Here is a 115,343-nt window from a genome sequence, read left to right on the forward strand (position 1 = left end):
TTTTTTCTGTTAATATAGGTGAAATTTTAGGAATATCTATCTTCATTTTTATGCCTTCTTTCTGTAAATGCTATTATAATTTTGATACAGGATTTGTTTCAATCATAACATAATATAGCTTTATCGATCTTTGCACAATGGTATACTAGATAATAATGAAAATGATAGATAAAAAGGGAAGGGGATTCAAATGGGAAGATCTGAGGCAGCAATTTTTACGAATATGTGTATGATTGAAAATGAGAAGGGGCAAATTTTAGTTCAAGACAGACAAAATCCAAACTGGCCGGGTATTACTTTTCCAGGAGGACATATTGAAAAAAGAGAATCCTTTCATGACGCAGTTGTACGGGAAGTAAAGGAAGAGACGGGCTTACATATTAAAAATCCTGTCCTGTGCGGGACGAAGCAATTTCAGACTGATCAAGATGAAAGATACGTTGTTTTATTTTATAAAACAGCTTCCTTTTCCGGAGAGTTAACAAGCTCCGATGAAGGAAAGGTATTCTGGATTGAAAAGGATGAACTGCCAGATTATACGCTGGCTAATGATTTTCTAGAAATGTATAGAGTGTTTGTTGATGAAAAAATTTCGGAATTTTATTATGAACAGAATGGTGAAGAAGCAAATGTAGTATTATTATAATTATTTTGATGTTTTTATATGAAGAATAAGCATGCGGCAGTGAATGAAAACCAGCTGATAACTTTGAATAAAACATACAGGAGGAAAATTCAATGGGTATATGGCAAAAAGTATTAGAGAAAATAAGCTACCAAATATCTAAACCCAGTTTTGACACATGGTTTAAGAAAACTACAGCTGAATTTGTAGAGGATGCTTTAACTGTCTATTCGTCCAGTGAATTTACAATAGATTGGCTGAAGGAAAAATATAGTACATTGATTGCAGAGTCTGTAAAAGAAGTAACAGGAGAGGATTACAGTATTCATTTTGAAGTAACAGAAGAAAATGAAAAGCTTGCATCTATTTTCCCGAACGCTTATTTTGAATCATCACCAAATGATACAGACAGCATTAGCAGATTAGAGAGAAAGATAGACCGGCTGGAGCAGAAAATTCAGCAGCTAATCGATGTGAAACGCCTGGATGAAAGAGCGGAGCAGCTGGAAGAAAGGATAAGTAAGCTGGAGGAACAAGTGAAATGATTTTTAATTGTAGATATTTGAATTATTTAAATTCGTTGTTACGGTAATTTAAAAAGAGGTGAATCATTAGATGAGCAGCTTTTACCGGCCAGATTTATTTTTAGATGAAATCAGCGTGGTCACCAAAGGTCTAATTATTAAAGAAATCTGGGCCAAGGCAATATTAAGAGGCAAAAAAGAATTAGAAATCAGGGGCAGTAATACGAAAATAAGAGGTACGATTGGAATAATTGCCAGTGGTACTAAAAAAGTTATAGGCATAGCTAACCTTACTTCTGTTATCGGTCCTTTATCCATTGAAGAATATAAAGGAGAATCTCAGATACCACTGGGGTTCTTTTTTTAATTTTTACTTGACCTTCACGTTACGTAATGCTTTAAGTTATAAACAAAATATGAAAAGGTGTGAGATAAATGAATATCAATATATTACGATCAGATAAAATTTATAGGGAGATTATCGCTTGCCCGCCAAAAGAAAAAACAGAATTGTACCGTCAAAAGATGCTAGCTCCTTACATGAAAAAGTGGGAAATACAGCAGATTCCATTCCGGGCGAAGGAGGAAAATGGGTTTGATGTGATGACGATAAATAATATGGCCCACCTGGCACCAGAGATGATAACACCGCAAATAGAACCAGAGCTTAAACTGATTTCCTCTGATAAATTATGGGGTGAGTTAAAGCAGGCAATGGAATATAGCTTAAACCAATTTACTAAGCATGGTATTAATTTGCCTGTGTCTAATTATTTATTTACGGTTTTGTTAGGGAATCCTGACAGCGAAATCCTGCGGCTGAGTGAAGGATACAGTGGAGAAGGCGGAATTCCTGGTTATATTTTTCTTAGTTTGCTTCCAAATGAGTACACATTAAAACGATTAAAACCCGCATTAGCACATGAATGTAATCATAATGTCCGTTACCAATTTATTAAATGGAATGATAAAATTAACCTTGGGGAATTAATTGTCAGTGAAGGGCTAGCAGAAAATTTTGCCACTTATCTATATGGAGAAGATTTAATTGGGCCATGGGTCAGTAAAACAGATGCCAACACACTGAATCATGTTATTAAACCTATTTTAAGAGAACATTTAGGAATAACAGGATTACAGCAAATTATGCCTTATCTTTACGGGGATGAAATTACTAAATTACAAGGTTTACCAACAGTAGGAGTACCGCACAGCGCGGGCTATGTATGCGGATATTATTTAGTGAAGTATTATCTGCAAAAAACGGGGAAATCCATTGTAGAAGCAACAACACTTCCGGCTGATGAGATATTAAGCGAGGTGAAAGAATATTGGGATGAAGAAACCGTACTATACCGTTAAAGATATGATTACTATAACTGGTGTTACGAAAAGAACACTTCATTATTATGATGAAATCAATTTATTAAATCCGGATAGTTATTCAGATAAAGGCTACCGGCTGTATAATCATGAGAATCTAAAAAAATTACGGACGATTTTGCTGTTAAAGGAATTAGATCTGCCATTGAAAGAAATAGCGGTGATTATACAGTTGCCAAAACAAGAGCAAAGGAAGATTTTAGCCGGGCATTATGAAGCGATGCAAATAAAAAAGCAAAACCTTGAACGGACATTAATCAATTTAAATGATTTTATGTCAGGAAAAGATATTTCTTTTTTAGATGTTTTTCATAAAGGTAATGTATTACCATTAAAAGAGCAGTATCAATTAGAAGCAAAATATGTGTATGGGGACACTGCAAAGTATCAAGAATACGAAAAAAATATCAAACAAATTCCCGAAGAAGAAAGAGCTGCTGTTTTTGAAGCTTTTGATCAGAATATGCAGGATGTATTCTTAAAATTTGCCAAGTTTTCAAAGGAATCACCTGCTTCTAAAAAAGTACAGCAAATCGTTCTTGAATGGAAAAGTTATCTCGAACAGTTTATGATAGGTGATACAGAAATCCTTCAATGTATTGCTTATACGTATAAGGAAGATAAAAGCTTTAAAGCATATATCAATCAATTCGGAAACGAAACACTGAATGAATTTATTCACCAAGCTATTTTACACTATTGTGAAGAGGAAGAGCTTTCCCAATATAAATAGCAAATCAATATAGGGTTGAAGCACCTAAATTCAGGGAATAATCAATTAGAATATATAGTATAGTTAGATGGAGGTTATATCATGACAAACACATTTAAAGCACTCGTTGTAGAAAAAGAAAATGAAAACTTAAATTTGAATGTAAAAGAAATCGAACCTTCCGATTTACCTGAGGGGGAGGTTCTGGTCAAAGTAAAATATAGCGGAATTAACTATAAAGATGGGCTTGCTGCTCATCCTAATGGCAATATTGTAAAGGACTATCCTTTTATTCCAGGCATTGATTTGGCAGGAGAAGTGGCTGATTCCAAAGATGACCGCTATAAGGCAGGAGATCCTGTTATTGTTACCAGCTATGAATTAGGTGTTTCCCATTTTGGAGGCTACAGTGAGTATGCACGTGTTCCGGCTAAATGGATCGTACCTCTCCCGGAAGGCTTAAGCTTAAAAGAAAGCATGATCTTAGGAACAGCCGGTTTTACAGCTGCTTTATCTGTGCAAAGATTAGAGGAGAATGGATTGAAACCGGAAAATGGTACTGTTCTTGTCACTGGAGCTACAGGCGGTGTAGGAAGCGTTGCTATTTCTCTCTTGAAAAAGAAAGGGTATCACGTAGCGGCCAGCACTGGAAAAGACTCTGAAAAGGATTATTTGCAGCAGTTGGGTGCAGCAGAGGTTATTGACAGAAAAGAGGTTTATAACGGAAAGCTGAAAAAGCTCGACAAACAAAAATGGGCTGCTGCAATTGATGCGGTTGGCGGAGAGCCGTTAGCTTCCTTATTAGCACAAATGAAATACCGGGGCAGTGTCGCTGTCAGTGGAATGGCAGCAGGAGTAGAGCTTCCTTCATCTGTTTTCCCGTTTATTTTACGCGGAGTTTCTCTGCTTGGAATTGATTCCGTATATTGCCCGATGGAAGAACGGGAGCAGATATGGCAGCGTTTAGCTGGAGATTTAAAATTAGATAATCTTGAGAACTTAGTTTATAAGGAAGCAGCGCTGGAAGAATTACCGGAGTTATTGCCAGCAGTATTTGAAAGCAATCATTTAGGAAGAGTGCTTGTGAATTTAGAAGGTTAATTATATATCATGTATTTTGAAGGAGAACGGAGAAAATAGCGTTCTCCTTCATTTTTTTAATTAGTCTGTCTGCTTGTCAATAAAATCGATCAACTGATCAATAAAACCTTCATAAGACCTTGAATTGGCCAATTTGTTCACGTTTTCGGGGTTAGACAGAATTTTAATATATTCATCGTAAATATCACGGTAAAGGTTTCGTTCATTATAGTTCATAGCAATTAAAGAGACAATTTTTATATTTGAAGCGTCTCCCCAAGAGATAGGCTGTTTCGTTATCAATACAGCAATGGCTGTTTGCAATGCGTCCATATTTATAGAATGGGGGACGGCAACAATATTATTAAAAGCGGTAGACGATAGATTTTCTCTTTTTATAACATCCTGAGCAAAATGTCGTTCAACCAGCTGCAAGGAAGCCATTTTTTCCGTAATAAAACGAATGACTTCAAATTCATCTTTAAAAGCTTTATCACTCAGGATAAAAAGTCTTTTATCAAATAATGAGATAAGGTTTCGCTTGATTTGCTGCTGTTTTTTATCATGCTTTATCTTGTTTACCTGTGTTTGTATTTTTAAAATATCATCCGCATCCATAAAGGTATTAATAAGCACCTCTTTTATATGAAGGTCAAATGGAAGATTTACAGTAGAAATAATTAAATCTCCATGCATCTCAGTTATCTCCTTATCAATCCTGGTTATTATTTTTGAAATAACCAGTTGATTCGCAAAATAATGCTCCAGCTTCTCTTTTATTACCAAGTGTAAATTGTTATAGGCAGGACAAATAAGAATGACATTTATAGACTCGTCATTTTTTTGTTTTAATTCCAAACAACTCCCCACATGCAAAGCAATATAGGTTATTTCATCTTCAGGCAATTGAATGTTCAATTCTTCAGAGAGAAGATTAGCAATATAGACAGATAAATCATAAATCAATGGTGAAGAGCTTTTAATAGACTGTGTAAGCGGATTTTCAAAAGAAAAATTATTCGAAGCTCTAATCACCATATTTTGAACATGCAAAGCAAATTTGGTTTTGAACTCTTCATCATCCAAGCTGATTAAATAGCTCTCGTTAACCTTTTGGATAATTCGATTGACTAAATCCAGATATCGGGATTGAGCATCATTTCCAGTCTCTTCAAGAGTATTCGTTGTTTTACTGCTTATCAGTGCCTGCAGATAATATAATTCATTTTCATCCATTTGGACTTGAAAATAAGATTCAATTAAGTGTTGTATTTCATGAACAATCTTTATTGAAATGAATTTTTCTTTAAAAGGATAGACATGATAATGCACATATTGATTATCCTGCATTCGTTCAATGGAAACAACAATATGATAGATAATATTGCCAAGGGTATATTCATTAATATCATAATCGTGACTTTGAATAATTTGCAGCAGCTTTTTTTTGAAGTCACCCAACTCATAACCAAATGACTTCTCTAAGTCAATAATGTTGTAAAAGGTTGTATTATATTCTTTAGTATAAATCACACGCATTATTTTGCGCTTATCTATTTCTTTACCTCTTAAAAACAAATAATCTTTTGCTCTTTCAATAGCCAAATCGTAGCTTTTAATAAATTTCCGGCATTCTATTAAATCCTTTTCAATGGTTGGAACGCTTACAAATAACTCATCACTTAAATCAAATATATCCACACCGTTCCTGGCTAAAACGAGTCTTTGTAAAATGAAGTACATTCTATTTTCAAAGGGTTTATTCTCTGGTTGTATAGTTTCATTATTTTCTATTTTTTTCAGACGATAACCTGCACTTGAAGATTCTATGATAAATAAGTGACTATACTGTTCATTAATATACTGGATATAGTTCCTCAAGGTCCGGGGCGAAATATTTAAATAAGTTAGTATTTGTTTTGATTTCATCCAGTTGCCGTGTTCCTCTAATAAATGAATGAGTGCTTCAATGTTTTTTTCCTTCATTAGAATTCCCCTCCCTTCGTTCTGTTCAAACAATCTTTTTAGAATTAACTTCATTATAATCCGACGTTACATGATAAGAAAATAAATCTATTGCCAGCCGGTAGGCAAAAGGAATATTCGTTAGTATTCCTTATCCTTGGCATAATATAAGTACATCAAAAACAAGGGGGAAAACAAAATGAAAAAAACAGTTTTATTAATTTGCAGTGGTGGAGCTTCCAGTGGTTTCCTGGCTCAAAATATTCGTAAGTCTGCTAAGAAAAAAGGGTTAGAGGTAGAGGTGATAGCAAGAGGTGAATCAGAACTGGTTGATTATATGGATCGAATCAACATGGTATTAATTGCACCACATTTAAGCTATATAAAGGACGATATAGCAGATCAGCTTTCAAATACAAATATTCCTTATCAAGTTATTGATCAAATGACTTATGGAACATTGAATGGAGATAAGGGTCTTGACATTATCGTTAAAGAACTTGGGTTAGAATAATTCTGGATAAGGGGGATTACCATGAACAAATTGATTGAGTATATGAACCGGTCATTTGCACCTAAGATGAATAAGATCACAAGAAATGCCTGGGTATCTGCCATACAAGAATCCATTATGGGTGTATTACCGCTGATTCTCGTTGGATCATTAATCACACTGATTATGATTTTAAATGATTTCATACCTAATATGCCTAATCTGCAGCCTATCAGTGATTTTTCATTCGGTTTAATGAGTCTATTCATTTCTTTTCTGACACCATATTTTATTATGGAAAAATTGAAGAAAAGTGATCGGAAATTAGTTGCAGGTTTAACGGGTGCGGCAATGTTTTTATTTTTGCTCTCTCCTACATTTAATGATGAGGGACAAATTATCTTTTCTTTTGAAAGATTTGGGGCAAATGGAATGTTTGTCGCAATTATTGTCGGGTTGCTTGTTGGTGTTGTGTTTTATCTATTCAGTAAAATGTCCTTTTTTAAAGAATCAAGCTCATTGCCAGATTTTATTATTGTCTGGTTCGATACGATTGTACCAATTACGTTATTACTGTTGGCTGCATGGCTTTTTACAATTGTCGGAAGTTTTGACCTTTATGCTGCCATCCTCAGTCTGTTCGAGCCGCTCAACTATATCGGTCAAAGCTTTGCAGGCTTTGTTATTATCACATTTATCAGTGTGTTTCTATATTCTTTCGGCATTAGTCCATGGGCTTTATACCCTATTATTTTTCCAATATGGATGGCCGGAATTGAACAAAACGCAAATCTATTAAGTCAGGGAGCAGATCCTTCCTTTATTCATACATTCGAAACAATGATGGCATGGATATGGATTGGTGGAATGGGAACAACATTGCCATTAGTCATTATTATGCTGCTAATTGCCAAATCGAATCATTTGAAAGCAATCAGCAGGGTAACAATAGTTCCTTCTATCTTTAATATTAATGAACCGGTTGTATTTGGTGCTCCTGTAGCTTTTAATCCGATTCTTATGATTCCAATGTGGCTGAATGGTATTATCATTCCGGCAATCACATATATCGTTCTTTCAATGGGGGTAATTACCCTTCCTGCTGAGGTAATGCAATTATGGTACGTGCCGATTGGAATTTCCACCTATCTTGTTAATACAGATATTAGCGGACTGTTACTTCTGCTGGTTAATCTCGTTGTATCATTAATAATCTGGTATCCTTTTGTCAAAGTATATGACAATCAAAAAGTAAATGAAGAAAAACAGCCAGAGGAAGTTTAATTTAATTTAAGGAGGGCTTGATTTGAGCCAACATAATGCAGAAAGTTTACAAGAAGTATCCATGAAAATTATATTAGGAGCCGGCGATGCAAGGGTTGATATTCAAGCTGCTTTGAAGGATGTAGAAACGTTTAAATTCGAAGAGGCAGAAGCGAAATTAGCAAAAGCAAAAAAGCATATATCAGCAGCACATTCAGCTCAAACAGAAACGATTCAAGAAGAGGCTAGAGGAGAAGCTGTTCCTTATTCTACTTTATTTACACATGCTCAGGACCATCTGATGACAGTAATGAGTGAATGGAATATAGCCAGAAATCTATTAAAGATTTCTAAGGTCTTTGATCAAAGAATCAAGAAATTAGAAAGTGAATAATACGCTGATTGGAAGTGATACCGATGTCTGTTCAGGCACCTCATTTATTTCCGAGTGATTTTCTATGGGGGGCAGCAACTGCTGCTTACCAAATTGAGGGGGCTCATTTAAAGCATGGAAAAACATTATCGGTTGTTGAAAAAAATATGAATAAAAATTACGCTGATCCAAGTATTGCTTCAGGTCATTATCAATATTGGGAGAAAGATATTGCACTGATGAGGGAGCTTGGATTGAAAGCATACCGATTTTCTATTTCCTGGCCGCGAATATTGCCGGATGGTCGAGGGAAAATAAATCAAGAAGGCGTAGATTTTTACCGTAAATTGATTAATAAACTAAAAGAATATGAAATAGAACCGATCGTTACCATTTATCATTTTGATCTGCCTCAGTGTTTACAAGAAGAATACGGGGGCTGGTCATCCAGAAAAGTCATCGATGATTTTGAAGCATATTGTCAGGTGCTTTTCACATATTTTGATGATGTAAACTATTGGCTTACCATTAATGAGCAAAGCAATATGTTTCAGCTGCCATATCTGATGGAATTTAATCCTGATATTCCATTGGAGAAGCAGAAATATGAAATGAATCATATTATGACATTGGCTCATGCTAAAGCAATTCATTTATGTCGTACGCTGCTGCCAAATGCAAAAATTGGACCAGCTTTAGGAATTATCCCTAATTATCCTGCCAGCCCCAAGCCGGAAGATATTTTGGCAGCAAGATATGCGGATGAAATGCGGACTTATCTGTTTATGGATTTATATATGAAAGGAGAATATAGACCTTTTGTATGGAATTACCTTGTGGAAAATGGAATAGAGCCAACCGTTGAGCCGGAAGATATGGCACGTATACAATCTGCGAAACCCGACTTTATAGGAATTAATTATTATCAGTCTCGTGTTGTAAAATATATTCCAGAAGATACGGACAAAAAAGAATTAAAATTGAATTATGATGGAAAAGATGATGATACACAATATGATAATATTCCAGGGCTATTTGAAGGAATGACTAATCCATTCACACCTAAAACAAGATGGGATTGGGAAATTGATCCAATAGGGTTTCGATATATATTAAATGAGCTTTATGACCGTTATCAGATTCCATTGATGATTACAGAGAATGGTCTTGGAACATTGGATGAACTAACAGCAGATAAACAAATCCATGATCAGGAAAGAATTGATTTTCTGCGTGACCATATCCGGCAGCTTCAACTGGCAATCAAGGATGGTGTAGAAGTTTGGGGATATATGCCATGGTCCTTTATAGATTTGTTAAGCACCTCCAGCGGTTTTAGAAAAAGATATGGGTTCGTATATATAGACCGTGACGATAAGGATATTAAAACCTTGGAGCGGATTAAAAAGGATAGCTTTTTCTGGTATCAAAAAGTGATTGCTTCCAATGGCTGTCAGCTTTAAATAAAAAGAATGCCGAGATTGTATAATACTACATATCTGGGCATTCTTTTTATTTGATAAAATGTATGATTTGCTAAAGTCCGGGAAGAAATAAAGCCTGAAGCTTTTTTATACAATAATCGGCTGTTTGTTCTAAAATATTATCAGATAACGGAGCAATTTTATCTAACTATTGAATTTAGCTCTTAATTCGGGTAAAGTAGCCTTTGTAAGAAGAGTATGTTCTAAACTTTCCAGATAACGGCAAGCGGTTTTTGTTGCGTAATAAGAACCTTGGTTTAAATTTATATGATTTCATAAAAATCTTTTTCATGTCTGACATGGAAAAGATTTTTTAGGGACGAATAATGCTGTTTATGGAAGGAATAATGCATTTAAAAAACATACTAAGAAAGGGGTTTTGTATGAAAAACTATCTATTTTTAATTACCGGCACCTTTTTCTTTGCTGCTTCTGTAGCCATTTTCGCGATGCCGAATTCCTTAGCAGAGGGAGGCGTTCCTGGGCTGGCGCTGCTTATCTACCACGAAACAGATATATCACCTGCATTAACTACTCTTATTCTGAATGCAGTAATTCTTTTAATCGGCTTTCGTTATTTGCCGAAAGATATGATTATCAAATCACTTGTAACTATACCACTATTTTCATTCTTTATTTATATCCTCGAAGACATAACTTCAGGAATACCAGACCCTCTTCTGGCAGCAATCTTTGCAGGTGTATTTACTGGTGCAGGCTTTGGACTTATTTTCCGTTCAGGAAGTACCACAGGTGGAACATCGACCATTGCCCGTATGTTGAACTATAAATTTGGCTGGGAATTGACAGGGACCAATTTTGTTTTGGATGCCTCTGTTGTCGTTGCCGGGATTTTTGTTATTGGTCCGCTATACACGATGTATACGGTGCTCGCGCTATTTATTGGAAAAAGGGTAACGGACTATGTGTTAGAAGGTTTTGAAGCTAAAAGAGTGGTGCATATATTTTCTAATAAAACGAAAGAAGTGGAGCATGCACTGCAAACGAGCCTGGGAACACATACGACTGTATTAAAAGCAGAAAAAAATGCAGATGGTGTCGAGGAAAACCTGATTTATGTCGCTATTCCGAAACAGCGGCTATTCTATCTGAAAAAGCTGGTCAGCAGTATTGACGAAAACGCATTTACAGTTGTACACACTGTGAAGGATGTTACAGGCGGCAGCTTTGCAGAGGCACATCACCCGGGACAGAAAACATTTAGAAGCAAGAAATTGGAGCGTCGTTATTATAAGAAGCAGGCAGATGAAGAGAGTTTTACACCGACTGCCGATGCAGTAATTGAGAATAAAAAATAAATTCTATTTACAAGTTAGAAAGTTTTTTCGCTATATGAATTGCACTGTATCGCTAGTGCTCGTCTATATTGCGTTTGTATTTCGCCCTGTTTTCGGGTATAATTCCATTATAGAATCGTATAATATTAAAAACCGTCTGGTGTGTCAGCACCAAACGGTACAATAAACCAATTCTCTATTTGAGGGTTGGCGCTTTAGTTATAAAATAACCCCTAACGCCTGCAAAGCATATGAGGGGTTATTTTTTATTGTTTTCGGACATGATAAACGCAATCAGTGATCCAAAAGAAATCATCAGTATTAATACGCTTCCAATATCCATTAGCGTCACCTACCTTCTTTGGAAAAATCAAAGAAGGTATAACGGTGCGCTCCCCTCATATGCAATTGGTTTATTGATAGATTTAGTATAGCATATAGATTTAAAAAAGCTCCATTTTATAAGGATATTTCCTGTTTTTTTGTAAAAGAAGCTTAATCTCTCTTTTCTCTAAAAAACTGCCAATAAACAGAATAAGGAATAATAACCCCAGCCAAAAGAAAATATTTATGAACAACTATATCTGCTTCACCCCACCAGTTAAAATGGATTGGAATCGAATCGGGTAAAAATAAAATAACGATAAACAAAACAAAAAACATAATTAAAAATACGATAATATCCTTTTTCATAAACATTCTCCTTATATAAGTTTTATTGTGCAGGTCCGTCGATAGAAAATCACAGCTAAACTGATTAATAGGATGGAGAGAGCAAGGTAAATAATGTATAACGGAAGCACCTGGAACAGAATAAGCGCCAGCGGTACAATCACTATTGCCATCCCGGTGAAGGCTGAAATCAAAACAGGCGGGCTTTGTTTAACGATATACATATCATTTTTCCAGCTGAAATTTGGATTGGAAAAATTCAGCATTAATCCAAATGTCGTGATAAAAGCTGAATAGCTTAAAGGAATAAGTATCGCCCATATCAGCTGTTCCATATTTGGAGAAAGCCTGATAATAAAAGCAATAATACTTATCCAAAAACCAGATAAATGCAGGGAAAAGGTACAGGCTAATTTAGCATGAATTACTCTTCTTTGTTCAATAGGCAGTGTTTTTAAGATCCAGATTTTATTTCCCTCCATCGATAGAGCTGCAGTTGCCGGATTACTTATCAGAAGTAGAGCTGCACTAAAAGTAGGGAATATATTTGTTATTGTCCCGCTAGAAACAGACATCGGAATAAGAGCTGTCAATTTTTCCACTCCAAACAAGAGCAGAGCCATACTGAGAAAAATTAATAGTACGGTACCCAGTATCGAATTGAGCAGGTAGTTGTATGAACTGAATAAAGTATTTATTTCTTGCTTCCAAAGCGCAAAGAAAATGCTTCGCTGTTTGATAGCTTTTTGCTTCACATTGTTATTACTTTTTAAAGCAAGAAGACGTAAGTTAAGCTTCCGGTAGTATTTACTGCCAGTCAGAATCAGCAAAATAAGCAGTAAACAACTGATAAAAATAAAAGCAAGAATATGAAATATATGATCCGCACTATCAAACTGCAATAATACAGATGGCAGATAAATATTAGTCATTTGTCTGTATAAAAATGCCCCGATATTCTGCATGTCACTTGTCTGATTAGATTGCGTGATAATAAAATAGCTGAACATACCTAAAAGAATAAGAGAGAAAGAAACGGCAATCAGCTTCATCTGTCGAAAATAAGCAGCCAGGTGATAAACAAGACTTCCAAAAATTACCCCAATACAAATGGGAATAACAGGTATAATCAGTGCTGTAATAAAAAACAGCAAGATTAAAAGTGGAGATGCCGCATCATCAGGTGCCCAGACAAGTAATACTGGTATAGTAAAAAGCAGGCTGACCAGTAAATGAAAGAAGTATAAATGAAGCAGCTTGCTGATAAATATTTCTTTTTCACTGACTGGATAAGTGGACAGCTGTTCAAAATCACTACTGCCAAAAATAGTGCCGTTTGCACGTAAAAGTGATAAAAAAATCATCATGATACTGGAAACAGAAAGCATGTATGCCGGGATGAGAGCTGTCTGCCCAAGACTGACCAGTGTTTTTGCTGTCAACGTATTATAAATAAGTAGAAATATTCCCATAAGGAGCAGCGCAGCAAAAGTTATTTTGACCCCATTACCTTGTTTGGCGGAACGAAATAATTGATGGAATGGAATACTGTTGGCAAGGTCATTTTTGAATAATATCCATATTTTTTGATTCATTACGGACCTCCATAAATATTTCTTCTAAGCTTTTCGAGCCGGCAACCTCTTCCATCAGTCCATTTTTAACAAGACTTCCTTTATGAATAATAGCTACCTTATTACATAGCTTCTGGGCAACCTCTAATACATGTGTCGAAAAGAATACAGCACCACCATTTTCTGCATGCTCCTGCATCAGTCTTTTTAATTCAAAGGAAGCGGTCGGGTCTAAGCCGACAAATGGCTCATCTAATATAAATAATGCCGGTTTATGAACTAAAGCAGCAATTAACGCAATTCGCTGTTTCATCCCGTGAGAATAAGAAGCAATACTGTTATTGAGTTTGCTTGTCATTTCAAAAATCGTACTGTATTTTTCAATGGATTGTTTTCTTTCAGTCAAAGGAACCTCGAAAATATCAGCGATAAAGCTGATGTACTGAAGTCCGGTTAAATGCTCATATAAATCGGGATTATCCGGAATAAATGCGATTCTTTTTTTACAGTTAACAGGGTCAGTTTTGATTGAATAGCCATCAATCCAGATCTCACCCTGGTTAAAATGATGGATACCGACAATTGCTTTAATAGTCGTAGATTTACCAGCCCCGTTTGCTCCGATAAAGCCGTAAATATCACCATTTTGGATGTGGAGATTAATATCCGTAATTGCTTTTGTTCCATCTTCATACATTTTTGAAATGTGATTAACTTTTAACATAATTTCCCTCCTATTGACAAATTGTCAGTCATGATGATAAAAGAAACCAATGAAATAAAGGACATTGGTTAGTCTTCTATAGTAGATACTTCAATATTCAGTGATTTTGCCAAGACTTCTTTAAAAGCTTGTAAATAAACTTTCATTTCATCTAAACTGGATTTCTTGAGCTTAAGATCATTGGAAACAAAAACATATCCAGTTACTAGAAAATGGGCAGTTTCATAAGGATAGTCTACCTGAAAAATATTCTGTTCTTTTCCTTCTTCAATAATTTGTGTAAATAAAGGGAGAAGTTTTTCAATAAATTTATGATAAAAGCGATCCATCATATACCTATTTTCCTCCAGCTGAACGGTTTCCTGCAGCGTGACTGTTTCTGCTGTAACCGTATCTTCCTGAATAATGGTTGTCTGTAAAAATTGGTTTAACTTTTCCAGCGGAGTTAACGATGCATTTTCTACTATTTTCTCCATCTGTACAATTAGCGGCTTAACAGACTTTTCAACCAAGATATAAAGAATTTCTTCTTTATTTTTAAAATGATAATAAAGCAGCCCGCGCGAAATTCCAACTTCATTAATAATATTTTGGGTCGTTGTCTGCAAATAGCCTTTTTCTGTAAATAATTTCATTGCCGCATCTAAAATTTCTGCTTTTCTGACTTCAGGCAATTTCACATCTCTCATGTAATATACCTCCTTGCGTTAAGTATATACAAATGACTGACAAAGTGTCAATTCATTTATGAACACGCATTAAATATGTGGTATATTTATCATTTTATTATAGGTACTTACTTAGTATATAATTCATATTGAACAAATAACGAAATTAGGTTAATATTAGTTTTGTAATTATATACTAAGTATATATTAAGGGGATGGAATAATTTGATTAAAGTTAGTGGGCTAGTGAAATCTTTTACACAAGGAAAAAATATCACAGAGGTACTGAAGGATGTCGATTTGAAAATAGAAGAAGGGGAATTTGTTGCTATTATGGGACCTAGTGGTTCTGGAAAAAGTACACTTTTACAGCTTTTGGGTGGACTGGATTCCCCTACAAATGGAAAAATTGAGGTGGGTGGAAAAGCGATAAGTGAGATGAGTGAAAACCAAAGAACTATTTTTCGCCGTAAAAACATTGGAATCATTTTTCAAAATTACCAGCTTTTAAATAATTTAACGGTTGAAGAAAATATTGCTTTTCCATTATATGCAGATGGAACACTTGACAAAGAAAAAATGAAGGAAGTAAAAGAACTTATCCAGGCGGTTGGATTAAATGAATTAAATAAAAAGCAAGCCAATTTATTGAGCGGTGGGCAACAGCAAAGGGTAGCTATTGCAAGGTCTTTGGTGAATCAGCCCAACGTTTTATTAGCCGATGAACCGACCGGAAATTTAGACCGCTCTAAAGCAGAAGAAATATTGTTGCTTTTAACACAATTTCATAAAAAGAATAACCAGACGATTATTATGGTTACGCATGATATATTTGCTGCCGGTTTTGCGGATAAAATAATCTTGTTTAAAGATGGAACGATTGAACAAATCATCTCCAGAGAGGATGAGAACTATGCTCAATATCTGGCGAATTTCATGGCGTAATATTACGAGAAAGAAAAAAAGATTTGTATTAACCTTATTAGCAATTATAATGGGAACGTCCTTTATTACTGCTATGCTGATAGCAGATAGAACGACAAAGGATGTTTTTGATTACTATGAAGAAATGTATACAGGAAATGCGGATTTTTGGATTTTAAGCGATGAACACACTTATCCAGAAGAGATAATTAACACTGTTCAAAATCATCAAAATGTAGATGAGACGCTTATGGCGTTAGATAAACAAACCTTTCTTGATTTACCTGGTGAATATTCGGACAGCCAGCTGGCTGTCCGAATTACGGGGGTGGATAATCAAAATAGTAATTTATTAAAGCTGCCAGTAGTAGAAGGAGAACTTGATAATGAAGGGTTAGTCATTCCCGAAACAGTTGCGGATTTGTTGCATGTTGATGTAGGTGATACGTTGTCCTTTCGAGAAATGGGGGAAGTGAAGATATCAGCAATTGTAGAATATACCCAGTTGTTATCAAGTCCAGGGAGTTGGGAACGGGCAGCATCCTCCAGTTTTCGCATGATGGCTCCCCTCGATTTATTGCAGGAGCGGGCTGAGTTGAATGGAGAAATTTCATATATCAGGTTGAGCACACTTGGAAATGACGAGAAATTATTTCGTGACATCCAAGAAGAGCTTTCTGACTCAAGAGCTTTTATTCAGCCGGTTGTTGCTGATGACCGTCAAAGTAATGATGTGGAAGGGCTCTATACATTCTTTTATTTAATAGCCATCCTGACCATGTTTATAAGTGGGTTTATTGTTTTTAATATGATTTATACGGGCGTTATTGAGCGAAAAAAAGAGTTCGCTATTATGAAAAGTCTGGGATATGGGCAAATTTCTATTTCAAGACTAATTTTGATGGAAGTTTCTTTCATAGCTATGATTGGAACAATTATTGGTGTACCTATTGGTATTTGGTTAGGCGATTTGTTTATGATGACCCTTCTAGGCATATTTGAATATGACATGGTTTATTCTCTCAATTGGATTATGCCAACTGTCATTTCTTTAGCAGCAGGTGTTATTTTTCCCGTTTTGTTTTCTATGTTTCCAATATATAGTGCAGGAAAAACATCTATACTTGAAAATTTAAAAATGGGTGCAAATACAAGCTCCAATGAAAAAGTGCACTGGATCAGATACGTCATTGGTTTTGGGTTATTATTATTTTTCTTTATAGACAGTCCTGTGTCATATATCAGCCTCATATTATCTGTCGTTATGTTAAGTCCATTGTTTTTAAAAATATTCAGCATGCTGATTAAGCCGATTATTCTGTTATGCATGGGGCATCCGGGCAGAATGGCAATCTCTAACTTAAGAAAACAACTATATAGAAATGCAAATACTGCGACGCTGCTTTCCGTCGGAATTGCGGTGATCCTCTTATTGGGGGCACTTTCAGATGCAGCACCAGAAAACTATGCAAATCAGATAAAATCGAACTACGGTGGAGATGTCAGATTAACTGCGGAGAAACCATGGTCTGCAAGCGATTTAGATAAAATAAATGATAAAGAATTTGTTGAATCCAGTACTTTATTAACAGAAGCAACACCAATTACATGGATAAATAAAGATATGCATTTAAGGCAATTCTCCATTATGGGAGTAGATCAGAACAGTTTATATTATGATGATTTCAATTATACAAGCTTTGAAAATAATGATACATTATCTATTATACTGGGTGAAAGAGCTTTTCGGGAATGGGGAGGAAAGATCGGGGAAGATATCTTTGTCCATACTCCGGCAGGAACAAAACCGTTTGAAGTAATCGATGTAGCTGCGACCTCACATTATTCCGGCTACGTAGCATTTATGGATGAAGAACAGTTAAATCATCAATTTGGCTGGGAGAATAGTTTTGATTTGTTGATTCATCTGGATGAAAACACAACGGAAGAATCGGTTAGAAATGCATTATGGAGTGAATTTGGCGGTTTTTTGTCTAAGATGATTTTTGTAGAAGAGGAAATTGCTTCAACAACTTCCGCATTTGAAGGAATGAATGAATTGATTCAATTCATGCTAGTCTTAGTTATCCTGCTTGCCAGTGTCGGAACAGCGAACACACTTATCATGAATACGTTTGAGCGAACTTCAGAAATAGGTACGATGAGAGCATTAGGCTTTACAAGATTACAAGTTAAAACTATGGTGTTAGTAGAAGGTTTTCTGATAGGATTGGCCGGAGTTTTAGGAGGACTAATTACTGGCTTGTGCTTATTAGTTGTTGCAAGCAACTCTACATTAATAGGCGATTTCGTTACGGTGTATTTACCTGTCGAATCAATAATATTAACGGTTACCGCCGGAATTCTGTTAAGCTTGATTGCTTCTTGGATATCGAGCAGTGCAGCAAGCAAAATAGATATCCAATCATCTCTAAAAGAAGGTTGATTATGAATGTCCGTGAAATATGGAATAATGACGTTGCTCTATGATAAAAAATGTCATGGTTATGAATTAAAAATTGAATTGGATCAGTTGCTGGGGAGTAAAGGGAAAGTTAATCCGGGTCAAATATATACGACCTTAGACCGCTTAATTCGGGATGAACTTGTTATCCCTTTGGATATAGATGAACAAGAGAGAAAATTGTTTACCTTGGATGTATCAGGCAAAACAGAACTGGAGGAATGGTTATTAGAAGCAGTTCCTTATCATTCAACCAAAGAAGATTTCTTCTTTAAATGGATCTGTGCAAGAAAAATCGATTATGCTAACGAGTCGCAAATGCTTGAACAGCAAAAATCGATGGTTTTAAAAGAAGTAATGGATCTGACCAAATTAAAAACAGACTTGCTGATAAAGGGAGATGAGAACAACTATCTTTTAATTACTGGGAGGCTGCTTCACTTAGAAGCTGATTTAAACTGGATCACCCAAGTGGAGAACAGGCAGACAAAACCATAATATGCTCCGTTGCACCTTTTGCTGTAAAGCAATATGTTTATTAATGTTATCATAAGAAAACCGTTATTTTGAGTGTTTATCAAAATAACGGTTTTTATTTGGAAATTTTAATAAGGTCCTATTTCCTAAAAAAATAATCTTGACAAGTCAACCTTTTTAATCGATAATGATAATCGTTATCAATGATAATGATTATCATTATCGTAGAGTTGACTATACACGGAAAGAGGCGAATCAATGAAAACAATTGAAGTAAATAAAATCGATGTCGGCTATGCAAATGAATTAATCATTAAAAATCTCAGTATTTCGATTCCATCTAATAAAATCACAACCATTATCGGCCCAAACGGATGCGGCAAGTCAACTTTAATCAAAACAATTGCACGTATTTTAAATGTGAAAGGCGGTGCAGTCTTTTTAGAAGGAGAAGAAATTCATAAGGTTGATACAAAAGAGATTGCAAAACGTATGGCAATTCTGCCTCAAACTGCTGAAGCGCCTGGTGGGCTGACAGTATATGAATTGATTTCTTATGGACGTTTTCCTTATAAAAAAGGAATGGGTTCCTTAAGAAAGGAAGATTACGAATATATTAACTGGGCAGTTGATGTTACGGGGCTGACAGAGGTCCAGAATCGAGCAATCAGTGCATTATCCGGCGGACAGAGACAGCGGGTGTGGATTGCAATGGCACTGGCACAAGGGACAGATACGCTTGTGCTGGATGAACCGACTACTTATTTAGATCTGGCACATCAATTAGATATTTTACTTTTATTGGAGCGCCTTAATAAAGAAGAAGGACGTACCATCATTATGGTTTTACATGATTTAAACCATGCTTCCCGTTTTTCTCATTATATGATTGCGATGCGTGATGGAGAGGTTGTAACAGATGGGACACCGGAGGAAGTAATGACCTGTGCTAATTTGCAGCAGGTTTTTCAGATTGATGCACACTTAGCAAGATGTCCGCATAGTGCAAACCCGATTTGTTTATCATACCAGTTATGCCAGGCAGAGAAAGCATCTGCGTGCTGCAGTATAAATTCTGCGTCTAAAGCATATCATCAGACGGCATCTGGTTAAAAGATATAGAAATAAGTAAAAGTACTAAAGCGAAAGGTATCATCCCATGAATGAACAAGAAGAACTAAAAGAAGTAAAAAAAACAGTGCGTCCTATCCGTGGTGTGATTATTTTAACGGGTGGAAGTCTCCTTTTACTATTATCTCTTATGCTGGCTGTTTCGCTAGGAGCAGCAGATATTCAACTGAAAACAGTGTGGCAGGCAATTTTTCAATTTGATCCTGATCTACAGCAACATCAGATTATCAGGGAAATACGTTTTCCCCGCATACTTGGAGCAGCTATTGTCGGCAGCTGCTTTGCAGTATCAGGGGCATTGATGCAAGGGATGACACGTAATCCGCTTGCTGATTCAGGATTACTTGGTTTAAATGCAGGAGCAGTTTTTATGTTAGCCTGCTGTTTTGCATTTTTCCCGGACTTGCCTTATTTATATATGATTTTATTTTCATTTCTAGGCGCCGCGCTTGGAGCGGGAATTGTATATGGAGTCGGATCTCTGTCTAAAAATGGGCTGACCCCGATACGTCTGGTGCTGGCTGGGGCGGCAGTAAGTGCACTTTTAGGCGCTTTAAGTGAAGGGATTGCGCTTTATTATGAAATTGGACAGGATTTAGCATTCTGGTATGCAGGAGGTATTTCTGGTACAAGCTGGAACCATTTGCAAATCATTACTCCATGGCTGCTTCTTGCGTTGGCTGTTGCAATGACATTATCTCATTTGATTACGCTATTAAGCTTAGGCGAAGAGGTTGCCGTCGGATTAGGAACGAAAACTGGACGTGTTAAATTAACTGCTTCTATCATTATTGTTATTTTAGCCGGTCTAGCTGTTTCTGTAGTTGGTGCGGTGAGCTTTGTAGGATTGATCGTACCGCATATTGTCCGCTGGTTTATGGGATATGACTACCGCTGGATTATCCCTGGAACAATTATTTATGGTGCTTTACTTGTGGTGCTGGCTGATTTAGCAGCACGCATCATCAGTCCTCCTCATGAAATGCCAATTGGTGCGTTAATTGCCTTATTAGGCGTACCATTCTTTTTATACTTGGCAAGAAAGGGCGGAGGGATGGTATGAGAGCAGAAAAATACAAACAGCATAGTCAGAAAGGTAAAGCGAAAAGAGCAGTGTTGGTCAGTGTTACCTTAGTTTTTCTGATTATTATCATATTTTTTATCAGCTTAAATACGGGGAGTATTTATTTAACACCAGCAGAGGTTATCTTAACCTTATTTGGCCAGGGTACGGAGCAGCAGAATCTTATTTTATTTGATTTTCGTCTGCCGCGTATGGTTATCGCCCTGCTTGTAGGAACGGGTCTGGCTATCTCAGGAGCGGTACTGCAGGGCATTGTCCGAAATCCATTGGCAGATCCCGGGATTATCGGTATTAATGCGGGAGCCGGCTTATCTGTAATGTTATTTCTATCTTTCTTTGCGGTAACGACGACGATATCTATTATTCTCATGCCTTTTTTAGCTTTTCTTGGAGCCGCAGGAGCTGCATTTATCATTTATGTGCTTTCTTATAAACGCTCTGAGGGAATTACGCCAATGCGATTAGTGTTGACAGGGATTGCAGTTGCAGCTGGGATTAATGCATTAATGATTGTTTTAACACTGCGATTGAACCCGGAAACCTATCAATTTCTGGCAACTTGGCTTGCGGGAAGTATTTGGGGATCTGATTGGCAGTTTGTTCTTGCCTTGCTTCCTTGGCTGGTTATCCTGATTCCATTTGTTTATTCTAAAGCGATGGTTTTGAATATTCTTCACTTAGGTGAGGAAACGTCAATTGGATTAGGAGCAAATCTGGAAAAAGAACGGCGTGTGCTTTTAGCTTCAGCAGTCGGACTTGCCGCAGCGAGTGTTTCTGTCAGTGGCGGAATCGGGTTTATTGGCCTTATTGCCCCACACCTCACCAGACAGCTGGTTGGCGATAAGTATGAGTACGTAATCCCTGTATCAGGATTAGTGGGAGCACTGCTGCTTCTTCTGGCGGATATGATTGGAAGGTTCATTAAACAGCCGGAGGTACCGGCCGGAATTATTGTAGCAGTAATTGGAGCGCCTTACTTTTTATATTTATTAGCCAGACTGAAAGATTAATATTTTAAAACAATATAAAAATAGAAAGAGGAAAAACAAATGAAAAAGCTACTATTTCTTTTTGGGTGTTTGCTTTGTCTTATCGTTATAGGCTGCAGTAATCAGTCAGATGGAAAACAAAATAATGCAGGAAAAGAAGGATCAGATAAAACTGTAACATATGAATCAGAGCAAGGGCCGGTTGAAATACCAGCCGATCCTCAGCGAATTGTAGCGCTGACAAATGGACCAAATGTCTTCGCCTTAGACGGAAATTTAGTAGGAGTAGATGAATGGACAAAAGCAAATCCACTTTTTGAGGAAAGCATGGCAGATGTAGAAGTGGTTTCAGAAAATGATCCGGAAAGTATTTTAGCATTGGAGCCGGATTTAATTATTGCCGGGTCACATATGGAAAATCTGGATGAGTTAGAAAAGATTGCTCCGACTGTTATTTATACATGGGGAAAGCTGGATTATCTAGAACAGCAATTGGAGATTGGTAAATTACTAAATAAAGAGGAAAAAGCCGAGGAATGGATTGATGACTTCAGTAAGCGAGCTAAAGCAGCTGGTGAGAAGATTAAAGAAAAACACGGGGAGGATGTTTCTGTTTCCGTATTTGAAACAGATTCAAAAAATTTCTCTGTCTTTGGAGATAATTGGGCCCGCGGCACAGAAATATTGTACCAGGCTATGGAGCTGGGTATGCCAGAAAAAGTGCAGGAAGACGCACTTGCTGAAGGTTATTACAGCTTATCGCTGGAGACTCTGCCAGAATATGCAGGAGATTTTATTGTTCTAAGCAAGATGGGAGCAAATAATGAATTTACGAAGAGTGAAACATGGAAGTCTATTCCAGCGGTGGAAAACGGTCAGGTGATTGAATTTGATACAAAAGAAGCCACATATAGCGATCCAGTTACACTAGAGCATTTACTCAAGATTTTTGAAGAAGGATTTCTTAAATAAGAAGAATGTTTTACTTCGTCTATCAAACAACTAAATATATGAATGGAGAAAAAAGAAAATGAATAAAAAGTTCCTATCAATCTTTATTTCAATCGTATTTTTCATTATGCTGGCTGCATGCGGTCAAAATAGTGATTCACCGGAAAAAGACGAGAATAAAGCCGAAGCGGGTGAAGAAGAAACTGCTGCGCCGGAGGAAAATGCTACACAAACCATTGAATACTTAGGAGAAGAATATACGGTCCCTGCCAACGTAGAAAGAATTGTTATTACAGGAGCGATGGAGGCAATGGAGGATGCGGTGCTTCTTGAAGTGAATCCGGTTGGTGCAGTAACAGTAGCCGGGGAGTTTCCAGAGGTTTATTCCAGTGCAATGGGAAATGCAGAATCTATAGGGGAAAAACAAGAGCCTAACTTTGAGAAAATTTTGGAGCTGCAGCCGGATGTTATTTTGGGGACAACCAAGTTTCCAGAAGAAGTTATAGAAAAATTAGAGAAAATCGCACCGACTATTTTAGTATCACATATTTCTTCTGATGGAGAAGCAAATCTTCAGTTAATGGCAGCATTAGCTGGAAAAGAAGAGCAGGCAGATCAGATTTTAACAGAATATCAAGAAAACGTTGAAGCAGCTAAAAGTACATTAACAGAGCAATTAGCAGATGAAAAAGCAGCCGCAGTCCGTATAAGAGGCGGAGAAATGTTTGTCTATCCTGAGGATGTTTTCTTTAATACCGTGTTATATGGCGAACTGGGATTGGAGGTTCCGGAAGAAGTGCAGAAAGCGGAAGCGCAGGAAGCCATTTCTGTAGAGCAGCTGGCTGATATGAATCCCGATTATCTTTTCTTACAAATTCCTGAAGGTGCAGATGGGGAAAGTAGCCAAATCTATGAAGATATACAGGCAAACCCGATTCTTCAAAATGTAGAAGCCTTTAAGAATGATCATGTCTATGTCAATGTGGTTGATCCTTTGCTGGAAGGCGGTCCGATATACAGCAGGGTGTTATTTTTAGAACAATTGCGTAACAAAATAGAAGAATAAATGGATGGAGGCAGTGTGGTTTATGCGCTCTATCATAAAAAAATATGCAATAATTATTCTAATAGTACTTATTCTTCTGGTAATCACAATGGCAGTATCAATTGTCTATGGCTCTAAGTCAATCAGTCTTTCTACTGTGTGGGAGGCTTTTATCCGATATGATACTGAGGATATGGATCATTTAATTATTCATACCTCCAGATTGCCCAGAGTTCTCGGAGCGTTACTTATAGGAGCTTTTATGGCAGTTTCTGGAGCTCTGATGCAGGGAATGACCAGAAACTATCTTGCTTCCCCCTCGATTATGGGGGTGGCAGACGGATCTGTGTTTGTTATCACATTATGTATGATTTTTCTGCCTGATGCCGCACCAATGACGTTGATTCTCTATTCTTTAGCCGGTTCAGCGCTGGGAGCATTACTTGTTTTTTCCATTGCCCGGTTATTACCGGATGGAATGACACCATTAACGCTGGCTATCTTAGGAACAATTCTGGGGACTTTTTTAAATGGAATTTCCCAGGCTATGGCCACGTACTTTCAAATATCACAGAATATGAGTTTCTGGTACAACGCACGTCTGCATCAAATGGATCCAACCCTTATAAAATGGACGGTACCATTTGCTATTGTAGGATTTTTCCTTGCGATTTATGTTTCCAAGGCGATTACAGCCATTTCTTTTGGTGATGAAGTAGCACAGGGGTTAGGAATTAAAATCACAGCAATGAAATCATTAACGATACTCAGTGTTGTTATTTTAACTGGTATATCTGTAGCAATGGCAGGGAAAATTGCTTTTATCGGCTTAATTATTCCGCATATTACCCGATTTTTGATAAGGGAGGATTATCGGAAAATCATTCCATTCTCTGCGATATTTGGAGCTTTGTTTTTAGCCTGGTCGGATATTATCAGCCGTTTTATCAACCATCCTTTTGAAACACCAGTTGGCGTAGTAACCGCACTATTTGGTGTTCCTTACTTTCTTTATTTAATTAAAACGAAGGGAGGAAGGAGCTTTTGAATAAGCGTAACTATCGCAGTCGTTTTATACTCACTTTTGTCCTAAGTGCATGTTTAGCTATATTCGTTATGTATTTGAGTGTAACAAATGGGACGTTTGATATCACGGCATTAGAAGTGATAAGAACACTGCTGGGCCTTGATAGTGCAAGTGACCATACTTTAGTTATTTTTGAATTTCGATTGCCGAGGATTTTGATCGGTGCTATGGTCGGCTTTGCTTTAGGCATTGCGGGGACTGTTTTACAAGGGTTGACAAGAAACCCATTAGCTGATCCGGGGATATTAGGCATCCATGCAGCGGCGGGGCTGTCTATTGTTATCTATATGTTTGTAGTGAAAGAGGCCATTAAAAGTGCTGGCTGGCTGTCCGTTTTAAATATGACATTCTTTGGATGGATTGGCGGGGTTGCCGCAACAGCTTTTCTGATTCTTTTCTCCAGACAGCAGGGGAGGGTTAATCCCCGTATGCTGATACTTGTCGGTATAGCACTAAATTCAGGATTTAGTGCGTTAACCTTGTATATTTCATTAAAGATGAATCCGCAGGATTTTGAGATGGCAACCGTCTGGATGTCAGGAAGTATTTATAGTGCATCTTGGGCACAGATTACAGCTATATTACCCTGGATTATCTGCTTTGTTCCAATCTTGATCTGGCGCTCTTCTATATTAAATGTCCTGCAACTAGATGAAATTTCAACAATGGGCATTGGTGTGAATTTGGAAAGAGAACGCCGTATTTTATTAATATGTTCTGTTGCGCTTGTCAGTGCCAGCGTGGCGGTATCAGGAAGTATCGGTTTTGTCGGATTAATTGCTCCGCATATTGCGAGGCGTTTAGTAAGTATTCATCATCAGTATAGTCTGCCAATCAGCGGAATGGTCGGCATGCTGATGGTATTAACAGGAGATTTTATCGGAAAAACAATTTTCTCTCCTGCAGAACTGCCGGCAGGAATTGTTATTGCCATTATTGGTGTACCTTATTTTGTTTATCTGCTGGCAAGGTCCAGATGATAAGAAAGAATGAACGCAGGAGGTAATTATTTGATGTATCACAAGGAAGTATTTCAGTTTTCTGGAAAGCATCACCCATATGTTATAAATGTATTTATTCCTGAACAACCAGTTCCAGATAACGAGTTTCCTGTGTTATATATTCTGGACGGGAATGCTTATGGAACGCTTTTTAGTGAGATAATCAAGCTGCAAAGCAGACGCTCAGAAAAAACGGGGATAGATCCGACGATGTTAGTTAGTGTAGGTTATGAAGGTGATGAACCATTTCAGCCGAATCGGATATATGATTTTACACCATTTGCAGAGGATACAGAACTTCCGGCGAGGCCAGATGGGTCACCCTGGCCGGAACATGGAGGAGCTGAGATTTTTTTGGACTTTTTGGAGAAGGATTTAATCCCATTTATTAATGAGAAATATAAAACAAATAAGCAGAAGCAAACAATCTTTGGCCATTCACTCGGCGGGTTATTTGTTTTATACACGCTATTTCAACGTTCACACCTTTTCAGCCATTATTTTTCTTGTAGTCCTTCTATATGGTGGAATAAGCAGACAATTCTATCCTATGAAACAAAGATAGATGATAAAAATGTAAAAGGTTTGTTTATTGCTGCAGAACCGATAGAAAATAAGCAAATGTATGCAAACGGATTAGCTATGTATGAAAATCTTTCTGAGCGCAATAAGGGGATTAAAACAGCTTTTTTTGCACCGGAAGGAGAGAATCATATGTCTATCGTGCCTACTTCCTTTAGCAGGGGGATGCGATTTTTGCATAAGTAAAATAAAGAAAGGAATTTCTTAGGAGGTTCCTTTCTTTTCTTCGTTAATATTTTAATTTATTTTGATTTAAAACTCTGTTCATTCTAAAATAACTCCATTCACCCTACTCTTTTCCAAAAATCGAGTACCATTCATCATCGTTCAGACTCCGTTCAATGTTTTCTCCCCTCTCTTCATCAGTATTCTAATGCAGCAATATATTCTCTCCCATATGCTTGAGACAACAAACACATGAGGAGTGAATATTTAATGGAGTGGTTTCAGAATCTATTGATTAATTTAATGGAGGCAGACACATGGGTGCAGTATTTAAGTGTATTCCTTATTTCTATTGTGCCCTTCTTTGAATCGTATGTAGCAATTCCAATTGGGATTATCTTTGGATTTCCTAGTATCCAGGTTGTTTTAATTGGAGCTGTTGGTAACTGGCTGTCTGTGATGGTGTTTATTTGGGTTATTTCCGGTTTGCGAAAGAAAGTGGTCGCTAATAAAAGTAAAGACAGCAAAAGAAAAAATCGTGCGCAGAATATATTCAAAAAATATGGTGTTGCAGGCCTATCCTTTGCAGGGCCGATTATTTGTTATCACGTATGTGCAGCGATTTCTATTGCATCAGGGGCTAAAAAATCTTATGTGAGTATTTGGCAAGCGATTGGTATAGGAGTATGGTCTGTTGCATTAGGAGTAGCTTTTCATTATGGTATCAATCTTTTGGAATATCTTCCAAATCTAAACCCATTTTCATAGGAAAAAGACGTGATTATCAAATAGAGATTTTGAGTCATGGATTATTTCCTGGGGAATAATCTATGACTTCAAAAGATATGCATTAATAACAATTTATGTAAAAATATTATTGTATCGTTTATTTCAGTTTTAAGGAGAGATATATGATGAAAAAAATAATACAGATAGTTGTAGCTTTACTGATGATATTGCTAGCAATTATTCCATTTCTGGTTGTCTATGATCCGTTATCACAAGCTATTCCAGCATTACCGGAATTTGAAGCTCCCGGATGGTTTGTGCCTGTCGGGTTTATCAATATTGCCTTAATTGTTGCTCTGTCTTTTTTGTTAGCATCTTTAAGCTCAAACAAAGATTCCGGCAGCCATTAAAATAATGGTTAAATAACAATGCTTCCTATATGATTAAAATGAAGAAAACGAATGAAATAAAGGGGTAGTTTGGATGGTAATTTCTTTTAATCAGCTAAGAAAAATTGAACAAAATACAATCCTGCTGCCGGAATTGAATTTAACCGTTCAAAAGAAGGATATTGTCGCTGTTCAATGCGAAAACGAATATATCGGTCATCTGTTTGATCTGTTAAATCATCCGAATCAGATAAAAAAGAAAGCAATTACCTTACCAGAAGGCGGATTTCAAAATGTGTATCTGTTTCAGCAGACAGACGGCTTATATAAACGGTTAACCGTGATACAAATGCTTAAATTTTGGTGCAAATTATATCAGCATCAAGCAGATTTAGAAATGATTTTAAATTTATGTGAATTACAGGCCTGTGCATTGAAGAAGACAAAGCAGTTGACTCAATCTGAACAGCGCCGTTTACTGTTTGCTTCAGCACTAATTCAGCAGGTTGCTGTATATATATTTGAAGATCCTTCTCTCGGATTGGATCTGCAATCAAAGCATGTACTTCATAATTTGCTGATACATCTGGCTGATAAAGGCGCAGCAGTACTATTGTTTACACCGACATTGGAAGAGGCAATCCGTCTTGGCAATTCAGTTTACCGTTATTCTAATCGGGGTACTCAGCAGCTGGAGCAGGATATAGAGGATACAGAAGAAGTGGGGAAAGAGAACCACGAGGAAGAGATGACAAGTATACAGGTACAGTTAGATAAAATTAGTGCAAAAATTGAGGATAAAATCATTCTCTTTAATCCGCTTGAAATTGATTATATTGAAGCTCGTGATGGACAGACTTATCTTTTTGTAAACGATGAGGAGTTTGCGTCGTCTAATACGATAAAAATATTAGAAGAACGCTTACAGCCGCTGGGCTTTTTCCGCTGTCACCGTTCTTATCTGGTTAATCTGCAGCGTGTACGGGAAATTATTATTTGGAGCAAAAACAGCTATAGTCTCAGTCTGGACAATCCATCAAAAAGTACCATCCCATTGTCGAAAGGAAATTATAGCAAGCTGAAAGAGTTGATTCATTTATGATGAAAAAAAGAAAGCAGGTACGTTTGGATCGGTGGAAGGCGTTGCTGTATAAGGATATATGTGATTTGCGCTGGAATGGGCAGGTATTACTTAATTTTATTGGTGGAATTTTTTTGATTTCTTTACTTGCTTTTGTTCCGGAAGAAACCATCTCATTATCTTTTTTACTTGGATTTATTTTCGTAATGCTTACCATGCTGATGCAAGGTAATTTAATGGTTGAGGAGCAGGAGCAAAGGACAATTCGACGTCTAAAGCAAGCTGGTTTTTCGTTTAAAGAAATCTATATTTACAAAATGATAGTCACGTTTACAGCAACAGTACTTGTATTGGTTATATTCTCTGTACTTTACGGAAACCATTTTTTATTTAGCATAAAACTATTTATATTGGTTTTGCCTATCATGATTATCATGCTAGTTGCAGGAACTTTCTTAGGAATAAAAACAAAGAATACCATTGAAATTAGTCTTTATGGTGTACCAATCATTATATTATATTTTTTTGTTGAAGGTCTCCTGATGAATAGCAGTAAGGAGGATATGCCCTGGCTGGTTGTATTTCCAAATTATCATCTTCATTACGGAATTGATCAGCTTTACTTCAATGAACCTTTTCTTTCTTATTTGGTCGTTCCTGTGATATGGATGACAGCCGTAGTTGCAGTATTTGTAAGCTGGTATAGAAATCAGAGCTTTGATTAGAAAATGATATGATACGTTTTCCTTAAATGATAAATAAACTAAAAGCGGCAGATGAATTGTCTGTCGTTTTATTTTTGGGGTTTGAAAAGAATATTATGACAATTTAATATAACGGTATAATTACAAGGTATGTGCATTAAATCTATGCTTTTGCATGTTGAAGTATAAATAAATCAGTTTTTTCCTGTTTTAAGTGATTATTTGCTGATTTATGACATTTGAAGGAGTTGTATTAGAAAGGTAAAATAGTAATTATCTTGCTAAAATCCCTTTCAAAGAGGAATTGTAGGTTAAGCAATTATTAAAGAGATATAAAAAACATAAAGTATCTAAAAAAGGTTTATTTTAAAGAATGAAGAAAGGGGAGCAATACTTATTATGAAAAATATGAAAGGTATAGGATTTATTATCTCAATTTTGGCTATATTCTTGCTTGCAGCATGTGGAAGTTCTGATGATTCTTCCGGAGATGGTGCCGAGGATAATTATAGTGAAGCGGTAGATCATACAATAATCGGGATTGAACCTGGCGCAGGTATTTCTGTTACAACTGAAAAAGCTATTGAAGAATATGATAATTTAAAAGGCTGGGATGTTGAATTATCATCTACTGGAGCGATGATGTCTGAATTAGGTACAGCTATTCAGAATGAAGAACCAATTATTATTACAGGATGGAATCCGCACTGGATGTTTGCGCAATATCCGGATATGAAATATTTAGAAGATCCTCAAGGTATTTATGGCGGAGAAGAAACACTTAATTCTTTAGCAAGAATAGGATTTGAAGAGGATAATCCAGATGCATATAAATTTATTGACCAGTTTGAATGGGAAGTAGAAGATATGGAAGAGATTATGTATGAAGCGGAAGAAACTGGTGAAGACATAGAAGATATCTCGGCACAATGGGTGGAAGACAATCAGGATAGAGTAGATACATGGGCTGAAGGAGTTAATGACGGCAATGGAGCAGAAATTAAACTTGCTTCTACACCATGGGATTCTGAGCGTGCATCCTCTGGAGTTTTAAAAGCGGCAATGGAACAGCATGGATTTCAGGTAACGGTTACCGATGTAGATGTTGCGGTTGTCTTTGAATCTGTTGCTTCTGGAGATGCTGATGCTACTTTAGCAGCCTGGCTGCCAGTAACACACAAAGATTTCTATGAGAAGCAGAAGGATAACTTAATTGATTTGGGACCTAATTTAGAGGGAGCTAAAATTGGCCTGGTTGTTCCGGAATATATGGATATTGATTCAATTGAAGATTTAGAGCCAAAGTAATTAAATAAGTGATGAAGCCTTATAGGGGAATCTGCTGAGTAATCAGTACTTTTTTTCCTATAGGGCTTTTTATTTTTAAACTATTATGATTGGCAGCGATGGTTTAAAAAGAAGAAAAAATTACCTGTAAACCGTTACATTCCTTTTCATTTTTCCTGTTTATGATTTAATATAGAAGAAGGGTAAAAAGATCGATACATAATTTCATATGTAAATAGGGGGCTGCGACTTTGAGAACAGGAGAAGTCAAATATAATATCAGCATTATATTTATTATTATTGCTATTCTATCATATGGTCTTTTAGCAATGAATTCCTACAGTATGCTTGGTGATTTAGCTTCTGATGAGGAGTTCAGAGAGGAAGTAGAGGATAGATTACAAAGTACAGGAGATGAACTCGGCGGTGTAACGCAGGAAGAACAAATAGAAATTTTTAGTAATAGTGTGACCTTTGTTATTATAGTTGCAATTATTTCAATCCTTTTAGGTATTACGGCAGCGGTCTTCTTAGGGAAGCGGATAAGAGTAAAGCTTATTGGTATATTGCTGATCGTTTTAGGCATTTTAAGTACTATTTTAACACTGGGATTAGGCATCATCGGTGGTATTGGTTATCTGATTGCTGGTGTGATGACGGTGGTAAAACAGCGGAAAGCAGGGCATGGAATAATATAAAAAATAAATTGAAGAAAGAAGCACACATACTGAAAATTGGTATTGTGCTTCTTTCTTCCTTGTTGGGTATTATAGTTAATTTACGCTTCTTTATAATATCTTTATTTTTAACGTCTAAACTATTGAATAAAAGAGGTATTAATCTAACCGTTGGCAGTCCTGCTGTTAATGATTAAGCTAGTCGAGAGCAGAAGCTGAAAATGTTCTCTCTAATATTGTCTCTAATTTTTAGGGACTATATACTAAATATAGGAATTCGGAAAAGAAAGATAGGATGATAAGAGTGAAAAGTAAAATTATGCTTGTAGATGATGAGAAGGATATCGTAACCTTTATGAGAGATTCCCTGGAGGATGAAGGATATCAAATTCTGGTTGCTTATAATAGTGAGGAAGCCTTGCGTCAACTCCCTCAGCAGCCGGATTTAATTGTGCTTGATATCATGATGCCGGGAATGGACGGATATCAGCTCTGTGAAGAGATACGGCAGCATGTATCCTGCCCGATTCTATTTGTCAGCGCAAGAAATACAGAGCATGACCGAATCAAAGGCTTGGTAGTAGGAGGAGACGATTATATAGAAAAGCCATTCAGTTTAAAGGAACTGAAAACAAGAATTTTTGCACATTTACGGCGGGAGCATAGAAATTCGCATAAGGCTTATCATCGGATTCATGCTAAAAATCTCATTATTGATACATTGGCCTATGAAGTATTTTATCAGAATGAAAAGCTGGCCTTCACATATCGGGAATTTGAGATTATAAAGTTCCTTGTGATGCATCCCAATCAGGTTTTCTCCAAAGAACAAATTTATGAACAGGTTTGGGGAATAGATTCTTTTGGAGATTCTACAACAATCACAGAGCATATTAAGAAAATACGTGCAAAAATTCAAAAGTATGATCCGCTCTCTACTTATATATCAACTGTCTGGGGTGTCGGATACAAATGGGAAGGCTAATATTATGTTAACGTTACGAAAACAATTAAGCCGTCATTTTTATCGTATTATGCTGTTTAGTATTCTGGCAACTTTGCTTACCTGGATACTGGGATTTCTTTTATTTACTATCATCAATCAAAACAAAACATTGAATCCTGCTAATTACTATGAAAGCCAGATTCCTGAAATGGTTGATAAGGTGAATGCGCAGGATGATATATTGAATCCGGATAATCAGGCAATGTTAGACAAAATCATTCCTTTAGAGGGATTAGACTATCAGATTGTGAATGCAGAGGGGCAGATTCAATATGGCAGTATGAGCGAACGCTATCTTACTTCAAGAGAGGATGTTTTTACGCAGCTGAATAAAAATATTTATGATAACAATCGGATTGTTGTATACTATCCTATTTTTGACAGTGGGCAGAATTTTCTTGGAGCGGCTGGATTTCGGTATCAATTATCCGTTATATCGGCAAATACAGAATCGCGGATGCTTCTTTTCAGTTTATTCATTTTTGCTATTATCACACCGTTTGTATATATTTTTCTGTGTACTTTTATTATTGGCAGACGCTGGGCGAAACGAATGAAGGAGCCGTTTAATGAAATTATCGCCGGTGCCGGAAAAATAGAAAAACAGGATTTAAATTTTACGATGCATAATCAAAGTAACATTAAAGAACTGCATCAGCTTGTTGCAGCATTTGATAAGATGAAGACAGCTTTAAAAGAAGCACTTGAAAAACAATGGGGTATGGAAGAAGAAAGAAGAGAAATGGTTGCAGCTGTGGCTCATGACCTGAAAACACCGTTAACCATTATTCAAGGACATGCAGAGGGAATATTGGAAAGTAATCACGAGCTTCCAAAGCGGATAACACAGTATTTACAGACTATTCTTTTAAACTGCCAGCGATCTATTCGTTTAATTCAAGAATTAAACGATGTATCCAGCTATGAGAATACAGAATTTTATTTAGAAACAGAACCAGTAAATCCTGAAGTGCTTATTCAGAATAAAATGAACGAGTTCAGACAGCTATGTCATGCACAGAATATTGAGCTGCGGGCTTCTATTCATAATCCGGAAGGCAATCAAGATTTATTTTACCTGGATCCTTTCCGGATTAACCAGATGCTGGATAATATATTAATTAACAGCTTGCGCTATACGAAGGAGTGGGGGACTATCACATGGGAAACATATATATCAGAAAAAGAACTTAAATTTATTATTGCCGATAGCGGTCCAGGCTTTTCAAAAGAAAATCAGGTAAAGCTTTTTAAAAAGTTCTTTCGGGAGGATAAAGCGCGGAATAGTGCAGACGGTCACTCTGGTTTGGGCTTATTTATTGCCAAAGCCATTGCAGAGCAGCATCACGGTAAAATCAGTGCGAATAATCATCCAGAGGGAGGGGCGGTTTTTACAGTAACTATTTGTAATATGAAATATAAGTAACTTTTGATTTTTTAATCCGCGTATCTTTAAAAGCTGCATGGATTTCTTTTTTTGCTATAGAAAAAATCCGGCACAGACGCAATTTAAACTCTAATATTTTAAAATTGCGAAAACGCGTTCTTCTAATGTTCACAATTTCATCTGATAAAACCTTTTATATAAGCAAATTAACTGGAATTAAAGTAGTGTATGGTATATATTTTTCTTAGTGCTTAAAATTAATTATATTTATTTGCATGTTTTAAATTTGATATAGATAGGTAAAAGGGAGATTAGATCAGAAATGGCAGAAGCAGCAAATGGGCAAAAACAAAATATGTCCTTACTAAAAATTCTTTCGCAAACGGTGAAAACAGGAATTATCCGTTCCAATTTGATACCGATGTTTGCGGGATTAACATTATCTTTATACACATACCAGATTGGTATTTTAGAGAAGCTGCCGGAAATCCTGTTTGCCTTTTTAGGCTCTATTTTCGTGATAGGGGCAGCGGGAGCTTTTAATAATTTATATGATCGTGATATTGATGCGATAATGAAAAGAACACAGGGGAGGCCGACTGTTACAGGAGAAATCAGGCCCGCGACGGTATTGTGGCTGGGTATTATCATGGCAGCGGCAGGAATTATTCTGCTTTCCCTGACAACCCCGCTGGCAGGGCTCTTGGGTTTTCTGGGATTGTTTTTTTATGTTGTTCCTTATACTATGTGGAGCAAGCGGAGAACAGTATTTAATACAGAGATTGGCAGTATCTCCGGAGCTATGCCTCCTTTAATCGGCTGGGCAGCGATGTATCCAGATATCACACATCCGGCGATTTTGGGATTGTTTGTGATTGCAGTTATCTGGCAGATGCCGCATTTTTATTCTATTGCAATCAGGCGGCATGAAGAGTATCAGGCAGCCGGAGTTCCAATGCTTCCTGTTGTAAAAGGAGTAAGACGGACATATATCCAAACTAATATTTATTTAGTGGTTATGATAGGAATCAGCTTTTTACTAAGCTCTTTAAGTGTCGGCCTTATGCTTGTATCTCTTATAATGGGTACGGGCTGGCTTGCTCTAAGCATTTTTGGCTACAAACGGATGGATTCGGAAAAATGGGCCAAATCAATGTTTATTTATTCTCTTATTCATATGACAATTGTTTTTTCAACAGTGATTATTTATTCACTGATGGGGATTATTTTTAAATTATAGTTTGATATGGCGAGTTGCATCAATTAATAAGAAAGAACCAATTCTGATTTAGAGTTGGTTCTTTTTCGTGGGAGGGAATTTAGTTCTTTAACTGAACTTCTTGCGTTTATTGCTCAAGTTTTACCATGTGTTCAAAAAATCAATAGAGTCAGGTACAGTCCTAACAAAGTAATAAAGAGAATAGGAACAGTTAAAATAATACCGATTTTAAAATACTCTCCCCACGAAATCTTTATTCCTTTTTGCGATAGTACATGAAGCCAGACTAAGGTTGCCAGAGAGCCGATTGGAGTGATTTTCGGACCTAAATCAGATCCAATCACATTGGCGTAAATCAGGGATTCTCTGAGAACACCGGATGTGCTTGTTTCTGCAATGGCAAGCGCATTAATCATTACTGTCGGCAAATTGTTCATAATGGAAGACAGGATTGCTGCGATAAAGCCCATTGCAAAGGTTGCAATAAATAATCCCTGGTTGGCTGCAGCCTGAATTACTGCGGCGAGGGCAGAGTTAAGGCCTGCATTTCCCAGACCATAGACAACGACGTACATACCAATAGAAAAGATAACGATATTCCATGGAGCATCTTTAATAACTTTTTTAGCTCGTACATATGGACTGCGTCTTGCTAAAAAGACAAAAATTACTGCTATCAGCCCTGCGATAATAGAAACAGGTACATGAATAAATTCACTTGTAAAATAGCCGATAAGTAATAATGTCAAAACAAACCAGGCTAAACGAAATATTTTAATATCCTTGATAGCATCCTTTGGTTCTTTTAATTTCGATAAATCATATCTTTTAGGAATTGTTCTGCGGAAATAAAGCAGCAGAACTAAAATCGTCGCAATAAAGGAGAAAAGGTTAGGGATTATCATCCGGACTGCATACTCTGCAAAGCCGATTCCAAAAAAGTCAGCAGATACGATATTTACCAGATTACTAATGATAAAAGGAAGTGAAGTTGTATCAGCAATAAATCCTCCGGCGATAATAAATGGAAAAACCATATGTGCTTTAAAATGTAAATTCTGAACCATTGCGAGTACGATTGGTGTCAAAATAAGAGCTGCTCCATCGTTTGCGAATAATGCTGCCACGACAGTTCCTAATATACTGACATAAATAAACATCTTCAGCCCGTTGCCTTTGGCTGCTTTAGCCATATGCAGTGCAGACCACTCAAATAAGCCGATTTCATCTAAAACTAAGGAGATTAAAATAATGGCTACAAACGCCAATGTAGCATTCCAGGTAATATCAATTACTTCCAGAACGTCTGCCCATCCAACAATCCCTAATAAGATAGCGAGGACAGCTCCACCTGATGCAGACCAGCCAATATTCAGACCTCCAGGCTGCCAAATGACAAAAATAAGTGTAATGCTAAAAATAATCAATGCAATTATAAGCGTTGATGTCATAATAATTCTCCTTTATATGACTTTCTTTCATTGAAGCCATGCTGCCTGCCCTATATTTGTTCAAAGCACTATTAAGAAAAAAGAAATTTTTGCATATGGGTGTAAAAATAAATAACTATATGATTATATAGCCCAATCTATTGAGACAGCAAACATAAATTAAAATAAGGACACCAAATTGGGTTTAATCCAGATTTGGTATCCTTGTTTTTAAAAAAGGCGAGGGGTGGTTATTATATAAATATCTTGATGATTTTAAATATGGACTGGTTTTATTTACTTAAGTTAAGGGCGTAAACATTCTTTTAACTTTAGGTGATTAAGCTGATTAGCTTATCATTATTTCACAATCAACGCAGGACAATGCGCGCGTTTCATTACTTTGTGACTTACGCTGCCCAGTACCATTTCCTGCAGTGCATTTAAACCTCGACTGCCGATTACTACAATATCTACCTTTTGGTCATTGGCATATTTAACAATTTCCGGACCGGGCTTTCCACGTAGAATAGTAGTCTTGAAATTTGCATTTGCATCATGAAGAAATTGGATTACTTTTGAATTTTTTTTACGGCGTTCCACGTCGATTGCTTCACTGGAACTGGAATGCAGTACATCTGTTTTTGACTTTTCATAGTCGATAACATACGTAACGTCGATAATAGCTTCTTTATCATACGAAGCCAGTTTAACCGCTTCTTTAGCTGCACGTACCGCATTTTCTGAGCCGTCTGAAGCCAGTAAGATATGTTTATACATAAAATATCTCTCCTTTAATGTGATGACAAAACACCATTCAATTTATCCATTATTTTCTTACTGGAAGTATCCAGTTCTACAAGTTCAACCTGAATGCCTTTTGTTTTTAACAGATCGACTACCTTTAAGACAGCGCCGACACCGGAATCATCCCAAATTTGACTCTCAGAGAAATCAATCTGGATTTTTTTACTCTGTATATCAGATTTTTTAAAGTAATTAACAAATCCATCAATGGAAGCAAAAAAGAGCTGACCCTGAATGTGGTACCGAGTCCCGTCATTTGAAATTTTAACTGTTGAAATTTTTATAACAAAGAAAATGGCACTTAGTAGAACTCCGGCAAGCACACCTTTTGATAAGTCATGCGTATAAACGACAATCACCACAGTAGCTAACATAACCAGCGCGTCTGTCCGGGGAGCCTTCATTAAATATTTAAATGAGCTCCAATCGAATGTTCCAATACTTACCATAATCATTATGCCTACTAAAACCGGCATTGGGATTTGAACAACAAGATCACCCAGCACAATAATAAGGAACATTAAAAAGATTCCTGCAATGAAAGTAGATAAACGGCCGCGGCCGCCAGATTTCACATTAATCACAGACTGTCCAATCATTGCGCAGCCAGCCATACCGCCAAAGAATCCGGTAATAAAATTGGCAATACCCTGGCCGCGGGCTTCTCCGTTTTTATTACTTTCTGTTCCAGTCATGTCATCGACAATTTGTGATGTAAGTAATGTTTCCAGCAGCCCTACAATAGCCATTGATAGGGAGTATGGAAAAATAATTTGTAATGTTTCAAACGTCCAGGGCACATCCGGAATAAAAAAAGACGGGAAGGCTTGGGTAATGGCTCCAAGATCTCCTACTGTTTTAAGATTTACTCCACTGAATATGGCAATGGATGTTAATGCTACAATGGCAATCAACGGAGCTGGAATTACCTTGATGAAGCGTGGTAAGGTATATAATAGAATTAATGTTATGCCCACAAATACATAGGTCATTGTTGATATACCGATGAAATGTTCCAGCTGTGCAGTGAAAATCAAAATAGCTAACGCATTTACAAAACCGATCATAACGGCATTTGGAACAAATTTCATGACTTTGGCAACCTTGCATATACCAAATAGAAGTTGAATAATACCTGTTAAAATGGTTGCAGCCAATAGATAATCAAGTCCATAATCTCTGACCAGTGGGACCATAAGTAACGCCATTGCTCCAGTGGCTGCAGAAATCATTCCAGGACGGCCTCCGGCAAAAGAAATGACGACAGCAATAATAAAAGAGGTGTATAAACCGACCATTGGATCGACACCTGCTATAATAGAGAAAGCTATTGCTTCAGGAATAAGAGCGAGCGCAACGACAATACCGGATAAAATATCAGCCCGGATATTACTGAACCATTGTTGTATTAAATTTTGCATGATGAACTCCTTTTCTAAATTACTTTTCACATTGTAGCACTAGTTTTCCTAAAAAGGAACCCTTTAGGGAATAAAATAGGAGCGGATAATATGATATATGGCTATACAAGACCTTTATATAATGATATAAAATCTCAAAATCAACTAAATTCTCTTAGAAATAAATGTGACCGGATTTATTGCGAAGAACATGGAAGTCCTAAAAAAAGGGATCAGTTGGAGGCACTTTTAATGGAGATACAATCAGGGGATTGTATCTTAGTAGAGAGAATGATTGCTTTGGCTGACACATTTCATCATTTGATGGAAATATTAAAAGTGTGTGAAAAAGATAATGTGAAAATTCATTTTCTGAATGAGGACATTCAAAGCGATACATTGCTGAATATTTATTTACAGAATATGGTGATGTATATGCTTCAATTCCAGTCAGACAGTATCAAACAATCCACAACGCAAGGGATGTATAAAGCGAAACAGCGGGGGAAATCTATAGGTCGTCCAAAAAAATCGGATGAAAATATTAAAAAGGCTATTGCAATGTATCATGATGGTTATACATTATTCGATATCAAAAATGAAACCGGAATAAGTAAGTCTACATTATATCGTTATTTGGAAGCGTTTGGCGGGGAAGAGGAGAATTAAACTTTTCAAAGTAAAAGCCAGCCGCCAGCAAAGATTGGCTGAAATAAAGAGAAATCCAAATACAAATGAATTTTTATGTGTTTGGATTTCTTTTTTCTCTATTCGAGCTCTGAAATAGATTCGGTGATTTCTAAAAACTTTTCAATATCAGATATATCATGACAATGCATCGGCGACACACGAATGGCGCCAGGGATACCTAAAGTAATCAGCATCCTTTCCGAATAAGGGCTTCCCATGATTCTTTCAAATACAATACATCCCCGTTTCCCGTATTCCCGTGCAGCGGCAGAATAATCGAGATGATCAAATCCGATTGCCACAATTAAATCTTTATGCAGCAGGCTTTGGGTATCTGTATAAATGGTAACCATTGGATTTTCTCGTAGCCCTCTGGCATTTTTCGTTCCATTTAATAAAGCAGAAAGAAGTGCTCTTTCATGTAAGTGAATTTTTTCCATACCTTTTACAAATAGTGCTCTCTGATTCTTTGTATCCGTGTAATTTTCACCAATCCAGCAGACATAATCAACAATCGCCGAAATAGATGCATAATTTGACGGTGTTGGAGACCCTAATTCCCACTCGTCACTTTTTTTAGCTAATAGCTTATGATGGCGTAGATTGGCTAATCGGGGAGAGACCCAGCCGATACCGATTCCACGATTTCCAAAAAATTTGTAGGGCGCCATAGTAACGGCATCGACTCCGGTATCCTTTACGTCAATGACCCCGTGAGGAGCATGCTGTACAGCATCTGTAATTACGTATAGATCAGGCTTTATTTTCCTGGACTGTGCTGTAATTTCTTTGATGTCCATAATTGATCCAGAAATATTGGATGCTGACATAATACTCACAAAACAAGTATCCTCGTCAACTAATGCTGCTACTTCTGCAGCATCAATCCCGCCAGTATCAGGATTTGCTTTTGCTACCCGCAGCTCCATGCCCATTTTTTGTGCAGCATAAGAGGCTGCATCATAAGCAGAAGGATGCTCCATCGCTGAAGTCACAATATTTTTGCCGGGGACATTTTCTGCAATCGTTTCAGCAATTTGAAACATCACCTGAGAAGCAGACAGCTGTGTGATAATGGAGCCTTCATCCGCACCGAAAATAACTTTTGTCATATCCTCGATGCTTTGTTTTTTGATTTCCTGCAAATCAAGGGAACGGTTGTGAACTCTGTCTGGACAATCAGGAAAGCTTTCAATAAATGCTTTTATTTCTACAGCACTTTTTAATCTGAGAGATCCACCGGAGTTCTCAAAAAATAATCTTTCTCCATATTTCGGATCTTCATCCAGATAATAAAATTTATCTTTTATCTCTTTCTGCAGCTGAGGAGAAAAGAATTCCCCTTCATTTTGTATTTTTTCTATTTGTTGGTTAGACATGGATAATCTCCTCCTTTAAACTGGACAAATAATGAAAGCATCTGTATTTCTGTATGTAATTATGTATGATCAGCTTTATTATCTAATAATTGAAAGCGATTTTATTATTGAAGGAAAGCTGAAGAGAATAGATAGATTACAAGCAATTTCAAAATGATTACAGATCAATGTGTGTTTCAAGCTTTCATGTTAGTAAAAATTGTAGCAAATGATTGAAATATAGTAAAATTAAATTTATAGTTATTAATTATCGGTAAAATAGATATAAAGGGAGGGGTAGTATGAATTTTAATCAAATAGAAGCTTTTTTAACAACAATTAGACTGGGAAGTCTTTCAAAAGCAGCGAATCACTTATATGTATCTCAATCCACTGTAAGCCAGCGTTTACATTCAATCGAAAAAGAATATGGCATCCTATTACTTAATCGGGACAGAGGGGTGAAAGGTATTTCTTTAACGGATGAAGGAGAAAGGTTTTATCAGATTGCATTGGAATACGAGCTTCTTCATGCAGAAGCCAAAAATATGAAAATGAGAAGCGGCAATATGACCATTACTATTGGTGCTGTTGATAGTGTTCATAATTATATATTTCAAAACCTGTATAAAAAAATCACAGAAGAAATCCCCAATATTCGTTTAGCAGTCAGAACATATCAATCAAATGAAATCTATTCATTGATAGAACAACGGAAAATTGATATAGGTTTATCGCTGCAGGAGCGCATATTACGCCATATTCATCTGAAAAAGCTATTTGCTGAGCAGCTTGTACTGGTTCAGTGGAGAAAAAGAGGAGAGCAGCGAAAGGTAATTGCAAATGAAACGCTTCTCCCTGAAAATCAGCTGTACATTTATTGGGGAATCGACTATCAAATTTGGCAGGAAAAGCATTGGGGATCATCTTCTAATTCACATATTCAAATTGATACGGTAAAAATGCTGCAGGAATTTATCGTTGATTCTAATTTATGGGCAATTGTTCCGGTTTCTGTTGCCAGGAGTCTCTATAAGGATGAAATTGTTAATGTTTATATGCTGGAAGATCCGCCGCCAGATAGAATTTGTTATATTGTGGAACGGGAAGGAGGGAATCGTTATTCAAAGAAAATAAATGAAATTCTGCGTCATTCTATGGAGGAAATCGAAAATATTGTCAGACCCTGGAACGAATAAGAAAGAATATGAGCATAGTGGAATAGAAGTTTTATATCGTCCATGCCTTTTTTTGTATGGGCGTTATTTATGTTAAATGAGAGTTTTTCTATTTTATGGCAACCATATTTCACAGCTGTGGACCTTTTCTTAAACATCATTAAATATTTGATTTTTAAATATTTAATATTTATATATTGTATTTTACAATAAAACAATTTGAGTGTTACGATACATTACAAGCAATTCTAATTTGAAATAAATACTTTATGATCAATTTATTGTAAGCGGATACAGGGAGTTGGATATTATGAAGCACACTATTGATATAAATACGGATATGGGAGAGGGCTTTGGCAGGTATACTGTAGCGAATGATGAAAAGCTGCTTGATATCGTAAGCTCTGTAAATATTGCCTGCGGTTTCCATGCCGGCGATCCAGTGATAATGAATAACACAGTTAAAAAAGCTGCTCAAAATCAGGTAGCAATCGGGGCACATCCGGGCTTGGCCGATTTAATAGGATTTGGAAGAAGAAAAATAAATGTAACGATGGAAGAAGTAACGACAAATGTGCTTTATCAGCTTGGAGCTTTGAGCGCATTTACAAAGGCGCATCATACAACTTTGCGTCATGTTTCTCCGCATGGTCAGCTCGGACATTATTGTGTTCAGGATAAGAATTTTGCCAAAGCGTTTATGGAAGCAATTAACAGCTTCGATGAATCTATTAAAATAGTTGCTCTGGAAGGTGAATTGGCAGAGGAAGCGAGAAGGCAGGGCTATACGGTTGTTAAACAGATTTTTTCCGACAGGGCATATAATAATGATGGAACTTTGGTAGAAAGATCCAGAGTAGGTTCAGTAATAACAGATTTTGATGAAATGGTTACCAGAACGATCCAGATGATTAAGGAAAATACAGTAAAAACCATTGATGGTAAAATAATGAAAATGGAGGGAGATATTCTTTGTATTCATAGTGATACCGCCAATTCAGATGTTCTTGCTGAAAAGCTCAAGGCAGAATTGGTGAAAAACAATATCAGCATTTCCCCTTCCACTTAACTGTGAATTTACTAAATAGGGGGGCGTAATAATGAATGACTACAAGATGACCAGTTATGGTGATGCAGCTATCTGTGTTGTTTTTTCTGAAATATTTACGGAAGACGCCTGGATGAGGACACATGCTTTAGCTGCAAGGCTGAAGGAAGATAATTATCAATGGCTTTTAAGTATTATTCCTACGTATACTACGGTGATAATTCATTACAATATTATTTTGATAGACAAAGAAGCTGTAACACAAATAATCAGAGAAACTATTAATAAGCTTGATCCTGAATTAAAAGTCCAAAAAAGAGATACACATTTTCTTCCTGTTGTTTATGGAGGAGAATTCGGTCCTGACTTACCGGCGATTGCAAAAAGGTTATATATGACAGAGGAAGAAGTTATCCAGAAGCATATAAACAGTCCAAGTCAGCTTTTATCTTTTACAAGTCCGGCAGGCCAGCCTTTAATGGGGAAATCTGAAATTCCGAATACGATTCCCAGAATGGAGACACCTTATGTGAAGATTCCTAAAGGCACGATTGCAATTGTAGGCAGTCAGACAACAATTTATACAAAGGAAACTCCGGGAGGATGGAGGTTGATCGGGCGCACTCCATTGCAGGTTACTAATCCAGAACAAATTCCACCATCCCCCTTTAAGATTGGAGATCTAATACAATTTTTCAGAATAGATGAAAAAGAATGGGATTTCTATAAAAATAAAAAAGTAGAAGATATGCCGTATCTATTGGAGGAACAAAAATGAGTGACGAGCTTCTCATCTTAGAATCAAATATAGCATCTATTCAGGACATTGGAAGGTATGGGTTGGAGAATTATGGTTTTAGTATCAATGGGGCACTTGATCAGTTTGCTTATAAGATAAGTAATGCTTTACTGGGAAATCCGCTTGAAACACCGGCTATTGAAGTAACAGCCTTTAATTTTGCATTAAAAAGTCATGTTGATATCAGTGTTTGTGTTACTGGAGCACAGGCAATTGTTGAAGCAGACAATGAAGTCATGCCTCAATGGGAAACCTTTATATTAAAAAAAGAAAAGAAATTACGTATTTCCAAGATTCATTCTGGTATGAGAGTGTACATCAATATTGCAGGGGGAGTAAATGTCCCGCTTATACATGGAAGTGCATCCTACGATAGCATGATAGGTATCGGTACAAAATTAACTAAAGGAGATACGTTATCTTTAAATGGAAGTCTAACTAACTGTATAAGGAATAAAATGCGTATGCCGAAAGACGATATACCAGGGTATCAATCTCCTTGGAAAATCAATGTATGTCCTGGCCCTGATGTTGCTATTTTTAAAAAGCATATAAAGTTTTTTGAAGAAGCAAAATTCCGGGTTTCTTTGGAAAGTGACAACATTGGTATCCGGCTGGAGAAATATAGGTTAACCAAATTCTCACCACAGCAGAATTTATCAAGAGGTATTATTCCTGGCGCGATAGAAATTACCCCGCATGGCCAGCCTATTATTCTGCATAGGGGCAGGGGAGGAACAATAGGATATCCGGTAATAGCCTGTATTTCTTCAGCTGATTTGGACTTGGCGGGACAGGTAAGACCTCATGATACTGTCCGATTTACTTTTATCTCCACGGATAAAGCCATAGAGATTTATAGAAAAAGAGAAAAATATATTCAGCAAATACTGGATAAGAGCCTTGAATTAAATGATATATCAACAAAAGAGGAGTGATATAGGTGAGAAGCTTATTGAGAAGTATAGGTCTCCTGGCAGTTCTATGTATCTTTTCTATGCTGGCTGGTTGTATTGAGTTAACGGAACCCACAATAGCAGAGGAGAGCGGACCTTCAAATGAAAGTAATTCAGAGAGTGAGGTTACCCTCAGGTTAGGCCATGTATTTGCTGAAGATGATCCAATACATAAAAGTACGGTAATGCTGGCCGATCTTGCAAAGGAATATAGTGATGGTGAGCTTCAGATAGATGTGTATTCAAATAGTCAACTAGGCGAGGAAAGAGAATTAGTGGAAGGTGTACAAATGGGAATGGTTGATATTGGACTTTCGGCTAATGCTGCTGTGACTAACTTTATTCCATCACTTGTATATTGGGATTTTCCATATCTCGTAGACAGTATTGAGCATATGGAGAGAATTGAGGATGATGAGTCAATTATGGGATCTTTGCAAGCTGATTTTGAAGATAATAATCTTGTGAATTTAGGCATACAGTATGGCGGATTTCGTCAGATAACAAACTCTGTACGACCTATTGAAACACTGGTGGATTTCAAAGGAATTAATATCAGACTTTTAGAAAGTGAAGTAATGATTTCTACCTTTGAAAACATACCTGGAACAAGAACTTCCAATATGGCATTTTCAGAATTATACTCAGGCTTGCAGCAGGGAGTTGTAAATGCTCAGGAAAATCCTTTGAATTCTATTTATAGTATGAAGTTTTTTGAAGTACAGGATTATTTGTCATTAACGAATCATTTTTTCACCACAAGATACTATCTTATGAATGCTGATAGATTTGATCAATTATCTGATAAACAACAAGAAGCACTGGTAAGAGCGACTGAGGAATCAATGGAATATCATAAAGAACAACTTTTTGCAGAGGAATCACAAATATTAGAAATATTAGAAGAGCAAGGTATGGAAATTAACGAAGTATCTGATGAATTTGTAAATGAGTTTAGAGAACAGATGAAAGAAGCAGTATACCCGCGATTTTACAATGTTGTTGGAAATGGCGACGAGGCAGAAGGGGAAGAGCTTATAGAGAAAATTGAAGAATTAAGATAAGAATCTGGAAAAGAGTTTATTAATCATTTTGCTTCCACGGGAAGCATGGTTCCCGGTAATATTAGCTGCGAAAGTGAATAAAGTCTAAGAAATAGGGTGAGGTCATGGAGCGAATTGAATCTATATTTAAATATATTGCAGTGTTTTTAATGGGTATCATTATTGTAACTGTCACATTACAAATTGTTGCGCGGGAAATAATCTATTTTCCTGTCAGCTGGACTCAGGAAGTGGCTAAATATTCCTTTATATGGATGAGTTTAATTGGAGCAGCACTTGGCATTAAGAATTTTTCTCATGTAAGTATTGATGCATTTGTTAGTAAATTACCACTAAAACTCCAAAAAATTATTCAATATTTTGTAGAGATCAGTATTATTTTATTTATGGCTGTTTTATTAGTTCAAAGCATTAAATTCAGTGTATCTGCTGCAGGGCAGACATCTCCAGTCTTAGGAGTACCCATGAGTGCTGTATACGTAGCCTTAATCGTATTTTCTATTCTATCTATATTTTTTGCCTTTGAAAAAATTATAAAAATAAAAAGAGGAATCATAAATTTTGAAGAACAAGATAAATAGAATAAATGTCTCTTGGAGCTACTTTAAAGGAGGTACAAAACAGTGATAGCAATACTTATGATTACATTTATCGTGTTAATATTTTTGAATATTCCAATAGCATTTGCTTTAGCCATAGCCTGTTTATTAGCATTACTAACTGATCCAGTACTGCCATTGACTCTTATTCCGCAGCGGGTTTTTAACGGCTTAGATTCCTTTCCTCTGCTGGCGATCCCTTTCTTCATTCTGGCGGGTGCTATTATGGACAAAGGCGGTGTATCTGCAAAAATTATTAATTTAGCTAATGTATTAGTAGGCCATATCCGGGGAGGATTAGCAATGATTACGATCGTTGCTTCGATGATATTTTCTTCCATGACCGGATCATCTACAGCTGCAACTGCAGCTATTGGTAAAATTGTAGTACCTTCAATGAACGAAAAAGGATATTCTAAAGGGTTTTCTGCTGCATTAGTAGCTGCTTCCGGATCACTGGGCTCGGTTATACCGCCAAGTATTACTCTGATTATTTTTGGAGTTGTCGGCGGGGCTTCTATTGGTAAATTACTGATCGGCGGAATTTTACCTGGTATTATTTTAGGAATTATGTTAATGCTGGTCAGTTATATTATCGCATTGGTTATGAAGTATCCATCTGAAGAAAGGCAATCTATTAAAGACCTTGGGCGGTCATTCGTTGATGCAATTTTAGCATTATTCATGCCTGTAATTATGCTGGGAGGTATTTTGCTTGGTATTTTTACAGCAACGGAATCTGCTGTAGTAGCCATTATATATGGATTAATCCTGGGTATGTTTGTTTATAAAAAGATACGTATAAAGGATCTGCCGAATATTTTTTATGAGACCATATTAATTTCTTCTATGGTTGTACTGATTATTGGAATTGCAGATTTATTTGGCTGGCTGGTTACTTCCCAACAGCTTCCACAATTAATAGCTGGTTTAATCACTTCTATCACAACGAATCCATATCTGATTTTGTTCTTGATCTTGTTGTTATTGCTATTTGTAGGATTATTTATGGAAGCGAGTGCTGCAATTATTATTTTGACGCCTGTACTGCTGCCTATAACTAATTCAATGGGAGTAGATCCAATTCATCTGGGGGTAGTAATGATTTCTGCATTAGCAATCGGAGTGGTCACACCACCAATGGGAGTTAATCTTTTTGTAGCAAGTGCAATTACAAATTTAAATGTCAGTGTCGTGATAAAACATATTTGGCCATTTGTGCTGGCCATGATTGTTGGTTTGATAATTATCGCATACTTTCCATTTTTCACTACCTGGCTGCCATCTTTAATTGATTAAATACATTATAATCCCTGGACAGTACATGATGCATTTCAACAATTGCAAAATGTGCTGTCGGCAGTAAAAGAGGATTTGTAAGGAAATGAGCAGGGGAAATTAAAATAGAAAGTCAGAAAGATTTCATTACAAACTTAAACGGGAGAGGGTGCTTGTATGGATTCTGTGGAAAAGAAATTTTTAAAGCTTGGTGCTGAGAATGCACCAGGTCAGGAAAGAAGGCAGAATAATGATGCAATGAACCTGGTGGGTGATAGGATACCGGGAAGATCAGTTGATTTTTCCCATGGCGACGTCGATGCTTTCCAACCAATTCCAGGCTCTTTAGATAATTTTGTAGAAGGTGTGCAAGTTGGCGGTAAACAGGTATATACGGAATATCGGGGCAGCAAAGAAATTCGTGAAATAACGGCCGGAAAACTTGCTGCATTCACTGGCTCAAAACAAATTGATCCTGAAAAGAATCTAATTATTACTCCAGGTACACAAGGAGCTCTTTTTTTAGCAATGGGTTCTGTTATTAGCCGGAATGACAAGGTTGCTATTGTAGCACCTGATTATTTTGCCAACAGAAAATTAGTAGAATTTTTTGAAGGAGAAGTCGTTTATATAGAAATGGATTACTTTCATTCTGTTTCAGGTGCTGGATTAAATCTGGAAAAGCTGGAGGAAGCCTTTAAAGCAGGTGTGAAGCTCTTTTTATTTTCGAATCCAAATAATCCGGTGGGGGTAATTTATTCCCCTGATGAAATTAGAGAAATTGCTGAGCTTGCGCAGGCTTATGATGTGCAGATTATCGTTGACGAGCTATATTCACGACAGGTTTTTGAAGGTCATAGCTACACGCATTTAGCAGCACAGAATATTTTAAATCCTGAAAACCTGATTACTATTATGGGCCCTTCAAAAACAGAATCCTTAAGCGGATATAGGCTGGGTGTAGCATTCGGTTCATCTGAAATTATTAACCGCATGGAAAAACTGCAGGCTATCGTATCGTTGAGAGCAGGAGGCTACAATCAGGCCGTATTGAAAACCTGGTTTCATGAGCCGGAGGGGTGGATGGCCCAAAGAATTGCGCAGCATCAAGCTATCCGTGATGATTTAGTTACAAAGCTGCGTTCGATTCAAGGTTTTAAAGTAAGATCAACAGAAGCGGGCAGCTATTTATTTCCTAAAGTGCCGGAATTAACTGTTACGATAGAGGAATTTGTAAAGATTCTCCGTATTCAGGCAAATGTTATTGTAACTCCGGGAACTGAATTTGGTCCAGAGTTTACCGATAGCTTTCGTATGAACTTTTCACAGGATCATTCAGCTGCTGTAGAGGCTATAGATCGTATTGGAAAAGTAGTGAAGGGGTATCGAAAATGATTCATTCTGAAGAAAATGTCTCCCCTATTCCGCAGGGACAATATATCCCTGCTTCACGTTTTGGAGATTTGATATTCACATCCGGTATGACACCAAGACGCAAAGGCATTTTGATTCAAACTGGAAAAGTCAGTTCAGAAGAGCCTCTGCATATTTATAAGAAAGCAGTCAGACTTGCAGTTTCAAATGCATTGAATGCCGCTAATAATATAATTAATGAAGACGAAAAATTAAATCAAATATTAGCGTTAAACGTCTACGTTAATGCGCAAGAAAGCTTTCAAGCACATTCGGACTTAGCTGATTTTGCTTCAGAATATCTTTATGAACAGCTGGGGCAGAATGGTATTGGGAGCAGAGCAGCAATAGGAGTTGCATCATTGCCTGGTAATGCACCAATAGAAATCCAAATCACCGCTGCTTGTACTAAATACTGAACGACCTGTATTTTCTCTATCAGTATATGCTGAAAAAGAGATATTTTATTGTAAACTGGATGATAAGGAAGTGAAGAAAAAATGCTGAAAATACAAGAAATAAGTGAACTTATTAAGTCAATAGACCAGTCCTCCATCAGTGAATTTACCTTTCAAGCAAATGGAACGACGATATCCATGAAAAAAAATAGCAACACCACCAACACAGAACTGCAGAATCAAGCAGTAGCAGTGCATGAGCATGCATCAGTAAAAGAAGAGCAGGAGCGGACTGCATCAGACGCATCAGCGAAAATAGAAGATGTTAAAGATACAGCTGACTATGATTATGAAATCCTATCTCCTATTGTAGGAACACTTTATATGTCACCATCACCAGACAGTGATCCTTATGTTTCTGAAGGCAGTGAGGTAAAAAAGTATATAGTGGTCTGTATTGTGGAAGCAATGAAGCTATTTAATGAGGTAGAAGCAGAAGTTACAGGGGAAATAATAGAAATATTAGCTGAAGATGGTGAAATGGTTGAATATGGTCAGCCATTATTTAGAGTAAAGGTAAAGTGAGGGGATGGAGCAAGTGATACAAAAACTGTTAATTGCTAACAGGGGAGAAATAGCTGTACGAATAATTCGTGCGTGTAAGGAGATAGGAATTGAGACTGTCGCAGTTTATTCCAAAGCGGATGAAGACGCATTGCATGTTCAACTGGCGGATGAAGCATATTGCATCGGACCGGCATCGAGTAAAGACAGTTATCTTAATTTCACGAACATCATGAGTGCAGCAGCACTTTCAAAGGTTCAGGCAATCCATCCGGGCTACGGGTTTTTGGCTGAGAATGCTGATTTTGCGGAGATTTGCAGGGAGTGTAATCTTATATTTATTGGCCCCTCGCCGGAGGCTATTCAAAAAATGGGAATAAAAGATGTTGCCAAAGAGACGATGAAGGAAGCTGGAGTTCCTATAGTGCCAGGCTCAGATGGAATTATAGAAAGTGAAGAAGAAGCAAAGGAAATAGCTGAAAAAATTGGTTATCCAGTTATCATAAAAGCAACTGCCGGTGGCGGAGGAAAAGGTATTCGGATTGTGAGGACAGCTGATGAACTGGTTAAAGGTATCCGCATTACGCAAAAAGAGGCTGAAACAGCATTTGGAAATCCCGGGGTGTATCTTGAAAAATATATTGAGGATTTCCGGCATATAGAGATTCAGATATTAGCGGATAACTATGGCAGTGTTGTTCATTTGGGAGAAAGAGATTGCACCATCCAAAGAAGACTTCAAAAGCTGATTGAAGAATCCCCTTCACCTGCAATCACTCCGGATATACGGAAGAAGATGGGAGAGGTTTCTGTTCAGGCTGCAAAGGCAGTAGACTATACAGGTGCCGGAACAATTGAATATATTTTTGATAGAAAAAGTAAAGCATTTTACTTCATGGAAATGAATACAAGGATTCAGGTAGAGCATCCAGTTACAGAAATGGTAACCGGTGTAGATTTAATCAAAGAACAAATTAAAATCGCAAACAATGAAGAAATTTCCTTCGAGCAGGATGATATTAAATTTGAGGGCTGGTCAATCGAGTGCAGAATCAATGCAGAGCATCCCTTTAAAAATTTTATGCCTTCAGCAGGTGAAATAGAAATGTACCTGGCTCCAGGAGGGTTAGGTGTAAGAGTTGATTCAGCTGTGTATTCCGGCTATCTGATACCACCTTATTATGATTCTATGATTGCTAAATTAATTACATATGGGTCCAGTCGTGAAGAGGCAATTCATCGTATGAGACGGGCGCTGGATGAATTTTTAATTGATGGGGTCCATCATACAATCCCATTTCATCGTCTAATTATGGAGCATGATGTTTTTATAGCAGGTGATTATAATACGGACTTTTTGGAGGAGCATCCGATACCTGGAAAAAAACAGCAAATGGATGATTCGGCCAGAATAGTTAAATGATAGCGAAGCAGCTTGAATCTAATTCAGGCTGCTTCTTCTACACGCTGATCTGTCAGATTAACCAACCTAATACGTATTTCGCTTTTTACTGTCAATCAACGGATACACCCGATTTAATTTTATAATAACAGCACTTGCTATAAGAGCTTTTAAAAGATCCCCCGGCAAAAACACCAAGGCTGAAATGGCAGTCGGCCCCCAAGGAAGATTAGATAAAATAGATAAATAGGTAACGCCAATAATATTAATGACGATGACTCCGCCAAGGGTTGTGATCAATACGAGCTTCCAATAGGTCAGGCTGCGGATACTTTTTTCTGTTAGATAACCAATAAGCCATGCTGCAATCGGATATGATAGAATATATCCTCCTGTTGGTCCAATAAGCACACCTAAGCCGCCGCGTCCGCCAGTTAATAATGGTGCACCAACCGCAACGAGAAAAACGAAAAGTAATATACTGAGTCCGCCCCGCTTTGCTCCTAATATACCGCCAGCAAGCATGATGCCAAGTGTCTGTGCTACGATTGGTACAGGAATAAAGGGAACTGGAATAGGAGGGAAAATAGCTAAAACTCCCATAATTGCTGCGAATAGTGACATAAACATCATATCTTTTAACTTCAATGTACTTCCCTCTTTCTTTATGTAATATTAATAGAATAAGTGAATGAATACTTGTTTGTCAACCTATATTATTTTAGGGTGACAAATTAAGTTTATTTTGGTGAAGCATCGTTACATTAACCAAAGAAAGAGTTCAAATCATATGCGATTTGAACTCGTGAAATTACCTTTCTCATTTATTTTGCTACTTACAGCAAATAGTTTCTTGAAGTTTTTCTATTATCTTTGATAATGCTGCGATGGAGTGATTCGCATCAAAGGTATCAACATCTAAAGAATGATTTGCATTTGGAACAACGTCAAGCTTAAAGTTTGTTTTCATTAACTGGCTAATCTGTATCGAATTATAGTGATGGTCTTTGTCGCCGATAACGAGAAGACCTTGATGCTGACTATTCAAGATGGAATCAAAAATCGCATCAAATTTTAGCAGAGGAGTAAGCAGTATCATTTTTGATGTTAAGGATTCCTCATTCTTCATTATGTTGTTAGCAATTGGAATGGTTCCAAGTGATTTACCTAAAAAGATTGTTTCTGTATACTGATTATTTTTTAGGACATCAGAAATAACAGGTCGAATATCTTCCATCATTATTTCTGTTATTTCTATAAGCGGCTTTTTTAATAAATCATTTCCATAGGCGTAGTGAACATGAATAATATCAATATTATTTTGCAGCATTGCCATGGTGGCATAGTAAAATAAAGGCTTATCATAATTATAACCTGACCCGGAAAACATAAAACAAATAGCGTTGGAGCCTGTTTCAATATGTGTATAATACATCATATTATTTCTGGTTTGAATTTCTTTTTTAGTTGCTTTCATAAAGCATTTCTTCCTATTACTTATAAGAACATCATATGGCCCATTAAAAATCAATGTTCAGGAATCCCCTATGTTTGTCACATAAGCAAGAAATCAGTTGCTTCTTACCTTCATTTTACCAGGCAACTTTAACGCCAAAGCAAGTACAATGACACAGAAAACAAAACAAATAATCGCGACCAGATGTAAATGCTGATCATCTAAATGACGGTTAAATGTCAGCCCAAGTAAACTGGAAGATAAAATCGAACCTAAATACCTGCTAGTCTGAAATAGACCGGATGCTGAACCTGTTTCTTCCGGTTTTACATGTTCATAAAGTGCTGTTTGCATAGAAATATTATTGAAGCCGTTACTCATTCCAAGCACGGCCATAATGACGAGCAGCCATAACAATGGAGATGTTTCATGATATGTTAACAGGAGACCTGTACCAACTAAGAGCAGTGCTGCTCCTATAACCATTGGCAACTTGGAGCCATATTTATCAATGATACGGCCCGCAAGTGGAGAAACAATTACACCGAAGCCTGCCAGTGCTAACATAATCAAGCCGGTGTGCTGTTCACTATAGTTACGAACCTGCTGCAGAAATGTAGGAAATCCAAAAAAGTAGCAATAATAAATCAGGTTAATACTCATAAATTGCACATAAATCAATGAAACGGTATGATTTTTCGTTAATCCTTTCATATCAATAAAAGGCTCCGCCTGTTTTATTTCATATAGATAAAATACGGTTCCTGCAGCTATAAACATGAATAATGCCCACCAACGAACATTTTGATCCAGTGACAGCAAAAATAGTATGATACCCACGATTGCTGTGATAAATAGGCCTATTCCAATAAAATCCATTCGTTTTATCTCAAATTTTCCTTGCCCTGTATTTGGCAAAACAAATAAAGCCAATACAAAGGACAATATAATAAATGGGAAGTTAATAAGAAAAATGGAATGCCAATCCCATGATGCAATCAGAAAACCGCCAATGGAGGGTCCAAACGCTGCTGAGGTTGAAGCAAAAACTGATAATACAGCCAGTGCTTTACCTTGTCCTTTTGTAATGTGCGTCCTGACCATGCTCATCCCGCTGGGAAATAATGTTGAACTGCCAATTGCCTGCAGTGCACGACAGGCTAAAAGTGAAAGGAAATTCGGCGAAAACGGCGCCAGCACAGAAGCCGCAGCTACGAGAATTAATCCTGCTATAAATAATTTTTTCGGACCAAACATATCACTTAATTTTCCCATTACAGGCTGGCCGGCCGCACTTGCCAGATAGAATATAGAAATAAGCCAGCTGGCATCGGCAAATGTTAATGTGAATTCATGCTGCATTCTTGTTAATGCCACTGAAATCATTGAAGAATTCAATGGGTTAAGTAATGTTCCCAGCCCGATTGTTAAAATGAACAGCCAGGGCTTTTGTATTTTTTCAGTCATTCAAATCACCTAAAATAGTATGTAGTCAAATCTAAATAATATCTCTATCATAGGCGAATTTAGAAAAAATAAAAAGTTATTTGTTTATTAAAGCAAACAAGAGCAACACTTTGCTGGAAACAGGATAGATTCTTTTAAATGGAGAATAAGCCAATAATAATTTCCTGAAAATTTTAGAAGAAAAAGTGAAAAAGGCATTTTTATTCTATAAATTTTTGTAATTCATTTGTATAATGACTGATAGATATCAGTTAACAAGCAGTAAACTGAGAAATAGGGGGGACAGCTATGAAATTACTCATTGTAGAGGATGATAAAACGATTGCTTCCGGCTTGGAGTATTCCTTAAATCAAGAGGGATACGAGGTTTTTGTGTGCCATCAGGTGCAAGAAGCGGAGAAAATAATCAATACAGATATAAACAGCATTTCCTTATGCTTATTTGATTTATCACTGCCTGATGGAAGCGGCTATGATTTATGCCGGCTTGTAAAAGAAAATGCAGATGTCCCGGTTATTTTTCTCACAGTTATCGATGATGAGGTAAATGTAGTGATGGGATTGGATATGGGGGCAGATGATTATATTACGAAGCCATTTCGTATCCGTGAGTTAAGCTCACGGATTAAAACCGTGCTCAGACGTTATCAAAAGAATGGTACAAAGGAAAAAGATTCTATCCAAATTGATTCGTTAGTAGTATTACCGTTAGAGGGAAAAGTATATAAGGCGGATGCTGAACTTGCTCTAACAGCACTGGAATATCGGCTGTTAATGATTTTTATCAACCATCGCGGACAGATTCTTTCACGGGAGCAGCTTTTAGAAATGATATGGGATGTGGCTGGCGAATTTGTTAACGATAATACACTTACAGTCTATATTAAACGGCTCCGAAAGAAAATAGAGGATAATCCGCAAAGACCGGCGTTAATAGAAACAGTCAGAGGGCTGGGATACAGGATGGCGGCAGAAGATGTTAAGAAATAAAGAAATAAGTGTCTTTCTCACTTCAACTATATTGATTCTGGGAATCGGTATTCTATCAGGTTTTATGCATTCACCAGTAACTGCTTTATTTATTGCTATTGTCGGCGGCAGCCTGGCCATTTGCTATATCGTATGGATGGTTTGGCGTTACCGGCAAATCATTCAACTGTCTAGTTATTTACGAAAAATCATGGCAGGAGATACGACACTGGATGTCCGCGATAACAGAGAGGGCGACCTGAGTATATTAAAAAATGAAATCTATAAAATGACAAGGATGTTATCTGAACAGCAGGAAGGATTGCAGAAGGATAAAGAAAAGCTGACGGATGCGATTTCAGATATTTCCCATCAGATAAAAACACCGCTCACCTCGATGACGGTGATGGCTGATTTATTAAGCGAGCCGAATTTGGATACGAAAAAACGGCAGGAATTTACATACCATATCCGTAAGCAATTGGAGCGGATGGAGTGGCTTGTTTCTTCCTTATTAAAGCTTTCCAAAATGGATGCCGGGACTGTTTTATTCAGTAAGGAAAAAGTGGAAGTGCCCCAGCTGGTAAAAGAAGCTGCTGCACCAATGGAAATACCTCTTGAATTGAAAGAAATAAAGCTGAAGATAGAAGGAGCTCAGAAAACTACCTTTATGGGTGATAAAAACTGGACGAAAGAAGCTTGTATTAATATTTTAAAGAATGCAATTGAACACACACCAAATGGTGGAGAAATTACTATTTCTTATGAAGAGAATGCTATTTTTACAGAAATCAGAATCAGGGACAATGGGCCGGGAATTGAAAAACATGAGCTCTCACATATATTCAAACGTTTTTATAAGGGAAGTCATGCAGCAGAGGGAAGTGTTGGTATTGGACTTGCTATGGCTTATTCAATTGTTACTAACCAGAAGGGAGATATTGAAGTCCTTAGCAAGCCGGGGGAAGGAACCGTCTTTATTTTGAAATTTTATAAGCGGGTCGTCTAAAAGAAGGTTCAAAAAACTCGCAATTGATAAGCGAACGAGATTTAGCAGCTTTTGGAACACGTGTTTTAAAATAAAGTGACAATATTGTCACTATCATTGTCACTGTTCCGTCATTTTAGACAATTAAAGTAGTAGTTAATAGAAAGTAACAAGGAGGAAACGGAATGGAATTAATGCGGATTGAAAATTTGTCTAAGGTGTACGGGAAAGGTGACACAGCAGTAAAGGCATTGGATAATGTATCTTTTTCTGTGGAACAGGGGGAGTTTGTAGCGATTATTGGACCTTCTGGTTCAGGGAAATCAACCCTGCTTCATTTGCTGGGAGGAGTTGATAAGCCAACAAGTGGAAAGGTGTTTATCGAAAAGACTGATATTTATGGATTAAATGAAACGCAGCTGGCTATCTTTCGGAGGAGGCAAATAGGGTTGATTTATCAATTCTACAATCTCCTGCCGATTTTAACAGTAGAAGAAAATATTAATCTGCCGATGTTATTAGATGCACATAAAGTAAATCAAAAGCATTTCAAGGAAATTGTGGACATACTTGGACTGCAAAAGCGTCTGGATTATTTGCCGAATCAATTATCCGGCGGACAGCAGCAGCGGGTTTCCATTGGTCGAGCGCTGATCAGCAATCCATCTATTATTCTTGCTGATGAACCTACAGGAAATCTGGACAGCAAAAACAGTAAGGAAATCATTGATTTGTTAAAGCTGTTTAATAAAACATACAATCAGACATTGGTGGTTATTACACACGATGACCGGATTGCTTTACAAGCGGACCGTGTCATTCAGGTAGAGGACGGAGCGATTGCCAAGGACGAGGTGATTCGTCCATGAATATTGTCAACAAAGTAACCCTGAGACATCTTAAGCAGAATAAACGCAGGACGCTCGTTACAATTTTTGGCGTTATTATTTCTGTAGCGATGATTACAGCTGTTGCGTCTTTAGGAGTCTCTTTTATCGATATGCAGCAGCGGGATGCCATCTCCTATAACGGTGATTGGCATTATGCTGTGGAGGATGTGGATAAAGAGCAAATAAAAGCCATTCAGGCAGATGATAATACAGATGCTATAGGGCTTGTAGAGGAATTGGGATTTGCTCCTTTAAACGACCAATTGACGAAAAGATACCTCTATGTCCGTGCGATGGATGAAACAGCAATGGAGCAAATGCAAGTGAAGCTTAAAGAGGGAAAGCTTCCAACAAATGAGAATGAGGTTGCTATTTCTGAGGAATTAAAGGGAGAAGATTTCCCCTATCAGATCGGAGATACGATTGAGCTGGACATTGGTGAGAGGTATGCGTTGAATGAGGAGGAAAATCGACCATTAGTTCAGGATGAATCCATCTATGAAGGTGAAGATGGCATTGAGGAGGAGTTACGCAATCAGGAAAAACAGGACTTTAAAATTGTCGGTGAAATAGAAACACCTCTTTGGGATAATCCTTGGTCGGCAGGGTATACTGTACTGTCGTATACAGATGGATTATCCTCGTCAGAGATTGATGGTGCATATGTTAATGTAAAGAAATTACGTCATTCACTATTTGATGATTTAGAGAAATTACGGGAAGATTTAGATATTAACGCTGAAAATATGGGAACAAATACGCCGTTATTAGATACATATTTAATCTCCGTAAATAGCGGTATGGTAGCGGCGTTATCGGGACTGCTTACGGTAATCATTGTGATTATTATGGTTGGATCGATTGTGTTAATTTATAATGCCTTTGCCATATCTGTATCTGAACGTTCCCGATATTTAGGAATGCTCTCCAGTGTCGGGGCAACGAAAAGGCAAAAACGGAACTCCGTGTTATTTGAAGGGCTGGTTATTGGCCTGATTAGTATCCCTGTTGGAATTGGGGCAGGACTATTAGGAATTGGCGTTACATTGCATTTTATTAGTGAAATGCTGTTAAGCGCAGGCTTTAATTCAGAAATTCGTCTCGTTGTAACTCCCGCTATATTTATTATAGCTGTTGCAGTATCCTTACTTACCATTATGATTTCTGCATGGATACCTGCTGTCCGGGCATCTAAAATTACTGCGATAGATGCAATCCGTCAGGCGAAGGATGTTAAGCTTACCAAGAAGAAAATCAAAACAAATCGTTTTGTCCAGAAGCTGTTTGGCTATGAAGCAGAGATTGCCTTAAAGAATTTAAAAAGAAATAAAAAGCGCTACCATGTTACTGTATTTTCTTTAATGATTAGTATTATCTTATTTTTATCGGTCGGTTTTTTCACAAATACGCTGACCAAGTCCTATGAATTACAGTCGGATGAACAGAATTATGATATTTCTATTCGAGAATACTACTCTAATGATAATAATTTGGCTGATATATACCCTGCAATAGAAACGATGGAGGATGTAGAGGAAAGCATCATGTATCAGAATATGAGATTCTCTGCCGTTATACCTGAAGAGATTGCAGGAGATACGTTAGAAGGCCTGGATGATGACTTAATTGAGATGTATGAAGAAGGAACGGGCTATACTTTAGAACTAATAGGTCTCTCATCAGAAGACTGGGGTGATTATCTTCGTGAAAATAATATTCCAGCAGCATCTGATGAGCAGCAGCCGGCTGTTTTAGTTAACACCGTAAATTATATGGACCATAATAATAAATATGTGGAAACAGAGATGTTGAATGTTCATGAAGGTGATAAACTGCCTTTTCGTCAGGAATACTATATTGAGGAAAAGGATGACTGGGAACTTTCGGATTCTGAAGAGCTTGAGCTGATAGGTCTTACAGATAATTTTCCAATGGGAAATTTTTATACTTCACCCAATACATTGTCTGTCATTGTTAATGAACAAACGTTTAATGAACTGACGGAAAATTTGCCTGATAGTTATGATAGAAGCTGGGAAGTATATGTAACTTCAGATGATCCTTACGGGGTAGAGGAAGCTATTGAAGAGCTTGAACCTGGAAGCAGCTTGGAAATAAGTAATATATATGCCTTTCAACAGCAGGATAAACAAATCACTTTAGCCTTATCCGTCTTTATTTATGGATTTATTACGCTAATCACTTTAATTTCCATTGCTAATATTTTTAACACCGTTTCAACCAGTGTAGCACTAAGAAAAAGAGAATTTGCGACAATGAAATCCATTGGTATGACGCCAAAGGCTTTTCGTAAAATGATTCGGTTTGAAAGTCTGTTTTATGGAATCAAGTCGTTAATCTACGGACTGCCAATCAGTTTTGTGGTGATGTACTGGATTCATTTACAAACAAGGAGTGCTTTTGAATATCGTTTTCAAATACCTTGGGTTTATATCGGAATTGTCATTCTGGCGGTCTTTATCATTGTCGGAGCTGCCATGCTTTATTCGACCTCTAAATTGAAGAAGGATAATATTGTTGAGACGTTGAGGCAGGAGAATATTTAAATGAATAAGGAGCTATCTTAGATGGGATGATCTGGGGTAGCTCACTGATGACTTGGCTATTTGCACATAAGATATTAGAAAAAACGCTTTTGAGATTGGATAATGCATAAAATGTCTAAAGAGAAAAGAACTGTATTTATTAAATAACCAGAACTTTGTGGTGGAATAGATACAGTTTTTTATGCATTTATTAAAGAAAAGAAAAATTTGGATAATTTTCTAGATTACTATTGTATTTCTATTATATTACGAATATAATACATTTAAATGTGTGTCTTAATGTATTAATACAGTATGACAAAAATGGATAATTAGAATGAGGTGAGCGGCTCCATTAGAGAGAGAATTTGGATAGTTACATTGAAAAACATGTAATATTTATCCTTTAAAAGAAGTCGTTGTCATTATTTAGTTGAGGGGGTCAGTAATGAATTTTATCAAGCGCGGGTTTTTAGGGATTACAAGAAAAAAAGGAAAGTCTTTAATTTTATTAGCAGTTATTTTTATTTTAGGCAATTTAATATCCGGTGCTATTTCCATTCAGCAGGCAACTGGAAATGTGGAGTCCACTATTAAAGAGAGACTTGGAACTGCAGCAACAATTGATATTGATTATGATGAATGGGACGCAATGTCTGAATCAGAGCTGGAATCATTAGAGATGGAAGAAATCAGTGTAGATTTAATTAAACAAATTGGTGAGCTTTCTTATGTGAAATATTATGATTACAGTATGTCTACCTGGTTGGGATCAGAGAGTGTAGAGAGCTACCATGATGAAGAATCGGATGTCGACTATATAGTTGAAGGTCCAAGTACGGATTTCAGACTGAAGGGGATTAACTACGCCCCGGTAATTGATTTTGAAGAGGGAAAAGCGGAGTTAGCAGATGGCCGTGTATTTACAGATGATGAGATTGAAAAAGGTACCTCTGTGGCAATTATTTCTCAAAAACTGGCAGATGAAAATAATTTGAATGTAGGAGATACCTTCACTTTAGCGAATGATGTATATACGTATGACGAAGAAACTGGCGAGGATGATATCGTTAACTCCCGTGATGTTGTATTGGAGATAATTGGATTATTTGAACCTTCGGAAGCGAAGAAAGAAACGGATGAAAATTCAGATAGTGGCATGATGATTCTTACGGATGATATGGATTATCACAATACAGTATATGTTCCTAATGAAATTGTAATTGATGAAACGCAATTTAACTGGGAAGAGTATCTGAAGGCCGATGAAGAACTTGCTGAGATGATGGAAGGGGAAGACGAATCATTTGAATACTACGAACCTATCTATTATTTGAATAATCCGGAAGACATTGAAGCATTTACAGAAGAAGTAAAACCATTACTGCCTGAGCTTTATTCAGTAATCAGTGCAAGTGACCAGTACGACAATATTGCCGGACCGATAGAATCGATGTCGAAATTAGCGAAATATGTTTTAATTGTTGCGGTAATTGCAACTGTGTTGATTACTGGTTTAGTAGTTTTACTGTTTTTACGGGACCGCAAACGTGAATTGGGCATTTACTTATCTCTGGGAGAGAAAAGAAGCCGGGTTGTCGGACAGATTTTAATTGAAGTGATGGTCGTTGCCGTCATTGGTATTACCTTATCGCTATTCAGCGGAAACCTTCTCGCACAGCAGGTATCCGATACAATGATGAAAGCCGATGATAACCAAGATGAGTACTTTGAAGAATATTACTACGAAGGTATTAATACGGATTTGACAGCAGAAGATGTTATGGATTCCTATGAAGTAACGCTTAATTCAAGTTATGTTCTGGGCTTCTATGGTGTTGGTCTGGTAACAATCTTAATTTCAACAATTATTCCGCTTATATATATTGTAAGGCTGAATCCAAAGAAAATACTGATGTAATAGAGGTTGTTCAAAAAGTTCAATAAAAATGACACATCGAATTTCTGCGTTAGCTTGCTTTTCCGTTGCTCATGTATTAAAAGCATACATTCCGCTACTCAAAGCTACGCTGCCTTGAACTTCTCGGTCCTTTTTACCGCCCTTTTTGAACACATATTTGTAGAGAGGTGAAATGATGATATTAGAAGCGAAGGATTTAAATTATTATTATCAGGATGGCGAACAGCGCCGTTATATATTAAAGGATACATCAATCTCTTTTGAAAAGGGAAAGTTTTATACGATTTTGGGGCAGTCCGGATCTGGAAAAACCACCTTGCTATCATTGCTCAGTGCCTTGGATTCACCGCATAGCGGAGAGGTATTATTTAACGGAGATGATATTAAGAAAATTGGGTACGAAAAGTATCGCCGCAATAATGTCGGAATTATTTTCCAAAGCTATAATCTGATTCCGACTTTCACAGCTGTTGAAAATGTACTGGTTCCGATGTCTATTACAGAAAATGAAATTCCGGAAGATACAAAAACAGTTGCCTATAACTTACTGGATTACATCGGTATTGTGAAAAACAAAGCTGATCGCCTTGTGAACAGACTTTCCGGGGGAGAACAGCAGCGTGTGGCTATTGCTCGCGCTCTGGCAACCAATGTAGAATTAATTCTTGCCGATGAGCCGACAGGAAATCTTGATGAAGAGATGGAGCAGGAAATCATTGAAATCTTTAAGAAATTGGCACATGAACATGGGAAATGTGTCATTGTGGTAACTCACTCCAATGAAATTGCCCTGCAGTCTGACCAGGCTTTCCGTTTGAGGAAGGGTGTACTGACTTCTTATGAGTGATTTTTTATCAAAATTTAATAAAGACAAATATGATGATTTGGTGAACGAAAAAGAAGACAAGGAAATAAATAATAAGGAAGAAAAGAAAGCTGAGAAGCAGGAAGAAAAGGAACCACAGCAGAAGCAGGAGGAACAAGCTTCTGCTGTGGAAAAGGAAGAAGCCGTACATAAGCGTGAGACCACGCCGGTTTCTGAACCTGTCTCCTCCAGAAGCAGCCGCCGGCAGGATGCAGAAGAGGAAGTGGAGATTGATTTGGATTACCGAAGGAAGAAAAAACTGCGGATGTGGCTGATTATTGCAGGGTCTGTTTTAGCTTGTCTATTGATTTTCTTCATTTATTATATGCTTGTTCATGTAAAGGTTGAAAATTTTGTAGACCAGCCAGTTTCGGAAGTCCGTGCCTGGGCCGGCGAGAATGATGTCGAGGTTGAATTAGAGCAGGAGTACAGTATGGAATATGATGCGAATCAGGTTATTTCGCAAAGCGTAGCTGAAGGTGACAGAATTAGAAAAGGGAAAGCATTGAAATTAACCAGCAGTTTAGGTGCAGACCCGGAAGAGATTATTCCGCTTGCTGATTTTTCAGAAATGACCCAGGAGGAAGCACAGACCTGGATTGATGAAAATAAGGCAGAAAATCTGCAGATGGTGACAGAATATAGTGATGATATAGAAGCTGGAGACTTTATCAAATTTTCCATCAAGGATAGCAATATTGCAGAATCAGAATATAAGCGCAAAGATAGTGCAGCTGTTTATTATTCAAAAGGGGAAGAGGTTTTTGAGAAGAATATTACCATCCCTGATTTTACTGGAGTTGCTAAAGAAGAAGTGGAAAAATGGGCAGAAAAGAATGAAGTCGAGATGACCTATGAAGAGGCTGATTCTGACAGTGTTGAAGAAGGAAATATTATCAGTCAAAGTGAAGCCGCAGACGAAAAAATTGCGAAGAGAGATAAGATGGAAGTTGTTGTATCTGCAGGTAAAGCTGTAATCGTTCCAAGCTTTTCTGGATTAACTGCAGAAGAGGCAGCCATGAATTATCCGGATTTAAATGTGACGGTGAAGCATGCTTTTCACGCTGATGTTGCCTATGGATCGCTTATTTCACAATCTGTTGAACCGGATACGAAGCTGACGAACAAAGATGATAAGAGTGTTACCGTTACGTATTCGCAGGGCAGACCATATTTACATGATTTCCGCGGCCAATCAGAAGGTGATTTGCCAAAATTGTTCTATGAGCAATATAAATCAAAGGGTGCTGATATTAACTATATTGTGAAGTATGTTGATTCATCAGAACTAAAGGGAACAGTCGTTGATATGGGTGTATTTAATGAATTTGTACCGATGACTTATACAGTAGAGGTCAGAATTAGTAATAATGCTTCTGCACCGCCTAATCCGCCAGATTTTAGTGAAGGACCGGAAAATATCTATCCGGAGTCTGGTGCAGGTGAAGATGTGGGACAAGAAGAGCTTGATCCAGAGCCTGGAGCAGAAGAATCTCAAGATTTATTGGAAGATGGAGAAAATCTTGAAGTAGATGAGAAGTAAGAGAGAAGCAGTTATTGAGCTGAATTTTTCATAAAGCACATATGCAGATAAATGATATAATAGGAGTATTCCCTTAAGAGGGAGATACTCCTGTTTTTTTAGGATATTATCCGTAATTCCTAATTCAAAAATGGTTCTAGCTATTTTTATCTTCTTGACTATTACCTCTTGTTTTTAATTCAGTTGCAATAAAGGATTTTCTGGAATATCCTCTTCCAAAACTTCTATCCAGCCCTTTCCATAGCTGCCCGATGCATCCATACGTAGAAAAGCGTTCGGCCGCAGTTCTTTGTTCATCACTTTTGTAATTTGCTGTTCATCGCCTTCTTCGTTATAGCCTAAAAAGACATACTTATATTTCCCGTTCCACAGCTTTTCGTAATTATCTTCTGACGTTTCTACGTAATAGGTTTCTACAGGGTGCTGTAATAACCAGTCTGTCAATGGAATAATGCCGGCAGTGGTTTTTTGGATGGCTACTGCTGCAATTGTTAATATAATGAGGATCGCAATTAACCCCTTTACTCCTTTTTTCATAAAATAGCACTCCTTTTTCACGTTTTATTCTTAACTTTATTGTAAAGAAGGAGGCAGGCTATAAAAATCGTTTATTCTTACAGTTACCTTACATATTTGTAAGGTGAAAATGCTTCCTCTATTTTTGTGGTTCATTTCAAACTATGCAATAATTATTAAAAACAAAGTGTACATAAAAGGGGAATAAAGATGCAAACCATTATGATAGTAGAAGACGATCCGAAGATTTCGAGGCACTTACAGGATTATATCGAAAAATATGGCTATCAAGTATCTTTTGTTACGGATTTTGAGCGGATTATGGATGTTTTTCAAAAGGCCGAACCTGATTTAGTGCTTTTAGATATTAATTTACCAAGCTATGATGGCTTTTATTGGTGCAGACAAATCCGCAAAGAATCTACCTGCCCGGTGATTTTTATTTCAGCCCGGACAGGAGAAATGGATCAGGTAATGGCGCTCGAGAACGGAGGCGATGACTTTATAACGAAACCGTTCAGTGCAGAAATTGTGATGGCTAAAATACGAAGCCAGCTGCGCCGTGCTTATGGAGAATATGCGCAGGATGTCAAAGAACGCTTTTTGGAGGTAGAAGGCCTGAAGCTTTTACCTGAACGTTTGGAATTAACTTTTGCTGGAAAAGATACGTTTTTATCTAAAAAAGAAGCAGATATCATCGAAACGTTAATGAACCGTTATCCGCGTGTTGCCGGCAGGGAAGATTTGCTGGAAAAGCTGTGGGATGACCAGACCTATGTAGATGAAAATACGTTAAACGTTAATATAACAAGAGTACGGAAAAAGCTGCAGTCTGTCGGAATTGAGGACGGTGTTGAAACGATCAGAGGTGTTGGTTACCGCCTGAAAAGTATGCTTAATAAAGAATGATGTAATTAAAAAGGGAGTGTTAACATGCAATTTAAAACTGTTGAAGAATGCGATTTACTTACATGCAGTAAACTGTTTTTAAATGTTTTTAATGAGGAACCGTGGAATGATAAATGGACATTAGAAAAAGCGCAACAATACTTATCAGATTTTTATCAGACTCCAGGATTTTTAGGTGTGTCCGCAGTTGAAAATAACGAGATAGTCGGATTTATTTTCGGAGTACGGCGGGTATGGTGGAGCGGTGATGAGTTTTTTATTAATGAGATGTGTGTGAACACAAATCAGCAGAATAAAGGAATTGGGAAAGCGCTCATGGATTATTTGAAGGAAATAATAGGTTCAAATGAGGTTGCGACTATTTCTCTTTTAACCGACAGAGGAATACCTGCAGAAGAATTTTATAAAAGAAATGGATTTAAGGAAATTGAGAGGCTTGTATTTTTAAGCAGTGATGTATAAATAGAAAAAGATATTTATTACGATTAAAAATGTCTCATGGTTCAAAGGAGATTTGCAATGAAGCTATTTTTAAAGGAACATGCTCTGCTGATTGCTCTCAACATATTGCAATTTGCTTCCATTTTGATTATTTATTGGCTGGATGGTTATCGGAATCTGCTGCCGGCTTTATATGCGATTTTTATCGGCTTCTTTTTTCTTACCTGCTATCTTTTTTACCAATATTTCAGTCGGCGAACGTTTTATCAGCGTTTAAGCAGACCTTTAGAAACACTGGATGAATCACTTCAAAAGCACGATCAGCACCCGGTTTCGGATGCTTTGAATGAACTTTTACGGAGTCAATATAAACATTATAAGCAGCAAATAAATAAGATTGGAAAGGAAAGGGAGGAACATCTTAAACTGATGGATCATTGGGTGCATCAAATGAAAACACCTATCTCTGTGATTGAGCTTACTGCACAGAATCTGGACGAGCCGGATTCCTCCAGTATCAGAGAGGAAACTGAGCGGATGAAATCAGGTTTAAATACGATTCTTTATATGGCAAGGCTGCGGACAATTGAGCAGGATTTTCATATCAAGCCAATCTATCTGGAAGCATTGGTGCACGAGGTGAACGGAGAAAATAAAAGATTTTACATACGTAATAAAGTCTATCCTAAGGTGGAAGAAAGAACAGGAGGGGTGACTGTACAGACAGATGAAAAGTGGCTTTTCTTTATTTTAACCCAGCTTGTCTTAAATGCAGTAAAGTACTCAGCTGGAAAAAGCAATTCGATTCTTATCTCTATCTATGAAAGAGAAAAAGAAGCAATATTGGAAGTGCAGGATTTTGGAGTAGGGATTCCGGAAGAAGATAAGAAACGCATTTTTGATGCATTTTACACTGGAGAAAATGGCAGGAAATTCAGAGAATCTACCGGGATGGGGCTGTATTTGATAAAAGAGGCAGTGGAGTACCTTCATCATCGCATTGAATTTGAATCACAGGTTGGAGATGGGACAACATTTCGGGTTATTTTTTCAGAGACGCAAAACCTTACAACAATGTAAGGTAACTGAAAGGAATTTCGATAGTTTCTTCCTTGAGAACAGCGATATACTAAGGTTACATTAAATGATAAGGAAGGAAGTATTTTTATGCTGAAAGTAAGACAGGTCAGTAAAGTATATGAAGGAAAGGTTTCCTATCGTGCATTGTCAGATATTAATTTAATCGTAGAGGACAATGAATTTGTAGGGATTATGGGGCCTTCTGGAAGCGGTAAAACAACATTATTGAATATGATTGCTACGATTGATGAACCGACTACAGGTGAAATTTTAATAAATGGAAAGGATCCGCATCGTCTGAAAAAGGAAAAGCTGGCGCAATTCCGCAGACGGGAGTTAGGGTTTGTCTTTCAGGATTTTAATTTGCTTCATACCTTGACCGTGGAAGAAAATATGGTGCTGCCATTAACACTTGACGGTAAAAAGGTAAGTGAAATGAAGGAAAAAGCAAAGAACATCGCTGCAAAGCTGGGAATAACAGAAATAATGAATAAAAGAACGTATGAAATCTCTGGGGGACAAGCGCAGAGAGCAGCTGTTGCCAGGGCAATGATTCACACGCCGAAGCTGCTTTTAGCGGATGAGCCGACAGGAAATCTGGATTCAAAATCCTCCAAAGATGTGATGGAAATGCTGGAATCCATTAATGAAAAGGAAAAAACAACGATGCTTTTGGTAACACATGACCCACAGGCTGCGAGTTATTGTAATCGCGTTGTGTTTATCCGGGATGGGAAGTTTTATTCAGAAATTCACCGCGGAGATAACCGGCAGGCGTTTTTCCAGAAGATAATTGACACACTCTCATTAATGGGAGGGGATTCCAATGACTTTTCGTCAGTTCGCGTTTAATAATGTCATCCGGAATAAACGGCTGTATGCTGCTTATTTTTTGACCAGCCTTTTTACAGTAATGGTGTTTTTTACATTTTCTATATTTGCTTCTCACCCGCAGCTGACTGGGAATAATATGGATTCCTATGTCAGCTTTGGGATGAATGTGGCTGCAGGGATTATCTATGTATTCTCCTTTTTCTTTGTACTTTATTCGATGAGTTCTTTCTTACAATCACGGAAAAAAGAATTCGGATTATTGATGATGCAAGGGATGAGCATGAAGCAGATCCGCTCAATGGTATTCTTGGAGAATATGTTTATTGGCCTGCTGGCTACAATCGGCGGTATTGGGTTAGGACTGGTTTTTTCAAAAGGTATTTTATTGATTGCAGAAAATGTGCTTATTATTGATAATGAACTGCCTTTCTATTTTCCAACGCAGCCAATTCTGCTGACTTTTGGCTGTTTTATGGTGTTGTTTTTCCTGATTTCTTTATTTGTATCCTACGTTCTGAGGAGCCGGAAATTGATCGATTTAATCAAAGGCGATAAAAAGTCAAAAGGAGAGCCGAAAGCCAATCTATTTTTAACCATTTTGGCAGTTCTTTTACTTGGAACTGGATATGCGGTTGCTTTGACAGTAGATGGATTAAAGGTGATTGTCGCAATGGTACCGGTTATCCTTGTTGTCATTATTGGCACATATCTTCTGTTTACGCAATTAAGTGTATTTATTATCCGGCGATTAAAGAAGAATGAGAATGTTTTCTGGTATAAAACAAATATGATATTGCTGTCAGATCTTTCTTTTAGAATGAAGGATAATGCAAGATCTTTTTTCTTAGTAGCAATTATTTCTACCGTAGCTTTTAGTGCCATCGGTTCGTTGTATGGTTTTCAATCTTTCCTTACCGCTGGAATAAAACAGGCGCATCAAACTACTATTTCCTATCAAGACTATGATACTGGAAATGAGGAAGCAAATGTTTCATATATTGATGAAACGCTGCAGGAAGCAAATATTGACATGTATAAGGACCAAATAACGCTTCATTACTATGAAGTGTCTGATGAATCGCGAGTCTTTATTACAAAGGAATCCGATTATAACCGAATTGCCGATTTAAGTGATAATGAAACTCTCCAGATAGAAGATGGGTCTCCTGTTTTGGTAAGCCCAGAAATGATTTTGCTTAGCAGTGGCGGAGACAATTCAGGTACAGATGAAGCGGATATACTAAAAGATGCGGTGCTTGAATTGGATGAAAATAATACATTAGAGCCGGCACAGTTGGTATTATCCAATGTATTGCCTTCTATTACAAAGTACTATGTTGTTTCTGATCATGATTTTGAGAGCTTGCCCGAATCTGCGGCGGAGGAAAATTACTATGCTTGGCAGGAAGCAGAGGATAATGAGATTCCTTTACAGATAGCAGAAAAATTAGATGAGAAATTATCTACAGAAGGAATTAGCATAGGTCAGTATGAAGAATATGTAGTAAATAAAGCTTATGGTCCAATTCTTTTTGTCGGCTTATTTATTGGTATTGTCTTTTTCGTATCAGCAGGAAGCTTTCTTTATTTCCGGCTCTACTCCGATTTAGATGAAGATAAGAAAAAATTCCAGGCAATAACGAAAATGGGGCTGACAGATAAAGAATTAAAGAAGGTATTAAACAGACAAACAGCACTTCTTTTCTTTGCTCCAATAGCAGTTGCACTGGTTCATGGAGCAATAGCATTAACTTCGCTGTCCCATATGTTTTTCTACAGTCTGGTAAAGGAATCAGCTATGGTTCTGGGACTGTTCTTAATCATACAGATTGTGTATTTCTTTATTGTCCGTTTTTATTATATCAGGCAGGTTAAACAGGCGCTGCGATAATGGCGTTTGTATAAAAGGAAGGCTTCATAAAAGTGGTGAACTTGATAGACTCCACTTTATGAAGCCTTTTTAAAATGGGGATGATGCTGTCTGATTCCAAAAAATTTTAATTATTTCTGCCAGTCCTTCAGGATTATCTACATTTGCTTCATGCCCGGCCTGTTTAATAATTTCCAGCTTTGCACCATTGATTAGGCTGCTTAATTGTTCAGCTGCTTTTCTATTTGGTTTATCTTTTTCTCCACACAGAATAAGGGTTGGACAGGATATATCCGATAATTGCCGGCTGAAATCTAATTTCTTCATAGATGAGGTTAATTGAATCACATCCTTTTTAGGTAAGCCCATTTTTTGAAACATAGAATTGGGCAGTATTTGAAAAATACCATTTTGCACGGAGAGAAGAAACCGAGGCATTGTGTATTGTGCGGCAACTAAAATAAGAGAGTTCACTTTTTCTGGGCGGTCAATTGCGTAATTTAAGGAAAGAATTGCGCCTAAGGAAAGGCCGCAAAGCTGAACTGGTCCATTAAAACTTTCGCAATAATCGAAAAAATGATGATATAGATTATGATAGTCCACTTTGCTGCCTTCAAGTAATGAAAATAAGTCAGGTGAAACAACTTGTTGTGTATCCATATCTATGTACTCTATTGTTTTTTGCCAGCTGAAGGCATTTTGACCAAGACCGTGGACAAAGATATATGCCATTATTAAATCACTGCCCTTCTGTTACAGTAAGTTGCCTTTATAATAACATATAGACGATGATGCTGTATTTTTTATTCACAGTGATAAGGGCGGATATATATTTGAGCTTGAAGATTTTATAATAAATTTGCTGAATACATTCAATTAAGAGATATAATAATTTTATATCCCCCCTGCCATGAAGCAGGGGGATTCTCATTTATTTCACTCTCAAACGTGTACCTGGCTGAATAATGTCACTGGTCAATCCATTGAGGCTCTTAATCGCATTTACAGTTGTATTATATTGCTGGGATATTCTCCAAAGTGTATCACCTGCCTTAACTGTATAATAAACAGCTCCGCCGCTGCTGACAATTAATACCTGACCCGGATAAATCGTATCATTAGTTAATCCGTTTAAATTTTTCAACTGCTGCACGGTCAGATTATGGGCTTGGGCAATACTCCATAGCGTATCTCCAGATTTAATCGTATACGTATTGCCTCCACCGCCAGATTTTCTTTTTAATCCAAGAGACTGTGCAATTCCATTTGCATGTCCTGTGGCAATTCGGTTAAGATAAGCATCCGATTTTAATTTATTTGCATCAGCAACCGTGTCAATAAAGCCATTCTCTGTTAATACTGCCGGCATACTGGATTCACGCAGCACATGGAAATTCGCTCTTTTTTTACCGCGGTTTCTAAAGTCGACTTGCTTCATAATCTCTGCATGTACTTTATCACGGTACGCTAGTGTATTGTTAGATACACTTCCGTTATAGATATAGTCCTCATATCCAGTGCCGCCGCCGGCGTTAATATGAATACTGACAAAATAATCAGCTCCCCAGCTGTTCGCATCATTTGTACGCTGCGTGAGACTCCGGGTCGTGTCGCTTGTCCTGCTCATACGAATACTATGACCTTCATAATCGCGGTTGAGGATATCTCTTGTTTTTAAAGCAATCGATAAAGTGACATTTTTCTCCTGCAAACCATTTCCGGCTGCTCCCGGGTCAGTACCGCCATGTCCAGGATCAAGATAAATTTTAACCATAATAAAAATCCCCCTTAGAAGTTGGTATAAATAAGTGTTCAAAAGTAGTCAAAGTTTTTCGATGGGGCGAGTAACCGCAATCCCAAAATTAGAAGCAAGAAAGTCATTACCTCGCCGCTTATCATTTGAGCACTTTTTGAACATTCCTTATACTATTTTGTATTAAAAAAACAGCTTGCCCGTTTGGACCAGCTGCTTATGGAATAAGCTGATTTTGCTGTTGAATCGTTATTTTAAATTGTTTCCTTATGTTAGAATAGGATGGGGAAGGAGAAATGTTATGAATATTGCTGTATATTGTGGTGCAAGCCTTGGAAGTAATACAGCTTACCAAGATGCAGCACAGAAGGTTGGAAAATGGATAGCTGAAAAGAATAATACGCTGGTATATGGCGGGGGAAAAGCAGGATTAATGGGTGTGGTTGCCGATGAAGTTCTGGCAAATAACGGTGAAGTTATTGGGATCATTCCTGATTTTCTGGTTGAAAGAGAATTAAGCCATGCCAATCTGACAACATTAGAAATCGTTGATTCTATGTCCGTAAGAAAAAATAGAATGATTGCGTTAAGCGATTGCTACATAGCACTGCCTGGCGGACCGGGAACGCTCGAAGAAATTGCAGAGGTCATATCCTGGGCAAGAGTTGGTCAGAATCAAAATCCATGTATTCTTTTCAATCAAAATGGATACTATGACAGTCTTGCCAGATTTTATGATGAAATGGTAGAGAATGGGTTTTTATCCGTGCAAGATAGAGAGCGTATCTTATTCACGGATTCGCTGGAAGAGATAGAAGTATTTATCTCCGACTATACACCTCCTGAAGTAAGAAAATATACGGCACATTCACCAAGTTAAAGCATACTAAGTAATTATTTACTTCATCCAATTTGGAGGAAATCAATAAAATATACGAACTGTGGACAATGAGCATCTGTCTGTTGCAGACAGGTGCTCATTATTTTAGTCTTTCAGTTCAGCTAAAATCGTACAAGGACCGCTGTCCAATCCTTTCAAGAGAAGTGGAAGAGCATATACACGTTCAATGCCGGTTAAGTCCTCATCTAATTTCATATCTTCAATAATTAAAATCGCCTGGTCATCCTTTCTGCCTAATCCAAGAACGGATTGATGAAACTCTACACCATGTGGATTGACATTCTGTGCGCCGGCAGCAGATGGAAGGTCCATACCAATTGCTTTTATACTTGAGAATTCCATAAGGAAATCCCCGGCATCTTTGGTGAAGCCTGGGTTATGCTGGCCATAACGGTAAGCATCATCCCGATATTTATAGAAGCCGGTCCGGACAATAATTAGATCACAAGAACCTAATGCCTCAGAAAATACTTCTAAATCCTTTTTTGTTATTAACTCGTCATCGGATTTGGGAATATCTGCTACTAATACGCTTTCATAAACAAATGTGTCAATCGGATTTTCCCACAATTGCTTTCCTTCGGGATTAAAATGATTTGCACCATCCATATGTGTACCGCAGTGATTTATGGCCATATAAAATGATTGATTAAATACATCTCCATGATCTGTGGAAAACTGCGGCCACATACTGACCGGCGGATTCTCAGAAAAACGTGGTGTGTCAACACCCAGTGGATAAGATAGAGCAATTCTGCGCATTTTTCATGGCTCCTTTCAAAATAAAATAAGTTGTTTTTTTAATGAATAGATTGCAGAAACAATGCGGCAGATAACGACCTTATTCTGTATCCCATTCATTAAAATAATCGTACTATTAAATTTAGAAAATTTCAACTTTTAGTAGATTGTCGTTAGAATTTTTGCGCATTGATGTCTAACAACGAATGTTAAAGGTATAAAGTATGGTTTTTGTTCGTGTTTTATTGACAAATTTTGTGCAGATTAGTAATATTATAATGTGAACTTAATAGAAATGCGTATAATTTCGGGGATAAGGCCCAGAGTTTCTACCAGACTGCCGTAAATAGTCTGACTACGCAGCAGAACTAACCTTAAATTTTCAATATCTGTCTTGAAAATGAGGATTATTATCTGCTGCTCCAATAGAAACTCTTAAGCTATTTAAGAGTTTTTTTGCACTGTATAAAAGTATAACATTCCAGCGGATCTTTTTTGGGGAGTAATCGCTGCCCTGATTCAGCAGAGTTCTTAAGATTATAGTACAGATGCAGATAAAGCATTCCTATTGTTTTTTTAGGATTGGATTGCTAAATCTACTTTATGGCATAAGCACTATTTAAATAGCACATACTAGAGCTTATTCTATAAAATTTATGGAGCTTTTCTAGATAAGAGAACATTCAAAAAGACCGGTAAAAATGGAGGAAAAGAATTCATGAGTAAATATTTTGAATTTGACAAACTGGGAACTAATTTTCGAACAGAGTTTATAGCTGGCTTAACAACTTTTTTAGCTATGGCTTATATTTTATTTGTTAACCCGAGTATCCTGGGGGAAGCGGGTATGGATCAGGAGGCAGTATTTGCTGCGACAGCAATTGCGGCTGCTTTTGGTTCCATTATTATGGGAGTTCTTGCTAAATATCCTGTAGCACTTGCGCCAGGTATGGGATTAAATGCATTTTTTACTTATACAGTAGTAATTGGTTTTGGCGTCCCTTGGGAAACAGCACTTGCAGGTGTTTTAGCTTCAGGAATTATTTTTATTGGTTTAACTTTAACAGGAATCCGTGAAATTATTATTAATGCAATTCCGCCAAGCTTAAAGATGGCAGTGGGAGCTGGTATTGGTTTATTTATTGCATTTATCGGATTGAAAAATGCGCAAATTGTTCAAGCGGATCCGTCTACAATTATTGCGCTTGGTGATTTAACATCTCCACCGGTTTTATTAGCGATTTTTGGAATTGTTATTTCCGTTGTTTTGATCACTGTAGGTGTTAAAGCGGGGATTTTTTATGGGATGATTATCAGTTCCATTGTCGGTATGATTTTTGGTCTGATTCCAGTGCCATCCGGCATTAGTGGAATTGTAAGCAGTGCCCCGAGTCTGGCGCCGACATTCGGCCAAGCTTTTATTCATTTTGATCAGATTTTTACGATGCAGATGCTTATTGTTATTTTGACATTTTTATTTGTTAATTTCTTTGATACAGCAGGAACATTGGTTGCTGTTGCGACAAAAGCAGGACTGATGAAGGATAATAAATTACCAAGAGCAGGTAAAGCGCTCTTTGCAGATGCTTCTGCCAGTGTAGTAGGGGCTGCTGTCGGTACATCTACGACAACATCCTTTGTGGAATCCACTTCAGGTGTAAGTGTAGGCGGGCGTTCAGGATTCACAGCTGTTGTCACAGGCTGTCTGTTCCTGTTAGCTTTGTTCTTCTCTCCATTACTAAGTGTTGTAACGAATGAAGTAACTGCGCCGGCATTGATTATTGTCGGAGTATTAATGGCCAGCAGCTTAAAGGATATCCCATGGGATAAATTTGAGATTGCTGTACCAGCTTTCTTTACAGTGCTGATGATGCCAGTAACTGCCAGCATCGCAACTGGTATTGCCATCGGGTTTATATTCTATCCAATTACAATGCTTGTTAAAGGAAGAGCGAAGGAAGTTCATCCGATTATGTATGTATTATTTGTTGTCTTTGCATTGTATTTTATCTTTTTAACCTAAAAATAAATATGCAGTTGAAGAGAGGGGAGTGTAGTACATTCTCCTCTTTAAGTTTAGATAGATATGGGAAATCACTATTTTGTCAGTTTAGTTATCTGTAAAATATTTGTTTTATTAAACTGACTACATAGGTAATCACAGTATGTACTCTTGGTCATTGTTGTTAAGAGATAATACGAGCAAGGACTAGCTTGTAAACGTATTTTGTTACATTAATAAGTTCAATTTATATAACTAAAGGACAGTTTTGTGGAATAGGAAAAAAGGATTATTTTATAATTCCTCCGGGGAAGCAGTAAGTTAAATTATACTAATATAGAAGAAATTAAATAAATACAGATTAATTAATAGGAAAAATGGTACAATTCTAAATTTAGTATGCCTTTTTAAGCAGTAAGTTTAAAGACTTTGACCTATTGAAAACCTTCCAAGATTTTCATATGATTATGAAATAGTATTAACAATGCTATTGTTAACTTCAGAGGAGAAAGGAAGAGCAGAAATGAAAAAATGGCTGATGCTATGTATGGCACTACTTCTAAGTGTTGCTTTGGTTGCTTGTGGTTCTGATAATTCAGACGAGGATAAGGATACTAAAGATAATGAGAGCACTGAGGACACAGCAGAAGGAACAACAGATAACGAAGAGGATACAGAAGAAGGCGCTGAAGCTGAAGAAGGTGCCGCAGCAGAAGATGAAGAAGCTGATGAAGAGGCAGCTACAGATTCAGAAGAAAATGCTGGTTCAGAAAATGACGCAGCTGCCGAGTCACAAGATTTTGACTTTGATCCAAATGGTGAAAACACAGTTACGCTTCAATTTGAACAGGCAGGTGTTATTGTAAAACTTACTTATAAAGCGGATGGCGATATGGTCTATGAACAAACTGCAAATAATGAAATGCCTTATTCCGCATTAGGAGTTTCTACACCAGAAGAAGCAGAAGAAATAATGGCAGAAACTGCTGAAGGTTTTCAAGACATACAAGGAGTAACACATAACTTTGAATATCTTGATGATAAAGTCGTTGAAACATTAACGGTAAATTACGATGAAGCTGATGTGAACGAAGTAAGCCAATTGACAGGATCTGAATTTGAAGGAGATTTAAGCGGTGGTGTAAGTCTACAGCAATCTGTTCAGATGCTTCAGGCACAAGGCTATGAAATTGTTGAAGAATAATTTGCATAGAAATTATTAAGAAAAAGACACTTTTTTGATTATGGATTACTTTCTGTAGATTAGATAAGTGAAAAAATTTACTACAGCCTGGCTCTGTTATTTTTTAACAGTGTCAGGCTGTTTTATTTTTTTAGAATTTTCTCCTGTAAGTAATTGAGGATACGAAATTGATACATAGAACAGGACTTAACTAATAAAGGCTGTAGGCAGAATAAGTATAAAATTATTCTATAGAGACAAATGAACTTTCAAAAAGTAATACGTATATTACGGTTCAGGAAGGCTAATATTTAACAATACAAGATATGACTATTGATACAAATTAAATAAAAAATCTCTCTTTCCATTTTGGTCAAGGAGATTTTTTATTAATAGCGTATTTATTTTCAGGAAATCAATGTTTACTATTTGAAAAAGACTTAATTTTCTTTTAATATCTGATATAAATAAGAGGCACGAAATACAGTGCCAATGTATAGAATACACCAAAAAGTAAAGCTGGATAGCAATTATAATACTGTTATCACTTGTGCAACAGCAACAAAATCATAAGGAGGCAATGAAATGAAGCCAATTATTGGAGTAACAGCATCGATGGAAGCAGATGGAACGGAATATAAGATGCACCTGCGAAATATAAGGGCTATTGAACAAGCTGGAGGCATCCCGGTTATTCTGCCGTATTATAGTGATTATCAGGAAATAGCTGTATTGCTTGATAAAATGGATGGCCTCTATCTGCCAGGCGGCTATGATATTGACCCATCTTTATTTCAAGAAGAGCCAAACCCGAATCTCGGTACTATTATTCCAGAAAGAGATCGATTAGAGAAGGAAGTTATCACATATTTTTTAGAGAAGGATAAGCCGATACTGGGAGTTTGCAGAGGATGTCAAATTTTAAATGTTGTGACGGGAGGAGCTATGTATCAGGATTTAGATTCACAATATCCGAAGCAGCTAATTCAGCATACTCAAAAAGCAGCATTCCACCATCGTTCACATACTGTCAAAATAGCCAGGGCTTCTTTATTGGAAAAGCTGGTTCAGACGGAGAAAATAAGGGTAAACAGCTACCATCATCAGGCAAACCGCTCTCTAGGCAAAGATTTTATGGTCTCCGCTGCAGCAGATGATGGTGTTATGGAGGCATTTGAAAGTAAAATACATCGCTTTGTTTTAGGGGTGCAGTGGCATCCAGAAGGCTTGATTAATCTTTCAGATGATCCATCACTGGCTATTTATCAAGGCTTTATTGAGGCTTGTAAAGATAAATAGATTAATGTTATAGGAATGTTTAATGGGAGTTGCTTGTATAGAATAGCAGGCACAAATTGTCTTAGATACTATTTTAGAAAAGCATCTTACAGGCGGCCTCAGAAGATTCTAGAGTGCTGAGGTTACCTGTGTAATAACTTTTATATTAGACACTTTTGATGCTGCCGTTTTCATTCAATGCTTTAACATAGCAGACACACTGATGCTTTCTCTGAACACCGGAAAACTGCTTAAGGTTTTCTCCGGTGTAATGTGAGAAAACAGATACAGGGAAGAGCTGTTCTGTAGCAGACTGGAAATGGCTTTTGATTTCATTTCCTTCTAAATAAATATGATAATAAGAATCGGTCATTGTAAAGTTCATTTTCTCATACCAATTTTGAACCCATGTATCATCTCGTGTCCATGCTTCAAGGTAATTCAATTTTCGGGTCTTTGCAATTTTCTCTGCCTCATTCAACAGTGCTTGCCCAACCCCTTGCCGAGAATAATAGGGATGTACTGCAATATGCCATATCATTCCTCCTAAACCACTGTTACGGGAGCAAACCGCCCCTTCCTTGGTCTCATACTCTATATCAATTAGTCCTGCTATTTTTCCTTCGATTTCAGCGACAAGTTCAATAGACGGAAACGCATAGGATTCTTTTTCCTGAAGAACATTATCAAAATAAGCTGTTTCTAAAAAGGCAAGTACGCGGCAATGAAGCCAACCTTTTTCGTCAGCTGGAGTATATGCTCTGATTTTCATATTTTCCCCACTTTCCAAGCTTCAGTGATTTTTGGTCGTAATAATATAAAAAGAGAGACCTTCCAAAATATCAATTATCAGGTCTCTGTAAAGATTTCATTCTGTATTAAACTGTTTCGCTTTCGGCTAAAGATTTAATTACTTTAGAAGACTCTTTTGCAAAGTCCACGGATGCTTCGTAGTATTTTTCCCCTTGTTCCAAAAGAGAGAAGTCGCCAATTTCGATAAATAGTTTGGTGCTGCTTCCCGTATCTTCTAATAAATAGCGATAGGCAACTTCTCCTTGCTCAGGTTTGATTTTCCATCCTGTTCCATGTAAATCAATAATCAGCTCTTTTTCTTTTTCAGCCTTAATAATGGTAGTGATAGACTGCTCTCCATTCGGTAAGTCCCAAATCACCTTGCTGCCTTCTTGCATCGGCTCTTCAGGATAGTCCTCTGGAAGTTCATCCCATTGTGCTACATATTTAGGCAGTGTTAATATTTCCCAAACTCTTTCTGATGACGCGTTTATTAATAATTCTTCTGTAACAATCAGTTGTTTTTTCAATGGAACCCCTCCATATGATGTTTTGAAGTCTATGATTTCCAGTTTTCGGCAATAAATTCATCCCGGCCTGATTTAGCACGGTCTTCTTCGTATTCTGTCTTACTTTTTTTATAAAAATCCTGATGATAATCTTCAGCAGGGTAGAAAACAGATGCTGCTTTAATTTCTGTCACAATTGGTCTAGCAAATCGGCCGCTGTCAGCAAGTGTCTGCTTTGCTTTTTCAGCAAGCTCTTTCTGCTCTTCATTATGATAAAAGATGGCAGTTCTATATTGCTCGCCTCTATCCTGAAATTGCCCGTCTGGATCTGTCGGATCGATTTGTGGCCAATATAGGTCAAGAATCGTCTGGTAATTGATAAGAGAATCATCATAGGTAATCTCCACTGCTTCATAGTGTCCTGTATTCCCTTGCTTGACTTGTTCATAAGCAGGATTATCTAAATGTCCGCCTGTATAGCCTGATATAACCTGGTGTACGCCGTCCCATTGATCAAAAGGCTTCACCATACACCAGAAACAGCCTCCGGCAAATGTTGCTTTTTGTATTGTCATGTTCATCCCCCTTTAGGCTTTTCAAATGTCACGATAGTTTGTAGAATGAAATTAATATAACATATTTCAGTATTTTTTAGAAATAAGGTGACATCATGGAAGAACCATTTGTACATAGGATTTTTAATAATAAACAGAATGAAATAAAAAATAGTATGTTTTTATCGAGACTTGGTTTTGCAAAAGAGAATCCGGACAAAAAGATAGCTATTTATGATAAATGTATTTTTGCTTTTCCGATTAGGCATTACAATGAACCAGGTACAGATAAATTATTTACAAAACGTGCAGGAGAAAAGAAGGAAAATCTTTCTGTTTTGGAAATGGACGAGTATTCAGTATTTATTGGTGATATTTATCAATTTGGGAAAGCTGTTATCCAGGTTTCTCAGCCTGGAACGGTATCGCAGAGAGAGATGGAAAATGGATTGAAAACAGGCTGGTATTTCCGGGTTCTCGAGGAAGGCAAAATTCAGCCGGAGAGCGATTTACAACTGATAGAGCGCCCCAACTCAAAGTGGTCCATTGCAGCTTGTAATGAAATAATGTATCTGGATCGTGATAATTTATGGGGAGCAGATGAACTGTTTCATTGCACAGATTTAGGGATCGTTTGGAGGAAGACATTGAGAAAGAGATTGAGAGGGTTCTAGAAAGGCAGGTTGCTTTAACACAGCATTTGGAATCATTATTCTTAGAAGCAGCACTTGCAGGAGTAGACGCTGTTTCGTCATTTATCATAGCTGCCGCATTATCGCGAGTTAATGGGGTTATTGCATATTAGAATAGCGTTCTATTAGAAAAGGAAGGTGAGAAATCCCCTTCTTTTTTAAAGAATAAGAAAGTATATAAAAATGCTGAAGAATAGCCGCTCCAGAAATACACTACGCTTTCCGTGGGCTTGAGCTCAGCCTCCTCGAAAAAAAAGAGGAGGGCTTTTTTTTCTGCGGGGTCTTCCCACTGCGCTTTCCCACAGGAGTCTACGTGTATTTCTTCTGGGACTGGGACTGCGATTACTCGCCCCACCGAAAATCATTGCGATTACTGGTCTCAACGAAGTGCTTTTTTTAAGATTCTCACATTAAGAATATAGGGTATTTAAAATTCTAAGCGGGGATGAAAAAAGCCTCCATTGAATAAAGTCTCATTTTATGTTCATAAGAGCATATAAAAGCGATTTGTCATGGATTTATTTCAAAAAAGATTAAATTATTTGTTTTCTTAGTCCATAATTTATTAAGGCTTCATAAGGGTCTCCTGTTAATTCAAGCATATGGCAAAACGCCTGCTCTGTCTTAAATCCTCGTTCTTTTAAAGCAATAATTTCACATCTCCAAGATGGGTTCGTATCCAGAAGATATTTTTCAATTACCATATGCAGATAAGCATATTGCTGCGTTACAGGCTGTGCTTGTCCAAATAATTCAAATTCAAAATTATCATAAATGAAATTTGCTTTTACTATCAATTTGCTTCTGATTATCTTCCGTTTAAGTTTGAATTGAGGGAAGGGCCCATAAAGAAAATTAATTTTATCTCCGAAACCGCTGAAATCATGAACCTCCATAATAATATCTAAATCAGAGGATGCTGTATCTATACTAAGTGGTATTGTTCCGCATAAAATTGGAGAGTATATTTTTAAATCCTCCATCATATTCAGCTGGTTAATCACTTTAAATGCTCTTCTTTGTTTTTCATTTCCGGACTTTAGATATTCCAGGTTTTTCAACATGTATTCCCACCTCGTTTATTAAGCTACAATGGAAAGCTGCGGTAACTCAAATATACCGGATCAGACTTTTTAAATAAAGTGTAAATATGGTCTAGCTGTTTATGGGAAATCATATGAATGAAGAAGAATCGTTTATAGAAGTTATGTTCTCTTGATCTTATGACCCTATCGGAAATTTTTAAACAAACATCTATCATTTCAGCCAAGAGGACTCCTTCCTCAAAAATTCCATCAGATGTTAGGTGGGAGGTGAATTGGCGGTTTTAATACTTCATCCATTTAGCTGTTAAGAAAATCTAAAGAAATATTTAACAGCATCAGCATACCATGAACAGCCCAAAAAAAGTTGTTAGCTACTTTCAGAATAGTGGTATTTCTTTCCCTCCTATGATATGATGGGTTGACAGGAACAAATGTTCTTTTAGGGGTGAAAATGAAATGACTGTTTATCGAACCCTGCAAATTTGGGTGAAAAAGGGGCACCGGATGCATCCGTATTTTCAAGATATGTGTCAATGCGCAAAGAATATGCATAACACAACAAACTTTTATATCCGGCAGGTTTTTACAGCTCTCCAACAAGAAAAGGAACTGCAGCCGTTACAAAAAGAAGTATTGAAAAGCCTCCAAATCCATTTGCCTGCAATCAATGCGAACCAGCTGCAAGCTTACCAACGAAGGTATGCAAAAGAACAGGAAAAAGCCAAATCAGAACAAAAGGAAATCCAATGTCATTTATTTGAGATGCCCTCTAAGGATAAACCATATATTTCTTATCCTTTTTTGAATGCCTTGTTTAAATCGATGAAACAGACCGATTATCAATCCCTGCCAATCCAATCGAGTCAAGGCATCATGAGAACAGTTTTTCAAAACTGGAAAGCCTTTTATGGCAGTATTCATACAATATTTTCTTATAGCGTCATTTAATAGAAGTGTGATAAATTAAAGTCACCCTATTTTACGTAGGACAGGAACGACGTGTTTTATTTTAGAAAGAAAAGGGAATTATTCACAAGATATGATATCTCATTGGATGTGCTTTTCTTCTGTTTGAAGTGATATTTTATGAAGTAAAAGGGGGAATCAATATGTTAGAGAATGCGCTCATAATGCTGGCAATTATATTTACCGTTAATGTCTTATATGTATCACTCATGACGATTCGTATGATTTTGACATTAAAGGGCAGAACGTATATTGCTGCATTTGTGAGTATGTTTGAGATTGTTATTTATGTTGTAGGACTGGGGTTAGTATTAGATAACCTGGATCAGATTCAAAATCTGATTGCTTATGCCATTGGTTTCGCAACTGGTTTAATTATTGGTTCCAAAATTGAAGAGAAGCTTGCACTTGGGTATATCACTGTGAATGTTGTTTCTGCAAATCCGGATTTAAAATTTACACAGCGTCTCCGCGAAAAAGGCTATGGTGTAACCAGCTGGTCCTCCTATGGAATGGATGGAGATCGACTTTCAGTTCAAATTTTAACACCTAGAAAATATGAACTGAACCTGTATCAGGCAATTCATGAAATAGACCCGAAAGCATTTATTATTTCCTATGAGCCAAAACGGATTCATGGCGGCTTCTGGGTGAAACAAGTCCGTAAAGGAAAGCTGATGCGAAAAGAGAATAAAACAAAAGAAAAATCACAAAATGAAAGTCAACAGAGAGAATAACCACCAAAAACCGAACGTTAATTAAATGTAAAGCTTAAATTGTTCGACATTATCTTGCATTTTTCTATTTTATTTGGTATGCTAAAACCAACAATTGAAAATGCCTCATATATACTTGAGAATATGGCTCAAAAGTTTCTACCCGGCACCGTAAATGACCGGACTATGAGGGAGGATGAGCTGCTGTTTTAAAGAACAGCAGATGTTGAATGATGCTTATAAAAAAGATGTTCAAAAGTCCGATTAATCACATTTTGAATCTCTTTTAAACCAAGTCTATTCATCTTCCCTTATGGGAGATGAATAGACTTTTTTAATTTTTTAACACTTTTGTTAATTGTGAATTACCTTTGAGATAAAAAATGTTGGCAATGTGGACGATTAAAAATACGGTGTTTTTGGCAACAGGCAGATACAAATCAATTTTTAAATGTTTCAACCAAAAACCGAACTTTAACACAACCATGACCTTTTAAAATCCGTAAAAAAACAACTAAAAACAGAAAGAGGGATTCGATGGCTCAAGTTGGTGTCATTATGGGAAGTATCTCAGATTGGGAGACAATGCAGTATACCTGTAAAGAACTCGATACATTAAATATCAGCTATGAAAAAGAAATCATTTCCGCTCATCGTACACCAGATGATATGTTTACCTACGCTCAGAGTGCGAGAGAAAAAGGACTAAAAGTCATTATTGCCGGAGCTGGCGGAGCAGCACATCTGCCCGGAATGGTTGCATCACAGACGACCCTGCCTGTTATTGGAGTTCCGGTAGAAAGCAAAGCACTCCAGGGAGTCGATTCACTCTTATCTATTGTTCAAATGCCAGGTGGTGTACCGACAGCAACAGTTGCCATTGGTAAAGCAGGCGCAAAGAATGCCGCTATTTTAGCAACGCAGATTATCAGTACATTTGATAAAGATGCAGAAAAGGCACTGGATGATTACCGTGCAGCAATGAAGGATGCTGTTCAGGAAATGAGGGATCAGCTTGCAACCTATTAAAATTATTTTACCTCCTCAGACAATTGGAATTATTGGCGGTGGTCAGCTTGGAAGAATGATGGCAATTGCAGCAAGATATATGGGATATCGCATCGTTGTTTTAGACCCGGCGCCAAATTGTCCGACAGCACAGGTAGCTGATGAGCAAATCACTGCAGATTATACGGATTTGACAGCTGTAAAAGAATTAATCGAAAAAGCGGATGTAATTACATATGAATTTGAAAATGTGGACTTGAAGGCCGCAGAGCTTATCCAGAACGCTGGAAAGCTTCCACAGGGCGCATTGGCATTAGAGGTTACACAGAACCGGGAAAAAGAAAAGCAGCTTGTTGACGACTTAGAGCTTCCTGTTCCTGCTTTTCGGATTGTGAAAACGGAAGAAGATTGCAGAGAAGCATTATCTATTATTCCGCTGCCGGCAGTGATTAAAACCTGTCGGGGAGGTTATGATGGGAAAGGGCAGCTAAAACTTGTGACAGAAGAAGATAAAAATGAAGCTTTAGCATTTTTCGAGGAGCATGGCTACTGTATAATAGAGCGATGGATTCCTTTTGATAAAGAAATCTCGGTTGTCTTTACAAGGTCGCAGCAGGGAGATATTTCTTTTTTTCCGATTGCAGAGAATGAACATCGTAAACATATCCTATATAAAACTACAGTGCCGGCAGATATTGACGCTGCACTTGAAGAAAAGGCCTATGCCATGACGGCGAAAATTGCTGAACGAATGGAGATTGTTGGTACTTTTGCAATTGAAATGTTTGTCGGTGAGGATACAATCTATATTAATGAAATGGCTCCAAGACCGCATAACTCCGGGCACTATACAATTGAAGGCTGCAATGTTTCTCAATTCGCACAGCATATCCGGGCGATTTGCGGGCTGCCGTTCGTTCCTGTCAATTTGTATGAGCCGACCGCGATGGTTAATATTTTAGGAGAATCTCTTTCGAAATCTATACAGTTTACCACTGCACATAACTTTGGTTTTCTTCATCTTTATGGAAAGGAAGAACCGAAAGAAAAACGTAAAATGGGACATATTACATTTACAGCGGAAACACCGGAAGCTTTACAGAAACAATTGGATATTTTTGAGGAGGCAATACAACAATGATCGAACGTTATACAAGAGAAGAAATGGGCAATATCTGGACAGAGGAAAATAAATTTAAAGCTTGGCTGGAAGTAGAGATTCTGGCTTGTGAAGCTTGGAGTGAGCTAGGTTTTATTCCAAAAGAAGATGTGAAAAAATTGCGTGAGAATGCTTCCTTTGATATTAACCGCATATATGAAATTGAACAGGAAACACGGCATGATGTGGTGGCATTTACCCGTACTGTATCAGAAACTTTAGGAGAAGAAAGAAAATGGGTTCACTATGGATTGACTTCTACAGATGTTGTCGATACAGCTCTTTCTTATTTATTAAAGCAGGCTAATGAAATTTTAAGAGAAGGTCTGCATCGGTTTGTCGGGATTTTAGAAAGCAAGGCAAAGGAACATAAACATACCGTTATGATGGGACGTACACATGGTGTGCATGCAGAGCCGACAACATTTGGTCTGAAAATGGCTTTATGGTATGAGGAAATGAAGCGTAATCTGGAGCGTTTTGAGCTTGCTGCTAAAAATGTGGAATTTGGAAAGCTTTCTGGAGCAGTTGGAACCTATGCCAATATTGATCCATATGTAGAGCAATATGTCTGTGCAAAGCTGGGCACATCACCTGCTCCAGTTTCTACACAAACATTACAGCGTGATCGTCATGCAGCTTATTTATCTACATTAGCTTTGATTGCTACATCGATTGAAAAGTTTGCAACGGAAATCCGGGGACTGCAAAAGACAGAAACAAGAGAAGTAGAAGAACGTTTTGCAAAAGGACAAAAAGGATCCTCAGCTATGCCGCATAAGCGCAATCCAATTGGTTCAGAGAATATGACAGGAATGGCACGGGTTATCCGCGGCTATATGGTAACTGCTTATGAGAATGTAGCTTTATGGCATGAACGTGATATTTCGCATTCCTCTGCAGAGCGTGTTATTTTACCGGATGCGACTATTGCTCTTGATTATATGCTGCACCGTTTTGGAAATATTGTGGAGAACTTAACAGTATTCCCTGAAAATATGAAACGTAATATTGACCGCACTCACGGAGTTATTTTTTCTCAGCGCGTACTGCTATCTTTGATTGATAAAGGGATGGCCCGAGAAGATGCTTATGATATTGTTCAGCCAAAAGCAATGGAAGCGTGGGAAACAGCAACTTCCTTCAAAGAATTGGTAGAACAGGATGATCGGATTACAAGTAAATTAAGCCAGGCGGAAATTGATGATTGTTTTGACTATACCTATCACTTAAAAAATGTAGATCAGATCTTTACAAAAATTGGATTGGCATAGGAGGATTCCAATATGGAACTTGAGCTTTTATATGAAGGCAAGGCAAAAAAGGTTTATCAATCGGACACGAATGAAAATCACTTGATTCTCTCGTATAAAAATGCTGCAACGGCTTTTAACGGAGAGAAGAAAGCTCAATTTACAGGGAAGGGGAGACTCAATAATGAGATCTCTTCCCTCCTATTCAAGGCATTACAAAATAAAGGAATTCAGTCGCATTTTATCAAACGGCTGGATTCTGTTACTCAAATGGTTCAGAAAACAGATATTATTCCGTTAGAAGTGGTAATTCGGAATATTGCAACAGGAAGTATTACAAAGCGTTTGGATATCCAGGAAAAAACTCTTTTTGAACCTGCTTTAGCAGAATTATTTTACAAGGATGATAGTTTAGGAGACCCATTGATTAACGATGAACACGCCCTCTTTTTAACAGATATTACGGAAGAAGAACTAAGCAGTATCAAGGAAAAAGCAAGACAGGTAAACCTGGCATTAACAGAAATATTTGCGGCTATCGGTGTCCGGCTGGTGGATTTCAAATTGGAATTCGGCAGAAACAAGGAAGGCAAAATTCTGCTTTCTGATGAGGTGTCACCAGATACCTGCAGATTATGGGATATGGAAACGAACGAAAAGCTCGATAAAGATGTTTTTCGTCAAGGTACTGGAGATTTAATTACCGTATACGAAGAAATACTAAATCGTTTGGAGGATCAGTTATGAAAAAGGTGCAGGTATATATTACATTAAAACAAGGTGTTTTAGATCCACAGGGAAAGGCAATTCAAACTTCTCTTCACGCTTTAGACTATCCTGAGGTTGACGATGTCCGTGTCGGAAAATATATTGAACTCCAGGTAGAAGAAGGTCCTGATTTAGAAACACGAGTGACACAAATGTGTGAGCAATTATTGGCCAATCCGGTTATTGAAGATTACCGGATTGAGTTAGAGGAGGCACGTTAATTGTGAAGGTAGCTGTTATTGTTTTTCCAGGTTCCAATTGTGACAGGGATATGTATCATGCGGCAGGAGAAGTTGCAGGTGCCGAAGCCAGTCTGGTCTGGTATACCGATACGCATTTACTGGATGATGTAGATGGAATTCTTATCCCTGGCGGATTTTCTTATGGAGATTATCTGCGATCCGGTTCAATGGCCTCTACATCAGATATTATGAATAAAATTCGTGAGCATGCGGAAAAAGGCAAGCCTGTACTGGGCATTTGCAACGGATTTCAAATTTTGACGGAATCAGGGCTTTTACCTGGGGCGTTAATGCGCAATAAAAATCTTTCCTTTATGTGTCATCAGGAAGAATTGATTGTTGAGGATAACGAGAATGTTTTTACTCCATTATACGATAAAAATGAAGTAGTCCGTTTTCCAATTGCGCATGGGGAAGGTAACTATTTCTGTGATGATGAAACATTAAATGAACTAAAAGCCAACAATCAAATCGTATTCACCTATAAAAATAATCCCAATGGTTCTGTGGCAGATATTGCCGGTATCCGTAATAGAGCCGGTAATGTGCTGGGTATGATGCCGCATCCGGAAAGAGCAGTGGAAGCATTATTAGGAAGTGAAGACGGCTTACGAATATTTCAATCTATGATTGCGAATTGGAGGAGCAGCAATGCAGTTAACGCATAGTATTAATCCAGTGAAAATTGAACAAGACCGATTGTATCAGGATATGGGTTTAAGTGATGAAGAGTTTGAAAAAATCAAAACGATCCTTGGCCGCCTCCCGAATTTTACGGAGACCGGAATCTTTTCGGTTATGTGGTCAGAGCATTGCAGCTACAAAACGTCTAAACCGCTCTTAAGAAAATTTCCGACAGAGGGCCCGAACGTTCTGCAGGGTCCGGGAGAGGGAGCAGGAGTAATCGATATAGGAGATGGACAGGCTGTTGTTTTCAAGGTAGAAAGCCATAATCATCCATCTGCTGTGGAGCCATATCAAGGAGCGGCAACCGGTGTCGGCGGAATTATCCGTGATGTATTTTCCATGGGTGCCCGTCCGATTGCATTAATGAATTCTTTACGTTTTGGACCTTTAACCACCAACCGTACCAAGTATCTTTTTTCAGAAGTTGTTGCCGGTATTGCCGGTTATGGAAATTGTGTCGGTGTTCCGACAGTTGGCGGAGAGGTGCAATTTGATGACAGCTATGAAGATAATCCGCTTGTCAATGCAATGTGTGTGGGACTGATTAATCATGGTGATGTGCAAAAAGGAATTGCTGCCGGTATTGGCAATACAATTTTGTATGCAGGACCACCAACAGGAAGAGATGGTATTCATGGAGCTACCTTTGCCTCGGATGATTTAGCTGAGGATTCCAATAAAGACCGTCCTGCTGTTCAGGTTGGTGACCCATTCATGGAAAAACTGATCATTGAAGCATGTTTGGAGGTAATTCATTCTGATGCGCTTGTAGGAATGCAGGATATGGGGGCTGCCGGTTTAACCTCATCTGCAAGTGAAATGGCAAGTAAAGCGGGTACTGGTCTTGAAATGAATTTAGATCTTGTACCGCAGCGTGAACAGAATATGACTGCCTATGAAATGATGCTGTCTGAATCACAGGAGCGGATGCTTCTTTGTGTAAAGACTGGCCGTGAGCAGGAAATCATTGATATTTTTGAAAAGTATGGTTTGCAGGCCGTTCCTGTTGGAAAGGTTATCGAGGAAAAAGTGTTCCGGATTAAACATCATGATGAGGTTGTAGCAGATATTCCTGTGGATTCGTTAGCGGATGATGCTCCAGTGTACCATATGCCGTCGAAGGAAGCTGAATACTATCAAGCTTTTCAACAGATGGAGGCCCATAGACCCAATGTAGATAATCATGGAGAAACTTTAAAACAATTACTGCAGCAGCCAACCATCGCCAGTAAAGAATGGGTATATGATCAATATGATTCCATGGTGCAGACTAATACTGTTGTTACACCAGGATCTGATGCAGCAGTTGTCCGTATTAAAGGAACAGATAAAGCATTAGCAATCACGACAGACTGTAATTCCCGCTATATTTATTTAGATCCGGAGGAAGGCGGAAAGATTGCTGTCGCAGAAGCTGCCCGTAATATTGTCTGCTCTGGAGCTAAACCATTGGGACTAACAGATGGATTGAATTTCGGTAATCCGACGAATCCGGAAATCTTCTGGCAAATGGAAAAAAGTGTAGAAGGTATGAGTGCTGCATGTGAAGCATTACAAACGCCGGTTATTAGTGGAAATGTTTCCTTATATAATCAATCTAAAGGAAAATCTATTTACCCGACGCCGGTTGTCGGCATGGTTGGATTGCACGAATCAACAGCACATATTACACCAAGTTTTTTCCAGGAAGCTGGGGATATCATTTATCTAATTGGTGAAACACGAAATGAATTTGGCGGCAGTGAATTGCAATTTATTCAGGAGGGGAAATATGAAGGAAAGGCTCCGTACCTGGATTTGAAAATAGAGACAGAACGTCAGAAAAAACTGCTTTCTTTGATTCGGAAAGGAAAGATCCAATCTGCACATGATCTTGCAGAGGGCGGCTTAGGAGTTGCTTTAGCGGAATCTTTATTCGCGGATGAAGTGGTTGGCGCAAAAGTTGAGCTTTCAGGCAATGCCACGGTGGAACTGTTCAGCGAAACACAGTCACGTTTTCTTGTTACCGTAAAGCCTGAGAACCAGGGTGCTTTTGAAGAAGTATTTGTAGATGCAGCAAAGCTGGGTGAGGTAACAGCAGATAATAAGCTGATGGTAAAGACAAATAATGAAACAATTCTTCAGGAAGAAGCTGCTGAATTAAAAGCACTTTGGAAAGGAGCTATTCCATGCTTGCTGAAATCAAAGGCATAAACGAAGAATGTGGTGTGTTCGGCATTTGGGGGCATGAGAAAGCAGCAGAATTAACCTATTACGGATTACACTCGATGCAGCATCGCGGTCAGGAGGGGGCAGGGATTGTTGTCAGCAGGGATATGCAATTAAAAGCTCATAGACAGCTTGGCCTCGTTAATGATGTCTTTAAGCATGTGAATTTTGATGATTTTAGCGGAGAAATAGCCTTAGGACACGTCCGGTATGCAACCCAGGGTGGAAAAGGACTTGAAAATGTGCAGCCTCTTGTTTTTCAGTCTCTGACCGGCGGGATGGCTCTAGCACATAATGGAAACTTAATGAATGCAACGAAATTACGTGAAGAACTCGAAAGTGAGGGAAGTATTTTTCAAACTACTTCAGATACAGAGGTGCTGGCGCATTTGATTAAACGGAGCGGGGAAGTGACCGAAGCAACCATCTCAGAGGCTCTTAACCGTGTTAAAGGCGCTTATGCCTACCTTATTTTAGAGGATGATACATTATATGCCGCACTGGATCCTGCCGGAATAAGACCACTTTCGATTGGCAGATTGGGTGAAGCATATGTGGTTGCTTCTGAAACTTGCGCTTTTGACCAGATCGGTGCCACTTTTGAAAGAGAGGTCTTACCGGGAGAATTGATTAAAATTAATGAAGAAGGTCTGACTTCATTCCGGTTTGCTCCACGAGGAAAAAGACAGATGTGTGCGATGGAATATGTTTATCTTTCCCGGCCTGACAGTGATGTGAATTATGTCAATGTACATGCCTCCCGTAAACAGATGGGGAAAGAATTAGCCAAGGAAGCTCCAGTTGACGCAGATTTAGTGGTCGGTGTGCCGGATTCAAGTATTTCAGCTGCTATCGGCTATGCAGAAGAAAGCAAGCTTCCGTATGAAATGGGCATTATCAAAAATCGTTATGTAGGAAGAACATTTATCCAGCCGTCGCAAGAATTAAGAGAGCTGGGAGTAAAAATGAAGCTGTCACCTGTCCGCGGGATTGTAGAAGGAAAACGTGTCATTATGATTGATGATTCGATTGTCCGTGGAACCACGAGCCGGCGGATTGTGAAAATGCTGAAGGATGCAGGTGCGAGTGAAGTTCATGTGCGTATTGCTTCTCCGGCGATAACGGATCCGTGTTATTACGGGATTGATATGTCTACCAAGGAAGAGCTGATCGGAGCAAACAATACCGTTGAGGAAATTGGTGAAATTATTGGGGCGGACAGTATTGCCTACTTGTCAGAAGAGGGATTAGAGAATGCAATTGTCAAGGATAAAACAATCAATCAAGGCGTATGCATGGCTTGTATGACAGGTTTGTATCCTGTTGCCCCGGCTGATAAGAAGGAAATGGACACATCAAACTGCTAAGATCAAAAATCACTTTGGAGGGTAAAAAATATGTCAGATGTTTATAAAAAAGCTGGTGTAGACGTTGAAAAGGGCTACGAAGCAGTAGAAAGAATGAAAAAACATATAAAAAAAACACATCGGAAAGAGGTATTGGGCTCCTTAGGCTCCTTTGCCGGGGCATTTGATTTATCCTCCTTTTCTTATAAAGAGCCTGTTCTGCTTTCGGGAACAGACGGGGTCGGTACAAAATTAAAGCTTGCTTTTGAGCTGGATAAGCATGATACGGTAGGAATTGACTTAGTAGCGATGTGTGTCAATGATATTGTTGCACAGGGAGGCAATCCGCTTTTCTTTTTAGATTATATTGCCTGCGGGGAAAATGATCCTGCCCGAATTGAAGCGATAGTATCCGGTGTTGCGGCGGGCTGTCAGGAAGCAAATGCTGCATTGATCGGCGGGGAAACAGCTGAGATGCCGGGTATGTATGAGGCAGATGAATATGATTTAGCTGGTTTCGTTGTCGGTATTGTTGAGAAAGAAGAGATTATTACAGGAAAAACGATTACAGAAGGAGACACTCTGATTGGATTAGCCTCCAGCGGCATTCATTCCAATGGCTATTCTCTTGTCCGCAAGCTGATTGAAGGGCTCGATTTTGAAAAGACACCAGATGGGCTATCAAGGCCTTTAGGTGAGGCTCTGATGGAACCTACGAAGATTTATACCAAAGCGATTAAAGCTATCAAAGAAAAAGTACATATAAAAGGTATTGCGCATATTACAGGCGGCGGTTTTGATGAAAACATACCACGCATGCTTCCGGAAGGCCTTGGAGCAGCAGTGCAGCAGGAGGCATGGAGCGTTCCTGAAATCTTTCCTTTTCTGCAACAGCTGGGGAAAATTGATGCACGTGAAATGTATCGTGTTTTTAATATGGGAATTGGCATGGTGGTTGCTGTTTCTAAAGAAGATGAGCAAGCCATTTGTGATGTATTGAAAGAAAACAATATCGAGGCTGCTGTTATTGGACATGTCATTCCAGGTGAAGAGGTGCAAATTACTTCATGAAGCAAAGGCTGAGTGTATTTGCATCAGGAACAGGCAGTAACTTTGATGCCATGATGCAGGATGAAAAAATTGCAAGCTCTATAGTTTTGCTTGTTTGTGATAAACCGGGAGCTGCTGTCATAGCTAAGGCTGAAAAATCAGGTCTTGAGACACTTGTACTGACTCCAAAAAGCTTTTCCTCCAAGCAGGAATATGAAAAAGTAATCTATGAAAAGCTTCAATCTCTGGGAGTAGAATGGATTTTCTTAGCCGGTTATATGCGACTTATCGGGGAAACATTACTTTCGCATTATGAGGGCAGGATTGTTAATATTCACCCGTCTGTTTTGCCGGATTTCCCCGGCAAGGATGCAATTGGGAAAGCTTATCGGGCCGGGGTTTCGAAAACTGGAGTCACAGTTCACTATGTAGATGAAGGAATGGATACAGGTCCAATCATTGCACAGGAAGAAATAGAAATGATTCCGGGTGAGACGGAAGAACAGTTGAAAACTAGAATTCAGGCGGTAGAACACCGCTTATATCCAAATGTGATAAAACAACTTACGCAGAATGTAACGGAGGAATTATAATGAAAAAACGTGCGCTTATTAGTGTATCTGATAAAACAGGTGTCGCAGAATTTGCAAAAGGATTAGAAGCAAAAGGGTTTGAAATCTTATCAACTGGCGGAACGATCCGTTTGTTAAATGAATCTGGTGTACAGGCTATTCCTGTAGAGGAAGTGACAAATTTCCCGGAAATGCTTGATGGCAGAGTAAAGACATTACATCCAATGATTCATGGCGGGCTTTTAGGAAAACGTGACAATGAGAGTCATCGTACGCAAATGGAAGAGCACCATATTGCTCCGATTGATCTTGTTGCAGTCAATCTCTATCCATTTAAAGAAACCGTTCAAAAGGCGGGAGTAAGCCATGACGAGATAATTGAAAACATTGATATTGGCGGGCCTTCCATGCTACGTTCGGCAGCGAAAAATTTTGCGGATGTACTTGTTGTCGCAGACCCTTCTGATTATTCATCTGTATTAGCAGCTTTAGAAAAAGAAGAGGATACCTATGCTTTCCGTCAGCAATTGGCAGCTAAGGTGTTTCGTCATACAGCACATTATGATGCAATGATTGCTGCGTATTTCCAAACACAAACAGAAGAGGTATTCCCGGAAACATATACAGTAACATATGAAAAAGTGCAGGATCTGCGTTATGGAGAAAATCCGCATCAACGGGCAGCGTTTTACAAATCACCTATTCAGAACGCTGCAACCCTGGCGACTGCGTATCAATTGCATGGTAAGGAGCTTTCTTATAATAATATTCAAGATACGAATGCAGCATTAGAAATTCTGCGCGATTATAAAGAACCTGCTGCTGTTGCAGTGAAGCACATGAACCCGTGCGGTATCGGAATTGGCTCGACCTTGGCAGAAGCTTTTGGGCGTACATATGAAGCAGACCCTGTTTCTATTTTTGGAGGCATCGTTGCCTGCAATCGTCCGGTTGATATAAAAACAGCAGAACAGCTTTCTTCTATTTTCTTAGAAATAGTCGTTGCTCCTTCCTTTGATGAGGATTCGCTGGCTTTATTAACGAAAAAGAAAAATATCCGTCTATTAGAATTGGATGTTTCTAATCAGCAGGCAGATCAAAAACGGATGACAACCGTTGATGGTGGTGCTCTTATTCAGGATTTAGATGTAAAAGAGATAACAGTTGATGAATTAGAGGTTGTGACGGAAAAACAGCCGACAGAAGCAGAGATTGCTAATTTATTATTTGCCTGGAAAGCTGTAAAGCATGTGAAATCAAATGCTATTGTACTTGCTAAGGATGCACAGACTATTGGCGTGGGGGCCGGTCAGATGAACCGGATTGGTGCAGCGGAAATTGCAATCAAGCAGGCAGGAGATAAAGCAAAAGGAGCAGTGCTTGCATCGGATGCATTTTTCCCAATGCCTGATACCGTAGAAGCAGCTGCTAAAGCTGGTGTCACAGCGATTATCCAGCCGGGCGGCTCCAAACGTGATCAGGACTCCATTGATGTATGTAATCAATATGGTATCGCCATGGTCAACACATCTGTCCGTCATTTTAAACATTAATTATATATAGAAGCTCCTGTATTTCTTTTCTATGTATGCAGGGGCTTTTTAATCAATATCTGGTTATTTTATTAAAGAAATCAATTTGTTTGAGATGCTGGAAACGGAGGATAAGCTATGAAAATATTAGTAGTAGGCCGCGGTGGCAGAGAGCATAGTATTGTTAAAAAATTAAAGGAAAATCAACAGCTGGAGAAAATTTATGCTGCTCCAGGAAATGCCGGAATGGAAGAGGATGCAGAATGTATTCCGATAGATGAAATGAATATAGAAGAGCTGGTGTCTTTTGCCAAAGAAGCAGCAGTTGATTTAACGATTGTAGGACCGGAAAATCCATTAAATGCTGGTATCGCAAATCATTTTCATCAGGAAAATCTTGCTATTTTTGCTCCTTCAAAGGAAGCAGCCTGGCTGGAAGGAAGCAAAAGTTACGCAAAGGATTTTATGAAAAAATATGATATACCAACAGCTTCCTATGGTGTTTTTCAAGATGCAGAGGCAGCCAAAAAAAACATTGCCGAGACCGGCGCCCCGATTGTTATTAAAGCAGACGGCCTGGCAGCGGGAAAAGGTGTTATCGTAGCGATGACAGAGGAAGAAGCTAATCAGGCGATTGATGATATGCTTGTTGATAAAGCATTTAATCAGGCCGGCTCTACAGTTGTTATTGAAGAGTATATGGAAGGCGCTGAATTCTCTTTAATGGCATTTGTACACGAGGATAAAGTATACCCAATGATGGCAGCAAGAGATCATAAAAGGGCGTTTGATAATGATGAAGGGCCAAATACAGGAGGCATGGGAGCTTTTGCGCCGATTCCCGATTTAACGGAGGAGGCTTATCAATTTTCTGTAGAACAAATTCTAAAGAAAACAGCAGAAGGTATGATGACAGAGGGGCGACCTTTCACAGGGATTCTTTATGCAGGATTAATGCTTACGAAGAATGGTCCAAAAGTAATTGAGTTCAATACCCGTTTTGGGGATCCAGAAACCCAGGTGGTACTTCCATTATTGAAAAATGACCTGGTACAAGTCATGCAGGATGTATTGGAGAAAAAGAACCCGAATCTAGAATGGCATGCAGAAGCTTGTGTAGGTGTTGTCCTTGCATCAGAAGGGTACCCCGGTTCATATAGCAAGGGGAATCCTCTCCCGTATTTTGATGATAAAGAATATACTTATATTATTCATGCAGGAACAAAAAAAGTAGATGAAACGCTAGTATCTGACGGAGGAAGAGTACTTCTGGTCGGCAGCCGGGCAGAAACATTATCACAGGCCGTAGATAAAGTGTATCAGCAGCTGGATAAAACAGAATTAAACGGTAACTTTTTTTACCGGAGTGATATTGCTAAATAAAAAAATAAACATGCAATGGATAGAAACACATCCTTGCATGTTTATTTTTTGATATCGTGCTAAAAGGTTTCATTGTATAAGGTGTTTATAGTAGTTATATAAAGATTTGCAGTAAAAACATTAAAAAGGGGCATATTATGAAGGAGAGCGTATTTTGATTAACAGCTTTACTATGGCGGTAATATATGTTATTTTTAACTGCTATTTTTACCCGAAGTGGAAGAATCGGTTTTAGATTTAATACAACATATAAGCTGCAATTTACTCATGTTTAATAAATTATGAGCTGTGTAATATAATAATTACAAATTTAAGGAATGGAGAGATTATATGCCAAATATTATTTATACTTCACCGAGCAAGTATGTTCAAGGAAAAGGAGCTTTAAAAGAGCTTGGAAAATACGTTGATGCGGTTGGTAAGAAACCATTAATTATATCTGACGAGGTCGTATGGGAAATTACGAAAGAAACCGTTGAAAAAAGTCTAAAAGATGCGAATATCGATTTTCACTTTGTTTCATTTAATGGAGAGGCTTCCTTAAATGAAATCAGCCGTATAGCAGAGGAAGGTAAAAAAGCAGAGGCAGATTTTGTAATTGGAGTCGGTGGCGGAAAAACACTTGATACCGGCAAAGCAGTTGCTGATGAACTGAAGGTCAGTGTTGTTATTGTGCCTTCCACAGCATCAACTGATGCACCGACAAGCGCTCTATCTGTTATTTATAATGATGATGGTGTATTTGAGTCCTATAAATTTTACAATAAAAATCCAGAATTAGTACTTGTTGATACAAAAGTAGTCGCTGGCGCACCGCCTCGATTATTTGCATCAGGAATTGCAGATGCGATGGCGACATGGGTAGAAGCAAGGGCAACGATTAAGAGTAATGGAGAGGCAATGGCTGGAGGTAAAACTAGTATAGCCGCACGTGCTATTGCAGAAGTTTGTGAGAAAACTTTATTTGCCTATGCGCAACCAGCTTATAAAGCAGTAGAAAAAGGGCTGGTAACCAAACACGTGGAGGCTGTGGTGGAAGCAAATACCCTATTATCAGGACTTGGTTTTGAAAGCGGCGGATTGGCGGCGGCACATGCAATTCATAATGGCTTTACAGTACTCGATGGGGATATTCATCATTTGACCCACGGGGAAAAGGTTGCGTATGGTACTTTGACACAGCTCGTACTTGAACTGCATTCGGAAGATGAAATTCAAAAATATATAGCATTCTATCGTTCATTAGGCTTGCCAACTACATTAAAGGAAATACATTTAGATGAAGTATCCTATGAAGATTTGCGAAAAGTTGGAGAAGCAGCAACACAAGAAGGGGAAACAATGAGCAATCTTTCTAAGGAAATTACTGCGGATGACATTGCAGAAGCGATTTTAGCAGTTGATCAATTAAGTAAAAGTAGCCTTCTTTAAAGAGAATAGATTGGATAAATAGAACCGTGTATCCTGTGCAGATACACGGTTCTATTTGCTGTTTACCTAAAGGGAATGGGTATTTTGATTTTATTAAATTTACCTTTAAAAATAGTTTGACTTTTGAATTTTATTGTAATAGTATGAACAATACAAATGTATACTGTATACAAGAGGTGATCGTCATTGTAAATATTGTGAAAAAAACATTAAAGAGTCAGGTATATGATTACTTAAGAGAGCAAATTATTGTCGGAAAATTCAAACCTGGAGAAAGACTGATTGAAGAAAAGATTGGAGAAGAACTGAATGTGAGCAGAAGCCCCATCCGTGAATCGATACGGATGCTGGAGAAGGAAGGGTTTCTGAATTTATCAAAAACAGGCGGTGTTACAGTAGTTGAGCCATCGCTTACAGATTATCAATATCTATATGAGTGCAGGATAGAAATGGAATCTCTTGCTGCTTATTATGCTGCTATGAGGCGGACAGATGAACAACTGCTGATGATGAAGAAGGAAGTAGAGAATACAGTTCTTCATCAAGAAACACAGGATGAAAAACGGGTTACTGTAGCTTTTCATGACATCATTATTGAAGCCAGTGCGAACCCGTTTCTTATATCCATGCTTCGAATGTTGAGAGGTGTTAACAGTTTTTACAGGGAAGTTATTGTTGATAAAGATCCAAAATACAAGGAGATAGCATTTGTAGATCATGAACAAATATGGGAGGCAATTGCCGAACAGGATGCAGATGGTGCAAAAGAATTAATGAAACAGCATATTGAAAGAGATTTTACACATTTTATGAATTTAAACAGAAAAGAGCTGGAGGGATAAGATGCGTACGAAAAAGCCTCTTGAAGGAGTAAGGATATTAGAATTAGGAAATATTGTAGCAGCTCCCTTTGCTGGAAAACTTTTCTCCGAATTTGGAGCAGAGGTTATTAAAGTAGAAGAGCCCACAAATGGAGATCCACTTAGAAACTGGAGAGTGATGTATAAGGATACATCCGTCTGGTGGCATGTCCAATCACGTAATAAAAAATCAATTACAGTCAACCTTCGTGAGGCAGAAGGGCAGGAAATCATTAAAAAACTGACGAAAAAAGCAGACGTTGTTCTGGAGAATTTTAAACCGGGGACTTTGGAAAGATGGGGTTTGGGTTATGAGGCTTTAAAGGAAGTTAATCCATCGGTGATATTAACGAGAATTTCCGGTTACGGGCAGACTGGTCCTTATCGGGAAAAGGCCGGATTTGGCAGTGTTGCAGAAGCTGTTGGAGGTTTAAGATATTTGACAGGATATCCTGATCTGCCGCCAGTTCGAGTCGGGATTGCTATTGGAGACATGGTAGCCGGATTGTATGCAGTTATTGGTACGCTAATGGCACTGCGGGTACGGGATCATGATGAAGAAAAAAGAGGGCAGGAAGTGGATGTCGCTCTCTATGAATCTGTATTTAGTTTATTGGAAGGGATGCTTCCGGAATTTGATTTAACAGGAGAAATTCGTGAGAGAACAGGAAGTACATTGCCTGGCGTTGCACCATCTAATTCATACTTATGTGCGGATGGTTCTTATGTCATTATAGGTGGAAATGGAGACCGGATATTCCAGCGTCTGATGACTGCAATAGGGAAAGAGGATATGGCCATTGATCCAAAATATGCGACAAATCAGGATAGAGTAAATAATGTGGAATATATTGACAAAATAATTGAATCCTGGACAAAACAATATCCGATTGAAGAAGTACAGCGAATCTTAGATGAAGCCTCTGTACCGGTCAGTCCAATTTATAGTATTAAAGATATTATTAATGATGCACATTACAGTGCCCGGGATATGATACAGGAAATTGAGCTGGAGGATGGCAAGAAGGTAAAAACTCCTGGCATTGTTCCAAAGCTCTCAGAAACACCAGGGAAAATAGAGACAAATGGTCCGGCACTTGGTGAGCATAATGAGGAAATCTATAAGGAATTTTTGGACTTCTCCTATGAAGATTTTAAACGGCTAAAGCAGGGAGGAATTATCTGATGTCACAAGTAACCATTATTGATGTAAGCCCCCGCGATGGATTACAGACAGAAACAGAATTAGTTTCTACAGAAGATAAAGTAAAGCTCATTCATAAATTAACAGAAGCAGGGTTAGGAAAAGTTGAGGTTTCTTCTTTTGTTCATCCAAAAAGAGTTCCACAGATGGCGGATGCAGAAGAAGTATTGAAACAGGTTAGCCAAAATGAAAAATTACAGGCTATTGTATTAATCCCAAATCAAAAAGGGTTTATGAGGGCAAGCCATTTTCAGGGACTGGAACTAAACTGGGCAGCATCGGCAACAGAAACATTCAGCGATAAAAATTTAGGAATGACTATGGATAGAAATTTCGAAATATTCAATGATGTGATTAAAGAAGCGAAATCTAAAGGAATAAAGATTTGCTTCTCGATTGCTGTCAGCTTTGGATGTCCTTATGAAGGAAAAGTAAAAGAAGAAAAAGTTCTAAAGCTGGTAGAAAAAGCTGTACAAGCAGGAGCGGACAGAATTGGAATTGCTGATACGATTGGAATTGCAACACCGGATGAGGTAGATAGTCTGTTTAGAAAAGTATTGGATATGGCGGGCGAAACAGAGGTTTCTTTCCATATCCATGATACAAGAGGCTTGGGAATCGCGAATGCATATTCTGCTTATTTGGCAGGTGTACGTATTTTTGAAACAGCAGTCAGCGGTATTGGAGGATGCCCATTTGCTCCAGGATCGGCAGGGAATTTAGCAACGGAAGATTTGGTTTATTTGTTTGAACGTATGGGGATTGATACAGGGATTAATGTAACTAAATTGTTTGAAGCTGCAGATTTTGCAGCAAGTCTTACTTCGAAGATGCCGTTGGGAAGAATACGCCATCTTGATAGAGAGCGTACGGTGAAGGAGATGATTAAATGAAAAAACTATTACGGATTACTTTCTTGCTATTCATGGCAGGAATCATTTTGGCAGCCTGCAGCAATGATAAGCAGGAAACAGAGGCAAGCGGAAAGGAATATGAACCAGCTACGATCCGATTAGCTTATAACCTGCCTGCTGATCACCATATTTCACAGGGTGTTGAAGAATTTGTTAAGAAAATAGAAGAGAAGTCAGATGGGCAGATTGATATGCAGGTTTTTGCGAATGGACAGCTGCTGACAGATAAAGATATGAACCAGTCGCTTTTAACAGGCGGTGTAGAAATGGGAATGAATTCATCCACAATTTGGGCTTCTACTGTACCGGCTATGGGAATATTTGATGTTCCTTATGCATTTGAGACGTACGAAGAAGCTGGGGAAGCATTGAACGGCGAATTGGGAAATGTACTTCGCTCAGAGATGAAAGATGTCGGCGTGAAGGTGCTTATGTTTGCGGATTATGGTTTTGGACAATTTGCGAACAATAAACATCCATTAGAATCACCGGAAGATTTTAAAGGACTGAAAATTCGCAGTGTCGGAGCACTCCCTTCTGAATTTATCCAAGCTTATGGTGCATCGCCTGTATTTATGGGCGGGGGAGAAGTTTATATGGGACTGCAGAGGAAAACAGTTGATGGCGCGACATCTGGAACTACTGCAATGGTGCAGCGTAATTACGATGAAGTAACCGATTATTTAACGGTAAATAATTATGTTTATTTCGAGTTTATTCTTGGAGTAAATAAAGATTTTTGGGATGAATTACCAGAAAAAACACAAAACTTAATCGAGGAAACGGCCAATGAAACAGAAGAATGGATTCGTCACCAGACAAAGCTGGAGGATGAGAGAACCTTACAGGAACTAAAGGATAGAGGGATGGAGGTATATGAAGTACCAGAAGAAGATATTCCTTTATGGAAAGAAGCTTCCATGCCGGTCTGGGAGAGTTTTAAGAATGAGGCTGGAGATGTAGGCGAAGAATTATTAGACATGGTAGATGGCGAATAAAGCTGCTCATCATATAGAAAGGAGTTATATCATGAATAAACTATATCATTTTTCTGATTTACTGATTAAATGGGCTGCTTATTTGTCCGGTATCTTAATATTTATCACGACAATTATGACATTTTATGAAGTGGTAACCAGAGCACTTTTTGGCATGCCGACAATATGGGCCACAGAATTATCCACTTATGCGATTATTGGGAGCTGCTTTTTGGGGACGGCCTATGCAGTCAGAACGTATGCTCATATTACGGTAGATTTAATCGTTAACCGTGTGAACGAGAAAGCACGCGTCGCATTGGCATATGTGTCTAATGCGCTCGGCTTGCTGTTTAGTATTATTCTGGCCTGGTATGGATTTCACCATGTTTTAAAAACATTCGAATTAGGAGTGACTTCTACCTCCTTATTGCGGATACCGATGTATCTGCCGGAAATGTTCATTCCAATAGGCGGCGTTTTACTTATTATCGCATTTATATTACAGCTGATAGATGGCGGTGTACATAAAGGGGGAGATCATCTATGAATTTATTTTTTACAGGAGGTTTAGCGGCACTATTGCTTATTGGTCTCCCCGTAGCTTTTTCTTTAGGGCTGCTGGCTGTGCTGGGGATGTATTTTTTCAATGGCGGAAGCTTTGCCTTTGCGCAAATTCCAATTATTGCCTATAAATCATTGGATGACTTTACTCTAACGGCATTGCCAATGTATGTACTGATGAGTCAAATACTAGTTGTCAGCGGCGTCGGCAGAGATTTATATGAGATGGCAAGCAGATGGTTCAGACATTTTCCTGGAGGCTTAGCTATAGCGACAGTTTTTTGTTGTACGATTTTCTCTGCAATTTCTGGATCCAGTGTTGCTACAGCTGTAACAGTCGGTGCAGTTGCACTTCCAGAAATGGTGCGCCGCGGATACAGAAAGCGGTATGTGCTCGGTTTGCTGGCTGCTGGAGGTACGTTAGGAATTCTTATTCCGCCGAGCGTACCGATGATCCTATACGGATCACTTACTGGTGTATCCGTCGGGAAATTATTCATTGCCGGAATTATACCGGGAATCATACTAACCCTGGCTTTTATGGTCTTTTCATCGATTCAAATGCGGCATATTAAAGAAAAACCTGCTACATGGGCAGAAAGATGGGAAGCTTCCAGAAAAGCAATTTGGGGATTATTACTGCCGATTGTGATTATCGGAGGAATCTATTCAGGGATATTTACACCGACAGAAGCTGCTGCCGTGGGTGTAGTTCTTGCCTTCTTAATTGCTTTACTGGTATATCGAAATCTGACAGCCGATAATTTAAAGCAGATTATCTTATCTACTGTTAAGACAAATGCAATGATTCTATTTATTATCATTGGAGCTATGTTACTTGGATTTATTCTGACTATTTTACAGATTCCGCAAGCAATCACGGAAGCAGCTATATCGTTGGATGTATCGCCATGGGTTATATTTATTCTGATTAACATCGTATTACTTATACTAGGAATGTTTTTGGAGACAATTTCTATATTGGTTATTACAGTACCAATATTGTATCCTATTATAACTGCTCTTGGGTTTGATCCAATATGGTTTGCGATTATCATGGTAATCAATATGGAATTAGCATTAATTTCACCACCGGTAGGATTAAATCTCTTTGTTTTAAAAGGATTGGATAAGAAGAATACAATCATTGAAATTGTTAAAGGGGTCATCCCATATGCTGTGATTATGATTCTATTTATTGTGCTGTTATGCTTCTTCCCGCAAATAGTAACCTATTTAGTGGAGAATGTGCAATGATAGAAAAAATAGGATCTTTATAATGAATGAAGATAGCCGGACTTCTATAAATATGTAGAGCTCCGGCTATCTTTTTGTTTTATATATAAATAAAGTATAAGAAGAAGCTTTAGCAGACATCTCTTTGCAGGAATACTAAAGCTTTAAAGACTAAGAAATTTTCTTATAGAAGGAATTATTGAAAAAATCAACTTTACTATATTAAAGTACTGCAATGTGATAAAATAAAGAAAATGACAAATAGTGGAGAGTTGCTTAATGACATTATGGAGAAATCGAGAATTACGACAGCATATAAGAGTAATTGACGGTTCGGTTGCACCAAGTATTGTCTTAACCAATACAACCTATTTAAATGTATATACAAATCAATGGGTAGAGGCAAATATTTGGATTTATGAGGATCGAATTGTATATGTTGGTGAGAAATTACCGGAAGAAACCACAGAAACAGAGTATTATGATTGCCAGGGGAAATTTGTTGTCCCAGGGTATATTGAACCGCATTCACATCCTTTTCAAGCTGCAAATCCGGAAGTAACAGCAATGCATGCTGCAAAAACAGGAACAACAACATTTGTGAACGATAACTTGACGTGGTACTTACTGCTTAATAAAAAGAAAACGTTCTCCATCATAAATGCTTTCTCTAATTTACCTGTAAGTATGTTCTGGTGGAATCGGTTTGATGGTCAAACAACACTGAAGGATAATCGTATATTTAATACAAAGGATGTGTTGGATTGGGCAGAGCATCCATTGGTAATTCAAGGTGGAGAGCTCACCGACTGGCCAAGCCTGTTAACAGGAGGAGACCGTTTACTTTATTGGATTCAGGAGATGAAGAAGCTGGGGAAACCGATAGAAGGTCACTTGCCTGGAGCATCCTCCCGTACTTTAACCAAGATGAAGCTTTTAGGAATCACCAGTGACCATGAATCGATGTCTGCAGATGATGTTTTAAAAAGACTGGAGCTGGGCTATCGTGTCAGTCTTCGCTATTCACCAATTCGTCCAGATTTACCTGATATTATCGAAGGTCTGCTTGAGAAAGAATTAACGCAGTTTGATAATATAAGTTTTACGATGGATGGACCGACACCTGCCTTTATGAAGGAGGGCATGATAAATGTTTGTATTGAGAAAGCAATTGAAAAAGGCCTGCCTGCAGAGACTGCTTATCGTATGGCGAGTTACCATCCGGCCAGACATTTTAATATGGAAGAAGAATTCGGCAGCATTGCACCGGGGCGCGTAGCTCATTTGAATATTTTATTGGATAAACAAAACCCGCATCCTGAAAGTGTTATCGGCAAAGGGGAATGGATAAAAAAGAATGGAAAAGGAATCTCTTTTCCACCGGTAATTGATTGGAAAAAATATGATATTACACCACTTGAACTTAACTGGGAGTTGACTGAAGAAGATTTGCAGTTTTCCAGCCCAATAGGGATGGATATGGTCAATGATGTAATTATCAAGCCTTATAGTATCGTTTCTGATGTTAGTGCGGAAGAAATTTCTTCTGAAAAACTGGAGCAGTTTATTACATTAATTGATAAAAATGGGGAGTGGCGTGTAAATACAATTATTCGTGGTTTTGCGCCAAAGCTTGGAGCATTAGTCAGCAGTTATTCTGCTACAGGAGATATTATTCTTATTGGCAATTCCAAAAAAGATTTAAGTGTAGCAACAAAACATATGAAAGAGTTAGGCGGAGGCATTGTACTGGTAGACCAGGGTGAAATTTTAGCAGAAATGCCGCTTCCTCTTGGAGGCGTTATGCCAGATAATAGGATGGAAGAATTAATTGAAATGAATGAGAAAATAAAGAAAGTACTGACAGAGCATGGATATGCTTATCAAGATCCAATTTACAGTTTATTATTTCTTTCAGCATTTCATTTACCTTTCTTTCGTATTACACAGCAGGGGTTACTCGATGTGAAAATGAGAGAAATTGTTATTCCGGCCACCATGCGATAAAATCATACGTTGTTCCAATAAAATAAAAGAGCTCTTTATTTTACAGTGATAATCTTTGGTTATGTATAAATATTAACCTTATCATTCTTTCAGGGACAGTTCATGAGAAAGAATGGCAAGAGAAAACAAGGGGGGAAAGAAATGCAAATAGATAAATTACGAGGAGAGCAGCTTGATCAGTTGTTTGATGCCATATTGTCATTAGATACGCGCGAGGAGTGTTATCAATTTTTTGATGATATTGCAACGATGTCAGAGATACAATCCTTATCACAACGGTTACAGGTGGCGAAAATGCTCACAGAAGGAAAGACGTACAGTGCGATAGAGCAGGAAACAAAAGCTTCGACCGCAACTATTTCCCGGGTAAGACGCTGTATTAACTATGGAAGCGATGGTTATAATCTTGTTTTGGAAAGACTGGATGTAAAAGAGAATTAGTTTTAAATTAGATCAATAAAGCATAGAAAGAAAACCTGGACGAATGCTGGTAAGAGCACTTGTTCAGGTTTTTCTTTTTATATAGGCCTCTGTAAAAGGTAACTGTTGATATTTGAAAACTAATCACATTCTCTATATAATCAAAATGAGAACAAACGTTTCTGGGTTGTCGAGACGTGAAAAGTGTTTAGCAATCTATTGAAGCATATTGCTAATTTATCTGTCGTCCTGCTTTAAAGTATAATGGAAGAAAAAAGTTCATGGGGGAGGAGAACAATTGCCACCTATCCATATTGATGAAATTCCAATAGAAATAAAAGAATACTTAAATAAGATAGTCAGTATAAGTTTTCCACGCCAAGGCTATACATCTAATTTGGGAATAATTGAAAGTAACGAGGGAATTTTTGCGCTCAAAAGGACAAAGGGAGCATTATTTAATGCCATGTTAAAGAAGGAAGTTTCGATTCTAAATTGTTTAAACAAGGAGACAGAATTACCTGTTCCCAAAATGAAAATATTCGTAGAACATAATAATATCGAAGAATCTTGGGCGCTTATAGACTTTATTAAAGGAGAAACAGTAAGAACGGCCTTATTAAATCAGGACAACAATCAAAAACGGCAGGAAATTATATTTAATTTTGGCAGCATCTTGTCTGAAATCCACTCAACCCCATGTCCTGATGAGCTTATAAATGAACAACTATGGCTTGATAAAATGTTATACCAGGCCGAATATAACTTCAATAATTACGAGGTTGACGGCACGAAAGAGTTACTGGAAAGGTTGAAAGTAAAAAAACCAAAAAAGTATAAACAAACGCTGATTCATGGAGATTTTACGATTGATAATGTTATGGTTTCCAATGGATCAATTACCGGAGTTATTGATTGGAGCGGCGGAGCCTATGGTGATCCCCGGTATGACGTATCTTTAGCCATCCGCCCTAAACCAAATGTCTTTGTTAATGAAAGAGATAAGCAAATCTTTTTTGAAGGCTATGGAGGAACGATAATTGATAAGGATGATTACAATTATTTTGCCAATGGGCTATATGAATTTTTTTAACATTTCAATGGTGATGTTAAAAATTATGAAAGAGGTTCTATGTATGAGGGCTCCTTTTAAATCCAGGCAGATATTTATATGAAACAGCAGCTGGGCTTTATATAAAAGAACCATAAATCTTTACCTTATCCGTTCTAATAAATTGCCGATTTTTGTTATAATGAAGAAATGAATGTAACAATGGAGGATTAGTAACTAATATGAATATAAATGAATGGAAACATATGTTTAAATTGGATCCGGCAAAGGAAATATCTGATGAAGATTTAGATAAAGTATGTGAATCCGGGACTGATGCAATTATTGTCGGGGGTACAGATGATGTCACGTTAGATGGCGTTCTGGATTTATTGTCGAGAATACGCAGGGCTCACATGGTTCCGGTTGTTTTGGAAATATCTAATGAAGAGGCATTAACACCAGGGTTTGATTACTATTTTGTACCTTTGGTGCTGAATTCGAAAGAGAAAAAATATGTGATGGATATCCAACAGAAAGCCATCAAAGAATATATCGACATGATGGAGTATAGTGAGGTATACTTTGAAGGTTACTGCATTTTAAACCCGGAAGCAAAAGCCTTCCAGCATACGAATTGTGAGCTGCCGGAAACAGATGATGTAAAAGCATACGCTTATATGGCAGAGCATGTCTTTCATCTGCCTATTTTTTATGTGGAGTACAGTGGTATCTACGGTGATACAGAAGTTATCCGTGAGGTAAAAGCAGAGCTTGATAAGACAAAGCTTTTCTACGGAGGGGGTATCGAGACTCCGGAGCAGGCCAAAGAGATGAAGGAACATGCTGACGCAATTATTGTTGGAAACAGCATTTATACGAATTTAAAACAAGCGCTCAAGACAGTGGACGCTGTTAAAAGAGAATAAGCTCAGGAAGGAAGATGTAACATGGAGCAAACGCTTGAAGCGATGATAAATACATTAAACCCGGAGCAGCAGAAGGCTGTACGGCATACAGAAGGGCCACTCCTGATTATGGCAGGGGCAGGCAGCGGGAAGACACGTGTATTAACACACCGGATTGCTTATTTGATGGGAGAAAAGGAAGTAGCTCCACGAAATATTCTGGCGATCACCTTTACCAATAAGGCTGCGAGAGAAATGAAGGAACGTGTAGCAAAACTGGTCGGTCCTCAAGGCCAATACATGTGGGTTTCTACCTTTCACTCGATGTGTGTCCGGATTTTACGCCGGGATATTGACCGGATTGGATACTCTTCGAACTTTTCTATTTTGGATAGTGGAGACCAATTATCTGTTATAAAGCAAGTCCTTAAAAATTTAAATATTGATCCAAAGAAATTTGATCCCCGGGCGATGCTTGGACAAATCAGTGCAGCAAAAAATGAACTGATTACGGAAGAAGAGTTTGCGAAAAATGCTGGTAACTTCTATGACCGGCAGGTGTCACAGGTCTATGAAGGCTATCAAAAAATGCTGCGGAAAAATCAATCCTTAGATTTTGATGACTTGATAATGCAAACCATCCATTTATTTGATCGCGTGCCAGAAGTTTTAGAATATTATCAGAGACGTTTTCAATATATCCATGTAGATGAGTATCAGGATACAAACCATGCGCAATACTACCTGGTAAAGCAGCTTGCTGAAAAGTATCAAAATTTATGTGTTGTCGGTGACTCGGACCAGTCTATTTACCGTTGGCGCGGGGCAGATATTACAAATATCCTGTCCTTTGAAAAAGACTACCCTTCTGTAAAAACAGTGATGCTGGAGCAAAATTACCGTTCTACCAAGTCTATTTTACAGGCAGCAAACAAAGTAATTGGAAATAATTCCGGCCGTAAGCCGAAAAATCTTTGGACGGATAATGATGATGGAAAAAAGATATCCTATTATAAAGGAGCAACTGAGCAGGAGGAAGCACTGTATGTTGCAGATACCATTCAGCAATTAACCCGATCAGGCAAATATCAGCCAAGTGATATTGCGATTTTATATCGTACCAATGCACAATCCCGTGCAATAGAGGACACCTTTGTAAAATCAGCTATCAGCTATCAGATGATCGGCGGCACGAAGTTCTATGACCGTAAAGAAATTAAGGATATGATTGCTTATTTAAGATTAATTACTAATCCCGATGATGATATCAGCTTTCAGCGCGTGGTAAATGAACCGAAAAGAGGAATTGGAAAAACATCGATTGAACGTTTGCAGGCATATGCTGCAGAGCATGATATTTCCCTTTATGAAGCAGTAAAGGAAGTTGATTTCACAGGTGTTTCGAAAAAAGCTGCCAATGCCTTAGCTGGATTTCAGGACCTTATTCGTTCTCTCACACAGCAGCAGGAATTTTTAACTGCAACGGACATGGTAGAAGCTGTGCTGGAGCGGACAGGCTATGAGGAAATGCTGAATAATGAACGTTCTATTGAGGCACAATCGAGATTAGAGAACTTAGAAGAGTTTAAAACCGTTACACAGGAATTTGAAAAAGCAAATGAAGATAAAACACTCATTGCCTTTTTAACTGATTTGGCATTGATTGCGGATATTGATCGTGTCGATGAAGAAGACCCTGATCACTCTCAAAAAATTACCATGATGACACTGCATGCAGCAAAAGGATTAGAATTTCCTGTTGTTTTCTTAATTGGGATGGAAGAGAATGTATTTCCGCATAGCCGTTCTATGTTTGATGAGGAAGAGATGGAGGAAGAGCGCCGTCTTGCTTATGTCGGCATTACAAGAGCGGAGCAGGAGCTCTACCTGACTCATGCGCAAATGCGTACATTATATGGGCGCACTAACATGAACCCGATCAGCCGTTTTATTGATGAAATCCCTGAGGAATTACTGGAAGGAAGAGAAGCGGCTCAAAAATCTCCATTTGGCGGAGGCGGCAGTTTGCAAAACAGATTTGGTATGAAGCAGAAGCAGGAAGCTCCTCCCAAAAGACGTGCCGAGAAAATCCAAGGCCCTAAATCCAGCGGTGCAGAATCAAAAGACTGGTCGGTCGGTGATAAAGCAGCGCATAAGAAATGGGGAGTCGGAACTGTTGTAAGAGTCCAGGGTGAAGGGGATAAGCTGGAACTGGATGTAGCATTTCCAGCTCCAGTCGGAATCAAACGTCTTCTTGCAAAATTTGCCCCAATAACAAAGGAGTAAAGCAGAATGAATAAACAAGAAATAAAAGAACGTATGGACTCACTTGTAGAAGTACTTAACCAATATGGTTATTCCTATTATGTATTGGACAATCCGACTGTCCCTGACGCAGAATATGATAAGAAATTACGGGAACTTGAGGATTTAGAAAAAGAATATCCCGAATTTGCGAGAGAAGATTCTCCTACGCAGCGAATTGGCGGAGAGCCGCTCGATGCCTTTCGAAAGGTAACACATGAAACTCCGATGATGAGCTTAGGCAATGCTTTTAATGAACAGGATTTAAGAGACTTTGCCAGACGTGCTACAGAAGGAGTTTCCGGTGCTGTTACTTTTGTATGTGAACTGAAAATAGATGGTTTAGCCATTTCCCTGAAATTTCAGGATGGCAAGTTTGTTCTGGGCTCTACCAGAGGCGATGGGAGAGTCGGCGAGGATATTACATCTAACCTGCGCACGATACGAAGTATCCCATTAAGCATTAACGAACCTGGGACCTTAGAAGTCCGCGGGGAAGCTTTTATGCCGCATAAGTCTTTTTTAGCACTCAATGAAGAGCGGGAAGAAAAGGGGGAAGAGCCTTTTGCCAATCCAAGAAATGCAGCTGCCGGATCATTGAGACAGCTGGACCCGAAAATAGCAGCTAAGCGTAATCTGGATATTTTTCTGTACGGGGTGGGCGAATGGGATAATAACGATATAACAAGTCATAGCGAAAGTTTAGAGGCTTTGCATCAGCTTGGATTTAAAACAAACAAAGAATGGAAAAAAGCTGAGAGTATTGAAGAGGTTTTGGAGTATGTTGCATACTGGACGGAGCATCGTAAGGATTTAAATTATGAAATAGACGGCATAGTTGTAAAAGTAGACAGCCTGGATCATCAGGATGAACTAGGGTTTACTGCAAAAAGTCCGCGCTGGGCGATTGCTTATAAATTCCCTGCAGAAGAAGTAATAACAACATTAAAGGATATTCAATTAAGCATCGGCAGAACCGGGGTCGTAACTCCTACTGCAATTCTGGAGCCGGTTCGCATAGCGGGATCCACTGTGCAGCGGGCATCCCTGCATAATGAAGATTTAATTCGTGAGCAGGATATTCGGATCGGTGATCAGGTTGTTATCAAAAAAGCAGGAGATATTATTCCAAAGGTTGTCCGTTCGATTATCGAACAGCGGACAGGTGAAGAAGAAGAATTTCATATGCCTGAGAAATGTCCTGCATGCGGCAATGAACTTGTCCGTCTGGAGGGAGAAGTAGCATTACGCTGTATCAATCCGAATTGTCCGGCACAATTGATGGAAGGTTTGATCCATTTTGTATCCAGGAATGCGATGAATATTGACGGTTTAGGGGAAAAGGTAATTATTCAGCTTTTCCATGAGGATTTGGTTCATACCATTGCGGATTTGTATCGGCTGCAAAAAGAAGATCTGTTGAATTTAGAACGGATGGGCGAGAAGTCTGTTGCCAATCTTTTGAATGCAATAGAAGCCTCAAAGGAAAATTCTTTGGAAAGATTACTGTTTGGACTTGGCATCCGTTTTATCGGTTCTAAAGCAGCACAGATATTAGCAATGGAATTTGAGACAATGGAGCATCTGCAAAAAGCAACCTTTGAAGAGATTGTAGCCATTGAAGAAATAGGGGATAAAATGGCAGATTCGATTGTCCGTTATTTTGAAGAAGAAAAAGTTATACAGCTATTGAAGGAATTAAGTGAGTTAGGTGTGAATATGACATATACCGGTCAGCGAAGATCAGAAATTGCAACAGATAGCTTATTCTCTGGAAAAACAGTTGTATTGACTGGTAAAATGGAACAGTATACCAGAAAAGAAGCGAAAGAGCTGATTGAATCCTTAGGTGGATCCGTAACAGGCAGTGTAAGTAAAAAAACAGATTTAGTTATTGCCGGAGCAGATGCCGGTTCAAAGCTGGAAAAAGCTGAAAAGCTGGGCGTAGAAGTATGGGGCGAAACAGAGTTAAAAGAAGCGGCTCAGGGAGAGGAGTGATTAGCTTTGAAAAAATGGATAGCATCCATTGCTGTAATAGCGCTGATCTTAAGCGGATGTACGCAGCAATCATCAGATGAGGAAGAGGTTGTACAGGATGACCCGGAACAGGAAGAAACCTCCATCGTGCCAAGCAATAGACTTTCTGGTGATAATTACCGAATGATTTTACCGTATAAACCGAGTGAAGCAAGAGGAGTTATAACAAGGCAGGTAGCAAATCGTGTGGATATTGATGAGATGGAAGAAGGGCTGCGCCGTCTTTCAAAGGATTACTATAACCCAGATGATTATTACTTCCAAGAAGGACAATATTTTGACTCCAGTCGTGTTACGGATTGGATAGATCAGCTGAATCCGGAAGTAGAAAAAGGCTCAGATGAAAAAACATTCCGGGAAAATCCGCGTTATCTGACGCATGTATTAGAGCAGAATTATTTAAAGTCCACGGAAGGCGGTAACGCTAATTTGGAAGGAATTTCTATTGGACTTGCGATGAAATCTGTTTATGAATTTCAGACAGATACTGGCGAACCCTCTCAATATGAAGAAATTTCTGAGAGTGAGATGATGGAACAGGCGACAGAGATTGCACAGAGTATTGTCAATGATATACGTGAAAATGACGAAGAATTAAGTGATATTCCTATTATGATTGCTGTATATAGAGAAGAAGAAAAATCTTCTCCTGTACCGGGAAATTTTGTTGCTAAAACAAGTGTTGCCGGTGGAAGCAATTCCATGGATGGCTGGGATGATGTAGAGGAAGAGAATATTCTTTTCCCATCTGATGAAGGACAGGAAAAATATTATGATGACCAGGAGCGTGTAACAAACTTCGGAAATGAAATTCGGAAATTTTTCCCTAACTACGTCGGTATGGTAGGAGAAGGCTTCTATATAGATGGAGAGCTGCAGAAATTACGTATTGATGTGCCAATCGAATTTTATGGCAAGGGAGAAATTATTGGATTTACGCAATATGTGGATGGACTTATTGACGATATATTTCCGAACTATTATGACATAGAGATTAATATTACCTCCAGCCAGAAGACGGAAAGCCTGCTGTACCGTAATGCCGGTGAAGATGATATTCAGGTTCATATTTATGATTAAGAAGGATAAATCTTTTAAACTTTAGAAAATTTACTGTTATTAGCTGTTTTATCAGTTAGTGGCAGTGGATTTTCTTTTTTTGAGAAAATTTTTCGGAAAAATGAATGTTAATTAGAGTTTTTGATGCTTATTTTCCCAAATTGAAGAGGGGCAGAGTATGGTACAATAAATGTATAGAAATTATAAAGGTAGAGGGAATAAGTTAATAAAATAGCTTACAAACTAATTAAAAACATTTGAACTGATTTTCTTTATTTATGAAAAGAAGAAATAGGATAAGCTATAAAAGTTTAAAAAATCGTGGGGTGAGAGAAAATATGATAGCAATCGGGACATACATTAAAATTCAACGCACGAAGCAGAAAATGACTTTAGGGGAGCTGTCGGAGGGAATTGTTTCCTTATCCTATTTATCTAAGATTGAAAATCAAAAAACAGAACCTAATGAGGATATAATAAGGAAATTATGTCAACGTCTGAGTATTACAACGGATCATAGTCAGGATGAGGAAATAGGAGAACTATGTAGGAACTGGTATACAATGCTGGATGAGAGCAGCAACGAGCATGATATGGAAGCATCATATAGAGAAATTCAGGATCTGATGGATAAAAACTATTCCAATCACCTTATTATGTTCGAGATTCATAAAATTAAATATTTTTTATTAATTGACAGAAAGGATCTTGCTGCCAATAAAATTACCCAATTAAAAGAAGCTGTGAATACATTCAGCATCGAAGAACAATATTACTGGTATAAATTTAACGGCCGCTATAGTTACGCCTTGAAGAACTACTATCACTCCATGTATCAATATAAACGGGCAGAAAAGATTACAGAGAGTTACCGATTGGATGAGGAGGCGGAAGCTGACCTGAAGTATTGTATTTCTATGACGCATTCCAGGTTAAGAAATTCTCTGGAAGCAATTGAATATGCGGACGAAGCTCTGGAAATGTATATGAAACAATATAATTTCTTACGTTGTGCACGTGCCCACAATATCTTAGGGATATGTTATAGTCATATTAAATTTTATGAAAAGGCTCTTAAGAATTTCACGCTCGGCTTACAGCTTGCACAAACAATCAATGATAAAAATATAATTCAAAAAATCTACCAGAATATTGGTTATCTATATGCGTCGAAAGGTGATTCAACAAAAGCAATTGAATACTATAAAAAGGTTCTGGGTAATCAAGAGGTGCACGGTAGTATTAAAGTAGAGGTAGCATCGTTACTTGTACGTGAATACTATCATTCAAATTATTATGATGAAGCTGAAGAATACATTGATTATGGATTAAGTGCATTTTATGATCTGAAGGATAAACAGCCATACGTAATATATAAATATATTTTACGGAGCTACAGTTATTTATTAGATGAACAATTAGAACAGTTCGAGCAGTTGTTAGTTAATGATCTCCTGCCGTTGTTAAAGAAACAAAAGGACTATGGTAATTTCATTCTCTACTCTGAATTTTTAGCGAAGCATTATGAAAGTAATAATAATTACAAAGATGCTGCACAGCATTATAGAGAAGCAAGCCAAATTTACAAACATATAGCACATATTTAGTGTTGTTTTAATATTTAAAACCAAGTTATTCTATGCTATTAATTGCACATATAGAATGATTTGGTTTTTTGTATTGAATGTATAAACTTGCCTTGTATGGGCTGGTTTTGCTATTATCAATAGTGTTAAATAAATTAACATTGTTTAATTATTATATAAAGTTAATTCTTATATTATGATATAATATTAATTTGTTGAACATTATAAATAACCCTGCAACCATGCTGGAATATAAGTGCTATTACGGTAGCATATTATAAATATAACTACTACAATTTTGGAGGTTAAACGAATGGCAGAGATTTCAAAAGAGCAAGTGAAGCACGTAGCTAATCTGGCACGCTTAGAATTTGATGATGAAGCCGTTGAGCAAATGGCGAACGAGCTGAGTGCAATCATTGAATATGCTGAACAGCTGAATGAGTTAGATACAGAGAATGTGAAGCCGACAACGCACGTATTGGATTTGAAAAATGTGATGCGTAAAGACGAACCTAAAAAATGGATTACACAAGAGGAAGCATTGA

Annotated in this window: 110 protein-coding genes, 1 pseudogene and 2 riboswitches (2 of these 113 running past the window's edge); of the genes and pseudogenes, 90 read left to right on the forward strand and 21 right to left on the reverse strand. The window is 37.9% G+C overall.

What is annotated here, in order from left to right:
• Positions 1-46, reverse strand: partial view of a pentapeptide repeat-containing protein gene (locus MKY30_RS13710; RefSeq protein ID WP_147209861.1) — the start only. It extends 590 nt beyond the left edge of the window; 46 of the gene's 636 nt are visible here — the first part of the coding sequence; it begins with the start codon at positions 44-46; the stop codon falls past the left edge of the window.
• 144 nt (positions 47-190) lie between these two features.
• Here MKY30_RS13710 and MKY30_RS13715 point away from each other — a divergent pair, with 144 nt between their 5' ends.
• The 6 genes from MKY30_RS13715 to MKY30_RS13740 all read left to right on the forward strand — a co-directional run bounded on the left by MKY30_RS13715 (position 191) and on the right by MKY30_RS13740 (position 4,345).
• Positions 191-646 (forward strand): 8-oxo-dGTP diphosphatase, encoded by a 456-nt coding sequence (locus MKY30_RS13715; RefSeq protein ID WP_147209860.1) that lies wholly within the window; start codon positions 191-193, stop codon positions 644-646.
• A 92-nt stretch (positions 647-738) separates the two neighbouring features.
• Positions 739-1,170 (forward strand): DnaA N-terminal domain-containing protein, encoded by a 432-nt coding sequence (locus MKY30_RS13720; RefSeq protein WP_156987370.1) that lies wholly within the window; start codon positions 739-741, stop codon positions 1,168-1,170.
• A 70-nt stretch (positions 1,171-1,240) separates the two neighbouring features.
• Positions 1,241-1,516, forward strand: coding sequence for an ASCH domain-containing protein (locus MKY30_RS13725; RefSeq protein WP_147209858.1), 276 nt, complete (start codon positions 1,241-1,243; stop codon positions 1,514-1,516).
• A gap of 68 nt (positions 1,517-1,584) precedes the next feature.
• Positions 1,585-2,511 (forward strand): DUF2268 domain-containing protein, encoded by a 927-nt coding sequence (locus tag MKY30_RS13730; RefSeq protein WP_341084295.1) that lies wholly within the window; start codon positions 1,585-1,587, stop codon positions 2,509-2,511.
• Entirely contained in the window at positions 2,486-3,265 is a 780-nt protein-coding gene (locus MKY30_RS13735; RefSeq protein WP_156987366.1) for a TipAS antibiotic-recognition domain-containing protein, read from the forward strand. The genes MKY30_RS13730 and MKY30_RS13735 overlap by 26 nt, the downstream gene beginning before the upstream one ends.
• 81 nt (positions 3,266-3,346) lie before the next feature.
• Entirely contained in the window at positions 3,347-4,345 is a 999-nt protein-coding gene (locus MKY30_RS13740) for an acrylyl-CoA reductase family protein (RefSeq protein ID WP_341084300.1), read from the forward strand.
• 60 nt (positions 4,346-4,405) lie between these two features.
• Here the strand turns inward: MKY30_RS13740 and MKY30_RS13745 are convergent, their stop codons facing one another.
• The gene (locus tag MKY30_RS13745) at positions 4,406-6,310 is read right to left on the reverse strand and encodes a BglG family transcription antiterminator (protein ID WP_341084301.1); all 1,905 of its coding nucleotides are present in this window, start codon (positions 6,308-6,310) and stop codon (positions 4,406-4,408) included.
• Positions 6,311-6,488: 178 nt separating this feature from the next.
• Between MKY30_RS13745 and MKY30_RS13750 the strand changes: the two genes are divergently transcribed.
• The 5 genes from MKY30_RS13750 (at position 6,489) to MKY30_RS13770 (ending at position 11,221) form a co-directional block, all read left to right on the forward strand.
• On the forward strand, positions 6,489-6,803 hold the full coding sequence (locus tag MKY30_RS13750; protein ID WP_156987364.1) for a PTS sugar transporter subunit IIB: 315 nt from the start codon (positions 6,489-6,491) through the stop codon (positions 6,801-6,803).
• A 21-nt stretch (positions 6,804-6,824) separates the two neighbouring features.
• Positions 6,825-8,066 (forward strand): PTS sugar transporter subunit IIC, encoded by a 1,242-nt coding sequence (locus MKY30_RS13755; protein WP_077603892.1) that lies wholly within the window; start codon positions 6,825-6,827, stop codon positions 8,064-8,066.
• 22 nt (positions 8,067-8,088) lie between these two features.
• Positions 8,089-8,439 (forward strand): PTS lactose/cellobiose transporter subunit IIA, encoded by a 351-nt coding sequence (locus MKY30_RS13760; RefSeq protein ID WP_341084303.1) that lies wholly within the window; start codon positions 8,089-8,091, stop codon positions 8,437-8,439.
• Positions 8,440-8,462: 23 nt separating this feature from the next.
• Positions 8,463-9,881: a family 1 glycosylhydrolase gene (locus MKY30_RS13765; protein WP_156987362.1), complete on the forward strand. Its 1,419-nt coding sequence runs from the start codon at positions 8,463-8,465 to the stop codon at positions 9,879-9,881.
• Positions 9,882-10,285: 404 nt separating this feature from the next.
• Positions 10,286-11,221 carry a YitT family protein gene (locus MKY30_RS13770; protein WP_147209852.1) on the forward strand — a complete coding sequence of 312 codons (936 nt, stop codon included), beginning with the start codon at positions 10,286-10,288 and terminating at the stop codon, positions 11,219-11,221.
• Between the two features lie 474 nt (positions 11,222-11,695).
• Here MKY30_RS13770 and MKY30_RS13775 read toward each other — a convergent pair whose 3' ends face one another.
• From MKY30_RS13775 to MKY30_RS13790, 4 genes are all read right to left on the reverse strand, one after another.
• Positions 11,696-11,893, reverse strand: coding sequence for a DUF1648 domain-containing protein (locus MKY30_RS13775; protein WP_341084305.1), 198 nt, complete (start codon positions 11,891-11,893; stop codon positions 11,696-11,698).
• Positions 11,894-11,904: 11 nt separating this feature from the next.
• Positions 11,905-13,467 carry a hypothetical protein gene (locus MKY30_RS13780; RefSeq protein ID WP_156987358.1) on the reverse strand — a complete coding sequence of 521 codons (1,563 nt, stop codon included), beginning with the start codon at positions 13,465-13,467 and terminating at the stop codon, positions 11,905-11,907.
• Positions 13,433-14,170 carry an ABC transporter ATP-binding protein gene (locus tag MKY30_RS13785; RefSeq protein ID WP_147209849.1) on the reverse strand — a complete coding sequence of 246 codons (738 nt, stop codon included), beginning with the start codon at positions 14,168-14,170 and terminating at the stop codon, positions 13,433-13,435. The genes MKY30_RS13780 and MKY30_RS13785 overlap by 35 nt, the downstream gene beginning before the upstream one ends.
• 68 nt (positions 14,171-14,238) lie before the next feature.
• Positions 14,239-14,859, reverse strand: a complete 621-nt coding sequence (locus MKY30_RS13790; protein WP_147209848.1) for a TetR/AcrR family transcriptional regulator — start codon at positions 14,857-14,859, stop codon at positions 14,239-14,241.
• A 204-nt stretch (positions 14,860-15,063) separates the two neighbouring features.
• Here MKY30_RS13790 and MKY30_RS13795 point away from each other — a divergent pair, with 204 nt between their 5' ends.
• From MKY30_RS13795 to cyoE, 20 genes are all read left to right on the forward strand, one after another.
• Complete coding sequence (locus tag MKY30_RS13795) at positions 15,064-15,783, forward strand: ABC transporter ATP-binding protein (protein WP_147209847.1); 720 nt, start codon at positions 15,064-15,066, stop codon at positions 15,781-15,783.
• Entirely contained in the window at positions 15,752-18,208 is a 2,457-nt protein-coding gene (locus MKY30_RS13800) for an FtsX-like permease family protein (RefSeq protein ID WP_156987356.1), read from the forward strand. Before MKY30_RS13795 ends, MKY30_RS13800 begins: the two co-directional genes overlap by 32 nt.
• A 6-nt stretch (positions 18,209-18,214) precedes the next feature.
• Positions 18,215-18,724, forward strand: a complete 510-nt coding sequence (locus MKY30_RS13805; RefSeq protein ID WP_077603883.1) for a PadR family transcriptional regulator — start codon at positions 18,215-18,217, stop codon at positions 18,722-18,724.
• A gap of 237 nt (positions 18,725-18,961) precedes the next feature.
• Positions 18,962-19,816, forward strand: coding sequence for an ABC transporter ATP-binding protein (locus MKY30_RS13810; protein ID WP_077603882.1), 855 nt, complete (start codon positions 18,962-18,964; stop codon positions 19,814-19,816).
• Between the two features lie 46 nt (positions 19,817-19,862).
• Positions 19,863-20,897: a FecCD family ABC transporter permease gene (locus MKY30_RS13815; protein ID WP_341084311.1), complete on the forward strand. Its 1,035-nt coding sequence runs from the start codon at positions 19,863-19,865 to the stop codon at positions 20,895-20,897.
• The gene (locus tag MKY30_RS13820) at positions 20,894-21,928 is read left to right on the forward strand and encodes a FecCD family ABC transporter permease (RefSeq protein WP_147209844.1); all 1,035 of its coding nucleotides are present in this window, start codon (positions 20,894-20,896) and stop codon (positions 21,926-21,928) included. The genes MKY30_RS13815 and MKY30_RS13820 overlap by 4 nt, the downstream gene beginning before the upstream one ends.
• Positions 21,929-21,967: 39 nt before the next feature.
• Positions 21,968-22,879: an iron-hydroxamate ABC transporter substrate-binding protein gene (locus MKY30_RS13825; protein WP_341084312.1), complete on the forward strand. Its 912-nt coding sequence runs from the start codon at positions 21,968-21,970 to the stop codon at positions 22,877-22,879.
• Positions 22,880-22,937: 58 nt separating this feature from the next.
• Complete coding sequence (locus MKY30_RS13830) at positions 22,938-23,924, forward strand: ABC transporter substrate-binding protein (protein ID WP_147209842.1); 987 nt, start codon at positions 22,938-22,940, stop codon at positions 23,922-23,924.
• A 22-nt stretch (positions 23,925-23,946) separates the two neighbouring features.
• Positions 23,947-24,951 (forward strand): FecCD family ABC transporter permease, encoded by a 1,005-nt coding sequence (locus tag MKY30_RS13835; RefSeq protein WP_341085649.1) that lies wholly within the window; start codon positions 23,947-23,949, stop codon positions 24,949-24,951.
• Positions 24,948-25,970 carry a FecCD family ABC transporter permease gene (locus tag MKY30_RS13840; RefSeq protein WP_341084315.1) on the forward strand — a complete coding sequence of 341 codons (1,023 nt, stop codon included), beginning with the start codon at positions 24,948-24,950 and terminating at the stop codon, positions 25,968-25,970. The genes MKY30_RS13835 and MKY30_RS13840 overlap by 4 nt, the downstream gene beginning before the upstream one ends.
• Before the next feature lie 33 nt (positions 25,971-26,003).
• The gene (locus tag MKY30_RS13845; protein ID WP_339286281.1) at positions 26,004-26,759 is read left to right on the forward strand and encodes an alpha/beta hydrolase; all 756 of its coding nucleotides are present in this window, start codon (positions 26,004-26,006) and stop codon (positions 26,757-26,759) included.
• 249 nt (positions 26,760-27,008) lie between these two features.
• Positions 27,009-27,506, forward strand: coding sequence for a small multi-drug export protein (locus tag MKY30_RS13850; RefSeq protein ID WP_147209840.1), 498 nt, complete (start codon positions 27,009-27,011; stop codon positions 27,504-27,506).
• Between the two features lie 146 nt (positions 27,507-27,652).
• Positions 27,653-27,877 (forward strand): hypothetical protein, encoded by a 225-nt coding sequence (locus MKY30_RS13855; RefSeq protein ID WP_186813582.1) that lies wholly within the window; start codon positions 27,653-27,655, stop codon positions 27,875-27,877.
• Positions 27,878-27,950: 73 nt separating this feature from the next.
• A complete protein-coding gene (locus tag MKY30_RS13860; RefSeq protein ID WP_341084319.1) occupies positions 27,951-28,958 on the forward strand; it encodes a LytTR family transcriptional regulator DNA-binding domain-containing protein in 1,008 nt (335 codons plus the stop codon).
• Positions 28,955-29,662, forward strand: coding sequence for an ABC transporter permease (locus MKY30_RS13865; RefSeq protein ID WP_341084321.1), 708 nt, complete (start codon positions 28,955-28,957; stop codon positions 29,660-29,662). The genes MKY30_RS13860 and MKY30_RS13865 overlap by 4 nt, the downstream gene beginning before the upstream one ends.
• A 378-nt stretch (positions 29,663-30,040) precedes the next feature.
• Positions 30,041-30,949, forward strand: a complete 909-nt coding sequence (locus MKY30_RS13870; protein ID WP_341084323.1) for a glycine betaine ABC transporter substrate-binding protein — start codon at positions 30,041-30,043, stop codon at positions 30,947-30,949.
• Positions 30,950-31,179: 230 nt separating this feature from the next.
• On the forward strand, positions 31,180-31,626 hold the full coding sequence (locus tag MKY30_RS13875) for a DUF4064 domain-containing protein (protein ID WP_341084327.1): 447 nt from the start codon (positions 31,180-31,182) through the stop codon (positions 31,624-31,626).
• A 274-nt stretch (positions 31,627-31,900) separates the two neighbouring features.
• Positions 31,901-32,590 carry a response regulator transcription factor gene (locus MKY30_RS13880; RefSeq protein WP_445667716.1) on the forward strand — a complete coding sequence of 230 codons (690 nt, stop codon included), beginning with the start codon at positions 31,901-31,903 and terminating at the stop codon, positions 32,588-32,590.
• Positions 32,591-32,594: 4 nt separating this feature from the next.
• Positions 32,595-34,037: a sensor histidine kinase gene (locus tag MKY30_RS13885; protein WP_341084331.1), complete on the forward strand. Its 1,443-nt coding sequence runs from the start codon at positions 32,595-32,597 to the stop codon at positions 34,035-34,037.
• Positions 34,038-34,320: 283 nt separating this feature from the next.
• Entirely contained in the window at positions 34,321-35,238 is a 918-nt protein-coding gene (gene cyoE, locus MKY30_RS13890) for a heme o synthase (protein WP_147209832.1), read from the forward strand.
• Positions 35,239-35,369: 131 nt separating this feature from the next.
• On the opposite strand, the gene MKY30_RS13895 is transcribed toward cyoE, so the two are convergent.
• The 3 genes from MKY30_RS13895 to MKY30_RS13905 form a co-directional block, all read right to left on the reverse strand.
• Positions 35,370-36,668, reverse strand: coding sequence for an arsenic transporter (locus MKY30_RS13895; RefSeq protein ID WP_147209831.1), 1,299 nt, complete (start codon positions 36,666-36,668; stop codon positions 35,370-35,372).
• 339 nt (positions 36,669-37,007) lie between these two features.
• Complete coding sequence (locus tag MKY30_RS13900; protein WP_147209830.1) at positions 37,008-37,427, reverse strand: universal stress protein; 420 nt, start codon at positions 37,425-37,427, stop codon at positions 37,008-37,010.
• A gap of 14 nt (positions 37,428-37,441) precedes the next feature.
• Entirely contained in the window at positions 37,442-38,878 is a 1,437-nt protein-coding gene (locus MKY30_RS13905; RefSeq protein WP_147209945.1) for a SulP family inorganic anion transporter, read from the reverse strand.
• An 87-nt stretch (positions 38,879-38,965) separates the two neighbouring features.
• Between MKY30_RS13905 and MKY30_RS13910 the strand changes: the two genes are divergently transcribed.
• The gene (locus MKY30_RS13910; protein ID WP_147209829.1) at positions 38,966-39,523 is read left to right on the forward strand and encodes a recombinase family protein; all 558 of its coding nucleotides are present in this window, start codon (positions 38,966-38,968) and stop codon (positions 39,521-39,523) included.
• A gap of 98 nt (positions 39,524-39,621) precedes the next feature.
• Here the strand turns inward: MKY30_RS13910 and MKY30_RS13915 are convergent, their stop codons facing one another.
• Positions 39,622-40,923, reverse strand: coding sequence for an aminotransferase class V-fold PLP-dependent enzyme (locus MKY30_RS13915; RefSeq protein WP_341084334.1), 1,302 nt, complete (start codon positions 40,921-40,923; stop codon positions 39,622-39,624).
• Between the two features lie 281 nt (positions 40,924-41,204).
• Here MKY30_RS13915 and MKY30_RS13920 point away from each other — a divergent pair, with 281 nt between their 5' ends.
• The 11 genes from MKY30_RS13920 to accC all read left to right on the forward strand — a co-directional run bounded on the left by MKY30_RS13920 (position 41,205) and on the right by accC (position 51,622).
• Positions 41,205-42,101, forward strand: a complete 897-nt coding sequence (locus MKY30_RS13920; protein WP_341084336.1) for a LysR family transcriptional regulator — start codon at positions 41,205-41,207, stop codon at positions 42,099-42,101.
• A gap of 289 nt (positions 42,102-42,390) precedes the next feature.
• Positions 42,391-43,149, forward strand: coding sequence for a LamB/YcsF family protein (locus MKY30_RS13925; RefSeq protein WP_341084337.1), 759 nt, complete (start codon positions 42,391-42,393; stop codon positions 43,147-43,149).
• Between the two features lie 31 nt (positions 43,150-43,180).
• Entirely contained in the window at positions 43,181-43,906 is a 726-nt protein-coding gene (locus tag MKY30_RS13930) for a carboxyltransferase domain-containing protein (RefSeq protein WP_156987336.1), read from the forward strand.
• Positions 43,903-44,865 carry a 5-oxoprolinase subunit C family protein gene (locus tag MKY30_RS13935; protein WP_147209824.1) on the forward strand — a complete coding sequence of 321 codons (963 nt, stop codon included), beginning with the start codon at positions 43,903-43,905 and terminating at the stop codon, positions 44,863-44,865. The genes MKY30_RS13930 and MKY30_RS13935 overlap by 4 nt, the downstream gene beginning before the upstream one ends.
• Before the next feature lie 5 nt (positions 44,866-44,870).
• Positions 44,871-45,947 carry a TRAP transporter substrate-binding protein gene (locus MKY30_RS13940; protein ID WP_341084340.1) on the forward strand — a complete coding sequence of 359 codons (1,077 nt, stop codon included), beginning with the start codon at positions 44,871-44,873 and terminating at the stop codon, positions 45,945-45,947.
• Positions 45,948-46,051: 104 nt separating this feature from the next.
• Positions 46,052-46,528, forward strand: coding sequence for a TRAP transporter small permease (locus MKY30_RS13945; RefSeq protein ID WP_147209822.1), 477 nt, complete (start codon positions 46,052-46,054; stop codon positions 46,526-46,528).
• Positions 46,529-46,570: 42 nt separating this feature from the next.
• The gene (locus tag MKY30_RS13950; RefSeq protein ID WP_246145085.1) at positions 46,571-47,845 is read left to right on the forward strand and encodes a TRAP transporter large permease; all 1,275 of its coding nucleotides are present in this window, start codon (positions 46,571-46,573) and stop codon (positions 47,843-47,845) included.
• A 156-nt stretch (positions 47,846-48,001) separates the two neighbouring features.
• Positions 48,002-49,219 (forward strand): pyridoxal phosphate-dependent aminotransferase, encoded by a 1,218-nt coding sequence (locus MKY30_RS13955; RefSeq protein WP_341084343.1) that lies wholly within the window; start codon positions 48,002-48,004, stop codon positions 49,217-49,219.
• The gene (locus MKY30_RS13960) at positions 49,216-49,656 is read left to right on the forward strand and encodes a RidA family protein (protein WP_341084345.1); all 441 of its coding nucleotides are present in this window, start codon (positions 49,216-49,218) and stop codon (positions 49,654-49,656) included. The genes MKY30_RS13955 and MKY30_RS13960 overlap by 4 nt, the downstream gene beginning before the upstream one ends.
• A gap of 81 nt (positions 49,657-49,737) precedes the next feature.
• Entirely contained in the window at positions 49,738-50,220 is a 483-nt protein-coding gene (gene accB, locus MKY30_RS13965) for an acetyl-CoA carboxylase biotin carboxyl carrier protein (RefSeq protein WP_341084348.1), read from the forward strand.
• A gap of 13 nt (positions 50,221-50,233) precedes the next feature.
• Entirely contained in the window at positions 50,234-51,622 is a 1,389-nt protein-coding gene (gene accC / locus MKY30_RS13970) for an acetyl-CoA carboxylase biotin carboxylase subunit (RefSeq protein ID WP_156987325.1), read from the forward strand.
• Positions 51,623-51,688: 66 nt separating this feature from the next.
• Here the strand turns inward: accC and MKY30_RS13975 are convergent, their stop codons facing one another.
• From MKY30_RS13975 to MKY30_RS13985, 3 genes are all read right to left on the reverse strand, one after another.
• On the reverse strand, positions 51,689-52,249 hold the full coding sequence (locus tag MKY30_RS13975; RefSeq protein WP_147209817.1) for a biotin transporter BioY: 561 nt from the start codon (positions 52,247-52,249) through the stop codon (positions 51,689-51,691).
• A gap of 184 nt (positions 52,250-52,433) precedes the next feature.
• The gene (locus MKY30_RS13980) at positions 52,434-53,078 is read right to left on the reverse strand and encodes an alpha/beta hydrolase (RefSeq protein ID WP_341084352.1); all 645 of its coding nucleotides are present in this window, start codon (positions 53,076-53,078) and stop codon (positions 52,434-52,436) included.
• Between the two features lie 93 nt (positions 53,079-53,171).
• A complete protein-coding gene (locus tag MKY30_RS13985) occupies positions 53,172-54,524 on the reverse strand; it encodes an MFS transporter (protein WP_156987321.1) in 1,353 nt (450 codons plus the stop codon).
• Between the two features lie 288 nt (positions 54,525-54,812).
• Between MKY30_RS13985 and MKY30_RS13990 the strand changes: the two genes are divergently transcribed.
• From MKY30_RS13990 to MKY30_RS14020, 7 genes are all read left to right on the forward strand, one after another.
• Positions 54,813-55,514, forward strand: coding sequence for a winged helix-turn-helix domain-containing protein (locus MKY30_RS13990; protein ID WP_156987319.1), 702 nt, complete (start codon positions 54,813-54,815; stop codon positions 55,512-55,514).
• On the forward strand, positions 55,501-56,502 hold the full coding sequence (locus MKY30_RS13995; RefSeq protein ID WP_341084356.1) for a sensor histidine kinase: 1,002 nt from the start codon (positions 55,501-55,503) through the stop codon (positions 56,500-56,502). Before MKY30_RS13990 ends, MKY30_RS13995 begins: the two co-directional genes overlap by 14 nt.
• Positions 56,503-56,666: 164 nt before the next feature.
• Positions 56,667-57,350 carry an ABC transporter ATP-binding protein gene (locus tag MKY30_RS14000; RefSeq protein ID WP_147209809.1) on the forward strand — a complete coding sequence of 228 codons (684 nt, stop codon included), beginning with the start codon at positions 56,667-56,669 and terminating at the stop codon, positions 57,348-57,350.
• Complete coding sequence (locus MKY30_RS14005) at positions 57,347-59,938, forward strand: ABC transporter permease (protein WP_341084358.1); 2,592 nt, start codon at positions 57,347-57,349, stop codon at positions 59,936-59,938. Before MKY30_RS14000 ends, MKY30_RS14005 begins: the two co-directional genes overlap by 4 nt.
• 427 nt (positions 59,939-60,365) lie before the next feature.
• Positions 60,366-61,838: an ABC transporter permease gene (locus MKY30_RS14010; RefSeq protein WP_147209807.1), complete on the forward strand. Its 1,473-nt coding sequence runs from the start codon at positions 60,366-60,368 to the stop codon at positions 61,836-61,838.
• 175 nt (positions 61,839-62,013) lie between these two features.
• Positions 62,014-62,685 (forward strand): ABC transporter ATP-binding protein, encoded by a 672-nt coding sequence (locus tag MKY30_RS14015; RefSeq protein ID WP_198048714.1) that lies wholly within the window; start codon positions 62,014-62,016, stop codon positions 62,683-62,685.
• Complete coding sequence (locus tag MKY30_RS14020; protein ID WP_339285371.1) at positions 62,678-64,246, forward strand: PASTA domain-containing protein; 1,569 nt, start codon at positions 62,678-62,680, stop codon at positions 64,244-64,246. The genes MKY30_RS14015 and MKY30_RS14020 overlap by 8 nt, the downstream gene beginning before the upstream one ends.
• 174 nt (positions 64,247-64,420) lie before the next feature.
• On the opposite strand, the gene MKY30_RS14025 is transcribed toward MKY30_RS14020, so the two are convergent.
• Positions 64,421-64,783: a YxeA family protein gene (locus tag MKY30_RS14025; RefSeq protein ID WP_339285373.1), complete on the reverse strand. Its 363-nt coding sequence runs from the start codon at positions 64,781-64,783 to the stop codon at positions 64,421-64,423.
• A gap of 189 nt (positions 64,784-64,972) precedes the next feature.
• Here MKY30_RS14025 and MKY30_RS14030 point away from each other — a divergent pair, with 189 nt between their 5' ends.
• The 5 genes from MKY30_RS14030 (at position 64,973) to MKY30_RS14050 (ending at position 69,917) form a co-directional block, all read left to right on the forward strand.
• Positions 64,973-65,671 carry a response regulator gene (locus tag MKY30_RS14030; protein ID WP_156987306.1) on the forward strand — a complete coding sequence of 233 codons (699 nt, stop codon included), beginning with the start codon at positions 64,973-64,975 and terminating at the stop codon, positions 65,669-65,671.
• Positions 65,672-65,695: 24 nt separating this feature from the next.
• The gene (locus tag MKY30_RS14035) at positions 65,696-66,133 is read left to right on the forward strand and encodes a GNAT family N-acetyltransferase (RefSeq protein WP_156987304.1); all 438 of its coding nucleotides are present in this window, start codon (positions 65,696-65,698) and stop codon (positions 66,131-66,133) included.
• A gap of 57 nt (positions 66,134-66,190) precedes the next feature.
• On the forward strand, positions 66,191-67,192 hold the full coding sequence (locus tag MKY30_RS14040; protein WP_341084362.1) for a sensor histidine kinase: 1,002 nt from the start codon (positions 66,191-66,193) through the stop codon (positions 67,190-67,192).
• Between the two features lie 87 nt (positions 67,193-67,279).
• On the forward strand, positions 67,280-68,044 hold the full coding sequence (locus tag MKY30_RS14045; RefSeq protein WP_147209800.1) for an ABC transporter ATP-binding protein: 765 nt from the start codon (positions 67,280-67,282) through the stop codon (positions 68,042-68,044).
• The gene (locus MKY30_RS14050) at positions 68,019-69,917 is read left to right on the forward strand and encodes an ABC transporter permease (protein ID WP_341084364.1); all 1,899 of its coding nucleotides are present in this window, start codon (positions 68,019-68,021) and stop codon (positions 69,915-69,917) included. The genes MKY30_RS14045 and MKY30_RS14050 overlap by 26 nt, the downstream gene beginning before the upstream one ends.
• Before the next feature lie 69 nt (positions 69,918-69,986).
• Here MKY30_RS14050 and MKY30_RS14055 read toward each other — a convergent pair whose 3' ends face one another.
• Positions 69,987-70,628 (reverse strand): alpha/beta fold hydrolase, encoded by a 642-nt coding sequence (locus tag MKY30_RS14055; protein ID WP_341084366.1) that lies wholly within the window; start codon positions 70,626-70,628, stop codon positions 69,987-69,989.
• Between the two features lie 199 nt (positions 70,629-70,827).
• Entirely contained in the window at positions 70,828-71,670 is an 843-nt protein-coding gene (locus MKY30_RS14060; RefSeq protein ID WP_341084368.1) for an N-acetylmuramoyl-L-alanine amidase, read from the reverse strand.
• Positions 71,671-71,950: 280 nt separating this feature from the next.
• Here MKY30_RS14060 and MKY30_RS14065 point away from each other — a divergent pair, with 280 nt between their 5' ends.
• The gene (locus MKY30_RS14065) at positions 71,951-72,529 is read left to right on the forward strand and encodes an LOG family protein (protein WP_147209796.1); all 579 of its coding nucleotides are present in this window, start codon (positions 71,951-71,953) and stop codon (positions 72,527-72,529) included.
• A 105-nt stretch (positions 72,530-72,634) separates the two neighbouring features.
• On the opposite strand, the gene MKY30_RS14070 is transcribed toward MKY30_RS14065, so the two are convergent.
• Positions 72,635-73,312: a cyclase family protein gene (locus tag MKY30_RS14070; protein WP_341084371.1), complete on the reverse strand. Its 678-nt coding sequence runs from the start codon at positions 73,310-73,312 to the stop codon at positions 72,635-72,637.
• 256 nt (positions 73,313-73,568) lie between these two features.
• A riboswitch (purine riboswitch) is annotated at positions 73,569-73,669 on the forward strand.
• Between the two features lie 340 nt (positions 73,670-74,009).
• Between MKY30_RS14070 and MKY30_RS14075 the strand changes: the two genes are divergently transcribed.
• The 3 genes from MKY30_RS14075 (at position 74,010) to MKY30_RS14085 (ending at position 77,775) form a co-directional block, all read left to right on the forward strand.
• On the forward strand, positions 74,010-75,314 hold the full coding sequence (locus MKY30_RS14075) for an NCS2 family permease (protein WP_147209794.1): 1,305 nt from the start codon (positions 74,010-74,012) through the stop codon (positions 75,312-75,314).
• Positions 75,315-75,816: 502 nt separating this feature from the next.
• Positions 75,817-76,497 carry a YehR family lipoprotein gene (locus tag MKY30_RS14080; protein ID WP_186813578.1) on the forward strand — a complete coding sequence of 227 codons (681 nt, stop codon included), beginning with the start codon at positions 75,817-75,819 and terminating at the stop codon, positions 76,495-76,497.
• A 564-nt stretch (positions 76,498-77,061) separates the two neighbouring features.
• Positions 77,062-77,775, forward strand: coding sequence for a phosphoribosylformylglycinamidine synthase subunit PurQ (locus tag MKY30_RS14085; RefSeq protein WP_156987298.1), 714 nt, complete (start codon positions 77,062-77,064; stop codon positions 77,773-77,775).
• 145 nt (positions 77,776-77,920) lie between these two features.
• Here the strand turns inward: MKY30_RS14085 and MKY30_RS14090 are convergent, their stop codons facing one another.
• The 3 genes from MKY30_RS14090 to msrA all read right to left on the reverse strand — a co-directional run bounded on the left by MKY30_RS14090 (position 77,921) and on the right by msrA (position 79,630).
• Positions 77,921-78,526, reverse strand: coding sequence for a GNAT family N-acetyltransferase (locus MKY30_RS14090; RefSeq protein WP_156987296.1), 606 nt, complete (start codon positions 78,524-78,526; stop codon positions 77,921-77,923).
• Positions 78,527-78,632: 106 nt separating this feature from the next.
• Positions 78,633-79,076, reverse strand: coding sequence for an SRPBCC domain-containing protein (locus MKY30_RS14095; RefSeq protein WP_341084373.1), 444 nt, complete (start codon positions 79,074-79,076; stop codon positions 78,633-78,635).
• Positions 79,077-79,105: 29 nt separating this feature from the next.
• The gene (msrA, locus tag MKY30_RS14100; protein ID WP_156987292.1) at positions 79,106-79,630 is read right to left on the reverse strand and encodes a peptide-methionine (S)-S-oxide reductase MsrA; all 525 of its coding nucleotides are present in this window, start codon (positions 79,628-79,630) and stop codon (positions 79,106-79,108) included.
• 95 nt (positions 79,631-79,725) lie between these two features.
• On the opposite strand from msrA, the gene MKY30_RS14105 reads away from it, so the two are divergent.
• The gene (locus MKY30_RS14105) at positions 79,726-80,283 is read left to right on the forward strand and encodes a 3-alpha domain-containing protein (protein WP_147209788.1); all 558 of its coding nucleotides are present in this window, start codon (positions 79,726-79,728) and stop codon (positions 80,281-80,283) included.
• Between the two features lie 551 nt (positions 80,284-80,834).
• Here the strand turns inward: MKY30_RS14105 and MKY30_RS14110 are convergent.
• Positions 80,835-81,365 carry a DUF4269 domain-containing protein gene (locus MKY30_RS14110; RefSeq protein WP_147209787.1) on the reverse strand — a complete coding sequence of 177 codons (531 nt, stop codon included), beginning with the start codon at positions 81,363-81,365 and terminating at the stop codon, positions 80,835-80,837.
• A 438-nt stretch (positions 81,366-81,803) separates the two neighbouring features.
• Here MKY30_RS14110 and MKY30_RS14115 point away from each other — a divergent pair.
• From MKY30_RS14115 to gatC, 30 genes and pseudogenes are all read left to right on the forward strand, one after another.
• Positions 81,804-82,265 (forward strand): annotated as a pseudogene (locus MKY30_RS14115) (RNA-guided endonuclease InsQ/TnpB family protein); the annotation flags it as partial.
• Between the two features lie 191 nt (positions 82,266-82,456).
• Complete coding sequence (locus MKY30_RS14120) at positions 82,457-83,050, forward strand: DUF2179 domain-containing protein (protein WP_147209785.1); 594 nt, start codon at positions 82,457-82,459, stop codon at positions 83,048-83,050.
• Between the two features lie 85 nt (positions 83,051-83,135).
• Positions 83,136-83,236, forward strand: a riboswitch (purine riboswitch).
• A 330-nt stretch (positions 83,237-83,566) separates the two neighbouring features.
• Positions 83,567-84,058 carry a 5-(carboxyamino)imidazole ribonucleotide mutase gene (purE, locus tag MKY30_RS14125; protein WP_147209784.1) on the forward strand — a complete coding sequence of 164 codons (492 nt, stop codon included), beginning with the start codon at positions 83,567-83,569 and terminating at the stop codon, positions 84,056-84,058.
• Positions 84,045-85,178 carry a 5-(carboxyamino)imidazole ribonucleotide synthase gene (gene purK / locus MKY30_RS14130; RefSeq protein ID WP_147209783.1) on the forward strand — a complete coding sequence of 378 codons (1,134 nt, stop codon included), beginning with the start codon at positions 84,045-84,047 and terminating at the stop codon, positions 85,176-85,178. The genes purE and purK overlap by 14 nt, the downstream gene beginning before the upstream one ends.
• Positions 85,175-86,470: an adenylosuccinate lyase gene (purB, locus tag MKY30_RS14135; protein WP_147209782.1), complete on the forward strand. Its 1,296-nt coding sequence runs from the start codon at positions 85,175-85,177 to the stop codon at positions 86,468-86,470. Before purK ends, purB begins: the two co-directional genes overlap by 4 nt.
• Positions 86,471-86,482: 12 nt before the next feature.
• Positions 86,483-87,196 (forward strand): phosphoribosylaminoimidazolesuccinocarboxamide synthase, encoded by a 714-nt coding sequence (gene purC / locus MKY30_RS14140; RefSeq protein ID WP_147209781.1) that lies wholly within the window; start codon positions 86,483-86,485, stop codon positions 87,194-87,196.
• A complete protein-coding gene (gene purS, locus MKY30_RS14145; protein ID WP_147209780.1) occupies positions 87,193-87,438 on the forward strand; it encodes a phosphoribosylformylglycinamidine synthase subunit PurS in 246 nt (81 codons plus the stop codon). The genes purC and purS overlap by 4 nt, the downstream gene beginning before the upstream one ends.
• A 2-nt stretch (positions 87,439-87,440) precedes the next feature.
• Positions 87,441-88,127 carry a phosphoribosylformylglycinamidine synthase subunit PurQ gene (gene purQ, locus MKY30_RS14150; RefSeq protein WP_341084377.1) on the forward strand — a complete coding sequence of 229 codons (687 nt, stop codon included), beginning with the start codon at positions 87,441-87,443 and terminating at the stop codon, positions 88,125-88,127.
• Complete coding sequence (gene purL / locus MKY30_RS14155) at positions 88,111-90,339, forward strand: phosphoribosylformylglycinamidine synthase subunit PurL (protein WP_341084378.1); 2,229 nt, start codon at positions 88,111-88,113, stop codon at positions 90,337-90,339. The genes purQ and purL overlap by 17 nt, the downstream gene beginning before the upstream one ends.
• The gene (gene purF, locus MKY30_RS14160; RefSeq protein WP_147209777.1) at positions 90,315-91,721 is read left to right on the forward strand and encodes an amidophosphoribosyltransferase; all 1,407 of its coding nucleotides are present in this window, start codon (positions 90,315-90,317) and stop codon (positions 91,719-91,721) included. The genes purL and purF overlap by 25 nt, the downstream gene beginning before the upstream one ends.
• Positions 91,722-91,751: 30 nt before the next feature.
• Positions 91,752-92,771 (forward strand): phosphoribosylformylglycinamidine cyclo-ligase, encoded by a 1,020-nt coding sequence (purM, locus tag MKY30_RS14165; RefSeq protein WP_341084380.1) that lies wholly within the window; start codon positions 91,752-91,754, stop codon positions 92,769-92,771.
• A complete protein-coding gene (purN, locus tag MKY30_RS14170; protein ID WP_147209775.1) occupies positions 92,768-93,343 on the forward strand; it encodes a phosphoribosylglycinamide formyltransferase in 576 nt (191 codons plus the stop codon). Before purM ends, purN begins: the two co-directional genes overlap by 4 nt.
• The gene (gene purH, locus MKY30_RS14175; protein WP_156987278.1) at positions 93,343-94,875 is read left to right on the forward strand and encodes a bifunctional phosphoribosylaminoimidazolecarboxamide formyltransferase/IMP cyclohydrolase; all 1,533 of its coding nucleotides are present in this window, start codon (positions 93,343-93,345) and stop codon (positions 94,873-94,875) included. Before purN ends, purH begins: the two co-directional genes overlap by 1 nt.
• Positions 94,876-94,992: 117 nt before the next feature.
• Complete coding sequence (gene purD / locus MKY30_RS14180; RefSeq protein WP_156987275.1) at positions 94,993-96,237, forward strand: phosphoribosylamine--glycine ligase; 1,245 nt, start codon at positions 94,993-94,995, stop codon at positions 96,235-96,237.
• Between the two features lie 330 nt (positions 96,238-96,567).
• Entirely contained in the window at positions 96,568-97,668 is a 1,101-nt protein-coding gene (locus MKY30_RS14185; protein ID WP_341084386.1) for a glycerol dehydrogenase, read from the forward strand.
• A gap of 143 nt (positions 97,669-97,811) precedes the next feature.
• Positions 97,812-98,510 (forward strand): GntR family transcriptional regulator, encoded by a 699-nt coding sequence (locus MKY30_RS14190; RefSeq protein WP_339285411.1) that lies wholly within the window; start codon positions 97,812-97,814, stop codon positions 98,508-98,510.
• Between the two features lies 1 nt (position 98,511).
• Positions 98,512-99,714 (forward strand): CaiB/BaiF CoA transferase family protein, encoded by a 1,203-nt coding sequence (locus tag MKY30_RS14195; protein WP_147209771.1) that lies wholly within the window; start codon positions 98,512-98,514, stop codon positions 99,712-99,714.
• Positions 99,714-100,625, forward strand: a complete 912-nt coding sequence (locus tag MKY30_RS14200) for a hydroxymethylglutaryl-CoA lyase (RefSeq protein WP_341084389.1) — start codon at positions 99,714-99,716, stop codon at positions 100,623-100,625. Before MKY30_RS14195 ends, MKY30_RS14200 begins: the two co-directional genes overlap by 1 nt.
• A complete protein-coding gene (locus tag MKY30_RS14205; RefSeq protein WP_341084390.1) occupies positions 100,622-101,644 on the forward strand; it encodes a TRAP transporter substrate-binding protein in 1,023 nt (340 codons plus the stop codon). The genes MKY30_RS14200 and MKY30_RS14205 overlap by 4 nt, the downstream gene beginning before the upstream one ends.
• A gap of 31 nt (positions 101,645-101,675) precedes the next feature.
• Positions 101,676-102,173, forward strand: coding sequence for a TRAP transporter small permease (locus MKY30_RS14210; protein ID WP_147209768.1), 498 nt, complete (start codon positions 101,676-101,678; stop codon positions 102,171-102,173).
• The gene (locus MKY30_RS14215) at positions 102,170-103,444 is read left to right on the forward strand and encodes a TRAP transporter large permease (protein WP_339285418.1); all 1,275 of its coding nucleotides are present in this window, start codon (positions 102,170-102,172) and stop codon (positions 103,442-103,444) included. The genes MKY30_RS14210 and MKY30_RS14215 overlap by 4 nt, the downstream gene beginning before the upstream one ends.
• 258 nt (positions 103,445-103,702) lie before the next feature.
• Positions 103,703-105,430, forward strand: coding sequence for an adenine deaminase C-terminal domain-containing protein (locus MKY30_RS14220; RefSeq protein ID WP_341084395.1), 1,728 nt, complete (start codon positions 103,703-103,705; stop codon positions 105,428-105,430).
• Between the two features lie 141 nt (positions 105,431-105,571).
• On the forward strand, positions 105,572-105,871 hold the full coding sequence (locus MKY30_RS14225; protein WP_147209765.1) for a YerC/YecD family TrpR-related protein: 300 nt from the start codon (positions 105,572-105,574) through the stop codon (positions 105,869-105,871).
• Between the two features lie 277 nt (positions 105,872-106,148).
• Positions 106,149-106,943 carry a phosphotransferase family protein gene (locus MKY30_RS14230; RefSeq protein WP_147209764.1) on the forward strand — a complete coding sequence of 265 codons (795 nt, stop codon included), beginning with the start codon at positions 106,149-106,151 and terminating at the stop codon, positions 106,941-106,943.
• Positions 106,944-107,143: 200 nt separating this feature from the next.
• Positions 107,144-107,830, forward strand: coding sequence for a heptaprenylglyceryl phosphate synthase (locus MKY30_RS14235; RefSeq protein ID WP_156987261.1), 687 nt, complete (start codon positions 107,144-107,146; stop codon positions 107,828-107,830).
• Between the two features lie 21 nt (positions 107,831-107,851).
• A complete protein-coding gene (gene pcrA, locus MKY30_RS14240) occupies positions 107,852-110,095 on the forward strand; it encodes a DNA helicase PcrA (RefSeq protein ID WP_341084396.1) in 2,244 nt (747 codons plus the stop codon).
• 6 nt (positions 110,096-110,101) lie between these two features.
• Positions 110,102-112,111, forward strand: coding sequence for an NAD-dependent DNA ligase LigA (gene ligA, locus MKY30_RS14245; RefSeq protein ID WP_341084398.1), 2,010 nt, complete (start codon positions 110,102-110,104; stop codon positions 112,109-112,111).
• Positions 112,112-112,117: 6 nt separating this feature from the next.
• Positions 112,118-113,230: a CamS family sex pheromone protein gene (locus MKY30_RS14250; RefSeq protein WP_339285425.1), complete on the forward strand. Its 1,113-nt coding sequence runs from the start codon at positions 112,118-112,120 to the stop codon at positions 113,228-113,230.
• A 317-nt stretch (positions 113,231-113,547) separates the two neighbouring features.
• A complete protein-coding gene (locus tag MKY30_RS14255; RefSeq protein ID WP_147209759.1) occupies positions 113,548-114,816 on the forward strand; it encodes a transcriptional regulator in 1,269 nt (422 codons plus the stop codon).
• A 292-nt stretch (positions 114,817-115,108) separates the two neighbouring features.
• Positions 115,109-115,343, forward strand: partial view of an Asp-tRNA(Asn)/Glu-tRNA(Gln) amidotransferase subunit GatC gene (gene gatC, locus MKY30_RS14260; RefSeq protein WP_077603800.1) — the 5' portion only. It continues 56 nt past the right edge of the window; only the first 235 of its 291 coding nucleotides appear in the window; it begins with the start codon at positions 115,109-115,111; the stop codon falls past the right edge of the window.

Origin of the sequence: Oceanobacillus sp. FSL W8-0428 (assembly GCF_038004405.1) — a bacterium.
Classification (GTDB): Bacteria; Bacillota; Bacilli; order Bacillales; family Amphibacillaceae; genus Oceanobacillus; species Oceanobacillus sojae.

Bases quoted from the DNA above. Each gene is read 5' to 3' on its own strand.
- MKY30_RS13715 (WP_147209860.1), top strand. From the start codon at position 191: ATGGGAAGATCTGAGGCAGCAATTTTTACGAATATGTGTATGATTGAA.
- MKY30_RS13720 (WP_156987370.1), top strand. From the start codon at position 739: ATGGGTATATGGCAAAAAGTATTAGAGAAAATAAGCTACCAAATATCT.
- MKY30_RS13725 (WP_147209858.1), top strand. From the start codon at position 1,241: ATGAGCAGCTTTTACCGGCCAGATTTATTTTTAGATGAAATCAGCGTG.
- MKY30_RS13730 (WP_341084295.1), top strand. From the start codon at position 1,585: ATGAATATCAATATATTACGATCAGATAAAATTTATAGGGAGATTATC.
- MKY30_RS13735 (WP_156987366.1), top strand. From the start codon at position 2,486: ATGAAGAAACCGTACTATACCGTTAAAGATATGATTACTATAACTGGT.
- MKY30_RS13740 (WP_341084300.1), top strand. From the start codon at position 3,347: ATGACAAACACATTTAAAGCACTCGTTGTAGAAAAAGAAAATGAAAAC.
- MKY30_RS13745 (WP_341084301.1), bottom strand. From the start codon at position 6,310: ATGAAGGAAAAAAACATTGAAGCACTCATTCATTTATTAGAGGAACAC.
- MKY30_RS13750 (WP_156987364.1), top strand. From the start codon at position 6,489: ATGAAAAAAACAGTTTTATTAATTTGCAGTGGTGGAGCTTCCAGTGGT.
- MKY30_RS13755 (WP_077603892.1), top strand. From the start codon at position 6,825: ATGAACAAATTGATTGAGTATATGAACCGGTCATTTGCACCTAAGATG.
- MKY30_RS13765 (WP_156987362.1), top strand. From the start codon at position 8,463: ATGTCTGTTCAGGCACCTCATTTATTTCCGAGTGATTTTCTATGGGGG.
- MKY30_RS13770 (WP_147209852.1), top strand. From the start codon at position 10,286: ATGAAAAACTATCTATTTTTAATTACCGGCACCTTTTTCTTTGCTGCT.
- MKY30_RS13775 (WP_341084305.1), bottom strand. From the start codon at position 11,893: ATGAAAAAGGATATTATCGTATTTTTAATTATGTTTTTTGTTTTGTTT.
- MKY30_RS13780 (WP_156987358.1), bottom strand. From the start codon at position 13,467: ATGAATCAAAAAATATGGATATTATTCAAAAATGACCTTGCCAACAGT.
- MKY30_RS13785 (WP_147209849.1), bottom strand. From the start codon at position 14,170: ATGTTAAAAGTTAATCACATTTCAAAAATGTATGAAGATGGAACAAAA.
- MKY30_RS13790 (WP_147209848.1), bottom strand. From the start codon at position 14,859: ATGAGAGATGTGAAATTGCCTGAAGTCAGAAAAGCAGAAATTTTAGAT.
- MKY30_RS13800 (WP_156987356.1), top strand. From the start codon at position 15,752: ATGCTCAATATCTGGCGAATTTCATGGCGTAATATTACGAGAAAGAAA.
- MKY30_RS13805 (WP_077603883.1), top strand. From the start codon at position 18,215: ATGTCCGTGAAATATGGAATAATGACGTTGCTCTATGATAAAAAATGT.
- MKY30_RS13810 (WP_077603882.1), top strand. From the start codon at position 18,962: ATGAAAACAATTGAAGTAAATAAAATCGATGTCGGCTATGCAAATGAA.
- MKY30_RS13815 (WP_341084311.1), top strand. From the start codon at position 19,863: ATGAATGAACAAGAAGAACTAAAAGAAGTAAAAAAAACAGTGCGTCCT.
- MKY30_RS13820 (WP_147209844.1), top strand. From the start codon at position 20,894: ATGAGAGCAGAAAAATACAAACAGCATAGTCAGAAAGGTAAAGCGAAA.
- MKY30_RS13825 (WP_341084312.1), top strand. From the start codon at position 21,968: ATGAAAAAGCTACTATTTCTTTTTGGGTGTTTGCTTTGTCTTATCGTT.
- MKY30_RS13830 (WP_147209842.1), top strand. From the start codon at position 22,938: ATGAATAAAAAGTTCCTATCAATCTTTATTTCAATCGTATTTTTCATT.
- MKY30_RS13835 (WP_341085649.1), top strand. From the start codon at position 23,947: ATGCGCTCTATCATAAAAAAATATGCAATAATTATTCTAATAGTACTT.
- MKY30_RS13845 (WP_339286281.1), top strand. From the start codon at position 26,004: ATGTATCACAAGGAAGTATTTCAGTTTTCTGGAAAGCATCACCCATAT.
- MKY30_RS13850 (WP_147209840.1), top strand. From the start codon at position 27,009: ATGGAGTGGTTTCAGAATCTATTGATTAATTTAATGGAGGCAGACACA.
- MKY30_RS13855 (WP_186813582.1), top strand. From the start codon at position 27,653: ATGAAAAAAATAATACAGATAGTTGTAGCTTTACTGATGATATTGCTA.
- MKY30_RS13860 (WP_341084319.1), top strand. From the start codon at position 27,951: ATGGTAATTTCTTTTAATCAGCTAAGAAAAATTGAACAAAATACAATC.
- MKY30_RS13865 (WP_341084321.1), top strand. From the start codon at position 28,955: ATGATGAAAAAAAGAAAGCAGGTACGTTTGGATCGGTGGAAGGCGTTG.
- MKY30_RS13870 (WP_341084323.1), top strand. From the start codon at position 30,041: ATGAAAAATATGAAAGGTATAGGATTTATTATCTCAATTTTGGCTATA.
- MKY30_RS13880 (WP_445667716.1), top strand. From the start codon at position 31,901: ATGATAAGAGTGAAAAGTAAAATTATGCTTGTAGATGATGAGAAGGAT.
- MKY30_RS13885 (WP_341084331.1), top strand. From the start codon at position 32,595: ATGTTAACGTTACGAAAACAATTAAGCCGTCATTTTTATCGTATTATG.
- cyoE (WP_147209832.1), top strand. From the start codon at position 34,321: ATGGCAGAAGCAGCAAATGGGCAAAAACAAAATATGTCCTTACTAAAA.
- MKY30_RS13895 (WP_147209831.1), bottom strand. From the start codon at position 36,668: ATGACATCAACGCTTATAATTGCATTGATTATTTTTAGCATTACACTT.
- MKY30_RS13900 (WP_147209830.1), bottom strand. From the start codon at position 37,427: ATGTATAAACATATCTTACTGGCTTCAGACGGCTCAGAAAATGCGGTA.
- MKY30_RS13910 (WP_147209829.1), top strand. From the start codon at position 38,966: ATGATATATGGCTATACAAGACCTTTATATAATGATATAAAATCTCAA.
- MKY30_RS13915 (WP_341084334.1), bottom strand. From the start codon at position 40,923: ATGTCTAACCAACAAATAGAAAAAATACAAAATGAAGGGGAATTCTTT.
- MKY30_RS13920 (WP_341084336.1), top strand. From the start codon at position 41,205: ATGAATTTTAATCAAATAGAAGCTTTTTTAACAACAATTAGACTGGGA.
- MKY30_RS13925 (WP_341084337.1), top strand. From the start codon at position 42,391: ATGAAGCACACTATTGATATAAATACGGATATGGGAGAGGGCTTTGGC.
- MKY30_RS13930 (WP_156987336.1), top strand. From the start codon at position 43,181: ATGAATGACTACAAGATGACCAGTTATGGTGATGCAGCTATCTGTGTT.
- MKY30_RS13935 (WP_147209824.1), top strand. From the start codon at position 43,903: ATGAGTGACGAGCTTCTCATCTTAGAATCAAATATAGCATCTATTCAG.
- MKY30_RS13945 (WP_147209822.1), top strand. From the start codon at position 46,052: ATGGAGCGAATTGAATCTATATTTAAATATATTGCAGTGTTTTTAATG.
- MKY30_RS13955 (WP_341084343.1), top strand. From the start codon at position 48,002: ATGGATTCTGTGGAAAAGAAATTTTTAAAGCTTGGTGCTGAGAATGCA.
- MKY30_RS13960 (WP_341084345.1), top strand. From the start codon at position 49,216: ATGATTCATTCTGAAGAAAATGTCTCCCCTATTCCGCAGGGACAATAT.
- accB (WP_341084348.1), top strand. From the start codon at position 49,738: ATGCTGAAAATACAAGAAATAAGTGAACTTATTAAGTCAATAGACCAG.
- MKY30_RS13980 (WP_341084352.1), bottom strand. From the start codon at position 53,078: ATGAAAGCAACTAAAAAAGAAATTCAAACCAGAAATAATATGATGTAT.
- MKY30_RS13985 (WP_156987321.1), bottom strand. From the start codon at position 54,524: ATGACTGAAAAAATACAAAAGCCCTGGCTGTTCATTTTAACAATCGGG.
- MKY30_RS13990 (WP_156987319.1), top strand. From the start codon at position 54,813: ATGAAATTACTCATTGTAGAGGATGATAAAACGATTGCTTCCGGCTTG.
- MKY30_RS13995 (WP_341084356.1), top strand. From the start codon at position 55,501: ATGTTAAGAAATAAAGAAATAAGTGTCTTTCTCACTTCAACTATATTG.
- MKY30_RS14000 (WP_147209809.1), top strand. From the start codon at position 56,667: ATGGAATTAATGCGGATTGAAAATTTGTCTAAGGTGTACGGGAAAGGT.
- MKY30_RS14005 (WP_341084358.1), top strand. From the start codon at position 57,347: ATGAATATTGTCAACAAAGTAACCCTGAGACATCTTAAGCAGAATAAA.
- MKY30_RS14010 (WP_147209807.1), top strand. From the start codon at position 60,366: ATGAATTTTATCAAGCGCGGGTTTTTAGGGATTACAAGAAAAAAAGGA.
- MKY30_RS14015 (WP_198048714.1), top strand. From the start codon at position 62,014: ATGATATTAGAAGCGAAGGATTTAAATTATTATTATCAGGATGGCGAA.
- MKY30_RS14020 (WP_339285371.1), top strand. From the start codon at position 62,678: ATGAGTGATTTTTTATCAAAATTTAATAAAGACAAATATGATGATTTG.
- MKY30_RS14025 (WP_339285373.1), bottom strand. From the start codon at position 64,783: ATGAAAAAAGGAGTAAAGGGGTTAATTGCGATCCTCATTATATTAACA.
- MKY30_RS14030 (WP_156987306.1), top strand. From the start codon at position 64,973: ATGCAAACCATTATGATAGTAGAAGACGATCCGAAGATTTCGAGGCAC.
- MKY30_RS14035 (WP_156987304.1), top strand. From the start codon at position 65,696: ATGCAATTTAAAACTGTTGAAGAATGCGATTTACTTACATGCAGTAAA.
- MKY30_RS14040 (WP_341084362.1), top strand. From the start codon at position 66,191: ATGAAGCTATTTTTAAAGGAACATGCTCTGCTGATTGCTCTCAACATA.
- MKY30_RS14045 (WP_147209800.1), top strand. From the start codon at position 67,280: ATGCTGAAAGTAAGACAGGTCAGTAAAGTATATGAAGGAAAGGTTTCC.
- MKY30_RS14050 (WP_341084364.1), top strand. From the start codon at position 68,019: ATGACTTTTCGTCAGTTCGCGTTTAATAATGTCATCCGGAATAAACGG.
- MKY30_RS14055 (WP_341084366.1), bottom strand. From the start codon at position 70,628: ATGGCATATATCTTTGTCCACGGTCTTGGTCAAAATGCCTTCAGCTGG.
- MKY30_RS14060 (WP_341084368.1), bottom strand. From the start codon at position 71,670: ATGGTTAAAATTTATCTTGATCCTGGACATGGCGGTACTGACCCGGGA.
- MKY30_RS14065 (WP_147209796.1), top strand. From the start codon at position 71,951: ATGAATATTGCTGTATATTGTGGTGCAAGCCTTGGAAGTAATACAGCT.
- MKY30_RS14070 (WP_341084371.1), bottom strand. From the start codon at position 73,312: ATGCGCAGAATTGCTCTATCTTATCCACTGGGTGTTGACACACCACGT.
- MKY30_RS14075 (WP_147209794.1), top strand. From the start codon at position 74,010: ATGAGTAAATATTTTGAATTTGACAAACTGGGAACTAATTTTCGAACA.
- MKY30_RS14080 (WP_186813578.1), top strand. From the start codon at position 75,817: ATGAAAAAATGGCTGATGCTATGTATGGCACTACTTCTAAGTGTTGCT.
- MKY30_RS14085 (WP_156987298.1), top strand. From the start codon at position 77,062: ATGAAGCCAATTATTGGAGTAACAGCATCGATGGAAGCAGATGGAACG.
- MKY30_RS14090 (WP_156987296.1), bottom strand. From the start codon at position 78,526: ATGAAAATCAGAGCATATACTCCAGCTGACGAAAAAGGTTGGCTTCAT.
- msrA (WP_156987292.1), bottom strand. From the start codon at position 79,630: ATGACAATACAAAAAGCAACATTTGCCGGAGGCTGTTTCTGGTGTATG.
- MKY30_RS14105 (WP_147209788.1), top strand. From the start codon at position 79,726: ATGGAAGAACCATTTGTACATAGGATTTTTAATAATAAACAGAATGAA.
- MKY30_RS14110 (WP_147209787.1), bottom strand. From the start codon at position 81,365: ATGTTGAAAAACCTGGAATATCTAAAGTCCGGAAATGAAAAACAAAGA.
- MKY30_RS14120 (WP_147209785.1), top strand. From the start codon at position 82,457: ATGTTAGAGAATGCGCTCATAATGCTGGCAATTATATTTACCGTTAAT.
- purE (WP_147209784.1), top strand. From the start codon at position 83,567: ATGGCTCAAGTTGGTGTCATTATGGGAAGTATCTCAGATTGGGAGACA.
- purB (WP_147209782.1), top strand. From the start codon at position 85,175: ATGATCGAACGTTATACAAGAGAAGAAATGGGCAATATCTGGACAGAG.
- purC (WP_147209781.1), top strand. From the start codon at position 86,483: ATGGAACTTGAGCTTTTATATGAAGGCAAGGCAAAAAAGGTTTATCAA.
- purS (WP_147209780.1), top strand. From the start codon at position 87,193: ATGAAAAAGGTGCAGGTATATATTACATTAAAACAAGGTGTTTTAGAT.
- purL (WP_341084378.1), top strand. From the start codon at position 88,111: ATGCAGTTAACGCATAGTATTAATCCAGTGAAAATTGAACAAGACCGA.
- purF (WP_147209777.1), top strand. From the start codon at position 90,315: ATGCTTGCTGAAATCAAAGGCATAAACGAAGAATGTGGTGTGTTCGGC.
- purM (WP_341084380.1), top strand. From the start codon at position 91,752: ATGTCAGATGTTTATAAAAAAGCTGGTGTAGACGTTGAAAAGGGCTAC.
- purN (WP_147209775.1), top strand. From the start codon at position 92,768: ATGAAGCAAAGGCTGAGTGTATTTGCATCAGGAACAGGCAGTAACTTT.
- purH (WP_156987278.1), top strand. From the start codon at position 93,343: ATGAAAAAACGTGCGCTTATTAGTGTATCTGATAAAACAGGTGTCGCA.
- purD (WP_156987275.1), top strand. From the start codon at position 94,993: ATGAAAATATTAGTAGTAGGCCGCGGTGGCAGAGAGCATAGTATTGTT.
- MKY30_RS14185 (WP_341084386.1), top strand. From the start codon at position 96,568: ATGCCAAATATTATTTATACTTCACCGAGCAAGTATGTTCAAGGAAAA.
- MKY30_RS14190 (WP_339285411.1), top strand. From the start codon at position 97,812: ATGAACAATACAAATGTATACTGTATACAAGAGGTGATCGTCATTGTA.
- MKY30_RS14195 (WP_147209771.1), top strand. From the start codon at position 98,512: ATGCGTACGAAAAAGCCTCTTGAAGGAGTAAGGATATTAGAATTAGGA.
- MKY30_RS14200 (WP_341084389.1), top strand. From the start codon at position 99,714: ATGTCACAAGTAACCATTATTGATGTAAGCCCCCGCGATGGATTACAG.
- MKY30_RS14205 (WP_341084390.1), top strand. From the start codon at position 100,622: ATGAAAAAACTATTACGGATTACTTTCTTGCTATTCATGGCAGGAATC.
- MKY30_RS14210 (WP_147209768.1), top strand. From the start codon at position 101,676: ATGAATAAACTATATCATTTTTCTGATTTACTGATTAAATGGGCTGCT.
- MKY30_RS14215 (WP_339285418.1), top strand. From the start codon at position 102,170: ATGAATTTATTTTTTACAGGAGGTTTAGCGGCACTATTGCTTATTGGT.
- MKY30_RS14220 (WP_341084395.1), top strand. From the start codon at position 103,703: ATGACATTATGGAGAAATCGAGAATTACGACAGCATATAAGAGTAATT.
- MKY30_RS14225 (WP_147209765.1), top strand. From the start codon at position 105,572: ATGCAAATAGATAAATTACGAGGAGAGCAGCTTGATCAGTTGTTTGAT.
- MKY30_RS14235 (WP_156987261.1), top strand. From the start codon at position 107,144: ATGAATATAAATGAATGGAAACATATGTTTAAATTGGATCCGGCAAAG.
- pcrA (WP_341084396.1), top strand. From the start codon at position 107,852: ATGGAGCAAACGCTTGAAGCGATGATAAATACATTAAACCCGGAGCAG.
- ligA (WP_341084398.1), top strand. From the start codon at position 110,102: ATGAATAAACAAGAAATAAAAGAACGTATGGACTCACTTGTAGAAGTA.
- MKY30_RS14255 (WP_147209759.1), top strand. From the start codon at position 113,548: ATGATAGCAATCGGGACATACATTAAAATTCAACGCACGAAGCAGAAA.